The following is a 115,343-nucleotide window of genomic DNA, read 5'->3' as shown; positions in this document are numbered from 1 at the left end:
CTTCCATTCCAACCGCGCGCTGTCTGCAGCAGGCACGACCTCTTGCGATACATAGCTGCCTTTGCCGGCGACGGAATGGACGAGTCCTTCGTCCTCCAGCTCCCGATACGCCGTAATCACCGTATTGCGGCTCAGCTTCCACAGCGCGGCGAACTCGCGGGTCGATGGGAGCTTCTGATCGGAGCGCAAAATTCCTTTATATATCAATTCCTTTATATAGTCCTTAACCTGAACGTAAGCAGGGCGCCCATCCATGAGCTTGAAATCGTTGAACATTCACTCATCCCCTCACGACTATATTGGCACATTTCAGCTCATAAAAAAAGAACCGCGTCATGCCTTTTTCAGGCAAATCGCGGTTCCTGCGTATATTAATGAGGTGATTAGGCCATACTATGCGCTTCTTGCAGCACAAGCACATGTCCTTTGGTGCCGTCCAATCGAATCAACGCGCCGTCTCGGATGAGCGTCGTCGCATGCTCGATCCCGACGACGGCAGGCATGCCGTACTCGCGGGCGATGACCGCGCCATGCGTCATCATGCCACCGATCTCTGTGACGAGCCCCTTCGCTTGCTGGAACAGCGGTGTCCAGCCTGGATCAGTAAACGGCGCTACCAGAATCTCGCCTTCCTTAAGCGCAGCCGTGCTCGGATCGAGCACGACTCTAGCTCTGCCCTCGACGATGCCGGGAGAGACCGGAATTCCAATTAAGGAGCCTTCCGGAGCATCGCCGCCGTCCAGTCTACCCTCGATAATCTCCCCTTCGCTCGTTATAACTCGCGGCGGCTGCAGCCGCTGATAGTGCTTAAAGCTATCCTTGCGGGCAGCGATCAGCAACTGAACGTCTTGTTCGAATGTGCCGGTTATGACATCTTTCATTTCAGGCAAGGTTAAGAAAAAAATATCGTTCCGTTCGCGAAGAACGCCCCGTGCCGCCAAATCATCGCCTAACTCTATCACCGCTCGTCTATAGAGCTCAAAATGACGAACCAGCACGAATTTGTGATGCTCCCGCAAGCCCATGAAGCTGCGGTAGACGGTAATCAGCCGGGACACGATCCGCTCCTTGAACGCTCCATCTTCCATGCTGCGGACTTGCGATAGAATACGTCTGGCTGCCGCATCGGCTTCCAGTTCCCCTTGCCGGAAGCGCTCGCGGTGCTCTCCGTGCTTGACGCTGTCCAGATGACCCACGATCGATGAGATAAGCATATAAGGCCGTTCCGACCAACGCGTTCTGACGATGTCGATCTCGCCCGGGCAACGGGCGCCGTATCGTTCCAGCCACTGTTCGAAAGCCGCTTTGAATTCCGGGCCTCCGGCAACGGCGTCCAGCCCCTCCATAAATCCTTCCTCAGCCGCGTTCCTCAAATATGCCGCCAGATCCGGGCAGACGCGGACCCTATCCGCCAAGTCCCCCAGTTCCAGCCCCATCTCGCTCGTAACATTGAATGGCAGTGATTTGTTCAGCGTGATGAGCTCGCCACCATCGAATGTCCACCATTTCGCAAGCAGTTCGAGCAGATGCTGCGCGACCACGGACGCCATCATATAGTGAAAGTCATCGCGCATCAAACTCTCAATTAAAGACTGGCAATTTTGCTGAATAAACGTAATTTTTTCGGCTCCGCCGCATTCGTTCAAACGCTGCCGGCACATCTCCACGCGGCGCTCCGCATTTCCCTCGACCTCCGCGTAAGCCGCCTGGCCATCCCCCTCCAACATGTCCTTCAGCACTTGCGTCGCAAGCGGGGGAATGATCTCCGCCATTGGATCCGCATCCGGGACAGGCCCTTCCTTAATTGGGAAGCGGTCCAGGATTTGTCTCGCCGCACTGCCTATCAAGGCGTCCATCTTGTCGATTATCCTCAGCATCACCTTGCGGGCCAAGTTGGATTGCAGTGAATTCGTAATATCGACGAACAGTCTCCCTCCCGCTTCTACCAATGATTCCACGCGTTCGTCCCCGACTGAAGCACGTTCAGTCGGTATCTTCCAGACCGAAATGCCAGCAGGTGACATCACATCCGTCATCATCTGCAAGTGGCCGAACGAGAAATAAACATGCAGCCCGTCGTCCGGCGCGTTAGGTATCGGAAAGATTGAAGTTATCGGCCTGGCCTGAACGATGAAGAATTGTCCGCCGGACAGGCACCATTCAATATCTTGCTCCGATCCATAATGAGCTTGAATCTGCTCTCCCAGTCGGGCCAGCTCCACAATCTCTTCGTCGGACAGCGCCTGCTGCTTCTGCTTCTGTTCGGGAAGCCGTTCGATAACCGTTCCTCCCTCGGCTAGCGGAAACACAGCCTCCTTCTTGCACGATACCTGTCTCTTGACGATGACGCCTTGTCTGACTTGATACAAGTCGGGATTGACCAGACCCGATACGAGCGCTTCACCCAGCCCGAAGCTCGCATCAATGGAGATCATGCTGCGGTTGCCTGTAATCGGATCGGCCGTGAACATCACCCCTGACACGTCAGGCACGATTAAGTGCTGGATGATGACGGCAAGCCGGACAGAACGATGATCAAATCCGTTCTTCATGCGGTATGCAAGGGCTCGTTCGGAGAATAGAGATGACCAGCATCGCCGAATGGCATCGAACAGCTGCCGTTCCCCTTTTACATTCAGGAAAGTATCCTGCTGCCCGGCAAAGGAGGCTGTCGGCAAATCCTCTGCCGTCGCACTGGAACGAACGGCATACACGTTATGGTCGCCCAATTCTCTCCATGCGCCTAAAATGTCTTCGATCAAGTCACTCGGAATAGCCAGACCGATGATGTGCTGCTGCATCCGTCGGCTTACGCGCCGTATCTCCTCCATATCCTGAACGTTCAAGCGGTCGAGCTCTTCATAGAAGGTATCCATCCGAGCCGATTGTCCCACTACCGCGTCATAGGCGGAAGTAGCAACGCAGAATCCAGGCGGAACGGAAAATCCTGCTTGCAGCAGTTCTCCCAGATTGGAACCTTTTCCCCCTACGATTTGCAAATGGGACTGATTCACTTTCTCCAAATACATGACATAAGACAACAACGGCTTCAACTCCTTAGCAATAGGTTAAAATAGCCACAAATACTAGTTAATGAATGTATTGTTGATAATCATCCAATTGGATGTTTATAATTTTACCAAGAGCTGTTATTTGTTCAATACGCAGTTTGCTGTCTTCTGTTCATTACCGCACAAAGCGAGCCGAATTGTTGATTAAATGTAAATTATTCGTAAATAAGAAGGTGATGCTCAATGTCCAATACGGCGGATCGGCGGGTCAAAAGAACGAAAAGGAAAATAAAACTCGCGCTTATCGAATTGATGAACGAAAAAGAGTTCGGGGCAATTACGGTGCAGGACATTGCCGAACGAGCGGACATTAACCGGGGGACATTCTATTTGCACTATCAAGACAAATACGATTTATTCGAACGAAGCGTAGATGACATGCTGGAAGAGCTCGCCAAAACGGTTGGGCCAACCGAAAATGAACGGGGGAATATTGCCCGTACCTACCCGGAACAGCAAGTTATCAGGTTGTTTTCCCATTTTCAGCATCATAGCGATTTTTACAAAACCATGTTCGGGGACAACGCCAGAACGTATTTTCAGAACCGCTTCATGGACATGTTATTCAAGCAATTCAGCCAAGCCTTTGAAGAGTTGAAGCTGACGCCTCGCGCCATGAACGGTATTAACAAAGAGATTGTGACCCACTACGTTCTGTTCGCCCATCTGGGAGTATTGGTAAACTGGCTGGAGCAAGATACCCCCCATTCTCCCGAATATATGGCGAAACAATTGGAATCGATTTATGAATACGCATATCAATTTACGCGCCCGGAGGAAGAGCGCTTGACTCGCGCCAATCGGCATGGTACCGATTCAAGATAGCAACGGGCCGCTAACTGTAGTAAACTATCCTTGCAACTTGTCTCATAGACTATAGACGATGGAGTGACTGCATGTGACTACAATACCATTACAACGCAGCGGCTATCCGGTCAGCCGCCTCGTACTCGGCTGCATGGGGCTGGGCGGGGACTGGAATAGCGAGCCATTTGCCGCCGATCATGTAAAGCAAGCCCACGAAGCCGTGGAGGCTGCTCTTGATAGCGGCATCAATATGTTTGACCATGCCAACATTTATACGCGGGGCAAAGCGGAGCAGGTATTTGGGCAAGTACTCAAGGAACAGCCCGAATTGCGAGAACGCATCTTCATCCAATCCAAGTGCGGCATCCGCTTCGCCGAAGGGGACGTGCCGGGTCGATATGACTTCTCCGAACAACATATTATTACTAGCGCAGAGGGCATCCTGTCACGCTTGGGCATAGATTACATCGACTTCCTGCTTCTCCACCGGCCAGACCCGCTGATGGATCCAGACGAAGTCGCAAGCGCCATTCACCAATTGAAAGCATCCGGCAAGGTCCGCGCTTTCGGGGTGTCGAATATGAGCGCCGGCCAGATTCGTCTCCTGCAAGCATCCTGCAACGAGCCGTTCATTATCAATCAACTGGAGATGAGCCTTGCCAAGATTGGCTGGCTTGACACTGGCGTGCATGTGAATCAGGCTGCGGCCACTGCCGATATTTTCCCGGAAGGAACCATGGAGTTCTGCCGCTTGGAGAACATTCAGCTCCAAGCATGGGGACCGCTTGCGCAAGGAATATTCTCTGGCCGTTCCATTGACGATCAGCCTGAATCCATTCAAGCGACAGCGAAGCTGGTGCAGCACATGGCCGAAGAGAAAAGCACGACACCGGAAGCCATCATCCTTGCCTGGTTGATGAAGCACCCTGCCGGTATTCAGCCTGTCATCGGAACAGTTAACCCAGCCCGTATTCGGGCTTGCGGGGACGCAGTCAATGTGACGCTGTCCCGCGAAGAATGGTTCCGCCTCTATGTCAGTTCAAGAGGACGGGCGCTTCCATAACCCTCAGTATTACAAAAACGGGAGCGGTCGCCTGATAAGGCGATCATTCCCGTTTTTTTGATGTTCACGCTCAATCATGAACCAGATGTTATATCCCTAAAGAAATATATTTAATTTCTAAATATTCATCGATCCCGAAGTGGCTGCCTTCCCTGCCCAAACCACTCTCCTTCAAGCCTCCGAACGGAGCCTGGGCGGCCGACGGAGCTCCATCATTCACGCCGATGATGCCGTATTCCAAGCTTTCCGCAATCGTTACCGCCTCCCGAATGTTCTCGGTGTACACATATGCCGCGAGACCGTACGGCGATTCGTTCGCACGCTGTACTGCTTCCTCCACCGATTGGAACACCGCTACCGGAGCAAGCGGGCCGAATGTCTCCTCCTGCATGCACAGCATTTCATCCGTTGCATCCGCTATGACCGTTGGCTCGATGAAGAACCCGCGATCGTTCACATTCGGCTGACCGCCTGTGAGAATACGTCCACCTTTGGCAACCGCATCCTCGATATGAGCGATTACTTTGTCCACCGCGCGGCCATTGATGAGCGGGCCGATATCCGTCGTTCCCAGCATGCCGTCCCCGACCAGTAAGCGAGCCGCTCTATCGGCAAGCTTGCGGGTAAATTCATCGGCAACAGGAGCGGCAACATAAATCCGGTTCGTGCATACGCACGTTTGGCCCGCATTACGGAATTTGGATGCAATTGCTCCCTCCACCGCCATATCGAGATCCGCGTGCTCCGTAACGATAAACGGAGCATGACCGCCCAGCTCAAGCGAAATCTTCTTCACCGTATCCGCCGCGCCCCGCATCAATTGCTTGCCTACATGCGTAGAGCCGGTGAACGACAGCTTGCGAACGCGCGCATCTCGCTGCCACTCGGCTGCGATAGCTGCAGGCTCCCCCGTGACCACATTCAAGACGCCGCGCGGAATGCCGGCTTCATCAGCCAATTCGGCGAGCTTGAGAGCCGTGAACGGCGTCTCCTCCGATGGCTTGATGACAACGGTGCATCCGGCCGCAAGGGCAGGCGCTGCTTTACGGGTAATCATCGCCGCCGGGAAGTTCCATGGCGTAATCGCCGCGACGACGCCGACCGGCTGCTTCAGTACGACCATCCGCTTATGCGGAGATGAGGCGGGAATCGTCTCGCCATAAATGCGTTTCGCTTCCTCCGCATACCACTCGATATATTGATTGGCGTACCGAATCTCTCCAATCGCTTCCTGCAGCGGCTTTCCCTGCTCCATCGTCATGATGCGCGCCAATTCGTCCGTATGCGCTTCAATGAGTTGGTGCCACTTTTTCAATAACTTGCTGCGTTCTTCTGCTGTCGTCTTGGACCAGGTCCGAAAAGCTTCATAGGCCGCGTCAGCCGCCAGCTTCGCCTGCTCGCCGCCCCCGAACGGGACCGTTCCGACAACTTCCCTCGTCGCTGGATTGATGACCTCTATTGTCTTATCCGCATCTGCCCATTGACCGTTTATATACATGCCATATTTCAACATAAGTTATTCCCCCAAATATCTGTCATTGCATCGTCAAAGTTGATTGATCCTTTACTATAGACTACCATAAAAAGGTTCACTAGAGTTATACCCTTACCCTTTATGGTTGCAACTGGAAAATTCATCTTTGGAGAGAATAAAATTGCGGTTCAACACGTCAAGGCTGAGCAGGTTCCATCATTTCCGGGTAAGAGGCCATTAATTCGATGTCATCGTCCGTTAGCGCGTACGGAAACATGCTCATGCAGATGAGTGCTTCTTATTGGGGTCACCGTACCATTTCGGGAAAACTGTACGTTAAGCATAATATTGAATGCTAAAAGCCGGATCCCTGTAAGCTAAGGAAAGCCGGCTTTCGTATAACATATCCTTGTCGCATCCGCTAATGAATATAATATCAATTATAACGATTATTGATTTCATATTCGGGATCTGCTTTCTTTAATTAACACCTTGCTAACCCGCAAACAACTCACTCGCTCAGCATTGAATACAAGTTCGTATGTTCATTAAATAAGAGGTGATTGAATCAATGTTGCGAAATTAAATTGGTGTACATGACCATCATTCAATGTAGTTTGGCCTGTAACAAAATGTACGTGTTTTCCATTTCCGACTGGAATAGCCGGTCCTGTTCTAATCTTTTTCAGATTATGAAAATGGTTCAAGAAATCAGTTTTCGTGAGATCAATTTCATGGACATGACTTTTTCCTGACCGAATCGCTTGCCCTGTAACACCTGCAAAGCGATGGTTATGTCGATCTGCGCCTTCTTCAGCCAGTTTAGTACTGCCTTCAAATTCATGCACGTGCCTCTGTGTCTGTTTAGAAGATGTTGGTTTCTTGTTCATCCGTTGTGTGCCTCCATATGATTATGTGACTTTCACAACATCCTATTAAGGCAAATATATATAAGTGCAACGATCAGCGGGGTCCTAATGATAAAATTTTTGATTATACACTTATTTCATTGTTCTAAACTGCACGTTAGCTTAGGAATTTTGGAATGCGCGCGAAAACGACTCGTGCAATTGAAAACCTCGACTCCTTACTGTTTCAGACCCGATCAGGGGCCGGGGGTGCAATAATCGGCCTGTAGGCTAATGCCATGTCCACGATTTGTTCTGCGGAGTAGCCCTCGTCCGACCAAAAAATCAGATCCGTTACCTCCGGATGGGGAACATTGTCTGCTAGCTGGTTCACTTTATGGTCGATTTCCGCCTCCGTGCCTTCACATGCCAAAATCTGTGCTGTCAATTCAATCAATTGCTCCCGATTCAGCTTGGGCTCATGCGGATTATAGAGCGAGATGCGTTCAGCAGCATATCTCACGCTCTGATCACCGTGTATGACGGTCTGCTCGATGAACCACAGCAGATCCGGAAATCCGGTGTCAGCTTCCAAACCAGCTGCCTGCTTCGCAAGCTGCTCTTCGCCGTCGCTAACGGTCAAGAGCTGTTCTAGTCGATGCTCGATTTCCTCTTTGCCTAACATTTGCAACACTCCATTTCCATACCGCACTCCGAACTGGTGTCGTATTTATTCCCCTGCTCTCGTTAATATGATTATTTTCCCGTCTGCATTGATAATGGAAGCACCGTTCCACTGTACCCATGGCGTCGGCCAGTGAGTATGCCCGCAGCATATAAGTGCCGGTGAGTTCTGCTCAAGCAAGCTGCATAGCGTTTTTTCGCCCTGTAGCCCATATTCTGGAATGGAAGGCGATGGATGCAGCAGCAAAATATCGGGCTGGTGACGCAGCAACCGGCGCAAGGAAGCGATAACGAGCGTGTCGATCTCATCGGGAAGTCCGTGAACCGTGCCTCGGTAGATGGGAAGCCATGTATCAACCGGATGATGGCCGGAGGGCGGAAGGACTGCATAGGGTAAACGTTCCGCTGGTTCTGATTGAATATTCCCGATACGCAGGCGGGAACGTTTTGTTGCATTGCGCAATGGCGCTCACCTCATTTCTCCGTATCTCGTGATGTGCATTCAGCTACAGCTTGACACTTCTCCGGTATCCTTGCCCCATGCTGCGGAATCCGCACCGCTCTTAGAACGATTGCGAATCCCTCCGTATTCCACTTGTAGTGGCAGGGATATCCGCTTCAGGCACTATTGAATCCGTCCAAAGTCCAAACAACCTGAATGACAGTGTGAGCTGATGACCGGATTCAAAGGCAGCGCCAGCTCGCTCTAGCGGATGCAGATATCCTCCACCTCCATTTGTTTCGTTGTTAACTTTTAATTAGAATGAGGCCGCTACGCTTGGAACACTCCATTCATCCATCCGGCAATTCGGTTTAACCGTTCCACCCGCAGCTCTGGATGACCGCTGCGTGACAAATCATGATTCGCGCCCGGGAACCGCACGAGCTGCGTCTTCTTGCCAAGACGCTTTAAGGCGACGTACAGCTGCTCCGCTTGCTCGATTGGGCAGCGCAAGTCCTCTTCTCCGTGCAAGATTAACAGCGGCGTCTCCACTTGATTCACATAAGCAAGTGGGGAATGCTTCCATAGCTTCTCCGGCTCCTCCCACGGCTGGCCGCCGATCTGGTCTTCGGTGAAGAAATACCCGATGTCGCTCACGCCGTAGAATGATAGCCAGTTGCAGATGGAACGCTGCGTTACGGCTGCCTTGAAACGACTCGTATGACCCACGATCCAGTTGGTCATGAATCCGCCGTAGCTTCCTCCCGTTACGCCAAGCCGCTGTTCATCCACATAGCTGTAATGGGATACGGCATAATCAACCAATTCCATTACGTCCAAATAATCGCGTCCGCCGTAATCACCGCGGCACGCATTGACGAACTCTTGGCCATAGCCATGGCCGCCGCGCGGATTGCAGTAGATGACTGCATAGCCTTGAGCGGCAAGCAGTTGGAACTCGTGCATGAAGGAGTTCACATACATGGCGTGCGGACCGCCGTGTATTTCGAGGATGGTGGCCGCCTTCTTCCCTGTCTCCAAGCCGACGGGAGGCAAAATCCAGCCTTGCACCTTCCCGCCATCTGACGCTTCGAACCAGAACGATTCGGGATTGCTCAGCTGCAGCTCCTCTAAGAGGCCCGCATTGCTCCGCGTTAATTGCACTTCATTCTTGCTCTCTGTATGCAAGCGGTACAGCTCTCCCGGCTGCTGCGTATCCGCCGCAACCAGAACGAGTTCGTTGTCGGTTCCGGACTGCGCGATTTGGATGATTTCCCGCGGGCCCGAAGTCAGCATCACATGACTGCCATCCACGCCGAAACGGCCGACATGGACATTGCCTTCCGTCGTCACGAGCGCATAGATGGATTGCCCGTCCCGGCTGAAGACCGGTCCAGAGGACGCCCCCATCTTCATATCTGTGACGGCTGCATTACCCATGTGCAGGTCCAACCTGCCAGTTAAGCACTTGATTTCACCGTCAGGATACGCAGCGGTATAAATTTGTGTCGTCGTTGCATTTCCATGCGAGCGTTCGTCGCCGAAAAAGGCGATGCTGCTGCCGTCCGGTGAGAACACCGGCTTGCTGACGGACATCGCGGTCTTCGTCAGCCTGCGGAACTCTCCCCCGCTGCGGCCTACGATGAACAGATCGTTCGTTAATACCAAGTCTGCATCAACTGAGGCATCTGTCGGAATTTTGGCTGCAAAAACGATCTCATCGCCATTCGGCGACCAGGTAAAATCGATAACGTCAAAACCACCGGACGTTATCGCTGTGTCTTGTGCGCTTTCAATATCGTGCACGAACAGATGCACTCTCTTACTATCCCACAAGCCGGAACCGTCGGCTTTGGACTTCGTCCGATCCACGACAATCGCTTGTTTTCCTGGCTTCGGCGAGTCATCCTGTTCGGCTGTTGCATCATCGCCTTTCGCCTGCTTGTCCGGATCCGCTTTTGACGAATACAGAAGGGATTGTCCGTCTGGCGACCAAGCAAAGGCGCTGACTCCCTCTTCAGCCTTCGTGACGGCGTACGCCTCTCCACCCTCCGCATCAATGAACCATACTTGGTTCTTTTGTCCGTCCTTGCGGAGGAAAGCCAGCTTGGAGCCGTCCGGTGACCAAGCAGGCGCCACATCCTGTTCGCCGCGCGTAAACTCCCGGGTTGCACTACCATTCCAATCCGTCAGCAAGATGCGTGAGCGGTACCCGCTTTTGTCTTCTTTTACAGTCTTGGAAACATATGCAATGGTGCCGCTGGCAGGACGGACAGCTGGATCGCTGATCCAAGTAAATCGATACAAATCCTCTGCTGTAATTCGTCTTTTAATCATAGTGGATGACCTCCTGTTCAAAGTTTAAATATGTTCTTACTTTACCATGATATGAGTATCATCTCACTTAAAAAAGCCTCTCCAACCGGAAATGATTCCGGTCGAAGAGGCATTTCACCTGCTAGAACGGCCGCATGCCAAGCGTGTCGAGCTTCTCGCCCGTTATGTCCACGCCCTCCTTCGCCGTAATGTCACGATAGTGGCCCGCTCTGCGAGCGATGCGAACGTCGCTCTCGCCGAGGTTGCCTTCCTGTCCCCCGTTGATGACCATAATCGTCACCCCGAAGCCCGGCGGGTTCAAGCCTTTGGCGATCTCCTCAGCCGAAGGCACCCAGTTGCCTACCATCACATCGTGACAGGATGGCTTCGGCGCCTGCGGCGTCATCCAGAACAAGATCGCCGTCATGAAACCGAGCTTCCCATCTGCCGTGATGCGTTCCGGATCGTTGAGCAGCACTTGCTTATCCCCGTAAATAATCGAACTGAATAATCCATAATTATAATTCCAGCTTAATTGAATCGGCCCGCGTCCGTGATATGATTTGCCGGACACCGGAGGAAAGTCCTTGTTCGCCCCGTCTACATACCCAATGCCGCCATTGCCCCCGATATAGCTGACTTCTTCATTCCAATAGAGGGCCCATCGCAGCTCTCCTCCCGGAGCGGTCGCCCAGCCTCCGCCCGTTTCATGAGCAATATTGGCCAAGAAAGCCGCAAGCTCGCGCTTTTTGTCCTTGTCTGCTCCTTCCTTCAGGAACGAGCCAAAGTCGACAATCCGGGTCTGAATCGGCTTCGCGGCCGCCCAGTCGTCGTTGAAGCCTGCCGTTTCCAGCAGGAGCGTTTCCTTCTTCTGCGCTTTGTCCAGACGGCTAATCCGCTGCAGCCACGCCGAACCTTCCCGCGTTTCAATTTTATACTTGATATTTGCTACATCGCGCACAGCTGCTATTAAATTGTCATAGGAGTAATAATCGGTTTGATCCGCACGGTAGTAGTCTTTACCGTTCGCAACCTGATGCCACTCCGGCGATCCGATACGCAATGGGAACAGCTCTTCGAATTGCGCTCTCGACAACGCGGCTTGCACGGCTTGTGCCGCTTTGTCCGGAGCATACTGCGGATCGATGCCTTGCCATAACGATGCAATTTGCGCGTCCGTCAGAATTCGACTCTGGCCGACCCCCAGATCGGTTCCGGCAACATCGGTTCGCACTATCAGCTCCACGCTAGCCGTACCGTTGCCGGCTGCATCGTATGCCTTTACGGTGTATGTGTATGATGTATCCGCTTGCAATCCGCTGTCCGTATAAGACAGAGCCGTGACCGAAACGAGGAGGGTTCCGTTCCGATATACGTCATACTTTGCGATGCCAATATTATCTGTCGCGGCTTCCCAACTCAATGTTATAGCGTTTGAACTTTTGGACAATGCTTGGAGGCCAGATGGAGCCGTTGGCGCTTCTGTATCCGTTTCTCCTCCGCCGGGATTGCCTGGATCATCGCCGATAAGCTCCCACGGCGTTTCCCACGGATCAGCTCCCGGCTTATCCGGAACGTCGTTCTGTGTCCACCATTTCGCGCGGTATTGCTTGCCATTGTAAGTCACAATCGTACCGGCCGTGTAGGCCTTCTCTGCAGACCATGTCTCAGCTGCCGAAGCGGCGGCGCCTAATTGGTCCGCGCTTACCTCGCTTCCTTGCGCCAGAGGTGCCTCTTCAGCTCCGACCGCCGCTCCGAGCGGCGCAACAAGCAGCGAGGTTCCTAACAAGAGCGCGCTCATACGCCGCAAAAACTTTCCAGAATACGGATAACTGCGACTCAACATCATTCATGCCTCCTTAAAATGGGAATAGATGACTACTCCACTAATGTAAGGGAACAAGCCCTATTTGACTATAGGCATAAACTACTAATTATGTAAACGCTTTAACTCTATTTCTGTCTGACCATGAGGAATCGTCCGACTCGTGCTTGACTCTCACATGATGTTATACTTTAACATGACATTACCGGGCCCGTGAAAGGGGTTATAACAGATGCGCATCAGCGACCTGTCACGTCTAACTGGAGTCAGTATTCGCTCCTTACGTTATTACGAAGAAAAAGAGCTGCTCTCTCCCGCGCGTACGGAGAATGGCTATAGGGAATATGAAGTGGAAGACGTCGAACGAGTGAGAAAAATTCAATTTTATTTGCAATTGGGTGTCCGTACGGAAGAATTAGCCCATCTATTTCATAATTGTGCCGGTTTTCCCGGAAACGGGAATCCGTCATGTGCAGAGGATGCCATAGCCTTCTATGAAAGCAAGCTGCTTGAAATACGCCGCCAGAAACAGCTGCTGGAGACGGCGGAACGGGATATCAGCCATATCATCGCACATTGGGAAGAGATGCGGCAGTACGAACCGATTGGAAAGAGAGGGAGCAAACAAATGTTGATGCTGGATCATGTTACGTTCGCAGTCCGCGATTTGGATGCAACCGTACACAAATTGACGAAAGAGACCGGAGTCCGGTTCTCCGCTCCTGTCGAAGCTATTCCTGGTGCGAGAGGGCAAGTCGCATACTTAGGAAAAGGATTCCTGGAGGTCATTGCGGAGGAGGATTCAGACAAGCTGCGAAATACCGAACTTGGCACAGGCTTCGCCGAATTTGCGGAGAGGCAGGAAGGAATATTCGGTGTAGCGCTGGAAGTGAGCGGCGGACTGGCCAGCTTTATCGATGACGCGAAGGAACGGGGCGTCCCGTATATCGGGCCATTTATGCAGCAGGCGCCCTTATCGGATGGATTGCACATCCAGTTCGGTACGGCGTTTCTCGGATATGACATGCCTTGGCTGATCGAATATGAACAATCCAGGGCATGGGACAGTCCGTTCCGGTTGAGCGGAATCGAAGTAAGCACCGCTAATCTGTCTGCTACGGCGCAGCAGTACCGGCAGGTGTATCATTTATCGGCGCCTGTTCCGATCGGTGAAGCCGCATATGAGTGGCAGCTTGACAGAGGCGGGATTCGACTGATCCAGCAAGAGCAGGGGCAACCCGGGTTCTCGGCTGTAACCATTGCAGACAAGGAACGGGAATATCGGATTGAATTCGTTCCTGAAGCCGGGATGACGATTACGCAATCATCATTATAATTGTACAGTCTGACTTTTACCGGGGCTGTCATACGGGCGGCTCATCTTGACGCCCCCCGTATGACGCTCTTATCTCAGCGCAAAATCCAACGTCTTCCGCGCTATTTCGCGGTCATCGAAATGGATCGTGCCCTCGCGCCCAATTTGATACGAACGAATGGTTTCTATCATTGATTCTTATCAATCGGGACAAGGTACTTACTCTTCAGCCAATCTGCAAAATGCCCATATTCGACACCAAGCGCACACGACTCTTTATTGATTTTCTCGGTTCGCTGCAGATAAATGAGCAAAATGACAAAATCCTTCAAGCTGTCGGCGATAACGATTTTCTCATCTTCATCTCTGCCGAAGTTAATTATTTGACCCTCCGTTCCATGTGTATCCGGATCAAGGTCCAAGCCGATAAAGTTGCCGCCGAAATCGTTAATGAACGGGAGCCACCGCTTGTCTGCATAGATGTCCTTGATCGCCTGCTCGGGATAAGAAATACAATTACGGCTGCACTGCAGAATCTCCCCTTCATCCATACTATCCAACAGGTCGGTCCAGATTCTCCATTCCCGCTCCACCTCTTGCAACGGCATGAAATTCAAACCATAAAATATGCCCGACTCCTCCTTGTCGTTTTCCCCGTCATGCATGGCATACAACGCTTTAAAGTCTTGCGGAAGCTCGAAACCTATGGTGGCTTCCAATTGTTCCAGCTGTGAGGAGCGGCACCCTGCTCGAAGATTGTTGTATAGCACTGCGCGGTGTTCTTTTATCGGCTGCATGTACAGACTCCATAATTGCTCGAATGACAGCTCTGACAACTCAGAATACAGCCTTAGATAGGCTTCTGAGTTCTCTCTGTGGTACACTTTTGTGCGTGTGACGTCTTTCGCATTAGGATTGTCAATCAACGCCTGTATTGTTGGATCCAGTGGTATTCCGAGATATTTATATTCGAAATAATCGGTTTTCTCCGAGCTGAACAGGAACGTCTTCTCTTTGTAATAGTAATCAATTTGCACTTCATTCCCCGAGGTCAATAGGATGACGAATTCATCCCAAGTTTGATTGCGGATATCTTCCTGCAGTGCCTCCAAATGTTCATATAGCAGCTCTTCCTGCTCTTCAGGCAACTGCCAATTGCCCAAGAGACTCCCATCTTTTCGTTGGATGCGCACGGCAGTGCTCAGGCTGTTTGTCGTAATTTCACTATGAAACAGGAGCTTCTCCCACAAAAAATCTTCCGCTGTCAAACACGATTTCAAGCATGTCACGATTGCGTCCATAACGTCGCTATTCAGATTCATCATTATCATACCTTTGCATCTAGTAATTTTGGCGAGGCAGGGCCTCGGCCTCGCAATCATACCAATTCTCCATTCATGAGAAAAGTTCCTTCTATCGAATCGAAAAGAAAGCACATCCACTTGGGGATGCGCTAGTGTTAAAAATTCGGCTAAATCTTGTGTCGCGTTAAGATTGAATTCCATATATCCTGTTGTATAGCCATAGTACGGCTGCAATGACCGCGGCAGAAGACAATGTGACAAATACGATATATCCAACCTTGCTCATATTCCGGGTATATTGATCATAGAAAGCATTTTTCCGAAATGGACTGACCCACAACTCTCCGATTAAATTAAGCACGACCAGTACGAAGTTTCTCACTACCAGCATGGCTGAACACCGCCTTTATGCAAATTGGATATATTATATCATACGCATCCCATAATTACCCATTCCATCTTCTTATCGCGTTCGGACGACGCATAAGATTTTTCATATCATGCGATTTTTTATACCTATATAAGAAAAACGGTGAACGTGATGCACCCTAAATATAGGCTGCGAAATACAGTCATTTTCCGATATTGATTTGTACCTGAGTTAGAGGGAGATTGGGGCTAAATGCTGTATTGTGTACAGCAGCCCTCTGATCTTCTGAGCAAGGCGCCAAGGTATATACACATCTATGTTTTGTATATTCCTCAATATTCAGAAAATGAAATTTTTCGAATATGAGTCCAATAAATTTCGTGTTTGCTTTAGCGACTGAACCATGGGGAGAGTGGAGCTAGACACTGGAATGCATAGATTGATCTCGAACGTGATTGTTCAGAAAAATTAGGTGCGGTGTGTCGAGGGGGGCGGCTTATGCAGCAGTTATGCAGAAAAAAGGTCGCATACGTTCTCACGCAGGCGACCTTGCTGGGATTGCTATTTTCAATCTTACAATACCGTGTCGTCTACCCCGTTCAACCACGCCTCGATGTCACCGATGACGGACGCCACGCAGCCGTTCTCGAATGGAGAAGTCAAGCCAGCCAGCTTCACTAAGCCGGTAAAGGATTGGCTGCCTCCAGCCTGGCACAATTTCAGGTAGTCGGTCCACGCTGGCTTCCAATCCTCGTTCATCCGCTTCCAGAACTGGAATGCGCACAGTTGGGCTAACGTGTAATCGATATAATAGAATGGCGATTGGAAGATGTGGCCCTGCTTCTGCCATAAACCGCCGCGCTCCAAATAGTCATTGCCCTCGTAATTCCGGTGCGGCAAATACTTCTTCTCGATATTGCGCCAAGCGGTCTTGCGTTCCGCTGGAGTCGCTTCTGGATTCTCATACACGAAGTGCTGGAATTCGTCCACGCTGACGCCGTAAGGAATAAAGAGCAGAGCAGATGCCAAATGATCAAACCGGTATTTATCCGTGTCTTCCTTGAAGAATAATTCCATCCACGGCCAAGTGAAAAATTCCATACTCATGGAGTGAATCTCCGCCGCTTCATAAGTAGGCCAGTTATACTCCGGCACTTCAAAGTGTCTGCTCTCGTACACTTGGAACGCATGACCCGCTTCATGAGTCAATACGTCAATGTCGCCGGAGGTGCCATTGAAGTTCGAGAAAATGAACGGCGCTCCGTGCTCGCTCAAATACGTGCAGTAGCCCCCGCTCTGCTTGCCTTTCTTGCTGACCAAATCCATCAGCTCGTTATCCACCATGAAGGTAAAGAACTCGTTCATTTCCGGAGATAACTCAGCATACATTTTCGCGCCATTTTGGAGAATCCAATCCGGGTCTCCTTTTGGCGTCGCATTTCCTGTCTTGAAGCTGAAGCCTTCATCGAAATAACGCAGTTCGTCGACACCGATCCGGTTGCGCTGGCGTTCCTTCAGCTTCGTGGCGACGGGAACGATCTGCTCCAACACCTGGTCGCGGAAGTTGGCGACCATTGCAGCGTTATAGTCGGTACGGTTCATCCGGTCATAAGCAAGCTCCACGAAATTGTTATAGCCGAGCTTCTTCGCGATCTTCGTGCGGACCTTTACTAGATCGTCGTAAATGCGATCGAATGACGCTTCATGCTCTGTCATGAACTGATATCTGGCTTCGGCAGCCCGCTGTCTCAACTCCCGATCGGTGGACAGCTCGAATGGCGTCAACTGCGATAATGTCCGCTCTTCACCTTCGAATTGAATTTTCGCGGAAGCGATAAGCTGGGAATATTCCGTCGCAAGTTTGTTCTCCTGCTGTAAATCTTCGATAACGTCAGGATGGAACGTCTTCAAGGACAGCTCCGCCAAAGCAAACAATTGACTGCCCCACTTGCCTTCCAACTCCGTTCTGAACTTCGAGTTGACTAGTGCACGATAATAGTCTGTTATGTATTCTTGGATGATCGGACCGACCTCGTCCACATAATCCTGCTCCGCCTTATAGAACGCATCCGTCGTGTCTACGGAATGGCGAATGCCGACAATTTGGCCTTGGGTATCGATTTCGCTGCGCAGCTTGTTGATAGCGGCCATGGCGCGATCCTGCTCTTCTAAGCTGTCCGCCGCATTGAAGGCACTCAATAACTCTTTAAAACGCTGTTCAATAATTTTAATATCGGGTCTTTCATATTGATACTCACTGAATTTCATATAGCATGTATCCTCCCTATTGGTTAATCTACACAAATCTACTACCTATTATACAAAACAATCGTCATACAATTCCATAAGTGAAGCCTCTATCAAATGGGATTTACTTACATGGACATTGTACTGGATCCATCCCCGCTTGTATAGGTGCGCCGCAACAAAAAAATCCTCCACATGAGGGAGGATTTTTGTACTTGCTATATTACTAGATTCCAAGCTTATTCGACTCTAGCACACGGCGATTCAAGAGCTCAAAATCTTCATCATGCAAAGGCTCGACCTTGCCCTTCTGATAGCCTTGTCCCTTCGTGGAGAAGAAATCGTGCGTCGTCGTCTGGGTTCTGATTCCGTTCAGAACGACGGGATTGACCTCTTCCTCTTCGAATACAGGCTCGAGTCCAAGGTTCATCAAAGCTTTGTTCGCATTGTAACGGATGTACTTCTTGACCTCATGAGTCAATCCGATCGGATCGTAGAGCTTCTCCGTATATTCGAGTTCATTCTTGTACAGATCATTCAATAAGTCCTGCACAAAGCGAGAAGCTGCTTCTTGCTCTGCACCGTTCAATTGCTGGAATGCTTCCTGGGCAAGCAATCCGACGAAGACGCCATGTACGCTCTCATCTCGAACAATGAGTTTAATAATCTCTCCGCTCGCGACCATTTTTCCTTGGCCTGCCAAATATAACGGATAGAAGAATCCCGAATAGAACAAGAAGCTTTCCAGAAATACAGAAGCTACCATTGCTTGATAGAGGCTCAGATTTCCACCGTCTTGTATATTTTTGTAATACGAGTCGATTCTGGATGTTTTATATTGTAAATGTTTATCTTCTTTCACCCATTCGAACGTATCGTTAATCATCTCCGAGCTAGCTACCGTCGTAAAGATCGTGCTGTAGCTTTTGGCGTGGATCTCTTCCATGGCCGCTTGGAAAATAAGGATTGCCTTCTTCTGTTTGTCTGCTACATGCTGCGCAATCATAGGCATGCCGACGTTGCCTTGTTCCGTATCCAGCAGCGTCAATCCGCCTAATACTCTCATAAAAGTCAACTTTTCGTTATGACTTAGCTTAGCCCAAGATTTCAAGTCTTTCGAAATCGGAATCTCGGTATCTAACCAGAACTGGGAGGTGTTCTGGGTCCACAGGAGCTCGGTATAGTCTGCTTCCGGAGCATTCCAATTCACCGCTTCAAACTTATTCATCAATATATCCTCCTTCTAACGACACCACTGGCACAATCAACGTTGCTCATCATATATGATGCACATCTGTGCATCTTTTCCGTGCTTATACGACGCAGCTTACGCATTCGTCGATCGTTCTTTTTCTCGTACGCGTATAATAGAGTGTCTTTAGCCCTTTCTTCTGGGCATAAATGTAATACATCGCCAAATCTCTCGTCGTCAAATCATCTTTGACGTATAAGATAGTAGAAATCGCTTGATCAATATGAACTTGCACTTCAGCAACCAGATCGATCAGGTTGAACATATCCATATCATAAGCTTCTTTGTAGTAGAAGAAGTTGTCCTCATTCAAGAACGGCATCGGATATATCGTTTTAGAATCCCCGTACTCGCGTTCCTCGATCTTTTGCGTAATTGGCGCGATCGAAGCGGTTGACGATTGAAGGTAAGATATCGAGCCGGTCGGCGCAATCGCCAAGCGGTAGGCATGGTAGACGCCGTATTGAGCCACTTGCTCCTTCAGCCGCACCCAATCTTCATGAGTCGGGATGTCCATGCCTTCGAACAAGGCAGCCACCTTTTCCGTCCGCGGCGAATAATCGGTATTCATATAGCGCTCGAAATAAGCTCCGTTCGCATATTCACTCTTTTCGAAATCTTTGAACGTCTCGCCCCGCTCCTTTGCAATCAGCATCGAGCGCTCCAGCGAGTAGAAGTTGAGCATCATGAAGAAGGTGCGCACAAAATCGATAGCTTCCTTGGATTCATATGCAATTTTGTTCAATGCGAGAAAGCCGTGCAGGTTCATTGCCCCGAGCCCAACGGAATGCAGTTCGCGGTTCGCCTTCGCTACTGAAGGGACAATCGAAATGTCGCTGCGGTCGCTCACTTCGGTTAGCGCATCCATCGAACGATGAACCGTCTCTTTCATCCGCTTGTTCTGCATCACGTTAACGATGTTAAGTGAGCCCAGGTTACAAGAAATATCGCGATTGATTACATCCTCTTCACCGTAATCATTGATCGAGGATACTTCACTTAACTGCGCAATCTCACTGCACAGGTTGGAAAATTTAACACGCCCAATTTCTTTCAGCGCATGATATTCATTGGCGTTATCGACAAACATCAGGTATGGGTAACCGGATTCCATCTGGATTTGTGCAATTTTAATGATAAGGTCTCGGGCAACAACTCGTTTTTTGCGGACATTCGGGTTGTTGACGAGCTCATCATACATGGCTGTGATATCCATATCGTCCATATGCATGCCGTACTCTTTATATACCGTATGCGGGTAGAAGAGATACATATCTTTATCTTTCTCTACCAATTCGAAAAATTTATTAGGAGCTACGACGCCAAGCGACAGCGTTTTGATACGAATTTTCTCATCGCTGTTAATCTTTTTCGTATCCAAAAACTCATGAATGTCGGCATGGAAAATGTTTAAGTAAACGACCCCGCTGCCATCGCGTTGACCCAATTGATTCGCATAGGAGAAGCAATCTTCAAACAATTTCATTACCGGCAGCACACCGCTCGCTTTGCCGTCCAAGCCTTTGATCTGTTCGTCAGCTGCGCGGATTTTGCTCAAGCTCAAGCTTACGCCGCCGCCAATTTTACTTAATTGCAAGGCAGAATTAATGGCGAATCCGATCGAGTTCATCGAATCGTCGATCTCCAGCAAGAAGCAGCTTACCAATTCACCGCGCCGCTTCTTCCCTGCATTCAGGAAGGTCGGCGTTGCTGGCTGGTATTCCTGCGAAATGAAGAGCTCCGCGTATTCCATCGCCTTCTTCATGTCACCATTGCCCAAGAAGAGGGAGACGACCGCAATGCGATCTTCGTACCGCTCTAAAAACTTCGTTCCGTCATTCGTCTTCATAGCGTAGTTGTTGTAGAACTTAAAAGCGCTCATAAACGAAGGAAATCTGAACTTCTTCTGATACACCATCTCGTACAACTTCTTGACTTCAGCAAAACTATATTTATCGAACAGCTCCTGTTCGTAGTAGTCATGCTCAATGAGATAATCGATTTTCTCTCTCAAATCGTGAAAGAAGACCGTGTTTTGATTCACATAATCGACAAAATAACTTCTAGCCGCCTCACGGTCTTTTTCAAACTGATACTTTCCATCTTTTAACACCATAATTTCATTGTTAAGCTGAATCCAATTTGATAGTTGCATCGACAATTTCGTTTACCTCCTGTTTAAAACGCTCCACATCTTTATTGGTACCGCTCAGTTCGAATTTCATTAATACGGGAACTGAGTACATTTCGGAAATACGGTCCGCTGCCCTTCCATAAAGTTCGCCCCAATTCATATTACCACTGGAGACCACCCCTTGCAGCATGTCGCCATTATTCTCCAAAAATTTCAAAGTCGATTGAGGCGCTTGTCCGAATCCAGTCGAATATGTAATTAAGACGAATGGTTCTTCGACAGTCAGCCCGTCTGCGACTTGAATACACTCCAGATCAAGCTTATTGACGAAGCGCTTCACGTTTCCGGTCTTTGAGTCAAACACGATACGCATCAGTGACCCTCCATTGCTAGAAGCATTGCAAACATGATTCTGTGATTTTTTCCATAGAAAAAGCCCACCTAATCTGGTAGATGAGCTTAAAACGACAACAAAAAAGTACAGCGCTTGTTGCTTCACCAAGCACTCTGCAGCGTGTCGTTTCCACTTCTCATCCCCCGAAGATGCGAAACCAAGTAAATAGGCAGGTCTCCTGACTTGTGTGTCATCCTACTGTGGGCCCTTCCCATATCAGCGACTCTCAGAGATCCATAATACAGTGGCAATGCCCATCTCGTCCACACTTACAGTTGCGGGGACAGCTCCGGAATTGCACCGGATTCCCTATTAAGTCGAACTCGACACCTTATTTACTCTATGATATTCAGTTAAATAATCCATATTTAGTATGTACTCTCTTAAACAGACACTAAATATAGGCTCTTATCGTAGCATACACATTTTTCTGCGAAGAAGCAAGATATTTGACATAAAAAACAAGCTGACGAAATTCAATTGGGCCATTCAATTTCTTTCTCTTTCGCACGAAAAAAAGCAGGACGTCGTCGCATAATCGCCCTGCTTCAGCAGCATGAAAGTCTATTCGATTTTCCAGGTTGCTATATCAATCTGACACCGAAATAATAATAATCGGTCGCGAAAATACAACTTCTTTATGTTATGGCATATAGTTGATCACCATCTTGGATACCTGCTTCTCCCAAGAATCGGCACCTGACAACTCGACCTTCACATAATTTGTGCCCGCTGGCAGTAAGGTTTGGGGAGAATACATTTTTTTGTACCATTGACTTCCCGTATAAACGCCCGGTGTGCTCACATGAACGACTTTCGTCCAGTTCTGATTGTCGGAAGAGGTGTAGAATGCCCCGCCATCCCAGACACTGAAATGGTATACGGTCGCACTAAAATTGATTATATTCTGAAGATTATAAACAAAGCTTTGTGTTGTGCCATCGGTACGCTTTACCCGTGACGTATCTCCATTGAAATAAAAACGATTGGATGAATCCAATGCCAATCCGCTTGTATGGGAGCTAGTCTTGGACCAGTCATCCAGATCATCAGTCAACGTTTGATTCGGAGGATCATCTGCAGAACCATTTTGTCCGACATAGGTTACTACGCTCTTGGGCGCTATTATAGCCCGAAATTTCCCACTGTTCGAAGGAATAGAAGGTCCCTGCCCTGCACCCCTTGATTCACCATTGCCTGCTTCAGATAGTCTTTCAGGAACACCTGGATGTTCGTAGAATTCCATTCACTGGAATCCCAAGACAGGAAAGTCATCGAATTGGGTTCGTTGGCTAAGGATACACCGTAAAGGTCGATACCGAACTGCTGGTTGTATTCCTTGATAAACTTGGACATGAGAAGAGCAAAATCACCATAATTTTCGGATTTGAGATACCCGCCATTGGTTGTGGAATTGTTGGTCTTCATCCATGCAGGCGGGCTTCAACTGCTTGCAATTAGCTTATGAACTCCTCTGGCCTCGGCCTGCTGCATGACCCACACCTAATCAGGTCTGCCATTGAAATCATATTGACCTGGTGGGGATTAAATGCCGGGAATATAGCGCCCCTGAAGATGGCCATTTGTATCCGTAAGCATCTTTTTGTAATAACCGGTATTAGCCAGTTATATAAACGTTTGGTGCAGCGATTGCCCTCCATCCAACGTCAAGCACGCGCCGTTCATATACGCTGCATCCGGCGAGAGCAGAAAAGCGGCAAGCCCCGCAATCTCTTCCGGTGTGCCCAAGCGTCCTAGCGGTACGCTGTCAAGCATGCGCCGTCCGGCTTCCTCGGATGGAACGAGCTTATCTGCGCCACCGGTGCGCTCGATTAAGCCAGGTGCGATGGCGTTGACTCGGATGCCATAGCGGCGTCCCCATTCCACCGCAAGCGTGCGCGTCATGGCGAGCACACCCGCTTTGGCGCTAGCCGAGTGAATAACCCCCGGTCCGGCATCCCACGCATATGTGGCCACCATGTTGACAATGCTGCCCGGAATGCCCTCGGCAATCCAATACTTTCCGACCGCTTGGCTGCAATAGAACGTCCCGTTCAACACAATGTTGATGACCGCATTCCAGCCATTGATTGACAAATCCTCTGCTGGACATAGAAAATTGCCTGCTGCATTGTTAATGAGCGCGTCGATTCGTCCGAAGGCAGCCACTGCTTCGTCCACCATACGCTGTACATCTGCCGGCTGACGCACATCCATTTGTACGGTAAGCACCTGTCCTGCGAATGTTTCTATTTCGCCTTTTGCCGCCTCCAGCTTCTCTGCCGATCGTCCTGTTATGACGACCCATGCGCCCTCCTGTGCCATACGCGCAGCCATCGCCTTGCCCATACCGCTGGAACCGCCCGTGATGATAACCGACTTCCCCTTCATTTCCCCGCCTCGCTTTCACTATTTTGCTCACTCGGATTGTCATACAGCGACATGATGCTCGAAAGGCCACCGAAATAACGATTCCGATGGCCTTCTGTTCCGAGTCTATTATTCTATTGTATTTACAGTTTAACATAAAGATTCGCGAATTTCTTCCTTTTTCTTACTCCCGTTCCATTATCCCTTTAAGCTGCCTTCCGCTACGCCTTCGATAAATCTTCTCTGCAAAAACATATAAATGACCGTAAAAGGCAAAATGGAGATGAGTCCCGCGGCTGAAATCTTACTCCAATCCGAGCTGAAATTGCCAACGAACGTCAAGTATTTCGTGGAGACGGGCTTGAGCGCTTCCGTCTGCACAAAGGCGTTGGCGAAGAAGAACTCGTTCCACGTATATAAGCCCGCGAGCAGCGCAACGGTCAGGAAGGCAGGCTTGGCAATCGGAACGATGATTTTCATCAAAATCATCCCCTCGTTACAGCCATCGATTCTTGCGCTTTCGCTTAATTCCTTCGGTATTCCAAGAAAAAACGTACGCAGGATGAAAATATTGAGCGGCAGGAAAATGGCGCTGTAAATAATGATCAAGCCCGTCAGCGTATTCATCAAATGCAGCTTCTGCCACATATAGAACAGCGGCACCAAAAACATGCCCAACGGGACGGAGACACATAGGAATAGAAACGCCAAGATGCCCCCTTTTCCTTTGAAATCCATTTTCGCAAGCGCATATGCGCACAATCCCCCGGCAATGCAAATAATGGCAACGGTCGAGCATCCTACCAAAATACTGTTTAAATAGGCCCTACCGTATTCCCCCATATTCCATGCCGCCGTAATGTTCTCCAAGGTAAAATGCGCAGGAAGAGAGAACGGGCTTACCTGAAACTCCTCCGGCGGCTTGACCGCATTAATAAACAGCAACGCGATCGGCCCGATCGCAAACAGAAGGACAAGAATCAGAAAGAAATGACGCGATAACGAAGTAAACAAACGCGCTCCCATTAGATCTCCCATCCTCTCTTTCTTAAATATCCGAATACCGCGATAACAATGCCGCTAAACAAGGCCAAGGCCAGGGCGATGGAGCTGGCGTATCCCGGCGCCTGATTTTGCAGCGCTTCCTTATACATATATGTTGCAATTAATTCCGTCGCATTGCCCGGCCCTCCACCGGTCATCACATAGACGTAATCAAATGCGGCAAACGACCAAATCATCGTCATCATCATAATGAGCAGCAAGGTCGGGCGCAGCTGCGGAATAATGACGCTCCAGAAGATTCTGAGCTTGCCCGCGCCGTCAATCATGGCCGCTTCCTCCAGGCTGCGGTCAGTCTGATGAAAGCCCGTCAAAAATAAAATGAGCAGAAAACCCCAATAACGCCAACCGTCAACAAAGGCAACAGAAAATAGCGCCTTGTCCGGATCGCCGAGCCACAACGGGAGATTCGTAAATCCCCAACCTTCGAGCACTTTGTTAATCCCGAAGAAGGGATTGTAAATCCAACTCCATATTTTGGCCGTCACAACGGTGGAACAAATATATGGCAAAAAGAACGTGACCCTGTAGAACATTTGCCCGCGCCTTACACGCGAGAGCAGAACGGCGACTATCAAGCTGAACGAGACCGGTATCGTACAAAACAACAACAGCCAGATCAAATTGTTCTTCAACGCTTTATAGAACTGAACGTCCTGAATGAGAGTCGCGAAATTTTGTAGTCCTATAAACTCCGGCGGACGAATTCCATCCCAATTAGTCAAGGAAATATAGATCGTCCCTACGGTCGGAATTGCAATCACAAACCCGGTCAACAGCAGAGCGGGCAGAACGTACAACCAAGGCAATAGCGCCTTTCGTTTCCGCCTGTTACCGGGTCTCGGCTTCGAAGACAATGAAACCATATCAGCCATATGCACGCACCCCTAAAAAGAAAGTAAAGAGGAGTTACACTCCCCTTTCAGAGTGTTAGGAGCAGGCGTTCCCAACAGGTGTTCATTTTGCAAATTCAAATACTTTACCGCTTTGCTTATCCTCTTGATACGTCGCTTCCATTTTGTCCATATACGATTTTATGTCCATGCCATCCAAGAACACCGCTTCCAGATTATCGTAGGAAAACACTCTCGTCTGTGCAGGCCAGAACGTCCATGATAAATAACCGGTAGCATTGCGGTTGCCATAATCGGCAAGCAGGTCGGACACCTCTTTGTAGTGTTTGTCCAAATTCGGTATAGCGCCTAAGTCCAAATCTTTAATCGGCTGAAGACCCATGGCGACAATACCTTTCGCCGCAACGTCCGCCTGTGTCACATAATTCAAAAACTCTGCGACAGCATCCGGATTTTTGGAGTTCGCATTAATGCCATACGCGATACCGAGAGCTAACGGCAGGTTGGTCTCAACGCCTTCCTTCCAGGATGGCATCGGGAAGATTCCCCAATCCATGTCGCCTGCTTTGCTGCTTAGGGTGTTCAACAACCAGCTGCCTTCCATTTTCATGGCCGCTTTCCCGGATAGGAAGAGTGTCGTTGCATCTTCGCCGGTAATTGCATGCGATTTTTTATCATTAATATATCCGCTTTTCCACAAGTCCACCAGCTTTTGAACGGCTTCTGTCGATTCCGGTCCGTTCCAAGGTAGCTCGCCAGAAAGCACCTTTTTCAATTTTTCCGGTCCTAATGTGGCATTATATGCCATCGAGAGCCACCACTCGTTGGCCCCTCTATAGTCGGATGCGCCGAATGCGAACGGAATAATTCCTATTTCGGTCATTTTTTTGCTAAGGGCCACCAGTTCTTCATAACTTTTCGGAATGTCCCATCCGTTGTCTGCAAACATTTTTTTGTTGTAATAAACGAGTTCCGTCTCATATTTCCCCGGCAAACCAATCAGCTTGTCTCCTATCGTAACTGGCGGGTAAGCCCACGGAATAAAGCGTTGATCCCATCCGTATTTCTTGCTGAATTCGTCCAATTCCACCAAATATCCCGCCTTAGCGAACTGCCGCAGCGTCGTCGTTCCGTCCGTCGTAATAATATCGGGCCCCGCCCCTGCAGCAAGCTGCGATTTCGTAATTTGTTCCGGGTCGGCGTTGTACGTTACATTGATTTTAATGTCGGGATGTTGTTCTTCGAACGGTTTAATCACGTCATTCTCAAAATATTCTTTCCCATACTGCGTATGAAGGTACCATGTAATTTCCTTGACACCCTGCTTGTCGCCGGTTTGACCTTGATTGGCGCTTCCCGTCCCCTTATCGGCGCTGCCGCAAGCAGTTGCGGCGATCATACTGCAGCTGACTAATAACACAGCAAAAAATTTCGTAGCCCTTTTCATCATGATCTCCCCTTAAGTTCTATGCATTTCTAATGTTTTGAAACACCTCGTAACTGCGACTGGCGCATTCCGAAATGGATATCGGATGGAATCCGTTGATCTCTGCATATAAGGTATCGTTAAGCTTCGAAGTCCAGCTCTCCGGCAATTGGCTTGCTCCGAGGATCGCCCCCATGATGGAGCCGACAGTTGCGCCATTGCAGTCGGTATCCCAACCCAATACCGCGGTCGTAATCGCGCGTTCGAAGTCGCCTTGAGCATAGACGAGTGAGGCGGCGCATAGAGCTGCATTATTAATCGTGTGAACCGGATTATAATTTTTATACGATTCCCAGATACGCTCCACCATCTCCAATTGGCTCTTCGCCGTTTTTGCGATCTCTACCGCATTGCGCACGGCATGCGCCAACCGGCAGTTATCCGGAATTTCGCTGAGCCCGATTTCGATAATGCGCTCGGCATCCGATTCAACGAACGAAGCGGCGATCATCGCGCCGACGAACATCTCTCCGTAGATGCCGTTCTTCACATGGGAGAATGAAGCGTCCCGCCAAGCGAACTCAGCGGCAAGCTCTGGATTGCCGGCTGCGCCGTATGCGAATCCATCCACCCGGATCTGCGCCCCGATCCACTCGCGATAAGGGTTCAAGTAGTTGCGTACCCAATCGAGCTTCGTGTGCCAATCATCCGGTCTTTGCTTCTCCAAATGATGGGTTACTCTGGCGAAATTGAGATAAGCTTGCGTTTCCGCCGTGCACATCTGCCCGTACGTCAATTTTTGGTGCCACAGCTTCCCGATATCCCAGCTGTCCCAATCCGCTCCTTTTTCCTCCAGCATGACAAGACCGAGTACCGTGTAACGGACATCGTCATCGCTTTCCATGTACCGGATGTTTTCAAGCTGGCTTTGTTCGCCATACGGTGCCAGTTCCAGTCCAAGCTCCTCTTTCGCCCGCGAATGTCCCGGCGTATAACTGCGAATCGGCCAAGCATCCGCGCCTTCAAACCATAGCTGCACATTTTTCCAACCCGGATTATCGCCCAGCCCTTCCAGAAAATGCATGCTTTCGAGCGGTTTTCCGAGCGCGCAGCCCACAGAACGCCCGAGCCAGGCACCGTAAAATTTATCACGCAGCTCTTCTTCGCTCCCATTCATCTGCAGCTTGCGCGGTCCGCTCGGCCGCTCAGCACGGATTTCTCTCAAGCCGTTCGGCTCCGAATACGGGAAATCCGATGATATTTCCAGATTACCCAGATCCTGATAGATTGACATTAACTCCATCTCATTCTCCGAAGCAGCTTGCAATCTTTCTTCAAATCCGGAAACATCGGCGCCTTCTTCTGTGCGCTGCTTGATCTCGTCACGCACTAACACGAACAACGAATCCCAACCTGCCATGCTGTGTCCCCCATTTCTGTCTCCACTCACTAAAAACCCAATTTGTTAACAATTATCTCCCCCTATTGTAAGGGTTTTCAATTCTTGTTTCTTCCTATTTTTCGTTTATCGATTCTTAAAAAGGGCTATTTTTGCGCCAAGCTCCCGATATTGCTGCGGGGCCATCCCGACGATCAATTTAAACGCTCTATAGAAGGGGGCGTGACTTTGAAAGCCGCAATGGTGCATGACGTCGATAATCGGCATTTCGGTGCTCACCAACAGCCTTTTGGCCTCGTTAACACGCAACTGCAGCAAGTACTGCTTAAAGCCTCCTCCGAGCTTTTCGGCAAATAAATGCCGTGCCCGCGACGGACTTAACGATAACATAGAAGCGACGCTCTCCAACGTAATCGGTTCTCGAAAATGATCCTTCATATAATCGAGCACCGGCTTGAGTCGATAATATGACATCAGCGCTTGATTGCCTTCCCGCAAAGAGGTCTGACTGTCATAATGGCGCAAGAGCAGCGCGCATATTTCCAGTATTTTGCTATGGATGATTCCCTGATAACCGCGCTCCTTATTCCGATACTCGTCCCACATCTCTTGGAATAGCTCGCCGATCTGGCGGGCGACGGGCAGACGGCCAGATACACGATTATCAAAACGCTTGGGCCAATACACGAAGGGCAGCAGCAGTTCTGGATCGACCTGCTCGATGATCATCGCATCGAAGTAAATGAACAAATAATTGCTCGGGTTGTCAGGATTGGATGATGCGGCGTGCCATTCTAAATTGTTGACGACAAAAACATCATTCTTGTGGACCGAATACGTCTTATTCCCAAAATAAAATGTTCCGGTACCAGACAGACAATATCCGATTTCCAGATGATCGTGCGTATGAAACGGATCGATATGTGCGGTAGGCGACCATTCAAATAGTTCAATTATCAGTTTTCTCACCATCGGCAGAAACCTCTTTTTCATGGATAATAGCCTTATCATTGTACAACAAATAGACTTCTAAACGTTCACCGTTTGAAGCTTTATCTCAATCTAGGCGGGACTATGTTCGGACCCTCATTCTTCATTTATGATTGAACAATCTTTTGCCGATATAAACTGCAAGGAGGTGTATGTACATCATGGACATAGCAGCAATATCCACTGTCATGAATCAAAACAGGCTGTCTCAGGAAGTCAGCATCCGTGTGCTCAAGATGTCAAATGATCAAGCTAGCCAAATTGGTCAAGACATCATTAAAATGATGGAACAAAGTGTGCAGCCGAACTTGGGAGGCAATATCGACATCAAGCTTTAATGTTGACTCGAGGCTCTCGGGGAGAGGATTGATATCCCTCCCCTTTTTTTATGAACTTACCCGAAAGGAAGACGGCAATTTTGCTTATTAGAGCCTTCTACGACTTTTATAATGATAACGTCCGCCCGCTGCAGCTAATAATTAGACCAGAGCCCCGAGAATTGGATTGGACCCGGACACTGTTCGTCCCCGTCTCTGGACCGTTTAAAAAAATGGAAGTTGAAGATTTCGGAGAATTCCCTTCTGTCTCCGTGCTCCTTGGCGATCTGACACAGCTGACAAGCACGGTGGCACATATAGGAATTAATCTGCCCGGGATTGCCGCCCGGCATGGAACGGATATAGAGCAGTTGATATTGCAAATGGACGACGTAGAGGAGGTTCTGAAATACAGTTTTTAAATGAACTATCGTACTTCTCTCAAGATAGTGGAGAGGCGATACTCTCTCCGTTCGGTGCTTCCGTTCACTCTCCCCTTCAATCAGTAACAACAATTCCCGCATGTCTCAGGCGTTTCGCACACTAAAAAACCATCCAGGATCGGCATGCGTGTCATATGCTGATCACGGCACGGCCGATTCGGATGGTATAAATCATTATAATGACATTATTCAAATATGCTAAGCCTTGGCTTGTTCGCTGCGCATCCGCCGCTCGATAATTGCCAGACGGGAGAACAATGCAATCGCGCCAACAGCCAAACCGCTAATGAGACCAATCCAGTATCCGTAAGCTTCTAGCGATGTCCAGTTCGCTAGAACGTATCCGAGCGGAAGGCCGATTACCCAGTAAGAGCCAAACGCGATAATGGATACGGCAGTCACATCTTTATAACCTCGCAGCGTTCCCTGTACCGGAGCTGCAATCGCGTCGGACAGTTGGAAGAATATCGCAAAAATAAGAAACGACTCTGTAATCTCCCGTACATGCGGATCCAGCGTGTACAGACCAGCCACTCCACTGTGGAACAAAAACAGGAAGAAGGCGCACAACGAGGAGAGTCCCATCGCCGAGAACATACCGATTCTTGCATAGATTTTGGCATCCGCAAATCTCTTAGCCCCAACTTCGAATCCGACCATAATCGTCAACGACATCGCAATGCTGAGCGGCAGCATATATAGAAGCGATGAGAAGTTCAAAGCGGATTGATGCGCCGCAATCGTTGCCGTGTCATATTTACTCATGAATAAAGTCACCGCGGCGAAGATGCTCACTTCAAAAAATATGGACAGACCAATGGGCATCCCGATGCGAAGCACTTCTTTCCAACGGGAGAGCGACACGCCTCCCCACTGACGAAGGATTCCCATCGTCCGCATCATGTCGCTGCGGCGTAGAAACACGATGGCGATGATCGTAATGATGATATATGTAATCGCTGTAGCGAGACCCGCTCCGACTCCACCCAACTGCGGGAAGCCGAGACGTCCAAATATAAACAAGTAATTCAACAGCACGTTAATCGGGAAGGAGAGCAGTGTGATAAACATCGTCACACGCGTGAGTCCCAACCCATCAATGCTTGCACGCAGAACGGTGTATACGAAGGAAGGAACGATTCCAATGGCCAACGCTGCCAAATACTGCTTGGCGACGCGATGAACCTCAGGCTCCAGCTTCATCGCCGCCAAGAGTGGTTCAAGTGTGAAGTAACCGATAATAATGACACCGAATCCGACCAATATCGATAAATATCCAGCTTGCGTGACGTTAGGCGCGATAGAATCTTTGCGACCAGCTCCGAGATGCTGTGCAACAATCGGCGTTACTGCCAGAAAAATTCCGCTTAATCCGGTATAGACCGGCGCCCAAATGCTCGTTGCAATCGCAACCCCAGCAAGATCGGTCGTGCTGTAATTGCCTGACATGACCGTATCGAAAAACGTCATCAGCTGCATAGCCACCTGCGTCACAAAAATAGGCAGCAAAATATATAGCAGCTGAATCAACTTCTGCTTCAACGTATACGTTTGTTTCATATTACATAAGACTCCTTATCTCTTTAAAGACACATAATCAGACTATTATATATGACACAATTTAAATAATCAACACATATTCGTAACTGTGGAGAAAACATAACCGTGAAGAGAAGGCACCCGTCCATCAATATTAGAGCAAATACCAAACCTACTCAGAATGCGACCATATTCTTTGCGTAGAAACGCTGGTTCCGATACAATAGTGATACTGATGGAGGGTTGAATAAGATGACAATTCAAAAGATACGAGACCGGGCTGTCTTGAACGATAAACTTCCAACCTTGCCGTGGTATGTTCAGCAATTTATCGAATACAAGCTGCCTGATCTGTCCCCCTCTTCTCTATTGGAGTATGTTCGGGACTACGAGATTTTTTTCGGATGGCTCATCGTCGAGCGATTGACCGAGGCCACCGCGTTGAAAGACGTGACGCTGCTCAATTTGGAATCGCTGCGCATGGAGCATATTACTTCGTTTCGCATTTATTTAACGACTTATAAAGAGACGACGAATGCTAGAGTAACGGTGTCACGCAAATTATCGTCTTTGCGATCGCTCTTTCATTATTTGAGCCAGATTGCCGAGGATGAAGAGTTCTATCCGCTGTTAAAACGCAATGTGATGGCGAAGATTGAGATTAAGCGTGTACATAAACCGAAAGACACCGCATCCAAGCTGAAGGGAAAACTGCTGGAGGAAGATGAAATCGACGTGTTCATCGGATATGTTCGTGAAGGCTACGCACATGATGTCGCGGATAACAAACAAGCCGCTTATGCGCACTCTTTGAACGCAGTGCGGGATGCAGCCATCGTCAGCCTAATCCTCAATTCGGGACTGCGTGTAAGCGAAGTTGTGAATTTAAATATGGATGATGTTGACTTGAACAATAAACTTGTCTATGTGTACCGTAAAGGCCACAACGACGAGACGTTCAAAACTCCCGTCTATTTTCGAGACAGCGCCAAGCAAGACCTGGTTGATTACATGGAACTGCGTGCTACGCGCTATGCTGCTCCCAAACGGGAGAAAGCCTTTTTTCTTGCCATCAAGAACGGTGAAACCGAAGGCAAACGAATGACGAAGCGCGCTATTCAGCAAATGATTATTAAATACGCGAAGCGATACGGGAAACCCGCATTGACGGTGCACAAATTGCGTCATTCCTTCGCAACGGACTACTATTTGCAAAATGACATTTACAAGACGAAAGAGCAGCTAGGGCACGCCTCTACCGAGACGACCGAAATATATGCCCATCTTACCGATAAGACGATGTCCGAAGCGATTGAACGACGTCAGGATGAATCTTAGAATATAATGAAATCACCGCCACATTCTTGAAGGAATGGGCGGTGATTAATGGTTACTGCTTTATCGTCGGCCCCGGCGGAAGATGCTGCCTGAACCGACTCGCGTTTTCGGTGGCTTATACTTTTTCACCTTAGGCGGATTGTACTTCGGCGAACGAACGCCGCCATCTTTGTTCCGTGAAATCGATCCCTTGGAGCTTCCGTCAGAAGGCTGCCGCTTAAAGATGCTGCCCCCGCTGCCGACGGTCGTATCCTTATCGGAGCCTCTGCGGAAGATGGAGCCCTTGCGATCAACCGTAATCGGCGGGGCTTTCTTCTTATCCTCTACGGTCGGCTTGCGATACGGCTTCGAAGGGGCATAATTGCCCCGATCCGTATATCCGCGGTATTTCCCAAATCCGCGCACAGAATCGAATAGACTATCCAGTACCTTATACGTAATATAAGTTTCCAAGAAGCTGCGGTCATAGTTTTGTCTGACGTATTCCTTGGAATCTACTTCGATCAGGCTATCTTCCGGCTTCTTCGGGTCCTGCTGGATTTGAATTAATTCATCGCGGTAGACCAGAAACATTCTCTCATCGCTACGTTCCGATATTTGATCCGGCTTGCGCTTATCAGCGATCGCCTGAGCAGCATCAGGAACGGACGTATCAACAGCCCGATAAATATAAGAAGTGCTTTGTCCTTCACGCGTAACCGATTCAAGCGGGTACGACTCTGATAAATCGAACTGCCCGCATGCCGCTAGCAGGGGAACGATAAGACAAACAATAATCGTCCATTTAATGGCGTCTAATCCAATCTTACGCATAGGCGGCCCCTTATGTCCGGCGCAGAATGCGCACATCGGCTGAAATTACGGAATCACCCTCATACAACTGAAACCGACCGTCCTGCCATTCGATACGCAACAGCTTGCGATCGTCGGATTGATACTGCCATACATATTGCTCCCCTGCCACTCCGAACGGGGTCTGACCGGTACACATAACTCTTCCATTATACTGGTCTTCTAAAAAAAACCATCTTCCATCCAATTCCACTTCGGTCGGGACCTCTTCGACGCCATCCAAGCGGCCGTCGATGGCCTCGTATAAGCTGTAAATTGGCTGTTCACGCTGTTCCACTAACAAATATTTAATTCGAGCGCCATCCCGCATCGTCAGCCATGCTGCATTGCGGGTACGCCAATCCGTTCTACCGGTTACCTCGTAGCTTACGAGTGATACTTCGCAAATATCACCTGGGTCGAGCGCAGACGATGTCTTCTCCGGTTTGGACGGTTCAGGCTTCGCCATGATGTTCTTTAACCGTTTCCACAAGCTCATGACATTCGTCTCCTTCTGTCTCATAATTACAATTACAAGCAAGCTGCAATGATTAGCGCGCCTACGACATGTAATGATCCTGCCACCAGAGCATAAGACATGTTTCCTTGCTTCGTTCCCTCTTCCAAATTCATACTGAACAGGCCGCGGAACAAGACTCGGAAAATCAGCTCCAGAATAAGCAGAATGACAAAGGATACGACAGACATAAGCAGTGCTTCGCCCAAGCTATATGCGACTTTGATCGAGCTGGACAGTATGTACCCTTGTGAGAAGAGCTTCATAATGAACCGCGTCGTCACTGCCACATTCCCCTGCCTCATTTCGTGAACATCCTTATAGCCGGTAAATAGAGAATCCACGAACATGAGCAAGAACAGCAGCAGCGCTCCTGTCCCCGTCCAGACGGCAATGCCCGTAATATTATCCATCGTGATATTAAGTCTTTCCAAGCATAATCCTCCTTCATGCTAACATGGTCATCATACGACTATGCAGCATAATTGCATGTCCCATATTGTCTAATTGATGGAAGAAAGACGCTTGCCTGACACAAGCGTCTTCTCGAAATCATTACTCGGCAGGTTTTTCATACTTTTTCATAATCGCCGCCAACTCGTCTTCCACACCTTTGTCTTTACTTAAGCTGGCAAATTCGTCATCCAGCGATTTGGAGCCGGAACCGCGCATTTCATTGCTGGCTTCCGCTTGCGCTTCCATTTGAAGCATTTTGTCTTCCATACGCTTCAGACCGGACATTGCGGTGTCTGAGCTGAAGCCCGCCATCGCTTTATTAATTTCGGTCTGCGCCTTCGCAGCGTTGAACCGGGCAACGAGCGTTTCGCGCTTATTTTTCATATCAGAGTATTGTTTGCGCATTTCTTCCAGCTTGGCACGCAATTGATCTGCAGATGCCTTATTCTGGTCGTAGCTCGTCTTGTACTCATCCATCTTCTGCTCAGCAGATTTTTTCTCTTCCAGCGCGCGGCGCGCCAAGTCCAGATTCTCTGCTTGAACAGCAATATGAGCTTGCTCTTCGCGTTTCTGCACAAGTGCGGCTTGCTCTTCATACGATTGCTTGAACCGCTTCTCGATCGCGATTTGCTGTGCCACGGCACGCTCTGCTTCTTCCAGATCCTCCTGCATGTCACGCAAATATTGATCAGTCATCTTAATGGGATCCTCTGCCTTCTCAATCAAGGCGAAAATGTTGGACATTGTTACATCACGTAAACGTTTAAATAATGACATTGTATCGTTTCCTCCTTTAGAATCATAGACCTTGAAACGAAAATCCATTATCTATGATATTATGTCTCAATACCCATACATACGAATTATTTCGTTAGTTGTTTCAAAAAATTATACCTTTCAAATTCGGCTTCCACAAGCTCACACACAATTACGTCACAAGCCGCCTCTCACTCCCCCATTTCTACATGCTCAGAACGCAGCAACAACGTCACGAACTGAATTCATAATGAATGCGCAAATAGGCTAAAATCACGCATTCGCTGCTGACCATGTTGCTTGATCCACCTCTTAGCACCGCTCTCCCCTTACCTCAGTGAGCTCTTCATGACGCATCAGAACGTGATTATTATATGGAGCATTAACTACTCATCGAACTCTTAGAATCCTCGGCTGTGCGGCTTCTGAACGACTGGAAGAGTGAGCATATACTAAAAGACGTATTTCCCTTCGCAATCTATTCCATATTTTTTATATAATCAAAGAGAAAGAGCGCCTCAATCAGGCGCTCCCTATTCGAACTTAATACCGTTGTCTTCTCAGTTACACTTTACATGCACAAGTTCACAACAGTGTATTCAATTCCAGCAAAAACCGTTTCCACACTTTGTCGACGACCATATCAATGTCCGCCGCCGTCAAATTATCGTAATGGATGCCTGCCACGACCGTGACTGTCGTCTTCAAGAATTGCGCCGCCTGCAACGCCATCGGCCCGGTTAACACATGTTCCTTGTGGCCGGGGACGGGGATCGTCTTTACTTTCCACTCTCCATCATCCTTCGAAGCAGTCGATACCGCGCCGATATGCGGGTCACCGCCGGTAATCGCAAACATCCAGTCTCTCCCGACCTGTAAAACCTGAATGCTCAAGTCGTCTCCATAAAAAGAGGCGGAAGCCAACTGCTCCAGCTTGTCGGCCTGCTCTTCCATAGCGGCATTCACGTACCCTGCACCAGCGTCATTCGTCATCAATTGCAGCACCTCTTTATTTACAACGATCCCTCGATCTTATTGAATAATGCCGCGGATTTCATCTAAGCTTTGAATATTTTCCAGCTCCATGAAGCTGCGGATGCCTGCAAGCAGTTCCTCGCCAGCGCGCAAGTTCATAAAGTTATAGGTTCCGACTTGCACTACCTCGGCACCAGCCATAATGAATTCGATGACATCCGAGGCGGAAGCGATGCCGCCCATGCCCATGACCGGAATCGTCACTTGCTGCGCCACTTGATGCACCATCCGAAGCGCGATAGGTTTAATGGATGGTCCGGACAAGCCCGCGTACATATTATGGAATACGCTGCGGCGCTGATATATATCGATCTTCATGCCAGAGAACGTATTGATTAGTGAGACGCATTCCGCTCCTTCACCTTCACACATGACAGCCATATCTACGATATTCTCAGCGTTCGGCGACAGCTTCACAGCAAGCGGAAGCGACGTCACTTGCCGCACCTCGCGAATGACCTCTCGCGCCACAGCTGTCTTAACACCGAAGGCCATTCCGCCTTCCTTCACGTTTGGACATGAGATATTCAATTCAATCATATCGACGGCACGTTGATTTTGTTTGCGGCGTTCTTCCGCATCTTTCGTTATTTTCAGCGCGCCAAGTACATATTCTTCAATATTGCTGCCGCCAAGGTTAGCGATTTTAACAGGCTCAATCGTCTCCCAGAACTTCATTTCGTCTTCCAGAAATGCGTCAATGCCCGGATTTTCAAGTCCCACACTGTTCAACATACCGCCAGCCGTCTCCCAGACGCGCGCGCCTGGATTGCCCTTGCGGGGATGCAGCGTAAGACCTTTGCATGAGATGCCGCCCAATTTATTAATGTCATACAGCTTGGCATACTCCTGTCCAAATCCGAAGGTGCCAGATGCCATAACAATCGGATTATTGAACGGTATGCCCGCTACATTACAAGCTAAGTTCCGCATGCCATTCCACCTCCTCCGCCAAAAATACTGGCCCATCTGCGCAAACTTTGCGGTTGCCGTTCTTGTTCATGACCGAACATACATAGCAAGCGCCGATGCCGCAAGCCATACGCTTCTCGAAAGATACGTACACCTTCGTATCCAGTCCTTCCGCCATGAGGGCGGCCGCTTTCATCATGCCGAGCGGACCGCACACGAGCACATTGTCATACTTTTTCATGTCCAAATCGTAGAGCAAATTTCCATTTACACGCACGATAAGTTCATTTGCATAGGGTTCATATGCTTCGGTCATATAAGATTGGCCGCGAAATCCGAGATAAATATCCGGATTGTCCAGCTGCTTCGCCGTATAGAGCAACGGCGCGATTCCAATTCCCCCGCCGACTAACGCCGTACGGCCTTGAACGTCGGGAAAGCCGTTGCCGAACGGACCTTCCAATTGAATGGAATCACCGGCACGTAACAATGCGAACAGTCGGGTGCCTTCCCCTGCAATCTTATACAGGAATTGAATACAGTCTTTCTCCATATTGCAAATGCTGATTGGACGGGAAAGTACGGGTGCTTGGTTCCAAGCCCGCAGCATATAGAACTGCCCCATACGGGCTTGAAATTGTCCCTCCACCGTCATGAGGTAAATGCCTTCAGAGATGCGTTCGTTGGAAAGAATCGTGTACACGGGTATGCTCCTTTTTTAGCTTTAACAACTACTACTATGCCTGTTTCCGGAACAAAGCATCTGTGAGAATCATCACAAATGAAAGCAAATGTGACAAGGGTTGCGCAAATTTTCAGAATATTAGCAACAAGTTCTAGGTAAGCGAATTACTTTCCATTTTATTATTGGATCAACCGTATGCGAACATTTCCCTTTTATGACAAGCAGTTCATGAGCATATTTCCCTTTCGTCAAGGACATAACAAGAACAAGGAACATTAACGGGAAAGGGGAAAGATTCCATGCGTAAATGGTTATTTAGCTTAGTCATGCTCTGTTTGTTATGTACGACCGGTTGCTTCCCGCGTTCACGTGATGCTGCACCCCCAACATCGCCTTCACAACCAACGCCGTCATCTGCCGTTGAATCCGCTCGGCCATCTGGAAGTCATTCCCCCTGGAATCAGGATCCTAACTCGATATGGCCGCGTTCGATCGGCCTGAATACGGACGGCTCTACCGCAAGTCCGTTAACATTATCCTTACCGAAGAAGGAAGAGCGCAAGCAAGAACGCCGTATCCTACGCTTCACGATAAATACCGCAAACAAAAAACAGTTAGAACATAAAGCAGCGAACAAGAAAGATACAAAAAATAACACTCACTCCAAAGAACGAACATGGAACAAGTCTTCTGAAGTCAGATCGACTTCCCAAAGTTCACAATCCAGCTTAAATAAGCGACAGAATCTGTCCATTGCCCAGCTCAGAATGAAATATCCGCATATATTCAAGCTGCGCGGCAAGGCTCAAGGCTCCCGTCAAGTCGCACTCACATTCGACGATGTTCCCGATAACCGAGCCACACCGTTAGTATTGGATATTTTGAAGGAGCATAACATACGAGCTACTTTCTTTCTCGTCGGTTCCCGTGCGAAAGCACATCCCGAGCTTGTTCAACGAATTGTGCGTGAAGGTCATATCATCGGTAATCATTCGTATAATCACCCATTGTTAACCAAGCTGACGTTACCTGCATTTGAACATCAATTGAAAGATACAGAACGTGTTATTGAACAAATCGTCGGATATAAACCGCGTTATTTTCGACCGCCTTATGGTGAAATTAGTGAGAAACAGCTGCGTTGGGCAGGTGACCATGGTTATCTGGTCGTGAATTGGGACGTCGATTCGAATGATTGGCGCGGATTAAGCGCATCGCAAATTATCCGCAACGTAGTGAACGGGGTGTCACCCGGTTCGATTGTGCTGCAGCATGCAGGCGGCAGTGCGCACAACGGGTACTTGCAAGGCACAGTTAAAGCGTTACCTGCAATTATCAATCGTCTGAAGGCTCAGAATTACGAGTTCGTTACGGTATCCGAGCTGTTGCAAGATCGTAAAGAGAAGCGGGATGATTGAGCGGAAGGGCTTTGTCAAGAAAAGGAGGCCGCCTGCCGCGCGGTGCGGCAAACGGCCTCTTATCAGTCACCGTGGCAATAATGAGAGCTTGCTTGTAACTTGAAATGTCTGTCAGCGGTTGATTTGGAAGTTATCGATATTGATTCGTTTGCCTGAAACTCCGGCAACGACAATTTTGAACCGGACGGCCCCCGTCTCGTTCACCTCGATCGTCTTATCGGCCAAGCTGGCGCCGCTGTTGTACGATTCTCCAACATCGCTCCATGTGGAACCGCCGTCCGTCGACTTCTGCAGCTTCCAGACCGCGCCGGTGTCATTGCCGAAGTTGGCATGTTGCAATGTGACACTCTCGGCCCCTTCCACATCATCATTCATGGCAATGAACCCGGCTGCGCGAATGCGGGCCGATTTGGCTCCGTTCTTCTTGTCATTCGGCAGGTCGCCGATGAGCGCATTATCAAACAGCCATAATCCGCTGTCGAGCGTCACGGTGCCAGCCGCATAAGCTCCTTTGCTGCCGGACTCGAATCCTTCTCCATCTCCGGTTGGAGGCTCGCCGGGTGACGAAGAATCATACCCGTAAGAGCCCTGCTTGAACGTGGATGAATCCCACCATTTATATCCTGAAGCCGGGCTGGCCCAAGGCTCGGGTTTCGGTTCCACGGAACTCTGCGGCGACTCCTGCGCCAACAGTGCGGTTGGTTGATCCAAAGTAAGTCCGGGCACTTGGCTTAATGAAGTATAACTCTCTTTTACAGACAACCAGTTCACTATATTGACCAACAGCTTATCATTGTCCCGTTCGTAAAAGCCGTCGTATGTTTTCTTTGCTGCGCCATTTTCCTCCCGCAAATACTTCGGCGTGCTGTCCTCCACCGGAGAAGAATCACCGATAACGGCTGCTTTCCCCAGACCGGCCTTGGCAATCGCCGCATATGGGCCTTCCGCCAAGCCACCGCCGTTATACACGCCTTGGTCGACTGCGTTGGGCCACGCTTTGTTGGTTGCTGCAATATACACAATCCCCTTCGCCTTGGCAGGATCTGTAATCGCTAAAGTCGAGCCGGCATGCATAGTCACGGTCTTCACATTCTCAGTGATGCCAAAGGCTTGGGGCGAGGGCACAATGTAGTCGGAGTTGATATCGCCAAGGGCATTATAGCGAATCCGTATGCCGAAGTTATCCGCCAGCCAATCCGAGCTTGATACATTCTGCATTGCTGCAGATTGGCGTTCCTCCGCACTCATGCCTGCCGTCGGATCCTGCCATGCTCCGCGACGGTACCCATTGAACACTTCCGAAGCATCCCAACGGTTTTTGTTGCGATCTGCGTTATAGTGGTCAGCGATGAAGAAAATGCTGCCTCCATTGTGCACATACTGCGCCATTGCCTGTTGTTCGGACGTTTTGAAGGGAATATTCGCTTCCGGAATGACAAAAACATTAGCATTTTCCAGATCGTTCAGCGCAATCGGTTCTTTTTTGCGCAGTTCCTTGACGTGGTAGCCTTCCTTAGCCAGAGCTGAGGCAAAATCGGAAAAAGCCCCATCAATGACCCAGTCCGCGGCACCGGCCGTCTGTCCGTGCGCGTTATCGAACAATACGGTTTTCCCGTTAGGAACGCCAACGGGTTGAAGCACCGGCGCCGGATCCGACGGCCCTTCGGCCAGGACGGAGCTGACTGGCATCATAAGGCTGAACATCAAGCCAACGATCAGCAGCAAGCGCCCAATACGTTTACTCGTAATCATGAAATTCCCCTCCTCTTCAGTTACGAAAGTTCCAGCGGACTTTTTCCGCAGCCGGAAGCTTTCAACTATAAATTTCTTGCAGCATATGAGCATCCCGGAAGACTTACAGAGCCGCACTCCTTCTTGCTGCGCTTCTATAGCGTATCATGAAAGGCAGCAGTTTCATGATAAAATTATGTAAATTTTATCCACACTACTTTTGTGTAATGATTTTGTTAATCTGTGGCGGCAGCGAAGGAATCATTTCGTTCGCATCGAATAAGGTTTTATATCGAGCAGGCATTGGAAAACAGGGATTTGCCAACAACAGTGATAAAAGTTCATCGCGACATCCCAGCATGAAAATCTCTTATAGGAGGTCATCCGTAATGCGCGAATCATTCACCTTGACGATATGGGCCACAAGCGATGTGCATGGCCACATGCTGCCCACACGGTACGCTGACAACGCCCCCGAAGAATTGGGTCTGCTAAAGCTCGCTTCACGGATTCGGCAGGTCCGCGCAGACAAGGAGCATTTTCTTCTCATCGATAACGGCGACCTTCTGCAAGGAACACCTTTGGCTACTTATCATGCCCGGTTCGATCCGCAGTCCCCCAATCCGATGATTGCCGCCTTGAATCGTCTTAAATATGACGCATTCATCCCGGGCAACCACGAATTTAATTTCGGTCTTGATTTTGTGAAAAAAGCGCAGCGCGAATCTTCGTTTCCCTGGTTGGCGGCCAACATTGTGCGAGAGGATACGGGAAAACCATACTTTGGCGACCCTTACTTCATAACGGAATTTGCTGGCGGGCTGCGCGCAGCCGTGCTCGGACTGACCACCCGTTTCACCCCACATTGGGAACTGCCTGAGCATATCGCTGGCCTGCATTTCCTGCCGGCTGTAGAAGCCGCCAAGCAGTGGGTGCCTGAATTACGGAGCTGTAAAGGAGCCGACATCGTTATCATCGCTTATCACGGCGGTCTGGAAAGAGATTTACGCACGGGAGCTGCTCTCGAGGAGGATACGGGGGAAAATGAAGGCTCACGGATATGCGCAGAAGTGGAAGGCATCGACGTGCTCATTACCGGACATCAGCACCGGACCATTGCCAGCGGCAATATCGGGGACACTATTGTTGTTCAACCGGGAAGTCAAGGCCGGTACGCGGCCGAAATTGAATTGCTTCTTACTCGTCAAGATGGCCGCTGGCTCGTCAGCGAGAAACGCTCTCAGTTGATTGCCGCGGCAGGCGCTGAAGCCGACCGTGAGCTTAGCGAATGGATTACGCCTTACGAAGTGAATGTCCAGCGTTGGCTTGACCGCCCCATTTGCCGAATTAACGGGGATATGCGAATACGTGATCCCCATGAGGCCCGGCTTGCCGAGCACCCTTTAATCGAGTTCATCAACCGTGTGCAGATGGACGTATCGGGCACGGATATTTCATGCACCGCCTTATTTGACGATAGCGCTGCTGGATTCGGCAATCAGGTATCCATGCGCGAAATAACCACATTTTGTCCGTATTCCAACACATTGAAGGTGTTGCGGTTGAAGGGACGCGATATCCGGGACGCTCTGGAATGGTCTGCCCGCTACTTTGCGCCATATGACGGTCAATCAGTGGCCGTTCACTCGTCCTTCCTCTATCCCAAAGCGCAGCACTACAATTATGACATGTGGGAAGGCATAGAGTATGTCATGAACGTGTCCCGACCGGTAGGCACACGTATCGTACAACTGGCACGGAACGGACAGCCCCTTGATCCGGACAAGGAATATGATGTCGCCATGAACCATTATCGCGCTTCAGGAGCCGGCGGGTTCCAAATGTTCTCCGGCAAGCCGGTCGTTCGTGATATTCCGATTGACACAGCCGAGCTTATCGCAGACTATATGATGAAGCAGGGCACAATTACCGCAACGGTAAATCATAATTGGAAGGTCATTTGGGATTGAATAGATCAGCACATAATTATGTAAAAGAGACTGCCCCTCTAGTAGTTTTCTCTACTTTCGGGACAGCCTCTTCACATTTTGGTTACTTAAGTATAATTGCAATTGTTATTTGATAATATAAACCTGCACATCTTGCACGCCGAAAGTGCTGCCGGCACTTTTGCTTACCGGAACAAAAATGTCTACCTTTTTACCTTTAATCGCCCCGCCAATATCCCGTGCCTCAGCTACGAGTCCTCCTTGCGGCAGATGCTTGAATTGATAGCCTGTAATGAACAGCTTAGTTCCGAGCGGTATCACTTTAGGGTCAACGGCAACCGTGCCCAGCTTCAATGCATTCCCGTAGAAATCTACGGCTCCCCACTCACCATTTTCGCTCGGATGCGCTGTATACGCAGTTGCGCGCATGTTCAGCTTCTTCGAATAGGTTGTCGGACGTCCCGACACTTTAACCACATTTTTAGGAGCAGTATTTGCTGCTTTCACTGTTTGTTGTGGTGTGGATCTTTTCTTGTCACCCGTTGCTTTCTTCGCTTCCTTCTGTGCCACTGCTTCAGTCTTAGCTGCCTTCTGTGCTTCTGTTGAAGCCTTCGATGCGTCATCTTTGTTGTCTCTCTCAATTGCCTTGGCAGGCAAGGAATAAGATGACGATACTTTTCCTTGAATGACTGGCGTCGGAATTTCCATTGTCAACCCGCCGTATATATTCTTCGGATTAATCAATAGATTCTCATTTACTAGAGCTTCTACGCTAATATTTTGCTTTTTAGCAATAGAGTAGAATGTATCTCCCTCTTTAGCTTGGTAGGGCTCGGCATATACCGGGATGATCTGTAAAATGGTAGCTATACCCAGTAAAGCGGCTGCGAGCTTCACAATTGTTCTTTTACGCATATGTTCCTCCTGTCAGTAGCCTGCGGGGTTAGTTGTCGGATTCGGGTTAAGGAGTTCCCCTACACCATGTCCGATCTTTCGGAATGGCGATTCACCCCAAGGTGATCATTTATTGAACACCGGTCAATCATCCCCCGTACGGGTGCTTCGTTTCGGCTTGAATTGCATCATATCACAAACTTGTAACCTGTGCGCAGGGATTTGCTGGAATTGTCTTGAAATAATGACTCCCTATGGATTTTTTCAGCGTAATTTAACGCTTAATCCTAACACTTTTGTAATTACTAGTAACAACTTTGTAATATTCGCACTTTTATAATAACATAGTTTAAAAATTTGTAAACAAATTACATATTCCAAATATCCCCTAAAGATGAACCGCATTTTAGGCGTACGTCAACCGGATGCTTGAGAATTTGAACAATCTGGTTTCACTTCATAAAAAAATCCCCATAATTAGGGGAGTGGTCATTCTGTCCAAATCCCTAACTACTGGAGATTATAGTTACTCATCGTGTTTTACAATACTTTGCTTAAAAAGTCACGTGTTCTGGAATGCTGCGGGTGCTGGAACACTTGCTCTGGCGTACCCTGCTCCACGACATCGCCGCCATCCATAAATAAAATCCGATCTCCCACCTCACGGGCAAAGCCCATTTCATGAGTCACGATGACCATCGTCATTCCTTCACTGGCGAGCGATTTCATCACTTCCAGCACTTCACCCACCATCTCCGGATCAAGAGCTGACGTAGGCTCGTCAAAAAGCATGACATGCGGCTGCATGGCGAGTGCGCGGGCAATGGCGATACGCTGCTTCTGACCGCCCGATAACTGTCCTGGATAAGCCGTGGCCTTGTCAGCCAGACCGACTTTGGTCAGCAGATCCATGGCAACCATCTCTGCCTGCTTCTTCTTCAACTGCTTCACCTTAATCGGCGCAAGCGTAATATTATTCAACACCGTCATATGCGGGAACAGATTGAACGACTGAAACACCATGCCCATCTTCTCACGCGTCTTGTTAATATTATGCTTCTTCTCATTAATCTTCGTGCCCTCGAACAAAATATCACCCTGCGTCGGCGTCTCCAACAGATTCAAACACCGCAGAAAGGTGCTCTTTCCTGAGCCGCTCGGCCCTATGACGACGACAACTTCGCCTTGTTTGATCGACATATTCATGCCTTTCAAAATATCCAATGCACCGAACGATTTATGCAAATTGCGAACCTCAATCATGACTGCTCAACTTCCTTTCCAGAGTTGCAACCGCTTTGGAAAGCGTAAAGGTAAGAATGAAATACATCATGGCCGCACCCATAAGCGGCCCCAGAGCCGTATACGTTTTACTCCGTATGACCTCGGTTTGGAACATGATGTCCGTAATGCCGATGAAGCTGACAATGGACGTTTCCTTTATAATGGTCACGAACTCGTTGCCAATCGCTGGCAGGACGTTGCGAAACGCTTGCGGCAGCACGATATGTCGCAGCGTCATCGCTTTTGACATCCCCAAAGAGCGGGCAGCCTCGGCCTGCCCTCTATCGATTGCTTGAATGCCGGCGCGGAAGATTTCGGACAAATAAGCAGAGCTGTTAATCGATACCGCGACGACTCCAGCCATAAACGGACTGAACTCGATGCCGAATTCAGTTAAACCGAAATAAATGATAAAAATTTGCACGAGAAGCGGCGTGCCTCGCACCAATTCAATATATGCGGTCGTCAGCCATTTCAATGGCTTGAAGCCGGACATTCGCACCAAGACAATAACAACGCCTAAAATGAATCCAGCCAATACGGAAAACAACGATAACAGCACCGTTATTTTCGCCCCGGATAAATAATCCCATTTAAAGTCCCATAACATTCCAAACCAATCGAGCACCGGTCTAACCCCTTTCCCATCCTTGCTCATATAGCACTATTGTGTCCAACTCATGAAAAAAGCGGCTATCCGCCGCCTTCTCCTGCCTTACTCTCCCGATTCCGCCAGCTCCGTCGCCTGCGTAATGAACTGGTCCAGCTTGCCTTCAGACTTCAGACGGTCGATTGTCTTGTTCACAGCTTCCACCAATTTCGGGCTATCCTTGCGCATGCCGACAGCATAACCGTCGCTCGCCGGCTTCAATACGACGTCAGCTACTGCCAGCTCCTTGCGATTGGCTTCATAAGATTTAGCTACTGGCTTCTCTACCAGAACCGCGTCAATACGCTTCGTTTCCAACGCTAGCACAAGGTCGTTCACCTTATTCAGCAACTCGGCTTTTGCTTCCGGAATTTGTCCGATTACATCCTCGAACGTAGAACCTTTTTGAACGCCTACCTTCAAACCTTTCATATCTTCGGGTGACTTGTATTTATCTTTGTCTTCCGCCCGTACGATGACACCAGCTTCGGCAACATAGTATGGTTTGGAGAAATCCATCGCTTTCTGGCGGTCAGGAGTCGGGTCCATGCCGCTGATGGCGATATCGATCTTTCCGGTCGGTACAGATGCGACGACAGAGTCGAACTTCATGTCCTTAATTTCAAGCGGCACTCCTAAGTCCTTCGCGATTTCCTTCGCGAGCTCAATATCAAATCCGACAATCTCGTCTTTCCCGTCGACCGTTGCGTGGAACTCGAATGGCGGATAGTCCGCGCTCACTCCGAGCACCAGCTTTTTGTTCTCCATAACTGTATCATAACGGTCGCCCTTCGCTCCGCAACCGATGAGAAGACTCATTAATAGTGTGCATATGGTAACGATTTTCAGTGCTTTCATAGATGACATCCCCGCTTCTTCTATCTATTTTACCCTATCATTTCGAAGGGCTGAACTCATTATACATGATGGTGTATACTTATACAATCCTTCTTTTCAATAATTTTTCATAGCGGCGCTTTCATCTTGCCGAAACCTTCCTATGATATAATACAATGGTTGATAATACCATAGCTGTGATGAGGAGATTGATTTCTGTAGATCCAAAAGTGCGTATTTTGAAAACCATTTATTCCTAACATACCATTTAATACAAATCTCTTAGTTTATCGGAACACATCTGGAATTGGGGAATGAAGTATTTCAAGCGCATGAACAGTCAACCCAATATTTAACAAGTCATAATTTTACATCACAACACCAAGTATTATCGATTCCTACTGCCTTCATTGCATCATACAGCAGCAAGAAGACTGGGCCTATCGTTGCATTTTATGTGAATATGATGCATTGCCCGACATCGGTCATGCCTGCTGACATCATCTCATCCGCACGATGAGCGAGGGGGGGGCGCAATTAGAGCTTCTCTCCCCGTTCATTCATTCGCTTATTTTGCATCATCGCTGAGCTCTGTCTATTCTGTAGCTGGCGCTTGCTTCACTGGAAATTTCACATTAATTAAAGTCTTCCCAGGTTCCGATTGAATCATTAACTGGCCTTGATGTCGATGCACAATACTATAGCAGATCGATAGTCCCAGACCTGTACCTTCCGCCTTCGTCGTTACAAATGGAGTTCCCGCAGACTCGAGCACTTTCTCTTCAAAGCCGGAGCCCTCATCCTCCACCTCTAACCATACTGACTCCTCTTCATAACGAGTTCGTATGTACAGCGATTGATTTGCATCCATTGCCTCCAATCCGTTGCGAATCAGATTATGGAGCAACTGGCGAATCTCTTTCTCATCCATTTCTAGCGCTGGAGTCTGCTGGAGATCCAAGTGGATATATTGACAATTTGCCGTCGCTGTCGCTTGGACAAGCGGATAAATGTGAGATATGACATCGTTTAATGACTTGAAACGGAATTGTACGAACTTGTGCTGCGCAAGCGTTAAATATTCGGTAATAATCGTATTCGCCCGCTCTATCTCTTCTATCATCGTATCGAAATAGACATGCTCCTTGGCGTGTTCAGGCTTGCTTCGCAGCAGTTGCAGAAAGCCCCGTACCGTCGTTAACGGATTGCGGATCTCGTGGCTGAGGGCCGCTGCCATCTCCCCGACGATCTTCAATGAGCTCATACGCTTCATTTCTTGTTCAATTTGCACCTGCTTTCGCAGCGCTTCCGTCATGCGATTCATATGCTCGCCCAGCTGCCTGAATTCATTGTTCGTCTCGATGCGCAGCATGCCGTTGTAATTACCGACGGCAATTCGGGAAGAAGCAGACACGAGCTGATGAAGCGGCTTCGCAATTAACTGACGCACCCAGACGGCTACGAGTAAATAGATGGCGAGGACAAGCAACAAAAAGGTGGCGACTGAAATCATCGATAGGTTCACGAAGACCTCATCGACGACAGCAACAGGAAGCATAATCATTGCACTCCACGCCGGTTCTGATAGACGCACAGAAAAAACGTACATTTTCTGATCATGATATTTCGTTATTACGACCGTTTCTTTTTGCCCCTTAATCTCATTGATGATAGGTACCAACTCGGTAGCAGAGTCAATATTATTGTTGGAAAAGTTAGTCTCTTTGTCATCCGTATCGTATAAAATGTCACCTTCGTTCGTAATTAATAAAATTTTGCTGGTCGGATGTATCGTTAGTTTGGAGGCAATCTGTTGCAAGTCACCATATCGAATATCGACACCGGCCACACCAATCACTCGGCCTCTCTCATCGGTAACCGGCGTGCTGATCGAAATAATTGGGAGGTTCACATAAGGGTCCATGTACGGCGAAGTGATATAAGTGCCATTCTTCTTCACCGCACCATGATAAAAGTCGTATCGAGGATCGTCTCGGAATTGGGGTAATGATTCATCGATGTAATTCGTTTGATATAAATTAGACAAGCGTCCTTCTTTATTGTTTCCATACCAAGAAGCGAACCGTCCTTGCTTCTCATAGTCGGATTGCATGGAGAACCAGTATCCGAACACGAGTTCATTCGGCTGGCGGGCGTACATTTCGGTCACATCGTTCAGGTCAGACTTGATATTGCGGGAAGAAGCATAAATCCCTTGGATAACACGGGCATAGGTTTCCACCATCTGCCGATGGTGGCGAATGGCCGCTTCCGCTTCGTGAGCGGCCATTTTTACTTGATTCATGTAGTTCTCTTCCGTGTTGTTCCGAATCGTCGAGCGTACGGCTTCGTAGGAGAAGACGAAAATAATGGCAATCGCTGCAGCGACGGATACAACAATATGAATAATCATTTGCCGAGGAATCGTTCTATTCATAGCATCCTCCGAATTCGAATACGCCTGGATCGATGTCGGTTACAATCTGGATGAAATGTATAAGCGCAGCTCTTCAAGATCAAACGGTTTAGAAAAAAATCCAATTGCGCCCGCTGCTTTCGCTTCATTCACCTTCTCGGTATCGCTATATGCGGACATCATAATCACTTCTGTACTCGGACGCATCGTCCGTATCGTTCGCAACACGTCAAGTCCACTCTGGTCGGGCAAGCTTACATCCATTAACACGATACGGCTTGGGCACTGGCGCAACAGCTCCAGAGCCTGAGCTCCTGTTTCCGCTTCCAGCACTTCACAGGGAAAGTCATGAAGCGCCTCTCTCAACAACACTCGAATCGGATATTGATCTTCCACGATAAGTAAAGAGAAATGACTCTTATGTACGTCTTCTACAGAAGCATCATCTGACACGGAAGCAGAGCCCTTCCATTCTACAGGCTGTGGTTCATTCGAGACGGCTCCTCTTCGCTTTACATATTTGAAATACAAATAGATTAAAAAAGGGACAGAAGCAGCACAGATGACGAACAAAAACAATCCCATAACCTATCCTCCTTCCAATGAGGACGACAAGAATCGAATAATTGCGACATCTTGTCGCAATATTGATCTCATTATAGTATGTTTTGTCGATTGAAGATACGAAAATTTACCTTAAATTTCACAAAAAAAGACTTTTGCATGAAAGTGAACATACAAAAGTCATATTTTCTAACTTTTTTCCTCATCCACGATCTGTAGTTCCGGCATCATACGCACTGGGAGCGTTACGATGACCGTCGTGCCGACATCCAGTTCACTCTCGATTGTCATTTCACCGCCATGGGCTTTCACCAATTCGAACGTAATGGCCAAGCCTAACCCGGTTCCGCCATGACTCGGATTTACTTGGTAAAATTTATCCATCACTTTCGCCAGATGCTCATGGCTAATCCCGATGCCTTGGTCGACAATTCGCACGACTGCCTTCTCTTCATCCCATGTCGTGTGCACCGTAATAACCGATTCTTTTGGAGAGAACTTGATGGCATTGTCGATGAGATTCAGAAATACTTGTTTTAATCGATTGGTATCGGCATTCAACGGAATCTCGGTCCCGCGGACTCGCTCTTCGAGCGAAATCTGTTTTTGTTCCGCCTTCTTCTTCACTTGCAGCATCGTATCTTCAATGACATTGGCCAACGATACCGGATGCCAGTGGAACTGCAGCTTGTTCTGCTGCAGCTTGGAGAAATCGAGCAGGTCTTCGACAAGGCCGATCAGGCGATCCGTCTCCTTCGAGATGACGTTCATACCTAGCTTCGTCTCTGCTTCATCGTATTGTCCGGAAAGCAGCGTCTCGCTCCAGCCTTTAATTCCCGTTAATGGTGTCCTCAGTTCGTGAGATATGGAAGATATAAAGTCATTCTTAAGCTGGTTGCTCCGCACAATTTCGTGCGCCATAAAATTAAGCGTCTTCGCGAGCTCACCCAGTTCATACTTATAGCCTTCTTTAATTCGAATGTCGAACTGCCCTCGAGCCATCTGTGCGGATGCGGCCGTAATCTCGTTGACTGGCTTCACGATAGAATTCGCCAATCCCAAGCTGATGACGAGCACGACGATAAGGACCGCAATTGAGACAATGATGGACAAGAGCACTATGCCGTTAATTCGGTCATTCACCAATTCTAACGAGGTCACCAGCCGAAGCACGTAGACAATGTCGCCACGCACTAGAAGCGGAGCCGATACTGCCATGACGGCTTCGCCGGTACCCGGCTGCTTCCCGGTCCATTGATTGATATTCCCGTTTAGCGCGCTTATGACATCGGAAGTGGTGACTGGTGTGTCCACTTTGAACTCGTTCGAAGTGACCAGAACCTTCCCGCTGCGATTCAAGATTTGAACTTCGGCGTTATCTAGTTTAAATAGCTTCAATAGCTCGGTAAGCCACCCTTGATCGTCTTCGTTCGAACCTAGACTCAAATAACGTTGATAATACGAGGTAGTTACGGCCGAATGATACGTCAGATGATTCGATACCGACTCATAATAGTACGTCCGTACGGAAATTAAAAAAATGGCTTCTAAAATAAGCATCGTCAAAAATACAACGATGAAATAATGCAGTACGACCGAACGGCGTATGCCGGGTTTTATCATGAAGAAGTTCCTTTCCATTTATACCCGTGTCCCCATACGGTTTCCATATACTTCGGCGCAGATGGCTCATCTTCTATTTTCTGCCGCAAACGGCGGATGTTAACGTCAACGATTTTGGGATCACCCATGTAATCTTTTCCCCACACATGATCCAACAATACGTCACGGCTTAACGTCATGTCCTCTTTTTCCATGAAGAACTGCACTAAGGAGAACTCTGTCGGTGTTAAATCAATAGCTTCGTTCAATTTCGAGAACCGTTTGGCTATCAGATCTAACGTAAACGGACCCGAATGATATACTACCTTCTGTGCCGACTGCTGGTACGAATTCACCCTGCGCAGTAAAGACTGAATCCGCGCGACAAGCTCTGTCGGACTGAACGGCTTGCTTACATGATCGTCCGCACCAACGGAAAGGGCATAGACCTTATCCTGCTCCTGAACCTTCGCCGTCAAGAAAATAATGCCCAATCGTTCATTATGCTCCCTGACGCGGCGGCACACTTCAAACCCGTCGATGCCTGGCACCATGACATCAAGCAACGCAATATCGATGGTCGGATCATTCATTATCATTTGGAATGCATCGTTGCCATTGTCGGCTTCCACGACATCAAAGCCATTGCGCTTCAAATTGATGACAATAAAGCTGCGGATGGATTCTTCGTCTTCGAGGATTAGTATTTTCGTCATCGTTTCCGTCTCCTTATCTATTTACTGTTGCTTTCATTATTGTTTAATTCCGGAATCTTAGGTAGGCCTTTGTTCAGTTTAAGCGGTTCTTTACTGATGATTCCGATTATTTTATCACCAAAAGAACTTAAGTACTTCCATTTCTCTTTGTTTAAATCCCACATTACAGGAGTGAAAAAACGGATCTCGGCTAGTTTTTCATTCGTATTCTGGTCGACGAAGATAAGAATCTCATCCTTTTTCGATTTCGTATCTACCGTAACGCGACCATACCATGATTTCGGGAACGTCAGATAGAAACGATCCAGATAATCTCGGTACTGCTTGTCAACCAACTTCAAGCCATTGCTTCCATCCCACTGAAAGTAGTTCGTAAAATAAGGAATTTCATAGGATTCGTACAGACGATCCCAACCTGACGGTGTCTCCGGCATAGCGATTTCTATAATCCCGTCGCCATTAATGTCAGCACTCGTGGTAAAATACGGCTTCAAGGTCATGTCATCACTCAGCACTTGCTCCAGCACCTTGTCCTTATTCAACACGACAACATTCGTCAACCAATAGTTGGCACCTGCCGATGCATCCATCACGATTCCTTTGTGATCTTTACTAATGAAGCCGGACACCATATTAATATACATGTTTACTTCTTTATCCATAGCCAGCTCATTAAGCTTGACCATCTTCCCATTCTGATAATCAAATGCGGTAAGAACCGGGGACTGACCGCGGCGATTGTTCACGATAAACAGCTGGTTTTTTCCGTTCTGATCAAGATCATCAATAACAAATTGCGAGTAAGGCTGCTCAAACAGTTTGTTGATTCCGTCCTGCGTGAACGTATATATGACAAGACCTTTGTTCAAGTCCGTGTCGTTGCTTCCATATCCGACCACCAGATCCAACCGGGAATCGTTCGTAATATCGATAAGTTCAACAGAGTCGAGCTTGATGCCCTCCCCGTCAAAATCAACGACCATTCTCCATGAATCCCCGTCCCTGTGAAAAACCATCCCATGTATGCGGACTTCCTTTTCCGGGGTCTCATAAAAAACGACCGCCGTATCCGCAAGACCGTCGTTATTCAGATCCGTGACCCGGATCGCGCTCGCGTCGTCCGAGCTGGTCGGGCGTATAAGTATCGCTCCTTCGGGCAGCTGCGAAGCGATCATGCTTTTTAGGTTAGCCTTCTCAGTAGGGAGCCTTGGAACGCTCATCAATGATTTAGGATCTTGAATCCACTGGCAGCCGCTGAGCATCACGCTCAGCAGAATGAGAAGAAGTGACGCGCTGTGTATGAGCCGCTTAGTTCTCAACCTCATCCCTCATTTCATAGTTAACTTGATTTCATTGTATCCTTGAACGGGGTGAGTATTCGACACCCCTATCCCTATCGAGTGAACCAAATACCTATCTATTATAAAAAAAAAGCGCCACCAAAAGGTGACAATCCCGTGACAAACCAACGTTATTTAATACCACAACGCATCGATTACCCCATTCTTGGCTTTGATATCATTCAGATCGTATATCGAAATTGGAAAATACTGAAATCCGTATACATAAGGGGCTAGATCATACAAGCCGAAAAACAGGACAAGCGCCTTATCCGTCATATAAAAATCCTGATTTTTATCAATTGACTTGAACGGTTCGAATGTCGGTATTTGACGCTGTTTGATTTGTGCGGCAACATGCTTGGATAGCTCCGCGACATATGGAACCCCAGGTTCGAACAATTGTGCGAGCGTAATAAGCTGGCCCGAGTCCGTCTGGAACGTCAGACCGCGTTGATAGGTCATCCCATGCGCGGCACCCTTCGTATAGCCATACACAATTAATACAAGACTGATAAGCCCACGTTCATTTAGCTTGATTTCGTAGGTACCGGTTACTTCAGTATCTTGTGATTCTTCATAGCCAGTCATTTGTATTAATTTCACAGCCTGATCTCGAATGGCTCGATTCATTTTCGCTGCGGCTTCGGGATGTGAACTGCTGCTAACCTGAGGCACATACACTTCCAATCGCGGCTTGCGGATGACATACGGCTCGATTTGCGCCGGTAACGGATGCAGCATGAATCAGCCATCTCCCTCAAGTAACATATTGTATGCTGACACAGAACGTAACGGATGAAGCTCCGTGGTCTGCACTAGCATATGCGCAAGAAAGAGATGGCGTGACAAATGCCCATATTTCTTTATAAGATAAGAGCTTTCTCCGACTGAAGCAAGCGCCGGCCTTTCACATCCACTACGATTTGGCCTTGTTTCAGTCCCCATATGCGGGTTGCATATTTTTCAGCCAGCTCCACTTGGTGGAATACGGCAATGACGGTCTTGCGCTGCCTGAAGCACAGTCCCTGGAACGTCTCCAGCACTGAATCGGCAGATTTCGGATCGAGACCTAATACCGGTTCATCGGCAAGCAGCACATTCGCACCGTGCACGAGCGCACGAGCGATAGCGACCCGCTGCTTCTCTCCTCCACTCAAATCCCCCGTCTTCTTATGGGCTTTATCGAGCAGACCGAGCATTTCCAGCGTATCCATAGCCCCCATATAATCGTCGGAACGAATCATGCCTGTAGCCATGCGCCACAGCGGCGTTTGGTGGAAGCGGCCGATAAGCACATTTTTGAGCGCCTTGCGATTGGCAGCCAACACTGGATTCTGCTCCAAATAAGCAAACTCGCGCCACACCTTGCGCTTTCCATTCCATTGCTGGGCAATCATATCGGCCCCGTCCACGATCAATTTTCCGCTTGTCCAGCTTTCACGCAGCGCTAGACACTTCAACAGCGTCGACTTTCCGCTCCCGCTCGGGCCCACGATCCCGATGAACTCGCCGGGTTGAATTTCAAAGCTCAGTTTATTCAGAACCGGTTCCGCCGGAGGATACCGCTTTACAAGTCGTTCCACTTTAATCATCGTTACTAGCTCCTCTCCATCCCGATAACGGCAATCCCAATAGAGGTTGTCCAAAAGTGATATTTTTGAACAAGCACAAATACAGAAGTCATATTCATCTCCGACGTATCTGCTTCACTTCATTCATTAATGCTTATATTCTAGTGTAAGTAAGTTAGCACCTAACTTGCAAGCGTTTTTGTCGCACGCTTGAAGATAAAGCCCAGCAACGAAAATCCGATATACCATATTCCTAATAAATAGAACATGCTTCCGATAGAGATGTGCTGGATGCCGAGTCCTGCCAGATTCGGACCAATGATGCTCCCTAGACTGAAGTGAATAGATGCGATCACGTTCGCCGAAGGCAAATAAGCTTTGGGCAATATGTCTGCTGCGTATGCGAGACCAAGCGAGAAAAATGAGCCGACTAGACCTCCCACAAGCATGAACATAATTAATATGCCCCATATGTTCGTGCCGAAGAGTGGAATGAACAAGAAGCCGAGACCGCCTAAAATCCCGCAGGTCATCAGTACTTTTTTACGATCGATACGGTCACTCAAAATTCCGAGCGGCAGCTGGAGAATGAGTCCGCCAATGCCGAAGAACGGCAGCAGGTACGAAATCCACTCTTGCTCTAATCCGAGTCGCAAAGCATATACAGGGAAGTTGCTGTTCATGGACGCTTCCATATACCCATATAGGAAGGCCGGCAATAGCGCAAACCAAGCCCATTGATACGAACGAGCATAACGCTTCTCCGGTCTTGAACCATCCTGCATCATTTCCGCGCGTTGATCCGGCAGCTTGAAGAAGACGATTCCCATGACGATGACGAACATGAGCACGATGACGATAAACGGTGCCGCATCACTAATTTTCAGCAAATTGATTCCTAATGGACCGAAGCTGAACCCAACGCCATAAGCCATCCCGTACAAAGAGATGTTCCGTCCCCTCCGGTGCGCCGGACTAACAGAGACTGCCCATAACTGTGTAGCATAATGAAGCGCGCTGTCGCCAATGCCGACCACAAGCCGCAGCACGAACCATACCCAAATATTTTGCATGATCGGAAAGAGCGCCAGTGCTGCTGTAACCACTATTAAACCACCCAAAATCATACGTTTGAAGCCAACCTTGATCAATATCCGTTCCACCAAGAACATCATGGCAAATACGCCGATATATAGTGCCGTTGCATTCAAAGCATTCAAGTCGGACGGCACGCCCATCCGCTCAAGGAAGATGGTGAGCAGGGGCAATAGCAGCCCTTGACTCAATCCGGTAAATGTGACAACAATAATAAGAATGACAAATTGCCAAGTGGGGGAACTTGTTGTTTTCCGCCAAGCAGTCATATTTCTACCTCCCCAATTCTAGTATTCCGCTGAGAGCTTCTATTTAAAAAGAGCGTTTCTACCCGCCCATGTCCGCATCTCCCCAACATTTCAACATTATAGTAGACAATCCTATGCAAAACAATTCATAATGAATATATAGCGTATCGACATTCAAGGGGGCTCCGTAAAGCATGACCTATCATGTTCGCATCGACTGTTCCTCGGTATATGAACTCATTGGAAGCTTCATGCTGTTTGCACATCGCAAATGGATTCGGAATGTGGAGAACGGAACGGAATGGATTCGCCAAATCGAGCAGCAGCTTCCTTCCGAATGGAACACCCACACCGAGAAAATTCGCAAATATACGTTAAGCGATTTCGACCTGTTGTATGCCATGGCGCTTGAACGCAAGGGCCATGATGATATACTCGACTACATCTCACAGTTGGAACATGCGACTGTTGAAGACTGGACGCAGCTCAAACAGCACTACGGTTTAAAATCACATTCTTTCAACCAAGAACGCGCACAGTTGATTTACGTGCCGGCGCTCAAGTTCTGGTATGAGCAATACATAAGCCGCTCCATTGCAGAATGGGAACCGATTCTTCAGCATGATGTAGAGGAAAAGGCACGGTTGATGAGCAAAATATCTCCGTCCGAGCTCATTGAAGTCGCGACGAATGGTGTCGTCATCCCTGACAATGGCGAAGTATCCGAGGTTATTCTCGCACCAATGTGGCATTATCGCCCGATGAATCAAACCTGTACGTTTCAAGGCAAAATATTAATACTGTATGCGGTAGATGAGCCAGAACCATCCGATCTCCTCCCGCCATACAGCTTGCGCCGCATGACTCGCGCTTTGGCAGATGACCATCGGCTGAGGCTATTGCGTTTTGTCGGCCAAGAACCGCGTACGTTCGCGGACATTCAAGAGCATCTGTCGCTTACGACGGGAACCGTCAAGCACCATTTGGCCGTTCTGCGCTCAGCCGGATACATACGCACCTATTGGAATGGCAAAGTAGAACGAATATCTCTCCGTCAAGAAGGGCTTGCGGACTTGTCCGCATTTTTGGAAGACTATGTTCAATCATGACATGAAAGACAGACAGCATAAGCGTAACCGCTAGGTCCTCTCGCGCCTGTCTTGTCCATCAGGCGTAAGGAGGTGGCTGTAATGACGTCACGAGCAAAACAGACGTTATTGTTCGATCTGGACGATACCCTCGTTCATTGCAACAAATATTTTGATGTGGTCATTCAACAATTTATGGATACGATGTCGACTTGGTTTAAATCTTGGCGCATCGGCTCACGGGAATTCAAATCGGTGCAAGCTCAATTCGATATTGCCTGCGTGCAGCACAACGGCTTCCAAAGTGAACATTTCCCGCGTTCCTTCATTCAGACATATCATCATTTTTGTCATTTGACCGGACGCAAACCGTCCACGAGCGAAACCGATTTGCTTTGGAAATTAGGCATGAGTGTATACGAGATGGAGATTGAACCCTATCCCGGCATGGTGGAGACACTCGATTGCTTGCGTGATGAAGGGCATAAGCTGTTCTTGTATACCGGCGGCGAACCTATCATTCAGCAGCGCAAAATTGATCAGATGAAGCTCTCGACTTACTTCGGCGACCGCATCTTTATCCGCCAGCATAAGACGTCAGATGCGCTTGCAGACATTGTAAATGAACACGACTTTCATCCCGCAAGTACGTGGATGATCGGCAACTCGGTGCGAACGGATGTCATCCCCGCACTGCTGTCTGGCTTGAACGCCGTCTACTTAAAGCAGCCGAATGAATGGTCATATAATGTCGTAGACATCGATACAGCGCCACAGGGAGCCTTCTACACCGTTGAACGGTTGATAGACGTCCCTTATGTTATTCAGCAGTGGCTGTCAGAGAAGCAGGACAATCCATCATAACATGGATTGTCCTGCTTTTATATTGAAGTTGTTATTCCTCGATTTCAAGCCGCAGCTCGCCGGTGGAACGATTAGCCCAGACCAACCTGCCTTTTACGGACTCACTGCCTTGTTTGAAGCTTAGTCGTTTGGTTGTCCCTTTTTCCAGCAGCTCCCGAATCATCGTTTCCGAGATCGTCTTGCCGACGGCGAGGTTTTTCTTCCAGACGACGAATTTGCACCCTTGCTTGTAATTGGAACATCCGAAGCCTTTGCGTCCGGAAATCACCGTCCCTCCACACCCTTCACGCGGACAAGTGCCGAATGAGGCCATGGATGCGCTAGAGCTTGAGTCCGAGTTCGCTCCGTCGCTTGATGCACGTCCTGCTCTCGCACTGCCCAAGCTGCCTGCATCTTGCTTCGATACAGATGCTTGTCCGTTCCCTGTACGTTGACCTCCGTTCTTGCCTCGGCCCTTGCTCGTCCGGTCGGGCTGAATTTCGGCCAAAATGTGTGCGGCGACAGGCGCTTGCTTACCGACGCATTGAATGACATGCACCGTAAATTTGCGAACAGCATCCATAAACACAGTCTCCGACGCTTCCCCGCGGGCGATCTGCGTCAGTCTCCGCTCCCACTGTCCCGTCATTTCGGGTGACGTCAATAGGTGAACGCCAGCTCCACGGATGAGCTCCACGGCCGTCTTCCCCTTCGCCGTCAGCGTCAAACGCTTGCCAGTCATCGTAATATATCCGACCTGCTTCAAGCGCTCTATCGTGGCCGCACGCGTCGCAGGCGTGCCTAGCCCCCCGTCCTTCATCGCTTCCCGGAGCTCTTCATTATCGAGCTGCTTCCCGGCACTCTCCATTGCCTTCAGCAGTGTTCCTTCCGTGTACGACTTCGGCGGCTGGGTCGATTTCGCCTTCCACTCCGCGTGAATGCACAACGCCGTCTGGTCCTTCTTTACTTGGAACACGGCATTCTCATCCAGCTCAATCACCTCGTCAGCTGCGCCGGATGTCTCGCCATCTTCCGCTTCTTCCTTCTTCTTGGCACGTTTCCCGGCACGCTTCGCCGCGGCGTCGTTGTCTGAATCATACAGCACCTTCCAGCCGCGAATGCGCCATTGCTTCAAGGTTGTCTTAAACGTCTCCCGCTCCACCTCCGTCAGGACGGTGTACAGCGTGTACTCCGCGAGGGGGAAAAAATGAGCCAGCAGCCGCCGGACGATCAAATCGTACACTTTGGCTTCGTCAGGCGCGAGCGAACCCGGGCGTTTCGTCGTCGGCAGGATCGCGTGGTGATCCTCTACCTTGCTCGGGTTGCATACGCTGCGATTGCCGCGATGAACGCGCTTCGGATCGGCCATGTTCGCCCAAGCGGCATAATCAGGCATCTGCTTCAGCATATTCACTGCTTGATGCATGCTTCCAATATTTTGCTCCGTCACATAATTAGAGTTGGTACGCGGATAAGTTATCACCTTGTGCTTCTCATACAGCGCTTGCGCGATGTCCAACGTCTTCTTGGCCGAAAAACCAAAGCGCGCATTCGCATCTCTCTGCAGCAGCGTCAGATCATAGAGCTTATAGGGATATTCCTTACCTTCCTTAATCGTAAAGTCGGCAATACGCCCCTCTTTCCCATCCACCCGCTCGACGATTTCAGATGCGGTCTGTTCGTCTTGAATGCGGTCTCCTTGCCTCGTCCCTTTATACGTCACCTCTCCTTGCTGAAATTGGGCCGTAATATCGTAATACGATTCCGGCTTGAACGCCGCAATTTCTTGTTCACGGTCATATATCAGTGCCAAGACGGGCGTCTGTACCCGTCCGACAGACAAGAGAGCCTTATGCTTCGTCGTAAATGCGCGGGATGCATTCATCCCAATAATCCAATCCGCTTCACTGCGCGCCCTGGCCGCCGCCGTCAGCCGCTCATACTCTTCAGCGCCTTTCAGCTCTTGAAAGCCGCGGCGTATCGTCTCCGCGGTCAAGTCGGAAATCCAGAGCCGCTTCACCGGATGCTTCCATCTGAAATGCTGCTCGATGAGCGCAAAAATATACTGACCTTCCCGCCCGGCATCACAAGCGTTAATAATGGTATGACACTGCTTCGCAAGATCCCCGATCTGCTTCAATTGATCTTTCGTGCGCCGCTCCGCAACGATTTTGAATGCAGACGGCAATATCGGGAGATCGTGAAATGACCACCGCTTATATTTCGGGTCATACACTTGCGGCTCCGCAAGACCAAGCAAATGGCCGATGGCCCACGTAACAATATAATTGTCCCCTTCGATGTGCGTACGGTGCTTGCGTCCTCTCGGTTCAATGACGGAAGCGATGGTGCGCCCCATATCGGGCTTTTCCGCCACGACTAGCGTCTTCATCCCCTCACCTCTTCTTTCTGACAACAGAAGAAGCCGCGTATGACCAACGCAGCTTCTTGCGGCGATTCCTATCCTTTCATTATGAAATAGGAGACAAAGGAATGCAATAAAATAGTTCTTAATTATCCCGCGGCGATGCGATTAGGCCGCTTACCCTCCTTGATGGCTAATGATTTGGTTTCGTTTGTACTTTCGCTTAATTTTATGAAATCGGAACAAAAATAGATGTTTGTATGAGCGAAAATGGTCTGAAATGCATATTGTATAATAAATTTCAAAGAAAGAAGGCGATAAGCTAATGCCGACATTAATTAATTACAATAGATCCCTCTTAAGCAACTTGGCTGATTCCTCCGATGTTAGACTTACGGATACACCTACCTTATTGTTGGAGTTTGGGCTCTTCGTTGCCCCACCGACGAACTTTATCGAGCTTATATCCAGTGTGGGCTGGACGGCGGATAGCCGAAAAAACGAACAGCCTACCCTTCAGCTCAGAATTTTACAAAATGGCGTATTGGTTGCCAGCATAAGACAAGACGCAACCGACAGCGAAGAGAGAGCAAACTGTTCTTCCAATAATCTTTCCACCTTTCAAGCGGTACTGACAAATGTACCTGTAGGAGAACGCGTTTATCAATTATTCGCTTTGAATGAAAATCCGAAACACGGATCGATTACAGTAACTGGTCCGGTCAACATTACAGGCAAAGTCATCGCCTAATCTTCTCATCTATCATGTAAAGCGGTTTGTGGCGCAGATGTGTCACAAACCGCTGTTCGTTTATTTAAAAATACTCTTTGTATTCTTATCCCTGGTTTCTTGTCTATGGTACGCTGATCGTTGGAGCAGTACGGTCTTCGTACTTCCCCTGCTTCGCGCCATTTTATTACATAGGCTAGCAATAGAATGACACTTCGGCAGTACAAAAGCTTAATAACAACAAACAGATGCCGATTAATGCCTGAATGATAATGCCAGATACCGATATGCAGACTTTGTGTTCGGCGTGTGACCCTGTATAGCTGTTATGTAGGATATATGTATGACAGACGTTCGTCGGCAGTAACGGATAGAAATCTATTTTTTACCTATCGCTTATGAAATGTGCAGGAACACAGGCTCATTTATACTGATGCACATATAATACGCCGATGACGATGAAATCAGGGGGGCATGAGGAAGGCAATGAAAATATTGTTCGTTTTTTTTGTTCCTAGCGGTGGCATGGAAACGTTGAACCGACTGCGCTGTCAAGCGTTGAAAAAACGCGGCATCGAATGCCATTGCCTTTATTTCATGCACGGTGCGGGTATGCAAAATTATAATGACACCCCTACTTTTTTTACGAATGAAGATCAAAAAATACAGCATATTGTCGCCCAAGGAAGCTACGCGGCCATCATCGTCGTATCTGCCTATGAGTTTGTCCAAAAATTGCGAGAGTTCGGATATGAAGGACTTATTATTTTTGAAGTGCAAGGATACGGAGAAATGGGAGCTGCCCACAAAGAATTAACCAAGGCAGCGCCACATCTTCTTCCCCATGCCAATGCGCTCCTAAACCCGAAGACGCCTTATATTTCCGACATATTTTCAACTCTCTTTCCCCATATGCGTAAATATGAGTTCAACAATTGCCTGGATACGAAGGCATTCACATATCGGTCATTACCGAAAAAACCGTTCCCAATCATCGCATGGATCGGCAGACTCGAGGAACGTGACAATAAAAATTGGCGTGAATTTCTAATTATAGGACATCATTTGCTTCAACATAATCCGAAGATTCAATTATGGATGTTTGAAGATGCCAACTTGGCTTCACCCGAAGAAAGAGTGCAGTTCGAACAGATGGTCCATACTCTCCAACTGAATCAGCATTTGGTGCTTCAATCGAATGTGCCTAATCGACAAATGCCAGATTATTTCTCGATGATTGGCGACTCTGGAGGCATGTATTGCTGCACCTCCAAATCAGAGGGCGGACCTTTTGCGGTGCTTGAAGCGATGAGCTGCCGCTGTCCGGTGTTAACGACGGACTCGAGCGGCGTCCGCAGCTCTGTCCTTCCACATGTCACCGGAATATATTACACGCTCGGCAATATCCAAGAAGCTGTCTACTTTGCACTGCAGCTGATGCGCAATGATTCCTTGCGCCACACTATTGTTGACAATGCCCAGAAGCATGTCAAAGCCCATTTTTCCATTGAACAATATTGCAGTCAGTTTATCGCCATGCTGCAGGATTTAGGGGCAAAAAAATAAGAAGCCGCGCTTCATGGGCGCGCAGCTTCCGATCATCCCCGCATCGTCACATTCCAATAATGATCTGGAATCAACAGCGACGGAAGCGGATACTCCCACCATTCTTGTTTCCTTTTCACTTCATTTTGGGTTTCTTAACAAGCTCCATCTAAGGCAGCAAGGTAGAGCCCATTAGATAATGATCAACCTCGCGCGCCGCTTCACGGCCTTCATTAATGGCCCAGACGACCAAGCTCTGTCCACGGCGCATATCGCCGGCGGCGAACACACGCTCCACGTTCGTCGCATACTTGCCATAAGCCGCCTTCACATTCGAACGGCGGTCCGTCTCGAGACTGAGCTGTTCAACAAGCGTCTTCTCCGGCCCATCAAAGCCGATTGCGATGAGCACAAGCTGAGCCGGGAATACACGTTCCGTTCCGGGTATCGGCTTATATATTTTGCGGCCAGTGTCATCCACTATACGTTCGATTTGTACCGTGTGAAGCTCTTTCACACGCCCTTCCTCATCCCCGACGAACTTCGTCGTCATGATAGAGAACTCACGCGGGTCCTGACCGTATAGCGCCTTCGCTTCCTCGTGCGCATAATCGAGCGTATACACATTCGGGAACTGCGGCCACGGATTCGCGATGGGGTCGCGTTCTTGTGGCGCTTTCGCATGGGTACCGAATTGCGTAATACTGCGGCAGCCATGGCGCAGCGCGGTCGCCACACAGTCTGTTCCCGTATCTCCGCCGCCGATGACAATGACATCCTTGCCCGCGGCCGTAATATATTGGTTATCTTCCAGTCCGGAATCCAAGTAGCTCTTAATCGTTCCGTTCAAATAATCCATCGCGTAATGAATGCCTTGCAACGTACTGCCTTCTATAGCGAATTCACGCGGCTTCGTAGCTCCTACGCACAATACAACCGCATCATAATCAGTTGTCAGCTTCGCGCCAGGAATATCGGTACCGATTTCCGTATTCGTAATGAAGGTAACTCCCTCCGCTTCCAGAAGCTGTACCCTACGCTCAACGATGCCTTTATCCAGCTTCATCGTCGGGATACCGTATGTGAGCAGCCCGCCGATCCGATCGGCACGTTCGTAGACGGTGACGAGGTGACCGGCTTTATTAAGCTGTGCCGCACATGCCAAGCCAGCTGGCCCGGAACCGACTACGGCGACACGCTTACCGGTTCTCATTACAGGAGGCTCAGGCTTTACCCAGCCTTCTTCGAAGCCATGTTCGATAATCGCTTCTTCGATCGTCTTGATCGTAACAGGCTGGCCTATAAGTCCGACCGTGCAGGAGCCTTCGCATGGTGCTGGACAGACCCGTCCTGTAAATTCCGGAAAATTATTCGTCTTATGGAGACGTTCCAATGCTTCTTGCCACAATCCACGAAACACGAGACTGTTCCATTCCGGAATTAAGTTGTTGACTGGACATCCCGAAGTGCCCCCTGACATTTCAATGCCGGTATGGCAATACGGCGTGCCGCAATCCATACAACGGGCGCCTTGCGTGCGCAGCTCCTCTTCATTCATATGTTTGTGGAATTCTTCCCAGTCCTGTAACCGTTCCATCGGATCGCGGTCAGCCGGAATTTGACGACGATATTCCATAAATCCAGTAGGTGTTGACATGCTTTCTCCTCCATCCGTCTGTCCGTATAGCGTTGCACGTTCATCCAACAATATATTAGGCTGCGTATTGCACTCTTCGACATGTTTTTTCACATTATCGTACCTAAATCGTTAGGATAATCCAATGGAGTGATGAGCAAATCATTTGCACTTCAGCACACAACACACTTCTTCAACGATTACGGACATACGTCAAAAAACGGTGGCGATACTTATTTTTATCATCTACAGTTCCCTGTTCCTCACCCACACACTTCCACTCCGTCTCATCATATTCAGGAAAGTAAGCGTCCCCGTCAAATGTCTCGTCGATACGTGTAATGAGCAGCTTATCCGCATAGGGCATGAACTGCTTGTATATTTGCGCACCCCCAATAATCATGAGTTCATCCTGCTCAGCGAGCGGCAGCACATCATGAATATCGTGGACGGTTTCCGCGTCCTGGGGCTTCCATGCCTGATTGCACGTGACGACAATATTCCGTCGATTCGGAAGCGCTCCGCTTAACGAATCAAATGTTTTTCTACCCATCACGACGGTCTTGCCCCGCGTCATCTTGCGAAAATAAGCCATATCGTTCGGAATATGCCACGGCATTTCGTTATCTTTCCCAATGAGCCGTTGTTCGTCCATTGCCCAGATCATCGTAATTGACATCGTAATTAACTCTTCCTCTCGCTTCATCGTTCAACCTGCAGTCCCGCTTATACCGCTACCGGCGCTTTGATTGTCGGATGATGCTCATAATCTGCAAATTCAAAGTCTTCGTATTTGTAATCAAAAATCGATTCCGGCTTACGCTTAATGATAAGCTTCGGCAGCGGGAACGGTTCGCGCTGCAGCTGCGTGTTCACCTGCTCCAGATGATTGGAGTAAATGTGCACATCTCCGCCGGACCATATGAATTCCCCTACCTCCAGGTCGCATTGCTGTGCCACCATATACGTCAACAGCGCATAGCTCGCAATATTGAACGGAAGTCCTAAGAAGCAATCGACCGAACGCATATTGAGCATGCAGCTTAATTTTCCATCAGCGACATAGAATTGGAACGCATAGTGACAAGGCGGCAGCTTCATATTGTCGATTTCCCCGACATTCCAGGCCGAGACAAGCAGGCGCCGGGAATCTGGATTGGTCTTGATTTGTGTGATCACATTCGCAATCTGGTCAATGACGCGGCCATCCGCCGTCTCCCACTTCCGCCATTGCGAACCGTACACTGGTCCCAAATCGCCATTCTCATCCGCCCATTCATCCCAGATGCGAACGCCGTTCTCTTTTAAATAGCTGATGTTCGTGTCACCGCTGATAAACCACAGCAGTTCATGAACAATTGATTTCAGATGCAGACGCTTCGTTGTCACCAGCGGGAAGCCTTCGTTCAGATTAAAACGGAGCTGACGGCCAAAAACCGAGACCGTTCCGGTTCCTGTGCGGTCTTCTTTTTTTACTCCGTGTTCCAGGACGTCTTGCAATAAATCCAAATATGCCTTCATTTCATCCACTCCGTTCTCTATCTTTCTGATTCATCTAAGTTTAACATTGCTGCGGTAAAAAATCACGATTTTGTCGCGGGGTCATACGAGAGAAATAAAGCTTCTGTCCTCATGTTCCTGAATCACGGGGAGAGTGGAGCAAAGCGATGCAATCCAAGCTCATTTCACGCTTTCATTCACAAAAAAATCCCCTGCAGCACGATGCTGCAGGGGCAGATCATATCAATATATCGAACCGTAACAGAATGTAACAGAACCCTCAGAGAGAGGAGGAATTACTTACCTACTGTGTGAATTGGATGGCCAAGAACAACCTCAGCAGCCTCCATCACGATTTCACCCAATGTTGGGTGAGCGTGAATGGTCAACGCCAAGTCTTCAACCGTTGCAGCCATTTCAACTGCCAAGCCCATTTCCGCAATCAAGTTAGATGCTTCAGGACCTACGATTTGCGAACCAAGCACGACGCCTGTATCCGCATCGGATACGATTTTCACGAAGCCGTCAACGCTGCCGCCAAGGGACAAGGCGCGTCCGTTACCAGCGTAAGGGAATTTACCAGCTTTGACTTTGTGGCCTTTTTCCTTCGCTTCGGATTCGGACAGACCGACGCTTGCGCATTCTGGATCCGTGAAGCAGACCGCAGGAATGCACTTGTAGTCAATGACGCTCGGCATGCCCGCAATCGCTTCAGCTGCCACTTTACCTTCGTAAGAAGCTTTGTGTGCAAGAGCAGGACCTGCAACGATATCGCCAATTGCGAAGATGTGCGGAATGCTAGTGCGTCCTTGATGGTCAACTTCGACAAGACCGCGATCCGTCATTTTCAGACCGATCATGTCAAGTCCAAGTTCACCGTCCGTATTTGGACGACGACCGACAGTTACGAGCAAGTATTCCGCTGTAACTTCTTTCGTTTCGCCTTTAACTGTGAATTTCACCGTAACGTCTTTATCCGTTTGCGTTGCACTTTCTGCTTTCGCGCCCGTGAAGATTTCAACGTTCGATTTTTTCATGCTCTTCGACACAAGCTGTGTCATATCTTTATCGAAGCCTGGCAATACCATGTCAGCACCCTCGATAACTGTAACTTTTGTACCGAACTTGGAGTACATTTGACCCAGCTCTGCACCGATATAACCGCCGCCGATAACGATCATCGATTTAGGCACTTCTTGCAGTTCCAACGCCTCTGTTGAAGACAGAATGCGGCTGCCGAATGGGAAAGCTTTCAGTTCGATTGGACGGGAACCTGTTGCAATGATGCAGTTCTTGAACATGTAGCGCGGTGCTTCTTGATCGTTGAACACGCGAGCTTCGTTCTCGTTGATGAACATGCATTCACCGTTGAATACTTGCACTTTGTTTGCTTTCAACAGTGCGCCAACGCCGCCGGTCAACTTTTTCACAACGCCGCCTTTGAACTGTTGGACTTTTGTGAAGTCCACCTTCACGTTCTCAGCTGTAATCCCGATTTCGGAAGCATGCTGCGTAACTTCGTATTGATGTGCAGCGCTAATGAGCGCTTTGGAAGGAATACAACCACGGTTCAAGCACACACCGCCGAGTTCGGATTTATCCACGATAAGCACGCTTTGGCCGAGCTGGGCAGCGCGAATCGCTGCCACGTAACCACCAGGGCCCGCTCCAATAACCAAAGTGTCAATATTCAAAGATGCGTCTCCTACTACCATTCTGGTTACACCTCCATCACAAGCAGCTCAGGGTTAGCGAGCAATTGCTTGATGTAGTTCATAAAGTTTTGTGCTGTTGCGCCATCGATGAGACGGTGGTCGAAGCTAAGGGACAATGCCATTACTGGCGCCACTACGATTTCGCCGTTCTTCACAACTGCTTTCTCGGAGATACGTCCTGTACCCAAAATTGCAACTTCAGGGTAGTTGATGATTGGTGTAAAGAACATACCGCCCGCGGAACCGATGTTCGTAATCGTGATGGTACTGCCTTTCAATTCGTTCGGGCCGAGCTTGCCATCGCGACCGCGAGTCGCCAAATCCTTAATGTCGTTCGCAATCATCCAGATGCTGCGGCGATCGGCGTCTTTAATAACCGGTACGATAAGACCATTGTCTGTGTCTGTTGCGATACCGATGTTGTAGTATTTTTTGTACACGATCTCTTGAGCTGCTTCGTCAATCATCGCATTCATCGCTGGGAACTGACGGCATGCTGCCACGAGTGCTTTCACGATGAACGGCAAGTAGGTTACTTTAGTTCCTTTTTTCTCCATCATCGGTTTCAGACGCGTACGGAATGCAACGAGGTCTGCCACTTCAACTTCGTCCATAATCGTTACGTGTGGAGCTGTATATGCCGATTTAACCATGGCGTTGGAAATAGCTTTACGGATACCTTTGAATGGTACACGCTCTTCATCAGCGTCACGGCTTGCTGCTGCAGCCGCAGGAGCGGATTTCGCTTCAGCCGCTTTCGGTGCTGCTGCTTCTTCCTTAGCCACTGGAGCACCGCCGTTGGCAAATGCTTCAACGTCTTCGCGTGTAATCTTGCCGTTCTTGCCAGTTGCAGAAACTTCACCGATATTTACGCCCAAGTCGCGAGCAAGCTTGCGCACGCTTGGTGTAGCCAATACATCATGATTCGGTGCTGCTGCCGTACCTTCTGCTTTAGGAGCTTCCGCTGCGCCGCCTTGTGCTGGAGCCGCTTCTTCCTTCGCTTCTTCTTCTGGCATTGCTTGCTCAGGGATATCGCCTTCTGCGTCGATAACTGCTACGACTTCACCCATATGGCACACTTGTCCATCTTTTGCAAGCACTTCCAATACCGTACCATTTACCGGACAAGGAACTTCAACGACAGCTTTGTCGTTCTGGACTTCCATGATGATATCATCATCAGTCACCTTATCCCCCGGTTTAATATGCATTTTAATAATTTCGCCTTCATGCAGCCCTTCCCCTAGTTCAGGGAAGCGATACTCAAATTTAGCCACAAAAATAACCTCCTTCTCTCTGTTCGGTTCCTTCTTAGAAGTTCAATACCTTGTTGACGCCCGCAATGATGCGTGCTGGATTCGGCAACCACTGATCTTCAATCTGTGCAAATGGATACACAGTGTCCGGACCAGCGATACGCAGTACAGGAGCTTCGAGGTGCAGAATTGCTTTCTCGTTGATTTGCGCAATCACTTCTGCAGCCACACCGGAAGTTTTTTGAGCTTCTTGCACGACAATGACGCGGTTTGTCTTTTTGACAGACTCTACGATCGTGTCGATATCGAGCGGCATCAATGTGCGAAGGTCGATGACTTCTGCTTGCACGCCTTCTTTTTCAAGTTCAGCAGCTGCTTTCATTGCTGTATGAACCATCAAGCCGTATGCCAAGATTGTAACGTCTTTCCCTTCACGGACGACATTAGCTTTGCCAAGCTCTACCGTATAATCATCTTCAGGCACTTCATCACGGAATGCATGATATAGGTTCAAGTGCTCCATGAAGAATACTGGATCGTTGTCCCGAATTGCAGAAATGAGCAAACCTTTTGCATCATAAGGATTCGAAGGAATTACTACTTTAATACCCGGAGTTTGAATCATCAAACCTTCCAGGGAATCTGTATGCAATTCCGCTGCTTTAACACCGCCACCAAATGGTGTACGGAATACGATTGGCGCATTGTAGCGTCCACCGGAACGGTAACGCAGGCGCGCTGCTTGCACGCACATTTGGTCAAGCGCTTCGTAGATAAAACCGACGAATTGGATTTCAGCTACAGGGCGGAAACCTGTAACGCCCAGACCAACTGCCATACCGCCGATTGCGGATTCTGCCAGTGGCGTATCGAATACGCGCTCGTCCCCGAATTCTTTTTGCAAGCCTTCTGTTGCACGGAATACACCGCCGACATGGCCAACGTCTTCCCCAAATACAACTACGTTAGGGTCTCGTTTCAATTCCACGCGCATTGCGTCGCGAATCGCTTCTTTCATATTCATTTGTGCCATTGCTTTGTTTCCTCCTTACCGTTATCGCAGAGCCAGAATGGAATCAGAACAACCTCGTCAGCTAACGATGGTTCGTTCTATATATAAGTTGCCGGGTCACATCATCTTAGGACCGGCTATATTAATCGTTCTTATTGGAAGTCAGCTTTTTGCTCTTCCAAATGCTGCGGTGTCGTTTCGTACATGCTATCGATAAGACCTGCAACTGTCATTTTTTCCGTTTGTTCGGCACGTTTGATTTCAGCGTTTACTTTTGCTTTCGCTTCGTCTTTCACACGTGCTGTATCTTCTTCGGTCCACAGACCTTTTTTCTCTAAGTATTTACCCAAGCGAACGATCGGGTCTTTAATCGCCCATTCCGCTTCTTCGTCTTTTGTACGGTACTTCGTAGTATCATCCGCCATGGAGTGTGGACGGAAACGGTAAGTTAAGGATTCGATCAATGTTGCGCCTTCGCCTTTACGTCCGCGTTCTGCCGCAATTTGAACTGCTTTAATGACCGCGAGCACGTCCATTCCGTCGACTTGCATGCCGTGGATACCAGCCGCAACGGATTTATGTGCGATCGATTTCGCTGCTGTTTGCTTCGTGAACGGAGTCGTAATGGCATATCCGTTGTTCTGAACGAAGAAGATGACAGGCAGGTTAAATGCGCCTGCGAAGTTCAAGCCTTCATAGAAGTCACCTTCTGAAGAACCGCCGTCACCCGTATAAGTGATTGCGACTTGCGCTTGTTTTTTCAATTTGAAGCCCATAGCAATACCCATCGCGTGCAGGATTTGCGCACCGATGATGATTTGCGGCATCAATACGTTGACGCCTTCTGGAATTTGACCGCCGTGTTGATGACCACGGGAATACAAGAATGCTTGATAAAGCGGAAGTCCGTGCCATACAATCTGCGGCATATCGCGATATGCCGGAACAACAAAGTCTTCTTTCTGCAGTGGATACACGCTGCCGACCATAGAAGCTTCTTGACCGGATACCGGTGCGTAGAAACCGAGACGGCCTTGGCGGCCCAAGTTGATCGCACGATCGTCCCAGGTGCGTGTAAATACCATGCGGTACATAATTTCTTTAAGTTGCTCGTCCGTCAACTCCGGCATCATATCCGGGTTAACAATTTCTCCTTCTGGAGACAAGACGGACAACGGTTGAATATCTTCCGTCTGAACTTCGAATGGGAACTTGCTCATGTTTTCTCACCTCAATAAAAGTTTGAAGATTTTGTTTCGCTGTTATAGAATCATTATACACCTGTTTTAATCGTTTGGTCAAAAGAAAACGCGGAAAAAGTGAACATTCTGTTTAATTGTTGTTATAACAGCACTCAAAACCTACTATAACAGGCTGTTACAAAATTGTGAACTTGTGCACATGCAGTGAACATTTTGATGCACATTATATATGGTAGAAAGCACTCACTTTCCACATTTCTGCTTTCATCCGTGTTCACGACAATGAACCTAACAAAGATATTATTGTCCAACATGGACTAAATTTTGCATGAGGCGGTGTAACTAATGTCGGATTCTTCTATTTTAAAACGTACTATTGTCAAACACGACATTCCGAGCAACCATTTAGGCGGGAGTCGCCGTGTTCGCGTCTATTTACCACCCGGATATCAAGAGGTGCTCAGCTATCCTGTCGTGTACTGTCAAGACGGCGAAGATTTTTTTAACTTCGGCCGCATTGCAACCCATGCCAACAAGCTCATTATCGAAGATGACATGGAGCCGTTCATTATCGTCGGCGTCGAAGTCGACAAAAAACTGCGCACATCCGAGTATTCTCCGGACGGGGTGCGATTTGAATCCTATACGCGTGCTTTTGCTGAAGAAATTGTGCCAGCCATCGAGCAGCTCTATCCCGTCCGCACGGATTGGACTGAAGTCATCTTAGCCGGAGATTCGCTAGGAGGGACCGTTTCGTTGCATCTGGCGCTGATGTATCCCGAGCGGTTCCGTCAAGTCATCTCGTTATCTGGCGCCTACTATCCATCTTCACTTGAACTGATGACGCTTGAGAAAGATTTGTCATGGCTTCATCTGTTCATGATTGTTGGTTTACAAGAAACGGCGTTCACGACCGACACTGGCACCTACAACTTCGTTGAATTGAACCGCAATGCGAAACAAGTACTGGAAGCACGCGGCGCCCACATTCAGTATGCAGAACATGAAGGCCAGCACTTATGGGGATTCTGGCAGAAGCATGTGCCTGATGCGCTCCGCTTTTTCCTAGATTAATTAAGTTATATGTATCTGCCTTGCACTACTTATGGAAACATATAGCATTGTTCCATACCAATTGAAACAAATGCAGCAGCGGCATACAAGGACGTATGTCACTGCTGCACCATTACATTCCTCTACATTGTGGTCAGCAAATGTTGTTCTTGTACAATCCGCTCAAGCAGCGTGGAGCAACCCGAAGATACCAAGCGATAAACCTCATCGAAATTTCCTGTATGATACGGATCCGGAACATCTTCTGCGCTCTCTTCCGGAAGCAATGACATGAATCTGATCACAGTCGATGTCTTGCTCGACGCCCCTTCCCAGTTCATAACATTGCTTTCGTTACTGCGATCCATGCACACGATATAGGTGAATTGTTGAAAATCATCCGGATGGAGTTGTCTTGCCTTCATTCCGCTATAGGAGATTCCTTGATTATCTAATATACCGCGGGTTCCTTCATGCGGCGGTTTCCCGATGTGCCAATCTCCGGTTCCAGCAGAGTCCACTACGAGCTGTTCAGACAACCCCTTGTCTTTAATCTTTTGTCGTAATACCGCTTCAGCCATAGGTGAACGGCATATGTTTCCTAGACAGACGAACAACACTTGTACCATCCTTCATCCTCCTTATATCAATATATCTTAATAGAGGTTATTCTAAAATCCCTTTTTGAACACGCACCTATACTTTACGGCACGTCAGCTTCCTTTGGCAAATTTCTATTTAAATCGACATCATGTCATTGGTGGTGTTGCAAAAATCCGCTATACTTAATATTGTAATGTTTAGAAGCGATGTATTGATTATAGTGAACCATTATTTATGCTTTTGAGAAAAGGACGGTTACGAAACATGTTGATACATACACCTGAGCCACGGCCTTCGCAGGTCATCATTTATGCCGGGGGGCAATTAGGCGATTCCATGCTAACTCTGCTTGAGACGGCCGATTATGTAATCGGCGCCGATCGAGGCGCGCTGTTTCTCATTCAACATCACATTCAGCCTGACCTGGCGGTAGGCGATTTTGACTCCGTTCAGGAAAATGAGCGCATATGGATTCGAGAACAAAGTCGACAGTATATCGATTTTGATGCCGTTGACAAGGATTACACGGACACGGAGCTCGCCTTTAACATCGCACTTGAGTGGCTTCCCGAGCAAATTACGCTGTGTGGCGTTACCGGAACTCGCCTGGATCATACATTGGCCAATATCCACCTGCTGCGCAAAGCTCTTGACGCCGGAGTAGCCTGCCGAATTGTAGATGACCACAATTTAATTATGATAACTAACTCAGCTCTTACATTGACGCGCCAGCCCTTTCCCTACATCTCTTTATTACCGCTCAGCAGCGTTGTCACCGGCATCACATTGGAAGGCTTCGCATACCCTCTTACGAATGCAACCTTGCAGATCGGCCAATCACTTGGAATAAGCAATGAATTTGTTAATGAAGAAGTTACAATTACCGTTACAGACGGGTATTTGCTCGTCATGTGCAGCCGCGATTAGCTTTCGCGGTTTTTTAATGGTTACAAATTGTCATTTCTCATCTAACTTTAATGTAATCGCTTACACATTGATGGAGCCTTACTTTATTTTATGGAGTTAAATTTTAGGGGGTGGGTTTGGTTATATATCCTCTGCTATACTCTGGATGTAATCAAAAACGTATACGGAGGGATTGACACTCATGACAAAATCCACTACTAAACGTTGGACGCGCCTTATTGCGATCATGTCTATCGCCACTCTGCTCAGTGGGGTGAGCGCTTACAATGCTCCCCGTATTGAAGCCGCACCTGCCGCAACGAACACGAATGCATCCTCCTACTGGGATGGATTTGAGCTTTATCCAAATGACGGATACGATAATGGTTCAAACAATACGACAACTACTAATACAATTGCTGCGAAGATGATTAATCTCGGTGATAATTATTTGGGTGTAAAATATAAATTTGGCGCTTCTACTGAAACGACAAAAGTATTTGATTGCTCGTCCTTTATGCACTTTCTGTACATGAAGCAAGGAATTGACTTGCCGCGCGCCTCTTATGAACAGGCTACCGTAGGAAAAAAAGTGCAGCGCAGCGAACTAAAAAAAGGAGATTTGCTCTTTTTTGCAACCGGAAGACGCGGTAAAGGAAAAATTGCCCACGTCGCCATGTATGCCGGAAACGGGAAAATTTTGCATACATTCGGTAAACCCGGTGTCACTTACTCTGATTTGAAGGATTGGGATGATACGTACGTTACGGCACGAAGAATTCTGAACGACGATATTATTGCACGTGCGAAGACTTCCATGCAGCGTTCCGACACACCTATTAAAGCAAGCTAGATTGTTGCTTCGGGGCTTTCCATGCGATATCCATGCCCCCGCACCGTACGAATGAATTTCCAGCCGTGTCCGCGATCAATCTTGCGGCGCAAATAGTTAATATACACTTCAACGATATTGGTTTGCGCGTCAAAGGCCATATGCCACACTTCGCGCAGCAATTCCTCACGAGAACAAATGCGGTTCGTCCGCAATGCCATATATAAGAGCAATTCGTATTCCTTTGGAGTTAAAGGTACGGGTTGCTCTCCCCTGGTTACTCGTTTGCGCTCTATATCAATGGATAGATCACCGATTGCAATGACTTGATTGGTCTCTTGTTTCAGCTCTGTGCTAAAAGCCCGCCCTATGCGTGCATCCCACTCCTCAACCGGGCACGGAAAACGAATAATATCATTATATCCATGCTGTAAAGCAGCGTAGATTCCGGCGGGCACCGCATTGGGCACTATCAGAATAACGGCCCCTTTTACATAATGAACCTCCATCGTGAAGAGCGCTTGAAGCTGCGGAGGAATCTCAAGAAGTCCCTCATCATTATCTGTATACTTATCCAAGCTTAACGCGATCGCGACATATTTAAGGTGAGAATGAGTTCGAAGTGTCTCCTGCAGCCTTTCCCGCAGCGCCTCTTGAATGACAGCCCACTGCCATTCGTCACATAGCAATTGTTCTATCGGTCCGTCCATCCATTGTTGAAACCACGTCTGAATATGGTTCGTATACGAGTTGCCGGGGTGAACATGAATGAGAATGTAGGATTTAGACATTTGCTGACCTCAGTAAAGGAATTATATAATTTCTCTATATCCTCATTCTGTCCCTAACTCCCCCAACTTAAAGCATCAATCCCCCTAAAATCGCACACATGAGCACGACGACCCAAGGCGGGAGCTTCCAAGTTATCAATAATAACGTGCCAATCAAAATGATGGTAAAGTGTACGGGGCCGTGCACAGATGTAATCCATACCGGATTGTACAGCGCGGCCAGCAGCAATCCGACGACGGCGGCATTCACGCCTTTAAGCGCTGCACGAACAACGCGCCACTGCCGCAGGCGATCCAAGTACGGCAGCGTTGCGCCTATTAATAAATACGACGGGAGAAATATAAATAAAGTTGCAATGCACGCATATCCAATTCCTAGCCAGCCCGGCGCTAATGATGCGCCGATAAAAGCGGCGAAAGTAAATAATGGCCCGGGAACGGCTTGAGCCGCTCCATAGCCCGCCAGAAGGATGGACTTATTAAGCCATCCCGCATGCGCCAATTCTTCTTTGAGCAGCGGCAGCACAACATGACCGCCGCCGAATACTAAGGAGCCTGTGCGGTACATCATGTCGGTCAGTTGAGTAATGACTTGGAATGAAGCTGTTTTTAGCCATGGCAATACGAGAAATAGCCCAGAGAATGCGGCAAGCAAAAACAGTGCAGCCGTCCGGTGTAAATGATTGTCAGGCTCAGTCGCTTGCGATGGAGTTGCTGCGATCTCTTGCTGTCCGTTGTCATCATGCTTTCTGAACAGAAGCACTCCAACGATGAGAGATATCAAGATAATCGCCAGTTGTCCGTACATTCCCGGAACAAACAACGCCCCCGCTGCTGCGGCAATGGCAATCGTGACTCGTGCCGGATCTGGTGTCAGCTGCTTCGACATCCCCCATAGCGCTTGAAAAATAATCGGCACCGCGACCAGCTTCAAGCCTTGAAGCCAGCCCGGCATATCGTCAGGAAGCCAGCCTAGGCCGAGAGCGAATGCAATCAGCAAGCATGCGGAAGGCATAGTAAAGCCGAGCCAAGCCGCAATGCCGCCTAACCAGCCGGCCCGGATCATACCGATGCCAATGCCAAGCTGACTGCTGGAAGGACCCGGCAGCATCTGACACAGCGCATTCAATTCGGCGAATTGATTGTCATTGATCCAACGTAATTGTTCTACATACTTTTTGCGAAAATACCCAATATGCGCGATCGGACCTCCGAAGGACGTCAGTCCTAAATGTAATGCCGCCACAAACGTATCCCATACGCGTCTCGATGCACTCGGCATGACAAGCCTCCCATGATGTACAAATTAGTTGCATCGATCCAGCTCTAGACGGAACTTCACTGCCGTTTGCCTTATGTCAGCCCTTTCCACAACCGCATGGATAACCGCGATACCGTCTGCCCCAACCAACCTCTAACACCAGCTCCATAACATCGTTCACGATAAATGAAACCTACGCTTGACGACTAGCCGCCGCAAGACGATGTGCAAGCCGAAGACGTTCCGCCGCCATCAAGCTGGAGTCAGATGCTTACTCTCTAAATTCATAGCATGTTATTCCAGATGAAAGCAATATCTTTACACAATCTTCAAGCTTGCCATCATGCACATTTTCTGTGAAGCAATCGCGACGCCCGCAGCGCTCATCGAATCATACCTTCCAACGGGCTGCTCGCTGTAGCATAGCGTTTCATCGGAATTCGACCCGCTTCATACCCCATTCGACCCGCTTCAATCGCCAGTTTCATCGCCGCGGCCATCTTTACCGGATCGCCTGCTCCTGCTACAGCTGTGTTGAGCAGAACTCCGTCTGCCCCCAGTTCCATTGCTTTCGCCGCATCTCCGGGTGTACCGATTCCTGCATCCACGATAACCGGAATTTCAGATTGTTCAATGATGAAAGATAAATGAAGCGAGTTTACCAAGCCAAGACCCGAGCCAATCGGAGAGGCCCCTGGCATAACTGCATGGACGCCTAATTTTTCGAGCCTCTTAGCAAGAATGACATCATCCGAAATATACGGAAGCACAATAAAGTCTTCTTGCAGCAATAGTTCGCAAGCTTTGTAGGTTTCGATTGGATCGGGAAGCAGCGTCTTCCAATCCCCGATTACTTCGACCTTAATCATGTCGCATAAGCCAGATGCTTTGGCCAAGCGAGCAATGCGGACCGCTTCTTCTGCGTTCTCGGCCCCTGCTGTATTCGGCAGCAGCGTATATCGGTTCAAATCCAACTGTTCGAGAAAGTTCGGTTGTGCCGGATCGTACACGTTCATTCTTCGCACAGCAAATGTTAAAATATTTGCCTCCGACACTTCAGCCGCCTTGCGCTGGATGTCAAAATTAGGGTACTTCCCCGTGCCAAGCAGCAAACGGGACTGAAAACGATAGGGACCGATACATAACGATTTCGACTCATCAGAATTCATCATTATCCCCCTCCTACAAAATGTACGATTTCCACGCGGTCTCCGTTCGCCAAGCCCGTCTTGGCATGGTCCGACTTATGCACGATGCTCTGATTCAACTCCACCACGACGATCCGGTTCTCCATCTGAAGATGAGCGAGCAGATGCTGTACCGTCATTGTCATCTCAGGCAATTCCATTACTTCACCATTCACAGTAATCTGCATATGCGTAACGCCTCCTTAGCTAAATTCCAAGGCCCGAACCTGGGCGCGTTGCGGAGCAAAATGTGTCATCACCGGCCAAGGCATCTGCTGAACTCCGTCCGTTATCCATTGCGCCAACCCGATCCCAGTCGCGGCGCTGAGCAATATTCCATTGCGGTAATGTCCTGCAGCAAGCCACAGGCCATCGTATCCTTTCACAGGTCCGATGAAAGGCAGTCCGTCTGTTGTAGCCGGACGCAGACCAGCCCAAGCTTGTATCCATTCCGCTTCTGCCAATGCAGGAACAAGACAAGTGGCTTGACTTATAAGCCGCTGTATCGCTCCCACCTTCACGGTCCGGTCATACCGCATCGCGTGAGATGTAGCACCGATATAGATGTTCCCTTCGCTTTTAGGTACGATATAAGTTCCGTTTCCATAAACAACTGACTCCATCTGTAAAGCATGAGAGCGTACGACAGCAAGCTCCCCTTGCACCGGATAAAAAGTAAGATCAACGCCCAAATCTCTCGTCAACATACCGCTTTCCAAGCCGGAACAAATAATGACGGCGCCCGCATGCCAACTCTGGCCTAACGTTTCCACCCCAATGACTCGGCCGCTCTTGTGTAGAATATGGGTAACTGTCTGGCTTTCCACTATTCTGGCTCCGTAACGCTCCGCACTTCTTGCGAGTGCAAATGTCAATTTCGTTGGTGAGACGTGCCCCTCATCTGTAAGGAAGAAAGCTCCCTGCAGTTCAGAGCTCAACCTCGGTTCCATCTTCATCATTTGTGACGAAGGATGCCATCGGATGCCACCTGAATCGATACCACCTTCATTCGAATATGTATTGGTCTGCTGCAACTCATTCTGAATGTCTTGCACGTCTTCAGCAGAACCAACAGGAATGAACAGTCCTCTCTTGCGAAGCTCAATATCAACGTGCGACTGCTCCCACAGTTCTTCTGCCCATATAGAGAAATAATCTAGGCTTAGACGAGCAAATGATCCGAGGCCCTTATGTTTGAACCGTTCTGCGACAGGTGCCAGCATGCCCGCTGCTGTACATGTCGTGCCAAGCCCAAGACGGCCGCGCTCCAGCAGAGTGACTTGCAGACCTCGCTTGGACAGTTCGTATGCGATAGCACAACCAATGACGCCGCCACCGACAATAAGCATATCCGTTGTCTGCGACTGGTGAGTGGTATAAGACATTTTTTTCTCCTCCCGCACAATGTAATGGTGGACAAATGTGTATCTCTCTATGACCGAAGCATTGAAGTGCCTTGAACGGCAGCCATTAATGATTCTCTATACCGTCGAGCAGATAGTGCAGGATGCTCGTCATGCCAGATGCCGGACATGACCGCCACACCAGAAGCACCAGCCGAGATCACCTTTCCGATATTGTCATAAGTAATTCCACCGATGGCTACGATGGGAATCGTAATCGCTTGTCTGCAGCGCCTCAGTGCTTCCTCCCCTTTTGGCTCCCGTCCTGGCTTGCATGCTGTTGGGAAGACATGACCATAGATGATATAATCGGCGCCTTGCTGTTCTGCTTGCCTTGCTTCTCGTTCGTCATGCACGGAGACACCCATCAGAAGCTGAGCAAACGCGGCGCGCACCGCATTCGGGGGCAGGCTATGGTATGCCAGCTGTACGCCACGCAAATTCGCAGCGGCAGCCACATCCACGCGGTCGTTGACAATGAGTTTATGCTGAGGAATCCCCGCTTCCCGATACTGCTCTACTGCGTCCCACATCATGCGCGCGGTCCACTGCTTCTGCCTAACATGGATGGCATCGACATAAGGATGTATGTCTACCGCGATCTGGACACATTCCAGAAGGGACTCGCATTCGGGTGTAACCGCATGCAACCACGGGATTATCATAGGAAATTATCCTTTCTTGATCGGATATTGACTGAGCATCGCTAACGTGCTGCAAGCATCCATCCGTCACGAGGACAAAATAAAAAGCCACTCTCCCGTAGAGAGTGGCTTTGATTGAAAGTAGGAACCGAGCTAGATGTACCGGTGAAAGGAGAAATGCGTGCGTGTTCATGTGCCATGCCAAGCATTCAAAAACAATATATCCTCCAGAGAATGCCGCGAACAAAAAATCGCGCATTGTGCTGCAATAGCACCTCTAGCATATATCTACTGCTGAGCAAGCCAAGACTTACACGATTCTCAAGCCTTATGTAACCAGTCATGAGCAAGGATGACCCAATCAATCCACACTTCCCTACGCTGGTATAACCCAGATCAGGTGTTTAGGGTCCGAAGCCTGCGCTTCATCTCAGCCGAATCACGGCACCCCTAGTGATGGATGCAATATTCATGATGTGCAATGCAACGTTAGTGTAACATGAAACAAAACAATTGGAAAGAACTTCTTCCTTTATGTCCTTAATGTGTTCCCGTTACTCCGAAATCATCTGTAGAAGCTCGGTCCGCATGATAGAATAACACGTCTCCGTCAAGAAGGCGGAATGTGATTCCATAAGGATCTGTAAATTCATAGTTAAAACCTTCACGCTTCCATTGATTCGTTAATGGAGCATCAATATATTGCAGGTGCGGAAGATTCAACTCTCCATTCCGGATGGTCTCGATGTTAAAGTTGACTATCAGATAACCGTTCCGTAAGAAGAACGGAGCTTTGTCATCAAAATGAAACTGACGGCTCAGATCATAACCTTCCGGCACGATATATAATTTGGATGGCAAGTTATACTCACCGTACCATTGCTGAATCGACGCGAAGGCTCGTGACGGATTGACTCCTTGCGGAATGGCGAGCGGTCCCAGAAAAGTGCGCAGCTCTTTCGGCAAACCAATCAAATGGTATCCGCCAATATTAGTTTCCTTCTTGGCCCGCTGCACCCATTCCCTAATGAAGACCTGTTGGCTCTTTGTCATCTGACTTTCGTGCAGGTTGTAATAGGCTGCGGCTGTGTCGACAATGGATTGTGCATCCATGTTGCGCAATCGGGCGTCCAGTACAACATTGCGCTTAACGGTATCGTGTTGCGACCCAATTTTCACAAATCTCCGCTGTTCCGTATGATAGTAGACGTTCACTTTTTGCCGTTTCTTGCCGTCCTTGTCCATGAAGTAGAAACTCGGTTGGATTCGAATACTGTCCTGTGGCCCGAACATATTCCCTTTTGTCTTTAAGTCAAACTTGAAATGATATCCCGTCTTTATTGCGATATTTTTATAGCCTGAATTCGAATGGCTTCCTTGGCGCACCGGCAGCACGTGCGGAACCCCACTCCCTCTTGGATCCCCATCGATATTGCGATCACCTACCCAGTAGTACGCACCCGTATGTTCCTTATTCCCTTTTTGCTTACGAAATACCGCTTGTAGTGATAGGTAAGCGTTTGATGCAATCTCCGGCTTTTCCCCCACTCTGCACCGTACGTGAGTCTTTCAACTCATACGGCGCCCCATCTACTCGCAGCGGAACATGATCGGCCATTCAAGAGTAGACTTAGGGCTGTTCCTCCATACCCATTACAGATATTTCATCAGTCGTTCCCCTACCCTCACAAGGATAAATTCATTTCAGCTTACGCCTTATAGCAACCGCCTAGGGTGACAGCCCTTATTGCGACGTTCCTTGCTTTCCAAGTGCCTTGTAACTTAGCTATCCATGCTGACCTTAGGTGCTGCCTATGAGCCTGTGGGTTGGATACCGCCCTTGTTCGGCATAGCGAATTTCCTAACTGGGATTTGTACTTTTCGCCACCCACGCTAACGTATAGTTAGCCTATATGTTTCCATATCGTTCTCATCTAGACCCGTACATTCAGCAGTTCGTCAGTTCGGTCTGAACATCCTCACCATAGTCAATTTTTCAGCCGCCCGGCATATCCGTTGGCATACCTTCTCTAACCAAGTGGCTCTAGCCTTCGTTCTGCCGACTCTACCTGTGCTTCACACCCTGTAACCTGTCTATTACAGCGCGCGCAGGAGTATTCGCGGGATGGTGTTGGTGTACATGGTTCCCTCATTCCCATCCTCAGTTACAAAGTTAGGTTTGATTGCTAAACCCCTGCCTTTCGCTTAAATGCTACGCTTATAGCAGAACTTGTCGCACCCCAATTGAAATCGCTGATGTCGGTAATTTTAAAATCATATAGACGACCGATCACTTCGATCGGAATCATGTCCGCAGCTCGATGGTGCGCTAGATCTAGATTCGCATTTCGTTGAGCCGTTGCGTCAGATGGCGCGTTCTCTGCTGTTGATCGGAATTCAATAGTATAGTCTCCCTCGTCCACCCATACCGGCAGGAAAAAATCTGCTCGTTCTTGTGAAACTGAAATACTTATCCATGTGCTTTTCGGAAAGAACTGCGATCGATCCGCACTGTATGCGTCAAATGGGAATTTGACTTCTTTTGATCGAAAATACTTCTGGAAATCCCGCTCCCCATATCCCGGTATGTCTCGATGTTTTCCAGTTGTCGGCATGTATACTGTGAACGGCCGATCCAAAATGAAAGACGAGCGATTCAGATTCGGTTTCGTTTTTTGATTATGCTCTCTATCATCGGATGCCATCGCATATAATAAGACTGGGGTATGTATCGTAATCGTGTTCATACCGTTTATCGGGAACTGCCGATCGGAACCGCCATTGATATTGTTCGGTAAGAGGTCGTAATAGATCGTGCCCGTGCTCGACACATCCTTCGCGTTAGCCTTATGACTCTCAATCAGTTGGCGATCCTTATACAACACGTTCTCATTGATTAGAAACGGCAGCGGTATCGAGCCTGGCGTGGGGCCACGCTCGTCCGTCACATCTCCATTCATTACCGTGTTCCCCTTGAAAATGAGCGAATCGTTGCGTACCTTTACCTTCCCAATTGCTTGCTCCGCTGCCGACTTGAACGCTCCAGAGTAAGTCGGCAAATTCTTCCCTACCGTTTGCGGCGGTAGAGTGATAGAGCGAGGGTGCGGTTCGCCTGCAACCCCTCCATTTCGAGCTACCTCGAAGTCAGGTGGAGTATATCCCGTTGGTTCCAATATAACGCTGCTATTAGGCAATGCTTCATTTCGCAGCTCGGCTTGACGGATTTTATACACTTCCAAGTTGTCAATGACCCAGTATGAATATGGGCGCTTCACCGTGATAGTTTCACTTACCGTTTCTTCCTCTTCCATTTCTTCCGAATTTGTTTTTCCATCAGGCCCTTTAGTGGATTCGGTCCATGTTTTCGTGAACGTCTTCGTAACAGGAACTTCATAGGTGCAAATCCCACTCATTGGAACAAACTTGTTCTGGAACAAATAATTAAGAGCAACTGCATTTGCGTAAAGCGCCTCTGATGTTGGAATGCCCCTAGATACGTCGAAGCGTTCATTTCCTCGGTTGTCCGCCAAAATCTTTGCCGATACCTTTGGAACCATCGTTTTCGCCTCTATCGGTGTACCTCGTGTAGGAGCTGTACAACGTCCATTAGGATCGGGCTTCGGATCGGGATCTGGATTTGGGTCTTGTGGAGGACCTCCAAACTCTTTATAAACGGCAACCACATTCGTCCCTCCGAGGCTAACCGTGTAATTCCTTTGTGTCAGCCGCGGATTCGTATCCGGATCGCCGTCCTGCTGGAACCTTTGTTCGTTCGGCTTACGAGCACCTTGTATGTATGATTTATATATTTTGTACTTCTTCCCGTTATGGTCTATTTCTTTCTCAAATGTATGTGAGATAGTCGAGCCGACAGGCCAGTTTAAATGAATTGGCAGACTCTGATTTTCAATCTTTTTACGATTGATTTCCGAGCCATTAGATAATTTAATTATGGAGTATGACGGAAAAAAAGAAGAGTATTTTACTTGAATATCATAAAATTGGCCAAATTCTCTATCGTTCGCCCACGTTTCCGCCTTTTTAATACCCTGTAAGTCATAATATCTTACCCCTGTCGGTATTCCCCAATGTAACACGTCAAAAATAGAAGAAATGTATATCGTGTCACCTTCACGAATTTCTTCTAGACCTGCTTCACCTAATGCTTTAGAGGCAACCTCCTCCGGAACTTTAAATTTTGTTCTTAACACCCCGTTGCCAAGATCTTTTTCATCGACTTGTTCAAGCCGGTCGATAATGCCCACTGGGCCTTTAGAACGTGGGTCACATTGTGCTTTGCCAGGTTCACATCGAGGTTCCCGATGTATCATAAATCCGGTAGTGCGATACTTGATATTCGTTGCTGCTTTTTGGCTTTCTGTAAAAAAAATAATCTCTCCGTCTTTAACCTCTATCGTATCTTTCGCGAATGTTATAGGTGATAGACAATTAAAAAGAAATAAGATAAGAAATATGAGACCGCACCATTTTTTCATTCTAGTGAACCTCACTATTTACTAGCTTTAACAACAGCATTATCTAAAAACAGACTTGGAGTACTTAACATTAAATTAGGTGTATAATGAGCACCATTAATATTTGATCCGAGAGGAATATCAGCATATCCTTCGTACCATACATCTTTTTCATATCTCAGCAACTTTCCATTATTATTCTTCTCTAAATGAAAGCTGCTATCATAAATCAGATCCTTGTACCTATCAAAATTGGTAATACGAAACTTATATTTTGTTCTCATTCTGTAGTGCAAACCATCGTCATAAACAAGGCTTGGTTCAGCTAACAACGAACCTTCTACCTTGATTTTATTTCTCTTTACCCAGTCCACGTATGCTTTCATTTCTCCGTCCCCACCAAGCATATTTTCATAATTTCGAACCTGCTTTGCCCAATTGTACTCAATGTTTTTATAATCCACATTCAAAACTAAGCCATAATACTCTTCTATTTTCTCCTTCCAAGCATCTACATTTACTCGATTTATATGTGGCTCACTTAATAATTTCAATGGATTCATAAATTTATCTTCTTCGCCCTTTTCAATATGCAGAGGAACTTCATACATTTCATTCGGAATATCCTTCAAAATATACGGGAAATCCTTATGATTCTTCGGTAAATTCGTCGTTCGGATTTCGCGGCCGTACTCGTCCAGCTTCACATCCGCTTTCTCAAATCCCGGCGTTTTAACATAAACATAGTAAGCCCCCTTATCGAACTCGACCTCGGTTCCAAACGCTTCGCTGACAAATCGAAGAGGAACGAAGGTGCTGGATCCGATCATCACCATTTGACTGTCAAACGTTGTGGCTTCTCCGTTGATGTACGCGGTCGAATCATTCACCTTCATTTCGATCCGGGCATCTCCTTTTTGAATCATCGCTTTCTTGCTTTTCCCATCCCATTTCACTTTGGCGCCAAGATTTTCAGACACGATACGCAACGGGACCAACGTACGGTTGTTAGCGTCCATCATCGGTCGAACTTCTTGGAATGGAATCTTGTTCCCATCTAGTACAATTTCAAGAGCACGTTGGGTAGCATCGTATTTGAGCGCTGATGCAGTCGAAATTAGGCCCGGAAATGAGCCAATAGCCATTGTCCCTGCAATCACGAATGAAACTATCTTTTTCATGTTCGATTCCCTCTCAGTTCTCTCATTTTTTGTCCATCTCAGATCGAATTAGCCTTCATACATACACGCTCATCTTCAAGCTATCACCAAGCTGTGAGATGACGTTATATATTGAAGCTTTTGGATTTTCTTATTTTTGTACGCATCTCCCCCTTCCGACACTTGAATAGTTTAATATCGATATATCACTCTCCAAAATTTACCTTATTTTTTAATTTGAAACAATGTATCTAATTGCATACTTTCAAAAAATATCCATTACGGGCTGCTTCCTTCTCATTAGAGAATGTCTCTTCTATATAATCTGGAGCACAACGACTCGGAAATGCATATTTAATGTCATTTATCATCGTGCCATAATACACATCTCGCTTTAAGAGACGCGAGCCTCCAAGCGCGTAATTGTTATATGTGCCATGCCCTATAGGAAGTCCCTGCACAAATGCGAGAACACCCACATCATCAATCGTATTATTCCATTCTTCGTTGGAAATGGTGGGCAACGTAAACGTGTAGGACACCCCATTGCGGGCAGCCCATTCATTATGCTTATTTATGGCATATTCCAGTTCATGTTGGATCGCATTCACAATCGTTGTCCGGCGAACAGCATCAAATCGAGCATCATTCTGCAGCAATGAAATGGCAGAAATCGTTTTTAATTCACGTTGAAATCCTTCTATCCATTGATTTGCACCTGGCTGATAGATAACAACAAAATCGTCCAACGTAAATGAGAATACATTGCCTTCTTCATCGGTATACGCATAAGGAACTGTCGGTTTCCATACATGTTGGAGTCTCACTCCCCCCTTCGGGTCCACGTACTCTTCTTCTGCATATATATCAAATCCGTCATACCCGATGACCGCAATAACCGGAATGTAATGCTTTAATAGATTTTGTCCCATCGGATCAGCGAATAGCTCGAAGTTAACATAAAGCGTATTAAAGAAAGCTTGAATCGCATCCGCTTTGCGCAGCTCCAATCGCTTATGTGACTCATACCCTTCCTCCGTCTCCTTCCAGATCGCGGAAGTGTTCAAGGCGAACGCCGCATCATTCACAGCATTGTCTAGCACTTGATTGTACTGGGATTCGGTATGAAGCTTGAACATTTGTTCTTGCGCATGCAAGCGATTAATCCAAAAGAAGGGTAACATAATCAACACGAACAGGATGGGAAATTTAATAATCTTCATTTCGAACCAGCCCCCCTACAGGAACGACAATCTTCTCCGTCGGCGCAAAGGATTGACTTAACCAGTCCAACAGAACGGTCGCTTGCGTCCGATTCGTATTTTTTACCGTGACACTAAAGTAGTCTCCAATCTTTAGCTTATACCGTCGATTTGGCGCATCGATCGGTTGAGCAAGATAGGGAAATAGAGTCTTCATAATCAACGCTTTGTTGTTGAGCCGGTAATGTACCAAAAAGTCGGACTTGAACGTATTCTGCTGCACAGGGTCCTCGTAAACAGGGTCATATTTCTTTTCATAATGAATCATGTCTACGTCGAACATATTCCCCGTTAGTTCGATTTCCATCGCGAACCGGTTCCACATCTCTGGCGTAACGACGCCCTTGTCCCTTACCGCATCGACAAACTGATGGGTGCTCTTCATGACATACATCGTTGATATTTCATCTTGTCTCTGAAAAGACTCCAATAGAGGAAAGATAAACAGCAACAGTATGCCTAACAGGGTGGCTAGAAGCTTCAGCAGTGCATTAACCACACACTCTCCCCCCTATTGATATATTACTCGCACGATTTCTCCCGTTTCATTTCGGATCACCTGTGCGTGATAGGTCTTTTGCTGTGGAATACTTCGTAGAGACAATGCTTCTACATCCATTTCCGGTGTGTAGACCATGCCTTCGACGAGCAACTCTACCTGCGTTTGCGGCAGCAATCGTATCGTATGGATGACTTCAGCACCCGTTCGCTGCACTACATCCGCAATTCGAAGCGTTTGATCCAAATTTCGATCTTTATGCTGGCTTTCAACATCGGCTTGTCCAATCGCAGCTGAGGTATCATGAGCAAGCTGAAGCGAGAACGATAAGGCTGCAATGAAAAAAAGGATAGCGGCAGAAAAACCGATTAAAATTCGTGCATTGTCCATATTTGCCTCCAAATAAAAAGGGCGACTCCATGTCAAAGGCACCCATTATCCGATTACTGCTTATTGCTGCACAAACACAATCCCTCGCGTTACATTGCTCGAGTCGATAATGACCTTTGCTTTGAATTTCCCGCTCGGGTTCACATAACTGTCCTGTGACTCCATCTGGGCTATCTCGATGTTTTCGTTCCGTTCGGATCTGGAAATAGTTCCGTTCCCAAGAACTTCATACCCATAGTACACACCATCCCCTTTGCTCGCTTTATTTTTCCCGGTAACAACACGGATGCCGAACTGATCCTGCATGTAAAACTTGCGGATTGCATTAATCACCTGCGAACCGCTGACCATCGTATTGTCGTATACCGTGAACGAAGCTTTGCTTAACTCTGTTTGAATGGATGAGAATTCATTTTGAGCTGTCTTCGTCGCTTCCTGAGCAGACACGAACAGCAGGACCACAATAGTAATCAAAGCAATTGTTAAAAATATTCCTGCCGCCACTTTTAAAGCGGATTGAGCATTGTTCATGATTCAATTCTCCCTTTCTCATTCATAATTGACGAATTTGTTCAAAGGACGAGCGCATCTGCTCCGAGCTCATCCATACAAGCGGGATAACTAAATATAAAAATATGAGCGCATACATCGGCGCAAAGCCGAACCACTGTCCCCAGCTTGCTTTCATTTCAATGCTGTTCTCATAATGCTGCTTCATCATTTCTTGTTCGTACATCCATTCCTGCTCCACATCATCGAATGCTTGCTGAAGCGGAATATGGTCATGTGCCAATTCTAGCTTCTCTACAAACCGGACAAAATCGGGATAGGGCACGTCAGATTTCAATTGCTGCAATGCCATTTCTGGACCACTCTCCCAGTTCATCACACAAGTTCTCAACGCTTGGCGAAAAAACATAGAACTGCGGCTCATCCATTCCACGACATGCTCTGCAGTCATCCGCTCAAATGCACGCAACAGCAGAGTCAGTGATTGAAATTGGCTTAACTCCGTCCGCATGTCTATATACTGAATGCGAATACGAATGTGAAGCATCAGCATGGAATAATGATAAGCTGCCATTCCAGCTAGGAAAGTTAGAGCGAATTCCCACCATTTCACCTGGGCATTGCGTATTTGTTCCGCATATCGAGTAAACGCAGTGCTTACTTCATTCCGTCTGCGCTCATCCCAATCAGATCGACCGGTAAGGGAGGATGAACTCCATGTATCTATCACTAAAAGATTTGGATCATCAGTTGAATTGTTATTCATCCACCGCCTGGCATCTTCGGCAGACAGACCGAACGGCACAACCCGATCCAGCAGATGATGCCATGACCATTGCGTCGATAGAGATTGAAGCATGAATAACAGTACTAATCCTGTGATAACCGTGACACAAGCGTTCAACAAACGCCGACCGTAAAAATGCTCTAAGGGCATTACCTCGTTAGCTTCATCCAGCAGCCGCTGAACCTTGCGTACTTGTATTGGATTACACCGGGATAGCCAGCGTCGCAACAACCACCTTACACCCTTGATTTCCCACAGTTGCAAAGTCCACCTCCGCTGTTCTCTCGGGTTGAACAACTTGTGCCGCCATTGCAACTGCTGCAGTAAGCGATGACAGACTATTACTGTCAAGAACACCGTAAGCTGCAACAGCCAACCAAGCTTGCTCTTATAGAACCATTCCATTGCAGGAAAATAGGACTTGGCCCATTGCTCCAACGGATCCGTAAACAAAATCGGAATTACCGCTATCGCCTTCAAACCACCAAGCAAATACTCCAGTCTGGAACGCATCACCAACTCCAGTTGCATTTCACGAACGATCATCGATATCCCTAGCAAGTAGGAAGAGCCTTCCTTTTGCGGCGGATCCCCATATTCTGCAACTAAGCGCGACAGTCCGGCAAATAGCTTAAAAAACCGGTTAGGAGCCGCTTCCTCATAAGAAGCGAGCGCTGCTTCAGGATCGGGATCGTGAACCATAATAATGAGGCGTTGCAGATGAGGTTCTATCATCGGGTCTGCGCGTTCGAGTGCTTCTTCCAAAGCAGCATCTACCATGCGATGGCGATGGTATGAATGCCTAACATCCGTAAACGCGACCGCGGCCAGCTTTAACAGCTTGAATGCAGCTCGTTGAATGACGTAATCGCGATATAGCCCCTCCGCCACGCTCAGCATAAGAATCAGCATGAACCACGACAACACATCCTGGTCAAAAGAAAGAAAGATCGCGGCGGCCAGCGCAGCAGTCATTCCGCTCCCTAGCATTACTGCAGCCGTCTTCTCCCGCAAGAGCCATTCGTCGTAGGAGTAGAATGGGGCTAATTGCAGGCGAAGCGATGCTGCTTTACGCTTTAAAAATGGCGTTCGACCGGCAACATAATAGAATTGCCGCAGCAGCTTCTTCTTATAGTAGTTCACTGTATCTGTCCAGCCACGTTGTACGGATACAGATGGACTCAACGCTTGTGATCGAGCTATACGCTGTCCAATCCCCCACAGTAAGACCCACATCATGATCGAAGTCGCCGCAACCCATATCATCCAGTTACTAGCCTGCAATCGGAAGCCCACCTTCCCGAGCAATCCACTCACGGAAACGACGCTTATCTTCTGCTGTCATTTCTTTCTCCATCGCTTCTTGCTGGTGCTTGGAGATCGGATGCACAAAGAAATAACGTCCATGTTGGTACTCCACAATGTTTCGATACTTGAATTGTTGCGTGCGAGCTGATTGGCGATGCAGTCGTTCTGAAGACATGATAAAATGTTCCCACGTTACAGGCTGCATTTGTTCGGCTGTATCCACGTCACTGCTTCCATCATCAGTGATGCGTACAGGGATACATTCCGTAATTCGTTCAATGTAACGTTTGCCGTCCGCATTGCGGCTTAAATGAACATCGAAATGGATAACGCCAGTCACCTGCTGCTCTGCAATAGATTCATTATGAAACATGCCCGTCTTCAAGAGTGAGTTGCGCAAAGAAAACACTAAGTCCGGAAATGTCTTGGCATGATGCGTGAAAATAGTAAATAAGCTGGCTACTTGTGCCATCTGTATCATCCAAGCCGCCACCGGATCCGTAGCCACTTCACCTAAAATATGAACGACCCCATCCGTCTTCTTCTGCACATCGAGCCCGGCTTGACCGGTAATTCGTTCGGTTTCCCGTAAAGTAAGCACGTTGCGCTCCGGATACAGACGTCTTAAATGAAGCTCAAACGCCTGTTCTTGCACGCGAAGCGGATAGAACGGATAAATAGCGCGTACTAACGCCATTAACAACGTCGTCTTGCCGGAACCTTGTGCACCGGTAATCGAAGTAACACGTGCCCCCTTCATTAAATATTGGAGCAGTGTGACTGGTATGTCCGCGTTTCTGTCCGTAATCAATTGCTCTAACGAGATGAACTCCGTGTCGAACTTGCGTACGAAAAAAGCCCATGATTCGGCGAACGGCGGCCGCAAAACGACAACCCTTGAGCCATCCTTCATATGATTGACACGAAATCCGTCCGCTTCCGTCAACGGTCCAGGCGATTGATATTTGTAAATATTTTGGCATACCCGCTTCAGTTCGGCCTCATTGCCGAATGAGAGGAACGCAAGCCGAATGGATTTCCCTTTGTAAAAAACCCAGACGCTATCACATGAGCGGATCGGAACCTCTGCTGTTTCTTCAGAGCGACGTTGAGTTGCCTTCGCCATGCGGCTTGAATGAACAAATCGTCCGGTCTGGTTCATAGCATCCTCAGGCACTCCGTTAACTCCCCCTGACACGCCGTCTATGCGCATATCGCGTATTTCATCAATAACGGAAAAGCCTTTATAACGCTGATACAACCGCTGCGCAACGATACGTAATCGGTCTGCCATCTGAAACTGCATTCGTTCCTGCCTAAACGCGTCGTTCAGTTCCTCTACTGTTACGACATAGCTTGATTCCTTGTCCGATTCAATCGTCACTGTTTTAAGATCGTCCCATTTGTACCGCTGAATCAGTTCATGCAGGGCATCATATTGATATCGCTGTTTGAAGGAATACAGCAGTAAATCGAATTTATCATGAGATGTCAAGCGGATCGGGTCGTCAAAAGGAATGAGCCGCTCAACATCCTCTTGGGATAGCTTGATGTGATTGCTTACAATATCGACAATCCATTCCTTAATATATTCCTTGTCCGCAGGATCCCCACTGCAGCAGCTGCGAAGCGATTTCTTCAGAGCAAGACGCCGTTGCATTTCTCGCTTGTGCTCCTCCTCGTCGGTATAGAAGTCCATGACGAGGTCATTCGTCCATACAAGAAATGTTTGTTTAATGACATTATCGAGCCGCTCCCATGACCATTCATGCAGCTGCTTTGCGAAAGGTGCAGCATTGGATTTGCGAAGAAACCGCCAGCCTAACCACATTGCACATCCGATGAGCAGAAATACGATAAGCAGCGTATTCCATCCCGTGCCACTCATCCCGACAATTCACATCCTTTCGCGCCAGATTGGCGGTGGAATCCCGATTCATCCATAATGAATTGGGACAGGCGCTGTTGCTCCGCGATAAATGAAGAGCGCTTCCCACGCCCATGCTGCATCGATTGATGCATGAACCATGCGAGCAGCCTTCCCTCATCGGCTGCGTTGCGGTATCCAGTGGAATAAGGCAGTGTGAACAACGGTGTACTTAGCTTATATTTTCGTTGCACATTAGCTGAATTCAAGCGCACATCCGCATCGTACATGCCTAACACATAGGCTGAAGCATTCATTTTCTGCATCCGGAATACGCCCTCTATCAATCGCCGAACCTGTGGCAGGACGATGAGCGTTCCAGCGAAACCTAAACCTGCGTTTACATTGTCTATTTCCGTAACAGCCACATCCTGCTCATCGATATCCCACAACACGATGTCATAATGCTTACCGGCCATCTCCATTACTCTGGACATCAGGTCGATCCTGAGCTTACTTTCATCCCCTTCGAAGCCAGGTATAATATCCAGACGATGCATAACCTGAACGGTGCAGTTGACGAACAAATCGGCATCGAGCTGCCGGTGCTCGTATAAGCGAAGCAGAGAGCTCCATCCGTTTGGAGTCTGTAATGAGGCGCCGGCAACCGGCATCGATATTACACTGGACGGGAACAACGCTTCTACGCTCTGCCCCCTCTGCTTCATGTGGACGAGCAATACGTTCACGTTATGCTGCCATGCGAGGGTCATCCCTACACATGCCGTCACCGTTGTGGCTCCGCACAAGCCTCTTCCGCTGGAACGGACTAACCAGTGTTTACATAGCGGCATAGCGATTACGCCCTTTCTTCTCAGTCCTTAAGCATCTCTTCCATACCTTGTCCGGCAATTCCCCAGTGAAACACTCTGTTAAAGCGCGCCACGCCCTCTTCGTCGAGCGCATATACGATGCCGCTTCAAATCGGCCTTCATGCTCGTGTTCCATTTGGGCGATCCAATCCTGTTCCCCCTCTGCTATGGCAATCGGCTCTCTTACCCACCGGTGTGAAAAGCCAGAATGATATAGCTCGGCAATAAATGCGGCTTCCGCATCAGGATCGACGGAACGAAGCTGAAGGGATATGAATTCTAGCGGTTCCCCATTATCATGCAGCTGAACTGTCTGCAGCCATTCGATATTTCTATATAAGGCATAACGCTCCAGCGTATGTGTCATGAACCTTATATCCGCTGCTTGCCACTGCTTCGCATTGCCAAACGTGGAACGATCCGTATCGATAATGACATCGTCATAGAAGCTCAAGTCTCCTCCCTGACGTTCCATCCCTTGTTCCATATCAGCCCAATTCACTGTATCCCCCATAACGTCAATTCCGTTCCAGTTCAAAATGGATATGTGCCGTGTTTGCTGTAATCCGGTATAGTAAGCCAATCGCTGCGTTATCGTTGCATCAACTAACAGCACTTTGCGACCTAAACGGGTCAAAAAAGTTGCTAAAGCAATCAGATGAATACTTTTGTCGCATGCGCCGATAAAAATTCCCTTTGCCAATCTTCTCCCTCCGTTATTACCTTCATATAGTTGTTGTACCCGTGCAATTATTAAGGATCATTCTCGTTCAAAAGACTTGGATTCGGAGTTACGTTAACCTCCTCATCTTCTCTCTCTGCCACTGCATCAGGTGCTGCGCCCGTTTTGCTGGAAGTGTTCCCCCTATCACTCTCCAGCCTTGCTTCACTCTTCCCCTGCTGAGCTTCAGGCAAGGTTCTTCCCAACTGCTCGTTAGAGGCTGGGGCAAGTCCAACGAACGGAGAACTTCGCTTGGATTCCGCAGCATTACCGGTGAATGGGGCGTAACCCGAGACGCTGGCCGGATTGGCATCAACCGATCCTTCCTCCGCTAGCGATGATTCGGGAGCGCGGGACATGCTTCTGATTTCGCTTCCTCCTCGATTCAACTCTAAACCGTTGGCAGCCTTCTGTTTCTCCCAACTTTTCTCCATTTGCTGCCGAACGACGCGTGCCAAGGCGGTGTCCGCCTTCTTAACGATATTTGGATTGGATGAAATCAGCTTCAGCACATCAGCATTCGCGGGATAGTTCGGCACCGCTTTCTTCTGCAGATGCGGTTCCACATAGCGGAGGGCGTAGATCTGACCACCGTTACGATAAGCGTCCACGCAAGCGCTAGAGAACATCAACCGCTCCTGCTCATCTAACTGCATCCATATCGTAGGCAGTTGAACCCTCATTATCGCTTTTTGCGTAATGACGACATAATCTTGTCCATTCGGAAAGCGAATTCGAATGTCCACGACATCGTGTTCTGTTAACAGAAGCGGTAATTGAATAACCGCCGTCTCCATCCACCGCATGTCATCTGCAAGCACCGCTTCCTCATACAGCATCGAGAACAAAATCGGCGTCTGCGCGCTAACATCGATTTTCAATACTTTTCCGACAATATCGTCCGGGTGATTCATCCTGTCTTGCGGGACGACGTCTGCAGACGCTTGAATCATCGCGATGTCTTGCGAACGAATTCGCTTGCCTGCTAACAACGGCTGCTTAAACACCCAGATAGAATCACGTTCCTTCTGCTGTTCATCTGTAAGCTCCTTCAATCGGCTTATTTTTTGTTCGTAATCCGACCTTACCGTCTCATTCCGGGCATCGTTCTTCGTCATGGCCCAGTAGTGATAAGAAGCAAAGAGAAGACTAGCTGCTACCGCCCCGCCTATACCGGAAATCAACATTTGCTTCGTTCTTCGTGTCCATCGTTTCAACTCCGCAGCACTCCTTTCTTAGATTTGCTTCCCCCTATCCATCTACTAAGCCGACGAAGCAGGTTCTGCTCTACACCCTCAAGATCTAGAATGCAATCCAACCATCGACTAGACGCTTCATCCCAAGCGAATGGATTTGCACGAACAGGAACAGACACTTCCCCGCGACAATATTGCCGCATTCTGCGCCTAGCGGACATCTCGTCACATTGATAGAGATTGGCCATGTACCAATGGCGGAACTGCCTCGATTCGAAGAAGCTGACAATCGTCTCTGATTCCATTCTTCGCCATGGCGCTTGACTTCCTATGAGAACAGGGATTTGGGCTCGCATGAATTCGTCGATTCGTTCCCCCGAACCGTAACAACCTAAATCAAGCACAATGTAATCGAATTGTCCCATTAATGCAGGCAGCAGATCCTCGCCATCATTCCAGTAAAAACAATGGAATCCATACAGCTTCGTCTTCTCTGTGATGGGGGTCAATTCATGTTCGCCTTCATAATCCGCAGCTAACGCTTTAATCGTCGATCCAGTCGTCGGATTTGCGTCCACATAAGCGATCTTGCCCAGCCTTCGCTTCCCGAGCTGATACGCGCACATTAATGAGGCATGGGTTGTTCCGAGTCCTGGCGCCGCCCCCAAAAAAGCGATAACGACGCTTGATTTACCCCGGCGGAGCGCGTGGTTGACCGATGCTGAATTCCGATACTCCTCCTTCTGGACTGAAATGTATTGCTGCAACTCACCTAACAGCTCAGTTGCCTCTTGGTAACGATCCTGCGGCTGCTTCGCCAACAGCTTCATCATGACGGAAAAGAACGATGGCGGGACATCATCTTGAAGCATATGCTCCTTCAAGCTTCGATCGCTGCGCCATATGCCTGTCGTAAGCATGTGTCCCAGCAGCGCTCCAACTCCGTACAGATCCGTTCGGGCGTCGCTTTGCTTGCCTTCATATTGCTCCGGAGCCGCGAAGCCTATCGTTCCGAGCTTCGCCGTATCCTGATCACTGGCAGCACTCACATTTCTTGCAATGCCGAAATCAATTAGCTTCACTTGGCCTTGCTTCGTAATCATAATGTTGGATGGCTTCACGTCTCGAAATACAATCGGCGGTTCTTGTTCGTGCAAGTACGATAACGTCTCGCATACCGGGATGACGAGCGCTACTGTCTCCTGAAAAGAGATGGGCTTCCTTCTCAACCGCTCCGCCAAGGTCTCTCCTTCGATGTACTCCATGACGAGATAAGCTCTTCCTCCCTCATCCGGCGGGAAGAAGTCAACAATGAGCGGGAGATGCGGATGCCGAAGCGCGGTCAGCAGCTTCGCTTCATGTATGAGCTGACGCACATCTTGCGACACTGGCTTCGATTCCTTCACCGCCCATTGCTTCCCGGCCAACCGTTCATCGTAGGCCAAATAGACGACGCTCATTCCGCCTGCACCGAGAATTCGCCCGATGCGATAGCGCTCATACAGAAGCTCCCCGGGCTGCAGATGCGCATGTAATGACTGCAAACTATCCCCCTCCAGACAACAAAAAAAGCACCCTGAAAACGAACCGCAACGGTCGTAATCAGGGTGCTTCCCTGTGTATGCATATGTTTTGATGCTATTGTAGTGGAAACGTTCACACTTGTCCAGTGTTTTTTTAAAACTTTTAGAATTCGCTTCCGATTCTACAATATTTAATGACATAAATAATATACCATTAATACAAGCTCTATCAATACTTCAGCATATAAAGTGTAATCTCGTCACGATTGTGGAACAGCTGCTTCGCGCGCAAGATCTGCATATGTTCACTGAACATCTCCGTCACATCACGTATTGTCTGCAGCGGCTTCTTGTGCATCAGCTTCACCGTTACGATTACCGTTCCTCCAGAGATAACGGAGTCAAGCAGTTGGATGACGAGCTTAGCCGTCACTTTGGGACTCCAGCTCATATCACAGACGAGCAGATCGAATTCATACGGCTCAAATGCGACCTCGCCCGCATTCTTGCCGAAGTAGCTCAGACGAGGATGGTTCATTAAGCTCGGATGCATCTTAGCTGGATCGACAGCAGTCACATGCACTCCACGCTCTAGCAGCAGACTCGTCCAACCTCCCGGTGCCGCACCGACATCGAGCGCATTCCGATACGCGGAGAACTCAAGCCCGAATGTGCGCTCTGCTTCCAACAGCTTGAATTTTGCGCGCGATACTTGACCTTCTTCACGCTGGAACCGGATGGCGCCGCCCGGCCAGTCAGAACCTGCTTGCGCAGGCGTCACAAGGCCGGCATACACCATACCCTCATGTATGAATAGAGAGATGATGAGAGATGGGTTTTGAACGGCACTAAGTGCGCCGCCCGCCTCAGCAGCAGCCCTTAATGCATCTCGCAGCGCTTTGTCCTCCGGTGCATTCGATACGCTAGAGCGTACGTGTACGGCAACATGTATATTTTCCATCGCTGCCTCTGATTGTTCAAATAGCTTGTCAACTAATAAACCTGCAGAAGCAGGCAGGTCAGCTTTCATTGAAGACTCTTCTACAACGGCATGCACAGGTTGAATATGTCTGATAAAGATAGCCGGCTGTTCCTCCAGCAGACGCAGCACCTCATGCGCATCCGCAGGCAGTTCCATCAGTGCCGTCTCACCTGACACGAGCATACGGCTTTTTAGCTGCCCGAAGCTTCTTCTCAATTCTTCCTGCGCATAAGAAATGAACCCGTGATTTGAAGTAATCACCCAATGCGAGGCTGGTTGAAAGTGTTGTTCCAAATGTATTTGATGTAATGGCTCCAAGTAGGTTAAACCTCCAACGTTAGTTCGAATTCTTGTATAACTTCATGCTCTATGCGTGCTCATGATGAACTCGAATCCACGGACGATCGTCCACCCAATCGACTTGCACCGGCAAATCGAAGGTTGCCGCGAGCAATTCCGGTGTCAGCACGTCATGCTTGCGTCCCGAAGCGACCATCCGCCCCTCATGCAGCAGAGCGACGTGCGTAAATAACGGCACGATTTCCTCTAAATGATGCGTGACGTAAATGACGCTCAGATCGCGTCCAGTCAACACCCGCAAATCCTGCAGCATCTTTTCCCTTTCATACAGATCGAGCCCTGAGCAAGGTTCATCCATAATGAGCAATTCAGGCTCTCCCATTAGAGCCCGTGCCAGCAAAATCTTCTTCCGCTCTCCTTGCGAGCATATGCCAAGCGGTTGATCGGCTAGATGGCCGATGTGAAGCTCCTCCAGCAGCGCATGAGCTTTCGCCTTCACTTCCTCAGGTATTTCCTGATAGAACCGGAGCCATGCATATGCGCCTGTAGCGACAACTTCCCACACCGGGTCGCTCAGCGTTAATTTCTCGACAAGGGATTGGCTAATATACCCGATCTTCTTGCGCACTTCCCGCACGTCACAGTGTCCATATGTATGTCCAAGCACCTCAACCATCCCTTTGGAAGGAAACTGGTAAGCGGTAATCAATTCAAGCAGCGTCGTTTTGCCCGAACCGTTGCGTCCGAGCAGCACCCAATGTTCGCCTTGTTCAATGTTCCAATTCACATCATTCAGAATAACACGTTCCTCGCGTTGAAACCAAATATTACGGAGATTAACCATCTGCTTCCCCACCTCTCAACTGTTCATAAAGATAGGATACCGAATGAAAAGCATAGATTTTGCTAGGCTCTTTACTGGCATCCGCGTTCTCCCGCTCCCAAATCAATAAGCATGGCACGCTTTCAATTTGAAATGTGTGAACAAGAGCTGGGACAAATTGAATGTGCACGGAGGCGATCGTCACTTGTGGACAGGTCTGTTCAACGATAGTCAGCATACGCTCTGCAAGTTGGCACGTTCCGCAAAATGGACTGTGCACATATAAAGCATCCCACAGCTCATTAGGATGCTTGCCCCTATCATCCCATAGCAGTTGTCGACACTCCGCCGCAGATAACGTAATCATTGCTTGTCTCGTTTCACACGTGCAAGAACATCAGGGGGCATCGGCCCATTGGCAAGCGCAACTTGTTCCGGTTTATTCTCATACAGCATTTGGTACATTCGCTGTCTTCCGATCGCGCTCGACGTGTGCAAATAGATTCCCTGCTTCGGATATAATCCACGCCGTACTATCTCACGGACAAGCTCCGTCCCGGTCGGCTCGCCCATACCCAAATCATGATCCAATGATAAAATGCCGACTTCCTCATGCTCTAATAGAAGAAGACATTCCTCCATATTACGGGCTAACACAAATCCGTCCGGACAGCGCCGCCAATCGTCCAAATAAACGTGTATCATCGTTTACCTTCTCTCCCTCCGTCCCAATTCATACGCAGCGCTTCCCACTCCGAGTCGTGTCGGCCGTTCCCGTCGCCGGGCGTCTCTAAAATAAACATTTTTCCTTGCATCTCATCTGTAGACAACAGCTGATCGAACGCTTCCATACCAATGCAGCCTTGACCCACATTGGCATGCCGATCTTTACGCGAAGCGTAGCCATCTCTTGCATCATTCAAATGAACAGCGTGAACGTGTGGCCAGTAGTCGAGAGCATTCCCTTGAGAGAGCAGCGCTTTCGTCTCTGACGGATTCCATAAGCCGCTTGCATACGCATGGCAAGTGTCAAAGCAGAAGCCGACAGCTGATGGGCGGCTGCTGAGCTTGCGAATTTGCACAAGCTCTTCCAATGTAGCTCCCATGCCTCCATGATTGCCCGCCTGGTTCTCGATGAGGAGCAGCGCTTGACCGGACCAGACGTTCAACACGGTATTCAGCGTGCGGATAATATTTTCGTAACCCCGCAGCACAGCCTTGTCCGCAGCAACACGGCTGCCTTTGTAAGCTCCGAAGTGGACCACGGCCCCTACAGATCCGCAAGCTTCCGCAATCATGAGATCATTTAACAGCGATTGTACCGTGGCCTGAAACAGCTCGGGCGACTCATCGGCATCAACGGCCAGATTGGTCGGATACGGCGTGTGTGCTACAGAGCGGATATTGTACATTTCTCCATAGTCTCGGGCGGACAATGCATCGGATTCAAATCCAGCTTTCACGGATAAGCTGCGTGGATTTTTGCTGAAATATTGATAACAGCCCAGCCCTGCTTGTTCCTGTAATTGAATCGCCTGCTTAGACGCCTGTGCATATCCTCCCCGCAATGACAGGTGACAACCATAGCACAGATCGACGGTATCGCTGCTGATTCTGTTATTGCTCATTCGGAGGAATTTCCGGTTGGCACTGCGGACAATAATAGGCAGGCCGACGCTGAATCAGCATTTCCTGTATCAATGTGCCGCAGCACGGACAAGGTTCCCCCGCCTTGCCGTGAATCGATTTATCCAGTTCTTCCCCAGCGTTTTGAGTGTCGGCAGTTAGGCACTGTACGTTCGCCGTTCCATTTTCACCCTGTTCAATCGCTCCTTGCAGCACATTTACCATAGCGTGGTACAAGCGATCCCAATCATCATCCTGAAGTAGATCCATACGGATGGATGGACGCAACCGTGCCGCAAAAGCAATATCATCGGCAAAACGGCTGTCGATGCCGACGATAATATTCGGGTTCATTAAAGCCGTTTTTAATGCGGAACGGCGCTTCGCAAAGAGCTTCTTGAATCGCTCTGGCGTCAAATGACGTGATAGCGGGTCAGGGCCTTGTTCTTTTTGCTGTTCGTCCAGCTCTTTAGCAGTAAGCCACAGAAATTGCCCTGTACGCGCACTATGAATCGTCACGATGGTATTATCGGTCGTAAGCGACAACTGCTCCTTATGGATGCCATCTGCTGTCGTTCGCACGTCTGACTGCGCTTCATCGAAACGTTGCTCCATGTGCAAATGACTTCCTTGAGCTGTGCGAAGCAGCAAACGCCGACCATCATCCAAATGAAAAATCAAATCCGTTCCTCTACGTTCAACGTACAGGATTTGACGGCCTATCACACCGTCCTTCATAGCTTCAAGCGCTGTATTTAACCAAGAATCCCGCTGTACGTGCAGATCGCGTATACGCTGTCCAACCACATGCTGCTCCAGTTGCTTGCGGTACCCTTCGATTTCCGGAATTTCCGGCATCGAGCATCTTCCTTCCTGTTCACATGATGATATATGTCGTGAATTATTGTTGGTTCACTGCGTCGATAAACCATTGACGCATTTCCTCCATGTCGTGACAGACAACATCCGGAATTACACCGGATCGTTCTTTATATTCGTCCAGATTGGATGGCGTCGTTAATCCAGTAAAGACAAGCGCTGTGCGGCAGCCAGCATTCACTCCTGCCAACATATCCGTCATCATATTATCACCAACGACAATGGCATCGGCCGCCTCACATTGCATTCGCTCCAACGCCACTTTCATAATTAACTCGCTCGGCTTGCCGATAATAATCGGTTCAACGCCTGAAGCTGCCTGCACGGCAGCACCGATCGTGCCGGCTCCGGGGGAGAATCCCCTGTCGGATGGCAGCATTACGTCAGGATTGGTTAAAATCGAAACTGCACCCTTGCGGATAGCGCAAGATGCGGCTTCGAGCTTAGCGTATGAGAACTGGTGGTCTATTCCCTGCACGACGACACCGATACATTGCTCCCACACTTCATTTACATCATCGGTCCATCGAATTCCCGCTTCGGTTAATGCTTGCTGCAAGCCTTGCTCTCCTACCATAAATACAAGTTTATCCGAATGTTTCATCTGAATATACGATGCAGCAGCTTGAGCAGACGTGAGTACATCTTGAGGATTTGCAGGTATTCCAAACCCTTGCAGCAGCTTAGCCACATCTTCCGGCGTGCGAGAAGAGTTATTCGTCACGAACAGATAAGGAACTTGCAGTTCCTGCAGCGTGGCAATCAATCGATCCGCGCCCTCCACCTTCGTGGAACCGTGATACATTGTCCCGTCCAAATCGATAAATGCACAAATACGGTGATGATTACGACTGTTCATAAATGACTTCACTTTCCTTTCTTGCCCATGGTTGACTTACTTAGCTGGGGAAGACTCGATAACATAATCAACCCAACGCTCAACTGCATATCCATCCGCAAGCGTCGGTGCTAGATCCGACCACCGTTCATCACCGGATAGGCGCAAAATAAAGTGATGCAGCGCACCGAAATGACAATCTTGAAAAATTCCCATCGTCGCCTTCTCGTCTGGCAGCAAATATAGGCTGTCCGGTTCCGGCGTCGCTTGCATGCTGCCGTTTAATAGATGGAGTGTCGGCTTTTTATCGCGTTCCAAGTCACAGGTGATGCTGCCTTTCGTACCAACGATATCGATTCGGAACGCATCGGCACCATAAGCGATTCGTGACACTTCCACAAGACCGCGCACGCCCTCTTCCATCCGGAAGTTCATTACCGCCCAATCATCGACGTGAACGTCCACCCGTTCTTCCGAACCTGCAGTTTTCAGACGGCTCGGAATGAACGTCTCTGTGCGGCCATCAATATGAGCGAACTCGCCGAACCAAAGACGAACTAAATCGAGTGCATGCACGCCGATATCGGTAATGGCCCCTCCTCCAGACAATGTATCGCTTAACCGCCAGCTGTATGGTCTATTTTCATTTAAATATCCCGAACGCATATACGCCATCTTACACTGCAGCACATCCCCGATAATGCCTTCTTGCAGCCAGGCGCGAATGCGCAGCACTGCCGGATGATAGCGGTATACAAACGCAAGCTGCTGCGGATATTGCGGCGGCACTTCTTCCAATAACGCTCCCGTAGCCTGTGCGCTCTCCGTTACTGGCTTCTCGCAATAGATCGCCTTGTTATGCTTCATCGCCATCCGGACCTGTTCGGCATGCAGCGCGTTCGGCGTGCAGATGCTCACCACATCCGTGCCCGCTTGCTGCAACGCTTCTTCCAAGGAAGAAGTCACATGTGTAAATCCGATCTGCGCGGCTTGCGCTCCGACTTGCTCCGGTCTTCGAGTGACAAGAGATGCCAGCACTGGCGTTACAGGCAACGATTTGATAATCGGCATCGTCCGCAATGCAACCATATGCGTCTTCGCTATCGTACCGAATCCGACAACGGAAAATCCAAGTGTATTCATAAAAGGCTCCACCTTTCTTTTTCCCTTCACATTTATGTAGACGCATTTTTGGGAAATGCTTAACTTTGATCCATTGTAAAGAACCGTTTCCGTGCTTGCAACACTTGTTATCATAAGTCGATTTCTTGTTTCGACGCCGTGCGACGACAGTTGTCGTCGAAATGAAGGTTCTGCGCACCATTCCACGTCGGACAACGTATGTTTTGTCAAGTCCTGCGCTTTCCCGGGAAACTATTTTGGGGAAACAAAAAGAAACGGATTGCTCCGTTTCCGCTGTATTCCCTACACGTAAGGCGGCTCCCATCCTTTCTTACTCCATCCCAACTTCGTCTTCACGACATTCAACTGCTCATCGAGTTCGACTTCCACACCAAACGGCAATCCACGCCGATGCCAGAAGCGAACATCATTCCACACGACCTTATATCCGTCCTTCCACTGCTGAGCATGCACCACGACGCGTTCGGCAAATCCGTGAAAAGCTCTCACTCCGTCCGTTGCCAGAGTGCGCTCAATGATTGGATTCAGAGAGAACGATTTCTCGTATCGGGCATGAAAATCAAAACGAAGCGGTGTGCACATGGATAAAGGAGAAGCTTGGATTACCCATCCGGTCGAATAACAATCTTCCGTCTCCACTACATATTGCCATCGGCATAGGCTAAGATCGGGAATCAGTTGATGATGCAGCGCATCTGGGAATTGCATTCGGAGCTGCTGCAGCACCCTAGAACACGTCCCCCAACGCCATAATATATAAAGGAAGGTTAAAGCGTAAGCAGCTGCAAACAGCGATGAAGCTCCTTGCCTATCAAGCCACAACCAACTGCTCAACACAGCCATATGAATACCAAACAGAACGGGATCGAACAGACAGAGCACATCTTTATGCAGCCACTTGGACGTGAAGGGAAGAGCGGCTTGAACGCCATACGCGTTTAACCAGTCTAAAACAACGTGGAACATCACCGCGATGAATGTCCACAGAGCGACTATCGGACAAGATTCCCATACGTGAAATAGGGATGACAACGGAAGCGCAATGACAAGCGGCCATATGAACCAAGCGGGAACAGCATGCGTCAAGCCTCGATGATGCCGTAAATATGCTGCATAGCTCCGCAGCCTTGTAACGGTGTCAAAGTCCGGCGCATGTGAACCGATAAGTGTCGCAGCCAGAACTGCACCGAACAGCTGCGGATGCTCCGCTATTTGAGGATGCAAGCATGCGGCGCCAGCCAACGTGACTCCGAACAATAAGTGACTTGCGGTATCCATTTTCTTCTCCTCCTCGTCTCCTCTGGTCTTCCAGAATCGGTGACTTATTTGGATAAGAAGAGGATACCTCACAATCGTTATCAGAAAGTCGGATATATATTAAGTTGTTGTAATGACCGTATGTTCATCAGCTAACACCGTATTTGGAAACACTTCCTTCGCTTCGGCAAGCAATTGCTCCATCACTTCGTCTTCTTTGTAACGCGAACTGAAGTGAGTCAGTGCAAGCTTCTTCGCATGAGCGTTCTTGGCGGCGGTTGCCGCCTGCTTTGCTGTACTGTGGCCGAAATCATGGGCATTATCCTTCTTATCCTCCAGAAATGTAGCCTCATGAACGAACAAATCCACATTGCGTGCCAGCCGGACGGCATTGTCGCATGGACGGGTATCACCCAATATCGCGACAGAGCGTCCAGGAATCGGCGCACCTACTACCGAAGCCGCGAAGACAAGCTCTCCGTTCGGCAGCTCAATATCCTCTCCTCGCTTCAGCTTGCCGTACATCGGCCCCGGTGGAATTCCTTTCTGCTGCAGCAGTTCGAACTTAAGCTTTCCTGGTCGATCTTTCTCTTGCACACGATAACCAAAGGACAGGACCCGGTGCTCAAGCGGAAGTGCGGTGACCGTGAATTGATCATCCGACCAAATTACACCCGGTTCAATTTCTTGAATGCGCAATTCATAAGGCAACTGTGTTGCGCTTACGGCGAATGTGGTATGTATGAACTTCTTTAACCCTTTCGGACCGAATACAGTCAGAGGAGTGACTCCGCCCTGATAAGCCCGGCTTGACAACAATCCAGGCAGGCCGAATAGATGGTCGCCATGCAAATGGGTAATGAAAATGAATTCACATTTGCCCAGCTTAAGAGGACTGCGGAGAACTTGATGCTGCGTTCCTTCTCCACAATCGAACATCCAGAACGAACCTCGCTCTTCATAGAGGCGCAACGCCATACTGCTGACATTCCGGCGCGTCGTCGGCATGCCGGCCCCTGTTCCCAAGAAATAGATATCCATGTCTCATTACACTTCCTAATCTATAATCTCCATTAATATTAAACTACATTAATACTGTAGCTTTGTCATTATTTCTTTAACCTCGAAATATCATTGATGAAAAAAGCCTCCGCACCACCATTTCTGTTGGTGATGCGGAGCTTTCAACGAATCTATATATATTATGCTTTATCCACGTTAAAATATTGCCCCTGAGGATGGGCGAACACCATTGCGGTTACCGATGCTTCCGGTTCCATCATACAGCCTTCTGTCAACTGCACACCGATGTCCTCTGGCTGCATCAAGCGGAAAAGCGGCTCTTGATCCTCCAGATTCGGACAGGCCGGATAACCGAAGGAAACACGTACCCCTTGGTATCTTGCTCCGAATCGTTCCTTCATCGTCATCTCTTCTGGGTCTGGAATGCCCCACACTTCGCGCATCATGTGGTGAATGCGTTCCGCGAGCCCTTCAGCAAGTTCCAAGGCAACAGCTTGCAGCGCGTGCAGGCGCAAATACTGACCTTGCTCCTTCCATTCCTCCGCACGCTCACGCACGTTTTTGCCCGCGGTGACAACGAGGAATCCGACATAGTCCATCATACCGCTATCTTTGGTTCGCAGGAAGTCGGCTAAGCACAAATACGGTTCCACCTGTTGTCTCGGGAATGTAAAGGTATGCAGAACCTCATTATTATTTTCTGGATTGTAAACATGGATCGAGTCCCCTTCGGATTGTGCTGGGAAAAAGCGATACATCGCATTCGCTTGCAGTACACCATCCTGAGCCCCTTCAACCAATATTTGATCGACTGTTTCCTTTAGCTCCACAGTCTTCGGATCTTGTTCCCGCAACCGCTGCTCCACCGATCCTTTCAGACCAAGGTGATGCCCGAGCAACATCTGCATGTTCACATATGGAACGACTTGCGGAATCGGAATATTCCGCAGTACGTGCCGTTCCAGATCCGGCGGGAGATATACGGGCGCTTCCTTGATTGCGGATCGAACCGCACGCGTCAGCTTCGGCAGCTTCGTGTGCTCCTCCTCTTCACGCGCAAGCCGTTCCTTGTGCGCACGCAATTCGCTGACGAGCCGCTGTCGTTCACTGACGTCCATTAGCTTGTTCGCCAAGTCAAGACCTTCCATCGCATCCTTCGCATACAGCACAAGGCCGTCATATTCCGGACTGATGCGATTTTTGGTAAACTTGCGCGTAAGCGCAGCTCCTCCGACCATAATCGGGACGTCGATACCGGCATTGCGCAAATCCTGGGCCGTGATGACCATCTGTTGAGCTGATTTTACGAGCAGACCTGACAGTCCAATCGCGTCCGGCTTCTCCTTGCGGTATGCTTCAATCAATTGTTCCGGCGGTACTTTGATGCCCAAATTGACGATATGATAACCATTGTTCGCAAGAATAATTTCCACAAGGTTTTTCCCGATATCATGCACATCGCCCTTGACTGTCGCCAGCAATATCTTTCCTTTGACAGCGGACTCGTTCTTCTCCATGTACGGCTCAAGGAAGGAGACCGACGCTTTCATCACTTCCGCACTTTGCAGCACCTCGGCAACGATAAGTTCATTATTGTTGAACAACCGGCCGACTTCTTCCATTCCCTTCATCAGCGGACCGTTAATGATTTGGAGTGAACTATATTTAGTTAACGCCTCGGTTAAGTCGGGAATAAGTCCTTCCTTCGTCCCTTCTACCACGTATGAAGCGAGACGCTCTTCAAGCGGCAAATTGTTGGTCTTCTCTTTCTTCTCCACCTTGCGGTTCCGGAATGCCGCTACAAAGGCAGCTAACGTGTCATCATTCGTCTCATATAAGAGTGCTTCTGCAAGCTTACGTTCATGGTCCGGTATCGAGGCGTATCGTTCAACCTTTTCTGTGTTCACGATAGCATAATCTAGTCCCGCTCTCGTACATTCGTACAAGAAGACGGAGTTCAGCACTTCACGGCCAGCTTCCGGCAGTCCGAACGATACATTGCTGACGCCTAGTACCGTTTGACAGCGCGGCAGCGCTTGTTTTATGATCCGAATTCCCTCAATCGTTTCTTTCGCAGAACCGATATATTGCTCGTCACCGGTACCTACAGGGAATACCAACGGGTCGAAAATAATATCTTCAGGCTGTATCCCGAAGTCATCTACCAATATATGATAAGATCGCTTTGCTACTTCTAACTTGTCCTCACGTGTAATCGCTTGGCCTCGTTCATCGATCGTTCCAACGACAAGAGCAGCGCCATATAGATGTACGAGCGGGACTACCTGCTCGAATTTATCTAACCCATCCTCTAAGTTAACGGAGTTAATAATCGCTTTGCCTTGCGTATGCTTCAACGCGAGCTCAAGCACTTTCGAGTCGGTCGTATCAATGACGAGCGGTACTTTCACCTTCTTCACAACTTCTTGCAAGAAGATCTCCATATCGACAGCTTCATCCCGATCAGGGTCCTGCACACAGACGTCAATGACGTGCGCGCCGCTCTTCACTTGGGCTCGGGCGATTTCCGCCGCCTCTTCAATCTTACCTTCAGCGATCAATCGTTTGAACTTGCGTGAACCGAGAACGTTCGTCCGTTCACCGACCATATATGGACGGCCTTCATTTTCAATATAGACGGTATCGATACCGGATACGGCCGGAGGATGCTCGCCATAGTTCGTACGAGGCTGATATTGGCTTAACGCCTCAGACAGCGCTCGAATATGTTCTGGTGTCGTACCGCAGCATCCGCCCGCAATGTTCAGCCAGCCCTGCTCGGCAAATGAGGCAATCTTCCGTGCCAGCGAATCCGGCGACTCATGGTAGAGTCCATTCTCGTCCGGCAGACCCGCGTTCGGGTAACAGCTCACGGCAGACTTGGCAATTGATGCTAACGTACGTAAATGGTCGCGCATGAACTCCGGACCTGTCGCACAGTTCAGACCGATCGAAATTGGCTTCAGATGCTCCAATGAAATATAAAATGATTCAATGTTCTGACCTGCGAGCGTCGTCCCCATCGGTTCAATCGTGCCGGAAATCATTAGCGGCAAAGTCTTGCCCGTCGCTTCAAAGGCCCGTTGAATCGCAATAGAACCTGCTTTCACATTGAGCGTATCTTGAGAAGTTTCTAATAGTAACGCATCCACACCCGTTTCAATGAGTGCCACAGCCTCTTCATAATAGCTGTCAATCAACATATCGAACGTGATTCCGCCTGTCACCGACAATGTCTTGGTCGTAGGTCCCATCGCGCCCGCTACATAGCGTGGCCATTCCGGCGTGCTGTATCTGGCCGCAGCTTCCACCGCGAGCTTCGCTGCTGCCACGTTCAACTCACGAGCTCGGTCTTGAAGATCATATTCGGCTAATACGACACTAGTCGCTCCGAACGTGTTGGTCTCCAAAATATCAGCGCCTGCTTCGAGGTATTGTTCGTGTATTCGTGAAATAACATCAGGACGAGTCAACACGAGCATTTCATTGCAACCATCCAAATGCTCGCCCCCGAAATCATCCGGAGTTAAGTCAGCCTGCTGGATCATCGTCCCCATGGCACCATCTAAAATGAGAATTCGTTCTTGAAGTCGTTCTTGTAAAGTTGGTTTCCTCATCCCTCTGCCCACCCTCTATATAAATGTTAGAACCTAGTTTAACAGATGTGGACCAATTAGGAAAGGATCGCATGTCCTCCATTGTAAATTGTTTCTTGCCCATTCATTTCCTCTGTAATATAATACGAAATAATAAATATCGGCAGGGAAACGAGGGATTGGCATGGCACAGATTCGAATCCGAAACACGAATGAATTGATCACTGGTGAAGAGAACGTTCGCTCTTTTTTGACCGTTCAAGGCGTATTATACGAGCATTGGGATCATAACAAATTAGACGAAGCACTTCGCGAGAAATTTGTGTTGACCGATGAAGAGAAGCAAGTCATTTTGCGTACGTATGAAGAAGAAATCCGCGACTTGGCCGCGCGCAGAGGTTATCAGACCTGGGATTTGATTTCTCTATCTGATGCTACGCCCAACATTGAGGAGCTGTTGAAGAAGTTTGAACAGCTTCATACGCATACTGAGGACGAAGTACGTGCCATCACAGCCGGCAACGGCATATTCATCATTAAAGGCAGCGATGATATAGGCTACATGGACGTAATACTTGAGGCAGGCGATGTCATTTCTGTTCCCGAAAGTAAGCCGCATTACTTTACGCTCATGGAGAACCGGCAAATCGTCGCAGTACGTTTATTTATTGAGACCGAAGGCTGGATTGCCCATCCGTTCGAGGATAACGCATTTCAGAAAGCGTAATGAACTTATCCAGCTTGTTATTCTAGGCAAAAAAAGCGGTCCTCCTTGATTAGGTGGACCGCTTTTTGTATAACAGACAACAATTCAGCCTGCCTTCATAAGACAGTCAGCGTTACATATATGTAAATATAATTGTCCGTGTGAATCATTGCAGCAGCAGCTATTTCACCTCGAATGTCTTCTTCGGCATCGAGTGCATATCACGCGCCGTCACATGTGAGATGACATTATAGGTACCTGGCTTCTCGAACGTATGCTCCATTTGATAAGTGCCATCTTCCTTTAACGTCCCTTCAGCTCTTTCATGCTCTTCGCCTTCCATCCAGTATTCAAACTCGACCTTATCCGCATCATCCACCGCCTTATCGCTCTGCGTCACACGTGCAGAAATGATAATCGATTCCTTAGCCTTAACCTCATCAGGAACTTTCAACTCCACTTTAATCAGATCAGGAATCGTGCCGTCGGCGTTGCTGCCGCCATGATCACCGTGCATCGCATCACCCGGTTGATCAGTATGCTGATCATGACCCCCGCCATTGCCGCACCCTGCCATAAGCAAAGCAGCGAAACTCAATGCGAGAACTGCTTTTTTCCACATTAATACATTCACTCCTTCAGTCCATTTCCAACTTGTCTTGTATCATTATAGACAACATTACCCATATCGTGATGACTCGATAGGGCTAATTCAGGTCAGTTTGTGTGTCGATTCAGTGACATTTGTCACATTTTACAAGAGAATACGCTAAATTAAATAAAAAAGCCTGCGATCTTCGCAGACTTCATGTGCGTAAAATGAGTACTAGTGCTTCTTCGAATCGATCTCATCGATAACGGCAAACAACTCCGACAAATGAGAAATTTCATATTCAGGATGGATGTCGCCGGTGAGCTTCACCCCTTTGCGGTTGAGCCAGGCATGGTGCATGCCGACATTGTATGCTCCTTTTATATCGGTCGTCAGCTTATCTCCGACCATGAGCCCTGCGCTTGGCGCAATATCCAACAGAGACATCGCATGTTGAAACAAGCTAATTGCCGGCTTCCCTTCTGGATAGTTACCAGAAATGACAAGGTGATCGAAGAACGGAATAATGTCTGGTACACCATCCAACTTTTCTTGCTGCAGATCGGGGGACCCGTTCGTAAGCAAAAGCAGCGGATAGCGCGTCTTCAATTTGCGAAGCACCTCATATGTCTCTTCATAGACATAAGATCTGGCTCTACGCTCTTTCATGAATTGCTTAGCCAATTCGGCACCTAGCGCCTCGTCTTCAACACCGACTGCTTTTAAGCCTTGGGTCCATGCCGACTGGCGATACATCGGCGCCAATTGTTGCAGCATGCGAAATTCCTGATGTTCACCACCCGTAAAATGTCCCCACAACGCTTCAAATGGATTGATACCGATATTTTGTGTAAAGGAATACGTTTCATAAGACGCGTACAGATCTCGGGCCGCTTGACGAACTTCTGCTTCCAATTGATCTGGAATCGCTCCCGACTTGGACTGGGCGTACTGGCATGTCGCCGCAAACGCCTCCTCCACGCTCCGCTCGTCCCATAATAACGTATCATCTAAATCAAACAGTACAGCTTGAATGGACATGTCGGATCCCTCTCTTACATTGACGTAATGCATATCAACTCTTTATCTCATCGTTACTTAACTGAACCGGTTGATTTCGATTCTTCCACGAACTCGATGCGATGCTGCTGTGCAAAGCTTTGCAGCCGTTTGCCCATCGTATCCGTATCATACCGATTCATCGTGCGTGAAAAGACCCAGCTGGAGCCCTTTCTGCTATGTTCTATAACAACATAACCAGGTTGTGCCACAATCTTCGTAATCTCTTGAGCCGGCAACGTCCGAATCCGGTTCCATTTAATCGTCGACAGCTCACCCTTGCCGATTCGGAGGAAAGGTCTTCTTAGGAAGAGAATAATCCCCAACCCCAGATAACAGAAGACCGTTACCCAATATAACGTCGGCGACTGGACATCCGTCATTGCTCCGCCAAGAAAGGCGTAGATGATAGTGAATCCTATGAGCACCATTGGCAGGATATAGCTGCGGCCTTTAAATTCTTCAAAGGCGACAGTGCTAGTCGACATCATCGATTTCCCTTGCTTCTTACGCTGCTTGTTCAGTTGTGTGCTGTTACGACGCACCTTGCGTTCCCAACTGCGAGACATGAATGTTAGCCCCCTTATTATTGCGACAATAAGACGTTGATGTACCTAATAAGCTCTTGCCTAATTGAATTTCAATATAATAATCGATGCAATTCCGGACAAAATCCGGTAATTACACCGACTTGGTCTATCGTTTACATTAATGAACAAGCCCGCCGGACCCGCCCTTTTCGCCCATTTGTTCTTCATCTTCAACAAAGCGAATCGTATCCAACTGGTTACGGACTTGCTTCCGGAATAAAGACAAATATTGCTCTCGCAGGCGCGCACGTTCCGCCAACTCCGTCTCGTTTAATCCTTCAGTTTTCTGCTTGCGGGCAAGCTCGTTTATTCGTGCGATCAATTGATCGATATTCATTGTCGTACCTCCATGTTTCTAAGCATATCTTCTACTTTGACATGGCAGGTCAAGCTTGTCAAGCAAGCGTATCGACTACAATCGCCATGGAGAAAGAATACAAAAATACATAGAAAGAGACCCATATTGAGTCTCCCGTTAAGCTTTAATATAAATGGTGAGTTATTGAATCATATTATAATCACTCTGTACAGTATGGCTAATGAACATCCCCGTATTACGAGCAGATATGTAGTGACCACTTAATATGTGATTTGATTACATCAATGGAAGAAAGACAATTCCCTATTCTAACTCCAAAGGCACAAGTATGACATCTCCCGCCAACAGCGTATGTCCTTCTATATCATTCAATACGATGATTTCATAAATGTATTGACGAATATCCATATGCTCTGGTTTGTAAGCAGCAGCAATAACCCATAAGGAATCTCCTGGCTGGACAAGCACCCGTTCCACTGCGCTCTCCATTCCTACCTGCTCCTGCACATCATCGTTCCCCCACGCTTGTACAATGCTGCCGCATGTGACGAAAAAGAGAGCGATCGTAAAGACGATAAGACGAAGTCGACGTATATGTATTGAACGACGTTGCTTTCCTCTACCATTGCTGGCAGCAGTCGATACATTATAAATTGAACGATAAGTTGTATACATCATCTATCCCATCTCCCCAAACGCTTGTTCTATTACTTTCGCAAATAATTTAACACGAACACTTGTTTGAGTCAATATATTTTTAGAACATTAGTTCTCATATCATTCGTCTTTTTCTCCTTCCTATTCACGCCCGATAAAAGAGAACGCTTAAAAAGCGCGAGTTTATGCATTTTCCTTAGAACTTATGTTTGTACGAACGGAGGTTCTATGGTATAATTTTGACAAAAGAGTATTCATTGGAGTTGATACCCTTGTCTAAAATATCCAGTCGTCAACAAGCGATTCTTGATTTTATACGCAATGAAGTTCGTGGTAAAGGTTATCCACCATCGGTTCGCGAGATTGGCGAAGCGGTTGGCTTAGCCTCCAGTTCTACAGTGCACGGTCATCTGGATCGCCTTGAGAAGAAAGGCTTCATTCGTCGCGATCCGACGAAGCCCCGTGCAATTGAACTGCTCAGCCATGAACAATCCGAGCGTACGAATGAATTCACCCAGTCTGTAGCAAGAATTCCGGTAGTGGGTAAAGTAACGGCGGGTGAACCTATTACGGCAACCGAGAATATTGAAGACTATTTCCCGTTACCTACACATATGGTCGGGGACGACGAGAACGTGTTTATGTTATCTGTCATTGGTGACAGTATGATCGAAGCCGGAATACATAACGGCGATTATGTCATTGTTCGCCAGCAGCAGACTGCTAATAACGGAGATATCGTCGTAGCGATGACGGAAAACGATGAAGCAACGGTCAAGACTTTTTATCGCGAGAAAGACCATGTCCGTCTTCAACCCGAGAACCCGACATACGAACCTATTCGTCTGAAGCATGTGACGATTTTGGGTAAGGTCATTGGTTTGTTCCGAGATTTCCATTAACAAAACACAGCCTTTGGTTCTCCTCATAGGTGAATTATCGGCTGTGTTTTTATTTTCAAAAGCTAAATTTGTTATTTCCATTTATACGCTGCTTTTCTCGCACGCCTGTTGATCTTCTTAAAACATATTCCAGTTTCAGCGTCGTATTTTTACGCTGTTCTTCCCTCTCCTATCGGCTGCCATGACAATATACGCTCCATCTTGAACGGACGCCATCCACTCGAACGCAAACAAGTCGCATGAACAGTGCCATCACTGATTTTGTGAATGATAATACGGCGCTTCGTGATGTCGCCATGTCTGTCTTCATAAATGATCTCAATTGCTCGACCAATATAATGTTCAAGAAGCATGTCACTTCACCTCCATTCAGAACGTTTGTTCTTATTATATGCGAAATTCTATTCTGTCTCCAATAGAAAAAACAACCAGCTCCCCGGGTTCGTTCAGCATCTCCTCTTGTAGCAAAGGTCCCTGTTTTAAGGCTCAGACTATTTTCATTCACTTTATAGACCAGCCACCCTGTTTCTTTCTTCAAACGTTCTGCTGCAGCGTTTTGATCGTCTGCACTAGCAAAAGCACCTGGCTTGCAACATTGCAAGAAAACTGTTATATGTATTGATGGTTACAATATGAACGGTCGTGTAAGATTTCTTTATTGCAGCAATATTTGCAGGAGGCAGTAAAAGTGAAAAGAACTTTACGTTTATTAGTGGTATTAGTCTTTTTCATTATGCTTCTTAGCGCGTGCATGGTGACTGAAGAAATAATATCTACATCTAAAAAGGCAGATACGGACCTATACTACGTTCAAATTAAAGGCACTGGCAAATTAATTGACAATTATCGCGAATACACATTAAAAGGTTGCGATATACATGGTACTGAAAAGAATATCACCTTTACAAGTTCTAAACCGAATGGAGGACCACTTAAAGAAAACGCGTTCTTGTGTCTATATATAAAGAAAAGCAAGGATGCTAGTTCTCCAGAAGTAGTTTCTTATGAAGAAGTTAAAGAAGAGCAATTACCTCAAATAGTAAAAGATAAACTTGGTATCAGATAATTGAAAAAAGTGTGAATAAAGAGCCGTAGTGAAGTGCTCCCTGTCAAGTA

105 protein-coding genes and 3 riboswitches (1 of these 108 running past the window's edge) are annotated in these 115,343 nt (G+C 48.4%); of the genes, 18 read left to right on the top strand and 87 right to left on the bottom strand.

What is annotated here, in order from left to right:
- A protein-coding gene (locus tag A372_RS0126525) for an aminotransferase-like domain-containing protein (protein WP_019423957.1) crosses the window boundary here: on the bottom strand, positions 1-276 show its start. Its footprint begins 1,179 nt before the window's first position; only the first 276 of its 1,455 coding nucleotides appear in the window; its start codon is at positions 274-276; its stop codon lies off the left edge, out of view.
- A gap of 107 nt (positions 277-383) precedes the next feature.
- Entirely contained in the window at positions 384-3,041 is a 2,658-nt protein-coding gene (locus A372_RS0126520) for a phosphoenolpyruvate synthase (RefSeq protein ID WP_237728614.1), read from the bottom strand.
- Positions 3,042-3,254: 213 nt separating this feature from the next.
- On the opposite strand from A372_RS0126520, the gene A372_RS0126515 reads away from it, so the two are divergent.
- Positions 3,255-3,896, top strand: a complete 642-nt coding sequence (locus A372_RS0126515; protein WP_019423955.1) for a TetR/AcrR family transcriptional regulator — start codon at positions 3,255-3,257, stop codon at positions 3,894-3,896.
- A gap of 73 nt (positions 3,897-3,969) precedes the next feature.
- Positions 3,970-4,941: an aldo/keto reductase gene (locus A372_RS0126510; RefSeq protein ID WP_019423954.1), complete on the top strand. Its 972-nt coding sequence runs from the start codon at positions 3,970-3,972 to the stop codon at positions 4,939-4,941.
- 88 nt (positions 4,942-5,029) lie between these two features.
- Here A372_RS0126510 and A372_RS0126505 read toward each other — a convergent pair whose 3' ends face one another.
- From A372_RS0126505 to A372_RS0126480, 6 genes are all read right to left on the bottom strand, one after another.
- A complete protein-coding gene (locus A372_RS0126505) occupies positions 5,030-6,454 on the bottom strand; it encodes an NAD-dependent succinate-semialdehyde dehydrogenase (protein ID WP_019423953.1) in 1,425 nt (474 codons plus the stop codon).
- Between the two features lie 509 nt (positions 6,455-6,963).
- On the bottom strand, positions 6,964-7,305 hold the full coding sequence (locus A372_RS0126500; RefSeq protein WP_026011310.1) for a YmaF family protein: 342 nt from the start codon (positions 7,303-7,305) through the stop codon (positions 6,964-6,966).
- 205 nt (positions 7,306-7,510) lie between these two features.
- Positions 7,511-7,948, bottom strand: coding sequence for a hypothetical protein (locus tag A372_RS38830; RefSeq protein WP_019423951.1), 438 nt, complete (start codon positions 7,946-7,948; stop codon positions 7,511-7,513).
- A gap of 45 nt (positions 7,949-7,993) precedes the next feature.
- The gene (locus tag A372_RS0126490) at positions 7,994-8,410 is read right to left on the bottom strand and encodes a metallophosphoesterase (protein ID WP_019423950.1); all 417 of its coding nucleotides are present in this window, start codon (positions 8,408-8,410) and stop codon (positions 7,994-7,996) included.
- A 309-nt stretch (positions 8,411-8,719) separates the two neighbouring features.
- Entirely contained in the window at positions 8,720-10,726 is a 2,007-nt protein-coding gene (locus A372_RS0126485; protein WP_019423949.1) for an alpha/beta hydrolase family protein, read from the bottom strand.
- A gap of 121 nt (positions 10,727-10,847) precedes the next feature.
- Positions 10,848-12,554 carry a glycoside hydrolase family 19 protein gene (locus A372_RS0126480; RefSeq protein WP_272943482.1) on the bottom strand — a complete coding sequence of 569 codons (1,707 nt, stop codon included), beginning with the start codon at positions 12,552-12,554 and terminating at the stop codon, positions 10,848-10,850.
- Positions 12,555-12,762: 208 nt separating this feature from the next.
- Between A372_RS0126480 and A372_RS0126475 the strand changes: the two genes are divergently transcribed.
- On the top strand, positions 12,763-13,866 hold the full coding sequence (locus tag A372_RS0126475) for a MerR family transcriptional regulator (protein WP_019423947.1): 1,104 nt from the start codon (positions 12,763-12,765) through the stop codon (positions 13,864-13,866).
- A 167-nt stretch (positions 13,867-14,033) separates the two neighbouring features.
- Here A372_RS0126475 and A372_RS35640 read toward each other — a convergent pair whose 3' ends face one another.
- The 13 genes from A372_RS35640 to A372_RS0126400 form a co-directional block, all read right to left on the bottom strand.
- Complete coding sequence (locus A372_RS35640) at positions 14,034-15,170, bottom strand: SMI1/KNR4 family protein (RefSeq protein ID WP_157259728.1); 1,137 nt, start codon at positions 15,168-15,170, stop codon at positions 14,034-14,036.
- A 163-nt stretch (positions 15,171-15,333) separates the two neighbouring features.
- Positions 15,334-15,540, bottom strand: coding sequence for a hypothetical protein (locus A372_RS0126460; protein WP_019423944.1), 207 nt, complete (start codon positions 15,538-15,540; stop codon positions 15,334-15,336).
- 552 nt (positions 15,541-16,092) lie between these two features.
- Positions 16,093-17,787: a M3 family oligoendopeptidase gene (locus A372_RS0126455; RefSeq protein ID WP_019423943.1), complete on the bottom strand. Its 1,695-nt coding sequence runs from the start codon at positions 17,785-17,787 to the stop codon at positions 16,093-16,095.
- A 205-nt stretch (positions 17,788-17,992) separates the two neighbouring features.
- On the bottom strand, positions 17,993-18,994 hold the full coding sequence (gene nrdF, locus A372_RS0126450) for a class 1b ribonucleoside-diphosphate reductase subunit beta (RefSeq protein ID WP_019423942.1): 1,002 nt from the start codon (positions 18,992-18,994) through the stop codon (positions 17,993-17,995).
- 85 nt (positions 18,995-19,079) lie between these two features.
- On the bottom strand, positions 19,080-21,173 hold the full coding sequence (gene nrdE / locus A372_RS0126445; protein ID WP_036705410.1) for a class 1b ribonucleoside-diphosphate reductase subunit alpha: 2,094 nt from the start codon (positions 21,171-21,173) through the stop codon (positions 19,080-19,082).
- On the bottom strand, positions 21,145-21,525 hold the full coding sequence (gene nrdI / locus A372_RS0126440; protein ID WP_019423940.1) for a class Ib ribonucleoside-diphosphate reductase assembly flavoprotein NrdI: 381 nt from the start codon (positions 21,523-21,525) through the stop codon (positions 21,145-21,147). Before nrdI ends, nrdE begins: the two co-directional genes overlap by 29 nt.
- A gap of 172 nt (positions 21,526-21,697) precedes the next feature.
- Positions 21,698-21,896, bottom strand: a riboswitch (cobalamin riboswitch).
- Between the two features lie 293 nt (positions 21,897-22,189).
- The gene (locus tag A372_RS38035; protein ID WP_192813637.1) at positions 22,190-22,792 is read right to left on the bottom strand and encodes a hypothetical protein; all 603 of its coding nucleotides are present in this window, start codon (positions 22,790-22,792) and stop codon (positions 22,190-22,192) included.
- A 380-nt stretch (positions 22,793-23,172) separates the two neighbouring features.
- Positions 23,173-23,937 carry a 2,4-dienoyl-CoA reductase gene (fadH, locus tag A372_RS0126425; protein ID WP_019423937.1) on the bottom strand — a complete coding sequence of 255 codons (765 nt, stop codon included), beginning with the start codon at positions 23,935-23,937 and terminating at the stop codon, positions 23,173-23,175.
- Positions 23,938-24,114: 177 nt separating this feature from the next.
- Positions 24,115-24,942, bottom strand: coding sequence for a carbohydrate ABC transporter permease (locus A372_RS0126420; RefSeq protein WP_019423936.1), 828 nt, complete (start codon positions 24,940-24,942; stop codon positions 24,115-24,117).
- Complete coding sequence (locus A372_RS0126415; protein WP_019423935.1) at positions 24,942-25,853, bottom strand: carbohydrate ABC transporter permease; 912 nt, start codon at positions 25,851-25,853, stop codon at positions 24,942-24,944. The genes A372_RS0126420 and A372_RS0126415 overlap by 1 nt, the downstream gene beginning before the upstream one ends.
- A gap of 82 nt (positions 25,854-25,935) precedes the next feature.
- A complete protein-coding gene (locus A372_RS0126410) occupies positions 25,936-27,282 on the bottom strand; it encodes an ABC transporter substrate-binding protein (RefSeq protein ID WP_083858946.1) in 1,347 nt (448 codons plus the stop codon).
- A gap of 16 nt (positions 27,283-27,298) precedes the next feature.
- Complete coding sequence (locus A372_RS0126405) at positions 27,299-28,678, bottom strand: ADP-ribosylglycohydrolase family protein (RefSeq protein WP_019423933.1); 1,380 nt, start codon at positions 28,676-28,678, stop codon at positions 27,299-27,301.
- A gap of 105 nt (positions 28,679-28,783) precedes the next feature.
- Positions 28,784-29,629 carry an AraC family transcriptional regulator gene (locus A372_RS0126400; protein WP_019423932.1) on the bottom strand — a complete coding sequence of 282 codons (846 nt, stop codon included), beginning with the start codon at positions 29,627-29,629 and terminating at the stop codon, positions 28,784-28,786.
- A gap of 179 nt (positions 29,630-29,808) precedes the next feature.
- On the opposite strand from A372_RS0126400, the gene A372_RS36730 reads away from it, so the two are divergent.
- Together A372_RS36730 and A372_RS0126390 are read left to right on the top strand one after the other, a co-directional pair.
- Positions 29,809-29,985: a YjfB family protein gene (locus tag A372_RS36730; RefSeq protein WP_019423931.1), complete on the top strand. Its 177-nt coding sequence runs from the start codon at positions 29,809-29,811 to the stop codon at positions 29,983-29,985.
- A gap of 80 nt (positions 29,986-30,065) precedes the next feature.
- Complete coding sequence (locus A372_RS0126390; protein ID WP_026011307.1) at positions 30,066-30,386, top strand: hypothetical protein; 321 nt, start codon at positions 30,066-30,068, stop codon at positions 30,384-30,386.
- Positions 30,387-30,605: 219 nt separating this feature from the next.
- Here A372_RS0126390 and A372_RS0126385 read toward each other — a convergent pair whose 3' ends face one another.
- Positions 30,606-31,967, bottom strand: a complete 1,362-nt coding sequence (locus tag A372_RS0126385) for an MATE family efflux transporter (protein ID WP_019423929.1) — start codon at positions 31,965-31,967, stop codon at positions 30,606-30,608.
- Between the two features lie 231 nt (positions 31,968-32,198).
- Between A372_RS0126385 and xerS the strand changes: the two genes are divergently transcribed.
- On the top strand, positions 32,199-33,284 hold the full coding sequence (gene xerS / locus A372_RS0126380) for a tyrosine recombinase XerS (RefSeq protein WP_019423928.1): 1,086 nt from the start codon (positions 32,199-32,201) through the stop codon (positions 33,282-33,284).
- A 60-nt stretch (positions 33,285-33,344) separates the two neighbouring features.
- Here the strand turns inward: xerS and A372_RS0126375 are convergent, their stop codons facing one another.
- The 7 genes from A372_RS0126375 to A372_RS0126345 form a co-directional block, all read right to left on the bottom strand.
- A complete protein-coding gene (locus A372_RS0126375; protein ID WP_019423927.1) occupies positions 33,345-34,097 on the bottom strand; it encodes a DUF4247 domain-containing protein in 753 nt (250 codons plus the stop codon).
- A gap of 10 nt (positions 34,098-34,107) precedes the next feature.
- Positions 34,108-34,614 carry a DUF4178 domain-containing protein gene (locus A372_RS0126370; RefSeq protein WP_019423926.1) on the bottom strand — a complete coding sequence of 169 codons (507 nt, stop codon included), beginning with the start codon at positions 34,612-34,614 and terminating at the stop codon, positions 34,108-34,110.
- 32 nt (positions 34,615-34,646) lie between these two features.
- A complete protein-coding gene (locus A372_RS0126365) occupies positions 34,647-35,051 on the bottom strand; it encodes a DUF350 domain-containing protein (RefSeq protein WP_026011306.1) in 405 nt (134 codons plus the stop codon).
- Positions 35,052-35,187: 136 nt separating this feature from the next.
- Positions 35,188-35,865, bottom strand: coding sequence for a PspA/IM30 family protein (locus A372_RS0126360; protein ID WP_019423924.1), 678 nt, complete (start codon positions 35,863-35,865; stop codon positions 35,188-35,190).
- A 564-nt stretch (positions 35,866-36,429) separates the two neighbouring features.
- Entirely contained in the window at positions 36,430-36,837 is a 408-nt protein-coding gene (locus tag A372_RS0126355) for a prenylated flavin chaperone LpdD (protein WP_019423923.1), read from the bottom strand.
- 39 nt (positions 36,838-36,876) lie between these two features.
- Positions 36,877-37,812 (bottom strand): dihydroorotate dehydrogenase, encoded by a 936-nt coding sequence (locus tag A372_RS0126350; RefSeq protein WP_026011305.1) that lies wholly within the window; start codon positions 37,810-37,812, stop codon positions 36,877-36,879.
- Positions 37,793-38,494, bottom strand: a complete 702-nt coding sequence (locus A372_RS0126345; protein ID WP_019423921.1) for a dihydroorotate dehydrogenase electron transfer subunit — start codon at positions 38,492-38,494, stop codon at positions 37,793-37,795. Before A372_RS0126345 ends, A372_RS0126350 begins: the two co-directional genes overlap by 20 nt.
- A gap of 281 nt (positions 38,495-38,775) precedes the next feature.
- On the opposite strand from A372_RS0126345, the gene A372_RS36725 reads away from it, so the two are divergent.
- Positions 38,776-39,894, top strand: coding sequence for a polysaccharide deacetylase family protein (locus A372_RS36725; protein ID WP_019423920.1), 1,119 nt, complete (start codon positions 38,776-38,778; stop codon positions 39,892-39,894).
- A 111-nt stretch (positions 39,895-40,005) separates the two neighbouring features.
- On the opposite strand, the gene A372_RS0126335 is transcribed toward A372_RS36725, so the two are convergent.
- The gene (locus A372_RS0126335) at positions 40,006-41,646 is read right to left on the bottom strand and encodes a hypothetical protein (protein WP_019423919.1); all 1,641 of its coding nucleotides are present in this window, start codon (positions 41,644-41,646) and stop codon (positions 40,006-40,008) included.
- Between the two features lie 368 nt (positions 41,647-42,014).
- Between A372_RS0126335 and A372_RS0126330 the strand changes: the two genes are divergently transcribed.
- Complete coding sequence (locus tag A372_RS0126330; RefSeq protein WP_019423918.1) at positions 42,015-43,595, top strand: bifunctional metallophosphatase/5'-nucleotidase; 1,581 nt, start codon at positions 42,015-42,017, stop codon at positions 43,593-43,595.
- A 105-nt stretch (positions 43,596-43,700) separates the two neighbouring features.
- Here A372_RS0126330 and A372_RS0126325 read toward each other — a convergent pair whose 3' ends face one another.
- The 12 genes from A372_RS0126325 to A372_RS0126270 form a co-directional block, all read right to left on the bottom strand.
- Complete coding sequence (locus tag A372_RS0126325; RefSeq protein ID WP_019423917.1) at positions 43,701-44,489, bottom strand: 3D domain-containing protein; 789 nt, start codon at positions 44,487-44,489, stop codon at positions 43,701-43,703.
- 1 nt (position 44,490) lies between these two features.
- Positions 44,491-44,657, bottom strand: a riboswitch (cyclic di-AMP (ydaO/yuaA leader).
- 351 nt (positions 44,658-45,008) lie between these two features.
- Positions 45,009-45,731, bottom strand: coding sequence for an amino acid ABC transporter ATP-binding protein (locus tag A372_RS0126320; RefSeq protein ID WP_019423916.1), 723 nt, complete (start codon positions 45,729-45,731; stop codon positions 45,009-45,011).
- Complete coding sequence (locus A372_RS0126315; protein ID WP_019423915.1) at positions 45,724-46,380, bottom strand: amino acid ABC transporter permease; 657 nt, start codon at positions 46,378-46,380, stop codon at positions 45,724-45,726. Before A372_RS0126315 ends, A372_RS0126320 begins: the two co-directional genes overlap by 8 nt.
- A gap of 87 nt (positions 46,381-46,467) precedes the next feature.
- On the bottom strand, positions 46,468-47,259 hold the full coding sequence (locus A372_RS0126310; RefSeq protein WP_019423914.1) for a transporter substrate-binding domain-containing protein: 792 nt from the start codon (positions 47,257-47,259) through the stop codon (positions 46,468-46,470).
- A 574-nt stretch (positions 47,260-47,833) separates the two neighbouring features.
- A complete protein-coding gene (locus A372_RS0126305; RefSeq protein WP_019423913.1) occupies positions 47,834-49,675 on the bottom strand; it encodes a sensor histidine kinase in 1,842 nt (613 codons plus the stop codon).
- Positions 49,676-49,714: 39 nt separating this feature from the next.
- A complete protein-coding gene (locus A372_RS34785; protein ID WP_019423912.1) occupies positions 49,715-50,239 on the bottom strand; it encodes a response regulator in 525 nt (174 codons plus the stop codon).
- 168 nt (positions 50,240-50,407) lie between these two features.
- On the bottom strand, positions 50,408-51,841 hold the full coding sequence (locus A372_RS0126295) for a sensor histidine kinase (RefSeq protein ID WP_019423911.1): 1,434 nt from the start codon (positions 51,839-51,841) through the stop codon (positions 50,408-50,410).
- Positions 51,838-52,536 (bottom strand): response regulator transcription factor, encoded by a 699-nt coding sequence (locus A372_RS0126290; protein WP_019423910.1) that lies wholly within the window; start codon positions 52,534-52,536, stop codon positions 51,838-51,840. The genes A372_RS0126295 and A372_RS0126290 overlap by 4 nt, the downstream gene beginning before the upstream one ends.
- A 17-nt stretch (positions 52,537-52,553) precedes the next feature.
- Positions 52,554-53,855, bottom strand: coding sequence for a hypothetical protein (locus tag A372_RS0126285; RefSeq protein ID WP_237728613.1), 1,302 nt, complete (start codon positions 53,853-53,855; stop codon positions 52,554-52,556).
- 156 nt (positions 53,856-54,011) lie between these two features.
- Positions 54,012-54,620, bottom strand: a complete 609-nt coding sequence (locus A372_RS0126280) for a DUF3298 and DUF4163 domain-containing protein (protein WP_019423908.1) — start codon at positions 54,618-54,620, stop codon at positions 54,012-54,014.
- Between the two features lie 122 nt (positions 54,621-54,742).
- Positions 54,743-55,471 (bottom strand): phosphonate ABC transporter ATP-binding protein, encoded by a 729-nt coding sequence (locus A372_RS0126275; protein ID WP_019423907.1) that lies wholly within the window; start codon positions 55,469-55,471, stop codon positions 54,743-54,745.
- Between the two features lie 161 nt (positions 55,472-55,632).
- Positions 55,633-56,814: an MFS transporter gene (locus A372_RS0126270; protein WP_019423906.1), complete on the bottom strand. Its 1,182-nt coding sequence runs from the start codon at positions 56,812-56,814 to the stop codon at positions 55,633-55,635.
- Positions 56,815-56,987: 173 nt separating this feature from the next.
- Between A372_RS0126270 and A372_RS0126265 the strand changes: the two genes are divergently transcribed.
- Both A372_RS0126265 and A372_RS0126260 read left to right on the top strand, forming a co-directional pair.
- Positions 56,988-57,902 carry an ArsR/SmtB family transcription factor gene (locus A372_RS0126265; RefSeq protein WP_019423905.1) on the top strand — a complete coding sequence of 305 codons (915 nt, stop codon included), beginning with the start codon at positions 56,988-56,990 and terminating at the stop codon, positions 57,900-57,902.
- A gap of 81 nt (positions 57,903-57,983) precedes the next feature.
- The gene (locus tag A372_RS0126260; protein WP_019423904.1) at positions 57,984-58,745 is read left to right on the top strand and encodes an HAD family hydrolase; all 762 of its coding nucleotides are present in this window, start codon (positions 57,984-57,986) and stop codon (positions 58,743-58,745) included.
- Between the two features lie 31 nt (positions 58,746-58,776).
- Here the strand turns inward: A372_RS0126260 and A372_RS0126255 are convergent, their stop codons facing one another.
- Complete coding sequence (locus A372_RS0126255; RefSeq protein ID WP_019423903.1) at positions 58,777-61,116, bottom strand: type IA DNA topoisomerase; 2,340 nt, start codon at positions 61,114-61,116, stop codon at positions 58,777-58,779.
- 298 nt (positions 61,117-61,414) lie between these two features.
- Here A372_RS0126255 and A372_RS0126250 point away from each other — a divergent pair, with 298 nt between their 5' ends.
- Both A372_RS0126250 and A372_RS0126245 read left to right on the top strand, forming a co-directional pair.
- Entirely contained in the window at positions 61,415-61,840 is a 426-nt protein-coding gene (locus A372_RS0126250; protein WP_019423902.1) for a hypothetical protein, read from the top strand.
- 453 nt (positions 61,841-62,293) lie between these two features.
- Positions 62,294-63,385: a glycosyltransferase family 4 protein gene (locus tag A372_RS0126245; RefSeq protein WP_233698397.1), complete on the top strand. Its 1,092-nt coding sequence runs from the start codon at positions 62,294-62,296 to the stop codon at positions 63,383-63,385.
- A 148-nt stretch (positions 63,386-63,533) separates the two neighbouring features.
- On the opposite strand, the gene A372_RS0126240 is transcribed toward A372_RS0126245, so the two are convergent.
- The 7 genes from A372_RS0126240 to pdhA form a co-directional block, all read right to left on the bottom strand.
- On the bottom strand, positions 63,534-65,021 hold the full coding sequence (locus A372_RS0126240) for a glutamate synthase subunit beta (RefSeq protein ID WP_019423900.1): 1,488 nt from the start codon (positions 65,019-65,021) through the stop codon (positions 63,534-63,536).
- Positions 65,022-65,193: 172 nt separating this feature from the next.
- Positions 65,194-65,679: a dihydrofolate reductase gene (locus A372_RS0126235; RefSeq protein WP_026011303.1), complete on the bottom strand. Its 486-nt coding sequence runs from the start codon at positions 65,677-65,679 to the stop codon at positions 65,194-65,196.
- A 47-nt stretch (positions 65,680-65,726) separates the two neighbouring features.
- Positions 65,727-66,521: a thymidylate synthase gene (thyA, locus tag A372_RS0126230; protein WP_019423898.1), complete on the bottom strand. Its 795-nt coding sequence runs from the start codon at positions 66,519-66,521 to the stop codon at positions 65,727-65,729.
- A 275-nt stretch (positions 66,522-66,796) separates the two neighbouring features.
- On the bottom strand, positions 66,797-68,215 hold the full coding sequence (gene lpdA / locus A372_RS0126225) for a dihydrolipoyl dehydrogenase (protein WP_019423897.1): 1,419 nt from the start codon (positions 68,213-68,215) through the stop codon (positions 66,797-66,799).
- 5 nt (positions 68,216-68,220) lie between these two features.
- A complete protein-coding gene (locus tag A372_RS0126220) occupies positions 68,221-69,492 on the bottom strand; it encodes a dihydrolipoamide acetyltransferase family protein (RefSeq protein ID WP_019423896.1) in 1,272 nt (423 codons plus the stop codon).
- Between the two features lie 34 nt (positions 69,493-69,526).
- The gene (locus A372_RS0126215) at positions 69,527-70,504 is read right to left on the bottom strand and encodes an alpha-ketoacid dehydrogenase subunit beta (protein ID WP_019423895.1); all 978 of its coding nucleotides are present in this window, start codon (positions 70,502-70,504) and stop codon (positions 69,527-69,529) included.
- 131 nt (positions 70,505-70,635) lie between these two features.
- Positions 70,636-71,703, bottom strand: coding sequence for a pyruvate dehydrogenase (acetyl-transferring) E1 component subunit alpha (gene pdhA, locus A372_RS0126210; RefSeq protein WP_019423894.1), 1,068 nt, complete (start codon positions 71,701-71,703; stop codon positions 70,636-70,638).
- A 327-nt stretch (positions 71,704-72,030) separates the two neighbouring features.
- Here pdhA and A372_RS0126205 point away from each other — a divergent pair, with 327 nt between their 5' ends.
- Positions 72,031-72,759, top strand: coding sequence for an alpha/beta hydrolase (locus A372_RS0126205; protein ID WP_019423893.1), 729 nt, complete (start codon positions 72,031-72,033; stop codon positions 72,757-72,759).
- Between the two features lie 122 nt (positions 72,760-72,881).
- Here the strand turns inward: A372_RS0126205 and A372_RS0126200 are convergent, their stop codons facing one another.
- Positions 72,882-73,367, bottom strand: a complete 486-nt coding sequence (locus A372_RS0126200; RefSeq protein ID WP_019423892.1) for a low molecular weight protein-tyrosine-phosphatase — start codon at positions 73,365-73,367, stop codon at positions 72,882-72,884.
- 238 nt (positions 73,368-73,605) lie between these two features.
- Between A372_RS0126200 and A372_RS0126195 the strand changes: the two genes are divergently transcribed.
- Entirely contained in the window at positions 73,606-74,268 is a 663-nt protein-coding gene (locus A372_RS0126195) for a thiamine diphosphokinase (RefSeq protein ID WP_019423891.1), read from the top strand.
- A 181-nt stretch (positions 74,269-74,449) separates the two neighbouring features.
- Entirely contained in the window at positions 74,450-75,100 is a 651-nt protein-coding gene (locus A372_RS35635; protein ID WP_019423890.1) for a C40 family peptidase, read from the top strand.
- Here the strand turns inward: A372_RS35635 and A372_RS35630 are convergent.
- The 30 genes from A372_RS35630 to metH all read right to left on the bottom strand — a co-directional run bounded on the left by A372_RS35630 (position 75,097) and on the right by metH (position 109,423).
- Positions 75,097-75,870 (bottom strand): winged helix-turn-helix domain-containing protein, encoded by a 774-nt coding sequence (locus A372_RS35630; protein WP_019423889.1) that lies wholly within the window; start codon positions 75,868-75,870, stop codon positions 75,097-75,099. The genes A372_RS35635 and A372_RS35630 overlap by 4 nt on opposite strands.
- Before the next feature lie 67 nt (positions 75,871-75,937).
- Positions 75,938-77,152 (bottom strand): chromate efflux transporter, encoded by a 1,215-nt coding sequence (gene chrA, locus A372_RS0126180; protein ID WP_019423888.1) that lies wholly within the window; start codon positions 77,150-77,152, stop codon positions 75,938-75,940.
- A 362-nt stretch (positions 77,153-77,514) separates the two neighbouring features.
- Positions 77,515-78,303 carry a thiazole synthase gene (locus tag A372_RS0126175; protein ID WP_019423887.1) on the bottom strand — a complete coding sequence of 263 codons (789 nt, stop codon included), beginning with the start codon at positions 78,301-78,303 and terminating at the stop codon, positions 77,515-77,517.
- A complete protein-coding gene (gene thiS, locus A372_RS0126170) occupies positions 78,303-78,506 on the bottom strand; it encodes a sulfur carrier protein ThiS (RefSeq protein ID WP_019423886.1) in 204 nt (67 codons plus the stop codon). Before thiS ends, A372_RS0126175 begins: the two co-directional genes overlap by 1 nt.
- A 15-nt stretch (positions 78,507-78,521) precedes the next feature.
- Positions 78,522-79,721 carry a glycine oxidase ThiO gene (thiO, locus tag A372_RS34770; protein WP_337484959.1) on the bottom strand — a complete coding sequence of 400 codons (1,200 nt, stop codon included), beginning with the start codon at positions 79,719-79,721 and terminating at the stop codon, positions 78,522-78,524.
- A 29-nt stretch (positions 79,722-79,750) separates the two neighbouring features.
- Positions 79,751-80,386, bottom strand: coding sequence for a thiamine phosphate synthase (locus tag A372_RS34765; protein ID WP_019423884.1), 636 nt, complete (start codon positions 80,384-80,386; stop codon positions 79,751-79,753).
- A 335-nt stretch (positions 80,387-80,721) separates the two neighbouring features.
- Positions 80,722-80,827: riboswitch (TPP riboswitch) on the bottom strand.
- 78 nt (positions 80,828-80,905) lie between these two features.
- Complete coding sequence (locus A372_RS0126150) at positions 80,906-81,913, bottom strand: hypothetical protein (RefSeq protein WP_157259726.1); 1,008 nt, start codon at positions 81,911-81,913, stop codon at positions 80,906-80,908.
- Between the two features lie 638 nt (positions 81,914-82,551).
- A complete protein-coding gene (locus A372_RS35625; protein WP_026011301.1) occupies positions 82,552-84,861 on the bottom strand; it encodes a DUF5704 domain-containing protein in 2,310 nt (769 codons plus the stop codon).
- Positions 84,862-84,875: 14 nt separating this feature from the next.
- Positions 84,876-86,021, bottom strand: coding sequence for a copper amine oxidase N-terminal domain-containing protein (locus A372_RS0126140; protein WP_019423883.1), 1,146 nt, complete (start codon positions 86,019-86,021; stop codon positions 84,876-84,878).
- A 230-nt stretch (positions 86,022-86,251) separates the two neighbouring features.
- On the bottom strand, positions 86,252-87,223 hold the full coding sequence (locus A372_RS0126135) for a hypothetical protein (RefSeq protein WP_019423882.1): 972 nt from the start codon (positions 87,221-87,223) through the stop codon (positions 86,252-86,254).
- Positions 87,210-87,761 carry a hypothetical protein gene (locus A372_RS0126130; RefSeq protein ID WP_019423881.1) on the bottom strand — a complete coding sequence of 184 codons (552 nt, stop codon included), beginning with the start codon at positions 87,759-87,761 and terminating at the stop codon, positions 87,210-87,212. Before A372_RS0126130 ends, A372_RS0126135 begins: the two co-directional genes overlap by 14 nt.
- Before the next feature lie 12 nt (positions 87,762-87,773).
- Positions 87,774-88,151 (bottom strand): hypothetical protein, encoded by a 378-nt coding sequence (locus tag A372_RS0126125; RefSeq protein WP_019423880.1) that lies wholly within the window; start codon positions 88,149-88,151, stop codon positions 87,774-87,776.
- A 60-nt stretch (positions 88,152-88,211) separates the two neighbouring features.
- Positions 88,212-88,682: a hypothetical protein gene (locus A372_RS0126120; RefSeq protein WP_019423879.1), complete on the bottom strand. Its 471-nt coding sequence runs from the start codon at positions 88,680-88,682 to the stop codon at positions 88,212-88,214.
- A 22-nt stretch (positions 88,683-88,704) separates the two neighbouring features.
- Positions 88,705-90,732 (bottom strand): hypothetical protein, encoded by a 2,028-nt coding sequence (locus A372_RS0126115; protein ID WP_019423878.1) that lies wholly within the window; start codon positions 90,730-90,732, stop codon positions 88,705-88,707.
- Complete coding sequence (locus A372_RS0126110) at positions 90,722-92,644, bottom strand: ATPase, T2SS/T4P/T4SS family (RefSeq protein ID WP_019423877.1); 1,923 nt, start codon at positions 92,642-92,644, stop codon at positions 90,722-90,724. The genes A372_RS0126115 and A372_RS0126110 overlap by 11 nt, the downstream gene beginning before the upstream one ends.
- Positions 92,641-93,414, bottom strand: coding sequence for a hypothetical protein (locus tag A372_RS0126105; protein ID WP_019423876.1), 774 nt, complete (start codon positions 93,412-93,414; stop codon positions 92,641-92,643). The genes A372_RS0126110 and A372_RS0126105 overlap by 4 nt, the downstream gene beginning before the upstream one ends.
- Before the next feature lie 49 nt (positions 93,415-93,463).
- Positions 93,464-94,198 carry a ParA family protein gene (locus tag A372_RS0126100; RefSeq protein WP_019423875.1) on the bottom strand — a complete coding sequence of 245 codons (735 nt, stop codon included), beginning with the start codon at positions 94,196-94,198 and terminating at the stop codon, positions 93,464-93,466.
- A gap of 50 nt (positions 94,199-94,248) precedes the next feature.
- Positions 94,249-95,433, bottom strand: a complete 1,185-nt coding sequence (locus A372_RS0126095) for an SAF domain-containing protein (RefSeq protein WP_019423874.1) — start codon at positions 95,431-95,433, stop codon at positions 94,249-94,251.
- On the bottom strand, positions 95,430-96,956 hold the full coding sequence (locus A372_RS0126090; RefSeq protein ID WP_019423873.1) for a serine/threonine protein kinase: 1,527 nt from the start codon (positions 96,954-96,956) through the stop codon (positions 95,430-95,432). The genes A372_RS0126095 and A372_RS0126090 overlap by 4 nt, the downstream gene beginning before the upstream one ends.
- Positions 96,957-97,164: 208 nt before the next feature.
- Positions 97,165-98,235 (bottom strand): SAM-dependent methyltransferase, encoded by a 1,071-nt coding sequence (locus A372_RS0126085; RefSeq protein ID WP_019423872.1) that lies wholly within the window; start codon positions 98,233-98,235, stop codon positions 97,165-97,167.
- A gap of 49 nt (positions 98,236-98,284) precedes the next feature.
- A complete protein-coding gene (locus tag A372_RS0126080; protein ID WP_019423871.1) occupies positions 98,285-99,061 on the bottom strand; it encodes an ABC transporter ATP-binding protein in 777 nt (258 codons plus the stop codon).
- Positions 99,054-99,407: a thioredoxin family protein gene (locus tag A372_RS34755; RefSeq protein WP_019423870.1), complete on the bottom strand. Its 354-nt coding sequence runs from the start codon at positions 99,405-99,407 to the stop codon at positions 99,054-99,056. The genes A372_RS0126080 and A372_RS34755 overlap by 8 nt, the downstream gene beginning before the upstream one ends.
- Entirely contained in the window at positions 99,404-99,745 is a 342-nt protein-coding gene (locus tag A372_RS0126070) for a cyclic-phosphate processing receiver domain-containing protein (RefSeq protein WP_019423869.1), read from the bottom strand. The genes A372_RS34755 and A372_RS0126070 overlap by 4 nt, the downstream gene beginning before the upstream one ends.
- Entirely contained in the window at positions 99,742-100,668 is a 927-nt protein-coding gene (locus A372_RS0126065) for a deoxyribonuclease IV (RefSeq protein WP_019423868.1), read from the bottom strand. The genes A372_RS0126070 and A372_RS0126065 overlap by 4 nt, the downstream gene beginning before the upstream one ends.
- Positions 100,658-101,524, bottom strand: a complete 867-nt coding sequence (locus tag A372_RS0126060) for an Fpg/Nei family DNA glycosylase (RefSeq protein ID WP_019423867.1) — start codon at positions 101,522-101,524, stop codon at positions 100,658-100,660. The genes A372_RS0126065 and A372_RS0126060 overlap by 11 nt, the downstream gene beginning before the upstream one ends.
- Before the next feature lie 43 nt (positions 101,525-101,567).
- The gene (locus tag A372_RS0126055; protein WP_019423866.1) at positions 101,568-102,404 is read right to left on the bottom strand and encodes an HAD-IIA family hydrolase; all 837 of its coding nucleotides are present in this window, start codon (positions 102,402-102,404) and stop codon (positions 101,568-101,570) included.
- Positions 102,405-102,440: 36 nt separating this feature from the next.
- Positions 102,441-103,526, bottom strand: a complete 1,086-nt coding sequence (locus tag A372_RS0126050) for a Gfo/Idh/MocA family protein (protein WP_019423865.1) — start codon at positions 103,524-103,526, stop codon at positions 102,441-102,443.
- 282 nt (positions 103,527-103,808) lie between these two features.
- Positions 103,809-104,804: a metal-dependent hydrolase gene (locus A372_RS0126045; protein ID WP_019423864.1), complete on the bottom strand. Its 996-nt coding sequence runs from the start codon at positions 104,802-104,804 to the stop codon at positions 103,809-103,811.
- 99 nt (positions 104,805-104,903) lie between these two features.
- On the bottom strand, positions 104,904-105,824 hold the full coding sequence (rnz, locus tag A372_RS0126040) for a ribonuclease Z (RefSeq protein WP_019423863.1): 921 nt from the start codon (positions 105,822-105,824) through the stop codon (positions 104,904-104,906).
- 161 nt (positions 105,825-105,985) lie between these two features.
- Positions 105,986-109,423: a methionine synthase gene (metH, locus tag A372_RS0126035; protein WP_019423862.1), complete on the bottom strand. Its 3,438-nt coding sequence runs from the start codon at positions 109,421-109,423 to the stop codon at positions 105,986-105,988.
- 163 nt (positions 109,424-109,586) lie between these two features.
- Here metH and A372_RS0126030 point away from each other — a divergent pair, with 163 nt between their 5' ends.
- The gene (locus A372_RS0126030; protein WP_019423861.1) at positions 109,587-110,129 is read left to right on the top strand and encodes a cupin domain-containing protein; all 543 of its coding nucleotides are present in this window, start codon (positions 109,587-109,589) and stop codon (positions 110,127-110,129) included.
- Between the two features lie 160 nt (positions 110,130-110,289).
- On the opposite strand, the gene A372_RS0126025 is transcribed toward A372_RS0126030, so the two are convergent.
- The 5 genes from A372_RS0126025 to A372_RS0126005 all read right to left on the bottom strand — a co-directional run bounded on the left by A372_RS0126025 (position 110,290) and on the right by A372_RS0126005 (position 113,346).
- Complete coding sequence (locus tag A372_RS0126025) at positions 110,290-110,730, bottom strand: FixH family protein (RefSeq protein WP_019423860.1); 441 nt, start codon at positions 110,728-110,730, stop codon at positions 110,290-110,292.
- A 204-nt stretch (positions 110,731-110,934) separates the two neighbouring features.
- Positions 110,935-111,741: an HAD family hydrolase gene (locus A372_RS0126020; RefSeq protein ID WP_019423859.1), complete on the bottom strand. Its 807-nt coding sequence runs from the start codon at positions 111,739-111,741 to the stop codon at positions 110,935-110,937.
- Between the two features lie 53 nt (positions 111,742-111,794).
- The gene (locus tag A372_RS0126015) at positions 111,795-112,328 is read right to left on the bottom strand and encodes a hypothetical protein (RefSeq protein WP_019423858.1); all 534 of its coding nucleotides are present in this window, start codon (positions 112,326-112,328) and stop codon (positions 111,795-111,797) included.
- A 139-nt stretch (positions 112,329-112,467) separates the two neighbouring features.
- Positions 112,468-112,686: a DUF896 domain-containing protein gene (locus A372_RS0126010; protein ID WP_019423857.1), complete on the bottom strand. Its 219-nt coding sequence runs from the start codon at positions 112,684-112,686 to the stop codon at positions 112,468-112,470.
- 285 nt (positions 112,687-112,971) lie between these two features.
- Positions 112,972-113,346, bottom strand: a complete 375-nt coding sequence (locus A372_RS0126005) for a LysM peptidoglycan-binding domain-containing protein (RefSeq protein ID WP_019423856.1) — start codon at positions 113,344-113,346, stop codon at positions 112,972-112,974.
- 251 nt (positions 113,347-113,597) lie between these two features.
- Here A372_RS0126005 and lexA point away from each other — a divergent pair, with 251 nt between their 5' ends.
- A complete protein-coding gene (gene lexA / locus A372_RS0126000) occupies positions 113,598-114,227 on the top strand; it encodes a transcriptional repressor LexA (RefSeq protein WP_019423855.1) in 630 nt (209 codons plus the stop codon).
- Between the two features lie 149 nt (positions 114,228-114,376).
- Here lexA and A372_RS0125995 read toward each other — a convergent pair whose 3' ends face one another.
- Positions 114,377-114,580 (bottom strand): hypothetical protein, encoded by a 204-nt coding sequence (locus A372_RS0125995; RefSeq protein WP_019423854.1) that lies wholly within the window; start codon positions 114,578-114,580, stop codon positions 114,377-114,379.
- A gap of 335 nt (positions 114,581-114,915) precedes the next feature.
- On the opposite strand from A372_RS0125995, the gene A372_RS0125990 reads away from it, so the two are divergent.
- Positions 114,916-115,293: a YxeA family protein gene (locus A372_RS0125990; RefSeq protein WP_019423853.1), complete on the top strand. Its 378-nt coding sequence runs from the start codon at positions 114,916-114,918 to the stop codon at positions 115,291-115,293.
- The last annotated feature ends 50 nt before the right edge of the window (positions 115,294-115,343 follow it).

This window comes from Paenibacillus sp. OSY-SE (assembly GCF_000283315.1).
Classification (GTDB): Bacteria; Bacillota; Bacilli; order Paenibacillales; family Paenibacillaceae; genus Paenibacillus_B; species Paenibacillus_B profundus.
The sequence above is the reverse complement of the archived record's forward strand: the minus strand, read 5'-3'. Positions and strand labels throughout refer to the sequence as shown.

Excerpts from the sequence above, each read along its gene's own strand:
- A372_RS0126515 (WP_019423955.1), top strand. The coding sequence starts at position 3,255 with ATGTCCAATACGGCGGATCGGCGGGTCAAAAGAACGAAAAGGAAAATA.
- A372_RS0126505 (WP_019423953.1), bottom strand. The coding sequence starts at position 6,454 with ATGTTGAAATATGGCATGTATATAAACGGTCAATGGGCAGATGCGGAT.
- A372_RS0126500 (WP_026011310.1), bottom strand. The coding sequence starts at position 7,305 with ATGAACAAGAAACCAACATCTTCTAAACAGACACAGAGGCACGTGCAT.
- A372_RS38830 (WP_019423951.1), bottom strand. The coding sequence starts at position 7,948 with ATGTTAGGCAAAGAGGAAATCGAGCATCGACTAGAACAGCTCTTGACC.
- A372_RS0126485 (WP_019423949.1), bottom strand. The coding sequence starts at position 10,726 with ATGATTAAAAGACGAATTACAGCAGAGGATTTGTATCGATTTACTTGG.
- A372_RS0126480 (WP_272943482.1), bottom strand. The coding sequence starts at position 12,554 with ATGATGTTGAGTCGCAGTTATCCGTATTCTGGAAAGTTTTTGCGGCGT.
- A372_RS0126475 (WP_019423947.1), top strand. The coding sequence starts at position 12,763 with ATGCGCATCAGCGACCTGTCACGTCTAACTGGAGTCAGTATTCGCTCC.
- A372_RS35640 (WP_157259728.1), bottom strand. The coding sequence starts at position 15,170 with ATGATGAATCTGAATAGCGACGTTATGGACGCAATCGTGACATGCTTG.
- A372_RS0126460 (WP_019423944.1), bottom strand. The coding sequence starts at position 15,540 with ATGCTGGTAGTGAGAAACTTCGTACTGGTCGTGCTTAATTTAATCGGA.
- A372_RS0126455 (WP_019423943.1), bottom strand. The coding sequence starts at position 17,787 with ATGAAATTCAGTGAGTATCAATATGAAAGACCCGATATTAAAATTATT.
- nrdF (WP_019423942.1), bottom strand. The coding sequence starts at position 18,994 with ATGAATAAGTTTGAAGCGGTGAATTGGAATGCTCCGGAAGCAGACTAT.
- nrdE (WP_036705410.1), bottom strand. The coding sequence starts at position 21,173 with ATGCAACTATCAAATTGGATTCAGCTTAACAATGAAATTATGGTGTTA.
- nrdI (WP_019423940.1), bottom strand. The coding sequence starts at position 21,525 with ATGCGTATCGTGTTTGACTCAAAGACCGGAAACGTGAAGCGCTTCGTC.
- A372_RS38035 (WP_192813637.1), bottom strand. The coding sequence starts at position 22,792 with ATGGAATTCTACGAACATCCAGGTGTTCCTGAAAGACTATCTGAAGCA.
- fadH (WP_019423937.1), bottom strand. The coding sequence starts at position 23,937 with ATGAAGGGGAAGTCGGTTATCATCACGGGCGGTTCCAGCGGTATGGGC.
- A372_RS0126420 (WP_019423936.1), bottom strand. The coding sequence starts at position 24,942 with ATGGGAGCGCGTTTGTTTACTTCGTTATCGCGTCATTTCTTTCTGATT.
- A372_RS0126415 (WP_019423935.1), bottom strand. The coding sequence starts at position 25,853 with ATGGCTGATATGGTTTCATTGTCTTCGAAGCCGAGACCCGGTAACAGG.
- A372_RS0126410 (WP_083858946.1), bottom strand. The coding sequence starts at position 27,282 with ATGATGAAAAGGGCTACGAAATTTTTTGCTGTGTTATTAGTCAGCTGC.
- A372_RS0126405 (WP_019423933.1), bottom strand. The coding sequence starts at position 28,678 with ATGGCAGGTTGGGATTCGTTGTTCGTGTTAGTGCGTGACGAGATCAAG.
- A372_RS0126400 (WP_019423932.1), bottom strand. The coding sequence starts at position 29,629 with ATGGTGAGAAAACTGATAATTGAACTATTTGAATGGTCGCCTACCGCA.
- A372_RS36730 (WP_019423931.1), top strand. The coding sequence starts at position 29,809 with ATGGACATAGCAGCAATATCCACTGTCATGAATCAAAACAGGCTGTCT.
- A372_RS0126385 (WP_019423929.1), bottom strand. The coding sequence starts at position 31,967 with ATGAAACAAACGTATACGTTGAAGCAGAAGTTGATTCAGCTGCTATAT.
- xerS (WP_019423928.1), top strand. The coding sequence starts at position 32,199 with ATGACAATTCAAAAGATACGAGACCGGGCTGTCTTGAACGATAAACTT.
- A372_RS0126375 (WP_019423927.1), bottom strand. The coding sequence starts at position 34,097 with ATGCGTAAGATTGGATTAGACGCCATTAAATGGACGATTATTGTTTGT.
- A372_RS0126370 (WP_019423926.1), bottom strand. The coding sequence starts at position 34,614 with ATGAGCTTGTGGAAACGGTTAAAGAACATCATGGCGAAGCCTGAACCG.
- A372_RS0126360 (WP_019423924.1), bottom strand. The coding sequence starts at position 35,865 with ATGTCATTATTTAAACGTTTACGTGATGTAACAATGTCCAACATTTTC.
- A372_RS0126355 (WP_019423923.1), bottom strand. The coding sequence starts at position 36,837 with ATGACGAATGACGCTGGTGCAGGGTACGTGAATGCCGCTATGGAAGAG.
- A372_RS0126350 (WP_026011305.1), bottom strand. The coding sequence starts at position 37,812 with ATGCGGAACTTAGCTTGTAATGTAGCGGGCATACCGTTCAATAATCCG.
- A372_RS36725 (WP_019423920.1), top strand. The coding sequence starts at position 38,776 with ATGCGTAAATGGTTATTTAGCTTAGTCATGCTCTGTTTGTTATGTACG.
- A372_RS0126335 (WP_019423919.1), bottom strand. The coding sequence starts at position 41,646 with ATGATTACGAGTAAACGTATTGGGCGCTTGCTGCTGATCGTTGGCTTG.
- A372_RS0126330 (WP_019423918.1), top strand. The coding sequence starts at position 42,015 with ATGCGCGAATCATTCACCTTGACGATATGGGCCACAAGCGATGTGCAT.
- A372_RS0126325 (WP_019423917.1), bottom strand. The coding sequence starts at position 44,489 with ATGCGTAAAAGAACAATTGTGAAGCTCGCAGCCGCTTTACTGGGTATA.
- A372_RS0126320 (WP_019423916.1), bottom strand. The coding sequence starts at position 45,731 with ATGATTGAGGTTCGCAATTTGCATAAATCGTTCGGTGCATTGGATATT.
- A372_RS0126310 (WP_019423914.1), bottom strand. The coding sequence starts at position 47,259 with ATGAAAGCACTGAAAATCGTTACCATATGCACACTATTAATGAGTCTT.
- A372_RS0126305 (WP_019423913.1), bottom strand. The coding sequence starts at position 49,675 with ATGAATAGAACGATTCCTCGGCAAATGATTATTCATATTGTTGTATCC.
- A372_RS34785 (WP_019423912.1), bottom strand. The coding sequence starts at position 50,239 with ATGGGATTGTTTTTGTTCGTCATCTGTGCTGCTTCTGTCCCTTTTTTA.
- A372_RS0126295 (WP_019423911.1), bottom strand. The coding sequence starts at position 51,841 with ATGATAAAACCCGGCATACGCCGTTCGGTCGTACTGCATTATTTCATC.
- A372_RS0126290 (WP_019423910.1), bottom strand. The coding sequence starts at position 52,536 with ATGACGAAAATACTAATCCTCGAAGACGAAGAATCCATCCGCAGCTTT.
- A372_RS0126280 (WP_019423908.1), bottom strand. The coding sequence starts at position 54,620 with ATGCTGCATCCGTTACCGGCGCAAATCGAGCCGTATGTCATCCGCAAG.
- A372_RS0126275 (WP_019423907.1), bottom strand. The coding sequence starts at position 55,471 with ATGATTAAAGTGGAACGACTTGTAAAGCGGTATCCTCCGGCGGAACCG.
- A372_RS0126270 (WP_019423906.1), bottom strand. The coding sequence starts at position 56,814 with ATGACTGCTTGGCGGAAAACAACAAGTTCCCCCACTTGGCAATTTGTC.
- A372_RS0126265 (WP_019423905.1), top strand. The coding sequence starts at position 56,988 with ATGACCTATCATGTTCGCATCGACTGTTCCTCGGTATATGAACTCATT.
- A372_RS0126260 (WP_019423904.1), top strand. The coding sequence starts at position 57,984 with ATGACGTCACGAGCAAAACAGACGTTATTGTTCGATCTGGACGATACC.
- A372_RS0126255 (WP_019423903.1), bottom strand. The coding sequence starts at position 61,116 with ATGAAGACGCTAGTCGTGGCGGAAAAGCCCGATATGGGGCGCACCATC.
- A372_RS0126250 (WP_019423902.1), top strand. The coding sequence starts at position 61,415 with ATGCCGACATTAATTAATTACAATAGATCCCTCTTAAGCAACTTGGCT.
- A372_RS0126245 (WP_233698397.1), top strand. The coding sequence starts at position 62,294 with ATGAGGAAGGCAATGAAAATATTGTTCGTTTTTTTTGTTCCTAGCGGT.
- A372_RS0126240 (WP_019423900.1), bottom strand. The coding sequence starts at position 65,021 with ATGTCAACACCTACTGGATTTATGGAATATCGTCGTCAAATTCCGGCT.
- A372_RS0126235 (WP_026011303.1), bottom strand. The coding sequence starts at position 65,679 with ATGTCAATTACGATGATCTGGGCAATGGACGAACAACGGCTCATTGGG.
- thyA (WP_019423898.1), bottom strand. The coding sequence starts at position 66,521 with ATGAAGGCATATTTGGATTTATTGCAAGACGTCCTGGAACACGGAGTA.
- lpdA (WP_019423897.1), bottom strand. The coding sequence starts at position 68,215 with ATGGTAGTAGGAGACGCATCTTTGAATATTGACACTTTGGTTATTGGA.
- A372_RS0126215 (WP_019423895.1), bottom strand. The coding sequence starts at position 70,504 with ATGGCACAAATGAATATGAAAGAAGCGATTCGCGACGCAATGCGCGTG.
- pdhA (WP_019423894.1), bottom strand. The coding sequence starts at position 71,703 with ATGAGCAAGTTCCCATTCGAAGTTCAGACGGAAGATATTCAACCGTTG.
- A372_RS0126205 (WP_019423893.1), top strand. The coding sequence starts at position 72,031 with ATGTCGGATTCTTCTATTTTAAAACGTACTATTGTCAAACACGACATT.
- A372_RS0126200 (WP_019423892.1), bottom strand. The coding sequence starts at position 73,367 with ATGGTACAAGTGTTGTTCGTCTGTCTAGGAAACATATGCCGTTCACCT.
- A372_RS0126195 (WP_019423891.1), top strand. The coding sequence starts at position 73,606 with ATGTTGATACATACACCTGAGCCACGGCCTTCGCAGGTCATCATTTAT.
- A372_RS35635 (WP_019423890.1), top strand. The coding sequence starts at position 74,450 with ATGACAAAATCCACTACTAAACGTTGGACGCGCCTTATTGCGATCATG.
- A372_RS35630 (WP_019423889.1), bottom strand. The coding sequence starts at position 75,870 with ATGTCTAAATCCTACATTCTCATTCATGTTCACCCCGGCAACTCGTAT.
- chrA (WP_019423888.1), bottom strand. The coding sequence starts at position 77,152 with ATGCCGAGTGCATCGAGACGCGTATGGGATACGTTTGTGGCGGCATTA.
- A372_RS0126175 (WP_019423887.1), bottom strand. The coding sequence starts at position 78,303 with ATGATGAATTCTGATGAGTCGAAATCGTTATGTATCGGTCCCTATCGT.
- thiS (WP_019423886.1), bottom strand. The coding sequence starts at position 78,506 with ATGCAGATTACTGTGAATGGTGAAGTAATGGAATTGCCTGAGATGACA.
- A372_RS34765 (WP_019423884.1), bottom strand. The coding sequence starts at position 80,386 with ATGATAATCCCGTGGTTGCATGCGGTTACACCCGAATGCGAGTCCCTT.
- A372_RS35625 (WP_026011301.1), bottom strand. The coding sequence starts at position 84,861 with ATGAAAAAATGGTGCGGTCTCATATTTCTTATCTTATTTCTTTTTAAT.
- A372_RS0126140 (WP_019423883.1), bottom strand. The coding sequence starts at position 86,021 with ATGAAAAAGATAGTTTCATTCGTGATTGCAGGGACAATGGCTATTGGC.
- A372_RS0126135 (WP_019423882.1), bottom strand. The coding sequence starts at position 87,223 with ATGAAGATTATTAAATTTCCCATCCTGTTCGTGTTGATTATGTTACCC.
- A372_RS0126125 (WP_019423880.1), bottom strand. The coding sequence starts at position 88,151 with ATGGACAATGCACGAATTTTAATCGGTTTTTCTGCCGCTATCCTTTTT.
- A372_RS0126120 (WP_019423879.1), bottom strand. The coding sequence starts at position 88,682 with ATGAACAATGCTCAATCCGCTTTAAAAGTGGCGGCAGGAATATTTTTA.
- A372_RS0126110 (WP_019423877.1), bottom strand. The coding sequence starts at position 92,644 with ATGAGTGGCACGGGATGGAATACGCTGCTTATCGTATTTCTGCTCATC.
- A372_RS0126080 (WP_019423871.1), bottom strand. The coding sequence starts at position 99,061 with ATGGTTAATCTCCGTAATATTTGGTTTCAACGCGAGGAACGTGTTATT.
- A372_RS34755 (WP_019423870.1), bottom strand. The coding sequence starts at position 99,407 with ATGATTACGTTATCTGCGGCGGAGTGTCGACAACTGCTATGGGATGAT.
- A372_RS0126070 (WP_019423869.1), bottom strand. The coding sequence starts at position 99,745 with ATGATACACGTTTATTTGGACGATTGGCGGCGCTGTCCGGACGGATTT.
- A372_RS0126065 (WP_019423868.1), bottom strand. The coding sequence starts at position 100,668 with ATGAGCAATAACAGAATCAGCAGCGATACCGTCGATCTGTGCTATGGT.
- A372_RS0126060 (WP_019423867.1), bottom strand. The coding sequence starts at position 101,524 with ATGCCGGAAATTCCGGAAATCGAAGGGTACCGCAAGCAACTGGAGCAG.
- A372_RS0126055 (WP_019423866.1), bottom strand. The coding sequence starts at position 102,404 with ATGAACAGTCGTAATCATCACCGTATTTGTGCATTTATCGATTTGGAC.
- A372_RS0126050 (WP_019423865.1), bottom strand. The coding sequence starts at position 103,526 with ATGAATACACTTGGATTTTCCGTTGTCGGATTCGGTACGATAGCGAAG.
- A372_RS0126045 (WP_019423864.1), bottom strand. The coding sequence starts at position 104,804 with ATGGATACCGCAAGTCACTTATTGTTCGGAGTCACGTTGGCTGGCGCC.
- rnz (WP_019423863.1), bottom strand. The coding sequence starts at position 105,824 with ATGGATATCTATTTCTTGGGAACAGGGGCCGGCATGCCGACGACGCGC.
- metH (WP_019423862.1), bottom strand. The coding sequence starts at position 109,423 with ATGAGGAAACCAACTTTACAAGAACGACTTCAAGAACGAATTCTCATT.
- A372_RS0126030 (WP_019423861.1), top strand. The coding sequence starts at position 109,587 with ATGGCACAGATTCGAATCCGAAACACGAATGAATTGATCACTGGTGAA.
- A372_RS0126025 (WP_019423860.1), bottom strand. The coding sequence starts at position 110,730 with ATGTGGAAAAAAGCAGTTCTCGCATTGAGTTTCGCTGCTTTGCTTATG.
- A372_RS0126020 (WP_019423859.1), bottom strand. The coding sequence starts at position 111,741 with ATGTCCATTCAAGCTGTACTGTTTGATTTAGATGATACGTTATTATGG.
- A372_RS0126015 (WP_019423858.1), bottom strand. The coding sequence starts at position 112,328 with ATGTCTCGCAGTTGGGAACGCAAGGTGCGTCGTAACAGCACACAACTG.
- A372_RS0126010 (WP_019423857.1), bottom strand. The coding sequence starts at position 112,686 with ATGAATATCGATCAATTGATCGCACGAATAAACGAGCTTGCCCGCAAG.
- A372_RS0126005 (WP_019423856.1), bottom strand. The coding sequence starts at position 113,346 with ATGATGTATACAACTTATCGTTCAATTTATAATGTATCGACTGCTGCC.
- A372_RS0125995 (WP_019423854.1), bottom strand. The coding sequence starts at position 114,580 with ATGCTTCTTGAACATTATATTGGTCGAGCAATTGAGATCATTTATGAA.